Source organism: Halomonas sp. GFAJ-1 (assembly GCF_000236625.2).
Taxonomy (GTDB): Bacteria; Pseudomonadota; Gammaproteobacteria; order Pseudomonadales; family Halomonadaceae; genus Vreelandella.
In genome coordinates this window covers 1-111309 of the sequence record NZ_AHBC01000004.1, presented here as the reverse complement: position 1 = coordinate 111309, position 111309 = coordinate 1, and the positions used below count along the sequence as shown (strand labels likewise).

Sequence of the window (111309 nt, the reverse complement as noted above, 5' to 3'; positions counted from 1 at the left end):
ATCCTTATGGTATCAACCTGTATCCCCACCCCCCTTTTATACTTATAAGATGCTGTGCAATTATGGTTATCATTGACCATTGAAACACTGAAGGATTTTTTGTTATAACCTGGGACTTTCGATATAATTTGAGCAGAATCGGTTAGTTTGGCATTTTCACCATAAAGTATAAGAGTGCCTGAATCATAATGGTTTTCTATTGTTTGCTTCAAAATCAGAAAAGGTTGCATAAAGCTAGATTTCCCAGAACTGTTAGCCCCAGAAAGAATAGTCAAACCATCGAAATTTAATTCCTGCTTTGAGGCAATTGATTTATAGCCTTCTACTGACAATCTCATATATTTATCCAAATTTGATGTTTTAAAGCCTAACGCCCGGCGCAACGGACAAATTGGAGCGACATCGGAGCGTAGATTTGGTCCGAATGCCGCCGCTTGTTAGGCAACTGGTTCATCTACCTTCCCTAGCTGACCACCTCGTAAAATATCACGGTAACGCCGCAACACTACTGACAAAATAGCTTGTGAAAACACCAATCCACCGATTGCTCCGCCTATACCTGCGCCTAATAATCCTAAATTGAAAACATCACCGACCCAAGCGCCTGCTGCGCCACAAAGACCACAGCAAATTACGCCCAACCAAGTTTCCCAATGTCGGAAGCTTTTCTTATAAGCCTTCCTCCAACGCTTTCCCCTCTCTCGAGAAGACAGGCTTGATAGCTCAGGTATTTGTTTTAGAGTCCAATATATTTTCATATTCACTGCCTAACAGTGATTATATCCCCTGCTGCATAACCTCAATGAATGTGCCAGCACGTTCATTGAGGTTATGCAGCCACAAAATTGACTCTACCCCATTGATTCCATTGAAAGCAAAGCGAATTTTGGCTACATATCCAAAATTCGCGTGCTTGCATGTTTTACCCTGCCCAATAATACTGTATATGCATACAGATATTAAGGGTGACTCTTATGAAACTGATGGAACGCGTCAAGGCGACCCTGCGGGTCAAGCGCTATAGCTTCCGTACTGAGAATACCTACTGCTACTGGATTCGCTTTTACATTCGCTTTCACAATTTACCTCACCCTGACACTATGTCAGGTCGTGAAGTACAGCAATTCTTAGAATACCTGGCAATCGAGAGACGTGTGGCGGCTGCCACGCAGAACCAGGCACTCAATGCCATCGTATTTCTTTATCGCCATGTACTGGATCAACCGCTTGGAGAGATTGGCCAATTTAGCCGAGCTAAGCGCCCTCAGCGCTTACCAGTGGTGCTTTCCCATCAGGAGGTAATGGAGGTATTTCAGCACTTGTCTGGCTCTATGCTTCTCATGGCCTCACTTATGTACGGCTCAGGTTTACGTGTCTCCGAAGCCTGTCGGCTTCGCGTCAAAGATATTGATTTCACGCGGCAAGTTATCACTGTTCGTTCAGGAAAAGGCAACAAAGACCGAACCACACTGTTGCCACCTTCTTGCGTTCAGCCGTTACATACTCATATACAAATGGCAGAACAACAGCTGAACGCTCGCATTGAAGCAAACACTATTCCTGTGTCACTGCCTTATGCGCTGGACCGTAAATACCCAAACGCTGGCACTTCGCTTGCTTGGCAGTGGATTTTTCCTTCCTCCAAGCCTTGTTTCGATGAGTGGGGGCGAGTAGTACTACATCACATCCATACTTCTGCCGTACAAAAGGCCGTTAAATATGCCATGCGCTCTTCTTCTTTAACACGCCCTGGATCATGCCACTCTTTGCGGCACAGTTTCGCCACTCAGCTACTTAGCCAAGGTACTGACATTCGCACAGTTCAAGAGCTGCTGGGCCATAAAAGTATCGAAACCACCCAAATATACACCCATGTGCTAGGCAATGGCTTTGCGGGCGTTAGAAGCCCATTGGGTTAGTGAAGAGCAGACAAGCTTCAATAAAGCCCGTGCTTGATCAAGCTAACTCCCCTTGCATCTCCCCCACCCTCAGCCTAGACTCCGCTAACTAACTGCTTGACGGGGTGCCGGTGATATCCGGCTGAGATGGCGCAGGGCGTATCTGCTGATACTGCCAAAGCGCTGGTCCCGCTGAACCTGATCCGGCTAATGCGTTGCTCCTATGATGAGCGCGCGGGTACCGGCGTAGGGATCAAGCGATGGCCTTGGCTAGCTTTCACAATCGCACGCCACCTTCCACGCCATCTCCTCGATCTCCGCCCGCCCTCCGGATCACCACTACCGGAGGCATCATGGGCTACCGCTTTACTGATTTAACCACCGCTTGCCAAACCGATTGGCGCGCCTATATTGAGCACGATTTTGTACGCCAGCTGGGCAACGCTACGCTGCCTGAAGCGTCGTTTCGTCACTACCTGAAGCAGGATTACCTGTTCTTGATTCACTTCGCCCGCGCCTACGCGCTGGCTGCCTACAAAAGCCCCACCCTGGCGGATTTGCGCCAAGCCCATGAAGGTTTAAAAGCCATTGTGGACGTGGAGTTGGGCCTGCACGTGGGCTTTTGCCAGGAATGGGGCATTAGTGAAGAAGAACTAGCAGCCCTGCCCGAAGCCCGCGCCACGCTGGCCTACACCCGCTACGTGCTGGATACCGGCAACCGTGGCGACCTGCTCGATTTGCACGTAGCGCTGGCCCCTTGCTTAGTGGGCTACGGTGAAATCGCCAACTGGTTGAATGCCCAGCCAACCACCCTGCGCGGCGCGCAAAACCCGTTCGATGCCTGGATTGCCATGTACGAAGGCGAGGAGTTCCAGGCGGCCATGCAGGCAGAGCTTGAGTGGCTTGATGCCCGCTTGGCCGATGTCACCCCTGCCCGCTTTGCTGAGCTTGCCAAAATCTTCCGCGATGCCACCCGCCTGGAAATCGACTTCTGGCAGATGGGCCTGGAACTTAGCGAATAAGCCCCCTCACGCACGACCTAAAAACACCAAAAACAAAGGAAGACCACCGAAATGACTAAGACCGTTAAGAGTAAAACCGGCCACTTTTTAGCTGAAACCGCCCAGGTAGATGCCGCAGCCATTCAGCCGCTGCCCGCCTCGCGCAAGGTGTACGTAGAAGGCTCGCGGCCGGATATTCGCGTGCCGTTTCGGGAAATTACCCTCTCGCCTACCAAAACCAGCAGCATTGATGAACAGAACCCGCCGCTGCTGGTGTACGACACCTCCGGCCCCTACACCGACCCAGACGCCCGCATCGATTTGCGCAAGGGCCTGCCAGAACTGCGCCGCACCTGGATTGAGGAGCGCAACGACACCGAGTTTTTAGACGGCCCCACCAGCCATTACGGCAAGCGCCGTGCTAACGACCCAACGCTTGCCCAGCTGCGCTTTGACCTAACACGCACCCCGCGCCGTGCCAAAGCAGGGAAAAACGTTACCCAGCTACACTACGCCCGCCAGGGCATCATCACACCGGAAATGGAGTTTATCGCCCTGCGCGAAAACCAGCGCCGCCAGGCGTTGGGCACGGCGGAAGTAGAGCGCATTCTGGGCCATCAGCATGGGGGCCAGAGCTTTGGCGCCAGCCTGCCCAAGGAGATCACCCCAGAGTTCGTGCGCGATGAGGTGGCCCGTGGCCGGGCGATTATTCCCAATAACATCAATCACCCTGAATCCGAACCGATGATTATTGGCCGTAACTTCCTGGTGAAGATTAACGGCAACCTGGGTAACTCGGCGGTGACGTCTTCGATTGAAGAAGAAGTCGATAAAATGACCTGGGGTATCCGCTGGGGGTCAGACACCATCATGGACCTCTCCACCGGCCAGAACATCCATGAAACCCGCGAGTGGATCATCCGCAACTCGCCGGTGCCGATTGGTACGGTGCCCATCTATCAGGCGCTGGAGAAAGTAAACGGCATTGCCGAAGACCTCACCTGGGAAGTGTTCCGCGATACCTTGATTGAGCAGGCGGAACAGGGCGTGGATTACTTCACCATCCACGCGGGGGTGCTGCTGCGCTATGTGCCGCTCACCGCCAACCGCGTCACCGGCATTGTCAGCCGTGGCGGTTCTATTATGGCGAAGTGGTGTTTGTACCATCACCAGGAGAGCTTCCTGTATACCCACTTCGAGGATATCTGTGAGATCTGCAAGCAGTACGACGTGGCGTTCTCCCTTGGCGACGGCCTGCGCCCCGGCTCAGTCGCGGATGCCAACGATGAAGCGCAGTTCGCTGAACTCGAAACCCTGGGCGAGCTAACGAAGATCGCCTGGAAGCATGACGTTCAGGTAATGATCGAAGGCCCCGGTCACGTGCCCATGCACTTGATCAAAGAGAACATGGATAAGCAGCTTGAAGCCTGCCACGAAGCGCCGTTCTACACCCTCGGCCCGCTCACTACCGATATCGCCCCCGGTTACGATCACATTACCTCCGGCATTGGGGCGGCGATGATTGGTTGGTTTGGCTGTGCGATGCTCTGCTACGTCACGCCCAAAGAGCACCTGGGCCTGCCCAATAAAGATGACGTCAAAACCGGCATCATTACCTACAAAATTGCTGCCCACGCAGCAGATTTAGCCAAGGGCCACCCGGCGTCGCAGCGTCGTGATAACGCCCTTTCTAAGGCGCGCTTCGAGTTTCGTTGGGAAGACCAGTTCAACCTGGGACTAGACCCGGATACCGCACGGGAATTCCACGATGAAACCCTGCCGAAGGATTCCGCCAAGGTGGCGCACTTCTGCTCGATGTGCGGGCCGAAGTTCTGTTCCATGAAGATCAGCCAGGAAGTGCGCGACACCTACCGGGATCGCACACCTGAGAACGCCGCCGAGAGCGATGCGGAAGCGGTGAAGCGCGGCATGCAGGAACAGGCGGAGAAGTTCCGCCGGGAAGGCAGCGAGCTATACCAGGAGGTGTAGCCCGCCATCCACGGCGCTAAGCAGTGCTTAGCGCCACTTTTAATACGCCATCGCGCTGGTGGGAGAAAAGATCGTAGGCTTCGACGATATCCTCCAGCGCGAAGCGGTGGGTCACCATGGGGCCAAGATCTAGGCGCCCGGCGGCGATGGTGCTCATTAGTCGGCGCATGCGCTCTTTACCGCCAGGGCACAGCGAGGTAACAATCTTATGATCACCCAGCCCCGCACAGAAAGCACCCAGCGGAATCGTTAAGTCTTCGGAGTAAACGCCCAGGCTGGATAGGGTTCCGCCAGGTTTTAGCACCCGCAAGGCAGACTCAAAGGTTTGCTGTAGGCCGAGTGCCTCAATAGCCACATCCACACCCCGCCCACCGGTCAGCTTGAGAATTTCTTCCACGACATCCACTTTACGGAAATCTAGCGTGATATCCGCACCCATCTGTTTGGCTATCGCCAATCGCTCATCCACACCGTCTACCGCGATAATCATCCCGGCCCCGCGTAACCGTGCCCCTGCCGTGGCACATAGCCCAATCGGGCCTTGGGCAAACACCACTACGGTGTCGCCAATGTTGATACCGCCCGCCTCTGCGCCCGCAAAACCGGTCGACATAATGTCGGGGCACATCAACACTTGTTCATCGGTTAAGCCATCCGGCACCGGCGAGAGGTTGGCTTGGGCATCGGGCACCAATAAGTATTCCGCCTGGGCACCGTCAATGGTGTTGCCAAAGCGCCAGCCGCCCATCGGCTTATAGCCGTGGCTGTGGTGGTGGCCGCCATCTTGCGAGGAGCAGCCATCCTGGCAGGCGTATGAGGTAAAACTGGGGCAGATCGCACCGGCAATCACCCGCTGGCCTTCTTGGTAGCCTTTAACGTTGGCGCCGAGTTTTTCAATCACGCCCACCGGCTCGTGGCCGATGGTTAGGCCACGCTCAACCGGGTATTCGCCTTTTAAGATGTGGACATCGGTACCGCAGATGGTGGTGGTAGTCACGCGCATCAGTGCATCGTTAGGGCCGATATCGGGGATGGGCTTGTCGTCGATTTCGATACGGCCCGGCTCAATAAAAATGGCGGCTTTCATCATGGTAGGCATAGGACAATTCCTCACAGAGGGTAGTCATGGCACTTCACCATTAAGCGTAGGCTATTAAGCGCTAGCTGATGGCCACTAAAACTGCGCTATATCAAGTTTTAGTGGACTAAATAGACAGTGCTGCAAGGTCAACTTGCAGCGCTCATTGACGACATTAATTGCGTCTAAAGTTCTCATCCGGTGAAACCGGCGTAGGCTGGGTTCCTGCATCGTCCAAATCCGCCCATGGCTCGCGAGGCGCTTCCGTACGCGAACCGGTACGGGCTGCAAAACGCTCGTCGTGCAGTGCCTTAAGCAGCCCAAGCACCATTAAGATCACCACAACTGAAAACGGCAGCGCCGCCATGATGACCGCAGATTGCAGCGTTTCAAGCCCGCCAGCCAGCAGCATGACAGCCGTGAGCAGCCCAAGCGCCGCCCCCCAAATAATGCGGTGTGCGGTGGGCGGGTCCGGGTCGCCCCCGGCTAAAATCGTGTTAATCACTAGCGTGCCCGCATTGGCAGAGGTGATCAGGTAGGTAGCAATCAGCACCACTAATACGGCTGATAGCCCCACGCCCAATATGCCTAAATTCATCGCTGATACGGTCGCAAATAGCGCAGTTGCGACATTTTCATCTACCGCTTCGACAATGCCGCCCGACCCAAACAGTTCATGATAGAGCGCGGTGCCACCAAACAGGCCAATCCAGATAATGGTGATTACGGTAGGTACCAGCAGCACGCCCATCACAAACTCACGGAAGGTGCGCCCACGGGACACCCGGGCGATAAACATGCCGACAAACGGCGACCAGGCCAGCCACCACCCCCAGAAGAACACTGTCCACTCTGACTGCCAGCCGTCTGCAACAGTCGCGTTGGTATGAAAGGTCATGCCGAATATGTTTTGCAGGTAGTCACCGGCAGACTCGATGGTGAGTGCAATGAGGTACTGGGTAGGCCCGAACAACAGCATAAAGGCCACGACCGCAATGCTCAGCCAGAAGTTCGCTTCTGAAAGTAGGCGCACGCCACGCTTAACACCGGAGACCACTGAGAAGGTCGCCACGCTCATAATCACAGCGGTAATCAGCAGCTGTAGTTTGACCGAGGACTCCAGCCCAAACACGGCTTCTAACCCTGCATTCATTTGTTGAACGCCTAGCCCCAGAGTCGTCGCGATACCGAACACGGTGCCAAACACCGCGAGTAGGTCGACCATGTCACCCAATAGGCCATGGTTACGCTTGCCTAGAATGGGCTCCAACCCAGAGCGCACCGTCAACGGCAGGTTGCGCCGATAGGCAAAGTACGCCAGCACCAGGGCAACAAAGGAGAAAATCGCCCAGCCGTTCAACCCCCAGTGGAAGTAGGTAAGCCGCATGGCCACCCGCGCCGCCTCTGGGCTCATGCCTTCGGCAATAAAGGGGTTTTCTTGAAACTGCAAAATGGGCTGCGCGACCGCCCAGAACAGAATCCCGACCCCGGTGCCTGCGGCAAACAGCATCGAAACCCAGGAGAAAAACGTAAACTCAGGCTGCTCAAAATCGCCCCCCAAGCGCACGTTTTTATAACGCCCAACGCCTAGCCAAATCATAAACAGCAGCAAAAATGCCACCAGCAAGACGTAATACCACTCAAGAAAGGGGTTCAATGTGCCACGGATACGATCAAGGACTTCCGCAAGATGCTCAGTAAAAACCGCCCCATACCCTAAAGCAACCACCACCATAATAATGGCGATAAGCGTGACGCGGGCATTCATTCCCTTAAACAATCCCGACGTAGCTTGGCGATACATCACATCTCCTCATTAAGCTTTTGGGTTTTGTTTTATTCTAAACATATAGCGAAACCAACCCAATGCACCTGTATGGCTGCCAGAAAGCTTAACGCCAAATGCATGGCTAGCGCATAGGGAAGATGGTGGAAAGCAAGCTGGGTGATGAGCGTGGTAAATCTGCTTTTCGGGTAGTGATTAACAAGCCCATGGTGAGGAAACGCTGGACACTGCGGGGCGTAGCATTATAGCGATAACTACTTTCTTTTAATAACTATTTTTTTAAATCAGCTTGTGTAAACGCATACAGGGGCCGAAGGCCCCTGTATTAATAACTGCTAAGTATTTGCTAAGCGTTATTAATCTTTCAGTTTATCTTTGGCTTCACCCTTGCCTTTTTGCAGTTCGCCTTTCGCCTGCTGGGCTTTACCTTTAGCTTCTGTTTCGGTGCTATTGGTCATCTTGCCAGTCGCTTCTTTTACTTTACCCGCAGCTTTATTGGCCGTACCTTTGGTTTTATCTGTTTTACTATCAGTCATGACGAACACCTCTAATCCGTTAGTAGGGAGAGTGACGCATAGCACGTGTCAATCACACGGCTGTTATCAAGCGACACCTTACTAGCGTAGACCTTGTTAGAAAATTTGCTCAATTTTTTAAAACCTCAAACTACGCATTCCGCCAACAAACCATTAAGCCAATAGGCAAAAATAAAACACAGCCCGATTTATCCAAGCGTAAAAATAGTAAAACCCCACCGCTTGGAAGCGATGGGGTTTACAGTCATCTTGTATGGCGTAGCGAACGCACCCGCTTGTTTAGAAGCGGTAACGTAGACCTACACTGGCCGCATCAAACGTGTAGGCAGATTTATCCAGGTAGCGCATGTAGTCGGCGCCAATGGAAAGGTTGGGTGCTACATCCATCTCGGCACCTGCACCGTAGGAGAAACCGGTTTCACGATCGCGGTCAAAGTCTACTTCCGTGAAACCTGCCAAACCGTATAAGCGTACTTCTGGGGCGATAGGAATAATCCCCTTGGCATAGGCACCCACCAAGTGGTCTAGCTCTACATTACCGTCGGAGCCGCCGGTACCAAGATGGCCTTCAAGGGCAAAGTATTCGTTAAACTGCGCGCCACCGCGTAGGCGTAGACCGACATCATCCCGGGAGGAGCCACGGTCTGGGTCTAGGCTCCAGAACATAGCATCACCGCCCACGTAACCTTGCGGGTATTGAAAAGATTGCTGCGCTTGAGCCGATGCCGCGAAAGCACCCGCACCAACCAGAAGCGCTGCGGAGGTGAGTGATAAAACGGTCATCTTCATAGATAAAGCCTCAGTTAAAAAACAGTGTTTCCTTACGTTTTAGAAGTGTGGCTTAACCCTATAAAGAACGCAAATATTTTGCCGCGCTTGCTTTTAATTTCCTTTTTTCTTCACCTTTTCACCTACCTTTTGACAGGCTTAATACGACAATACCACCCACCACAACCGCACCACCGACTAACTGCCCTGGGCTAAGCATCTGCCCTAATACAAAATAACCAATCACCAAGGAGGCAACCGGTTCGATATTCATCACCGGCGCGTTACGCGCCATATCCAGGCGTGGCACGAAGATAAACAGTACCGAGAATGCCGAACCGTACAGGAGCGCTAAAAGCGTTAACCCCATCCAACCCGTGCTGTTTTCCGGCAGGCCCATTCCGCCTGGCACAGCCCCCAGTAGCCCACCGATAATCATCGCGATAAATACGGTTTGCATGGTGAGCAGGCTGCGTAATGTGCTGCCAACCCCTGCCAAGCGGTGCTCGGTGACCCATAGCGCGCAGGCAAACGCAAAGGCCGCGCTTAACCCAAAACCAATACCCGCCAGCCAGCCTGGCCCCATGGCATCGGCGTCCGCTATCCAGCTAGGAATATCGAGCACCACCAGCAGCCCAACTAAAATAGAGCCCATAATCACACAGCTGCGCAGCGAAGGCCGTTTGCCCCCCAACGCCCAACTTAATAGCGCCAGTTGAATCGGAAAGGTATTCACTAGCAGCAGCGCAATCACCACCGGCAGCCGCGCCACCGCTGAATAGAGGCTGACGCTTTGGATAGCGATTAATAACCCCACCGCTAATTGCCAGGGCCAGCTGCCCGGCGGTAGCCAAAGTCGCTTTTTTTGGGTAATGACCAATGCCAGCAAAATGAGGCAAGCCACCCCCGAGCGAGTGAGTACGGCCAGCAGGAGGCCAGTGCCGTTATCAAACGCCAAACGTGCCGACACATGGTTAGCGGCAAACATGGTGGCAACGGTCATCATCAGCAAAATAGCCAGATGCCGGGGGAGTAGCGCAGGGGGGGCAGTAGAAGACATAGCAGCAGAGCGGCTCATGGTAGGTATGATAAAAAGTAGCTAACCGATATTTTACATAGAAGGCTAACGAAATACCGCGCTAATATCCTGCAGCGCAGCATGTTAAACTAAGGTCTACCCCCTTTTTACGCTAACTACTTTACAAAGGTTGTTATGAACGCACCGGTGCTGGTTATAAATTGCGGCTCATCGTCTATTAAATACGCCTTGATTGATTCAGACCCACAGGCGCCACGCTTGGCAGGCTTAGCGGAACGTTTAGGCAGCGAAGAGGCACGTATAAAAGGCAAAAACAGTGCCGGTGAGAGCTTTACCCAAACGCTGCCCAATGCTGATCATGCAGAAGCCCTGAACGCCATTTTGGAGCGTCTTGAAGGCCGCATACCCGGCGCCGTTGGTCACCGCATTGTGCACGGTGGAGAACACTTTACCCAAGCAGCACTGATCGATGATAGCGTGATTGGCGCCATCAATGCGACGTCAGCACTGGCGCCTCTGCACAACCCGGCTAACTTGGCCGGTATTGCTGCTACGCAAAAAGTGTTCCCTGACCTTCCCCAGGTGGCTGTCTTTGATACCGCATTCCACCAAACCTTGCCGCCCCGGGCCTACCGCTATGCGCTGCCTGAAGCGCTCTACACTGAGCATAGCATTCGTCGCTACGGCTTCCACGGCACCAGCCACGCCTTTGTCAGCCAGCGTGCCGGTGAACTCAGCAGCCGGGGTGCTGGCGGCTGGTTAGTCGCTCATTTGGGCAACGGCTGTTCTACCAGCGCTGTGTGGAATAACCAAAGCCTGGATACCAGCATGGGCCTAACCCCGCTGGAAGGCTTGGTAATGGGCACCCGAAGCGGCGATGTCGACCCGAGCCTGCATGCTCACCTGCACCGCCAGCTTGGCTGGTCGCTGGATGAGATCGACAGCATGCTCAACAAACAGAGCGGCCTGCTGGGCCTTTCTGGCCTTACCAACGACATGCGTGAAATAGAAGACCAAGCATTGGCCGGGCACAGCGGTGCCCAACTGGCACTGGATGTATTCTGCTACCGCGTGGCCAAATCGCTGGCGGCGCTCTCCTGCGCTCTGCCCACCCTTGATGGCGTAATTTTTACCGGTGGTATTGGCGAGAACTCACCTACCGTGCGCCGTGAGGTGCTCGCCCTGCTGCCCCACTTTGGCTTCAACCTGGACGAGTCGACCAACCAAGCGACGATTCGTGGCAAAGAGGGCAAGCTGGATAGCGCTGGCCACAGCGGCCCGGAAGTGTGGGTGATACCCACCGATGAAGAGGGCCGTATCGCCATGGAAACTCGCCAACGCGTGGAGACCCCTGAATGAACAGTATTCCTGACCAACCCCAAGCTATCTTATTAGTGCCAACCAGCGTAGGCGCTGGGCTTACCTCAGCCTGCTTGGGATTAATTCAAGCGCTGGATACCATTGGCTTAAAGGCCGGTTTTTTAAAGCCGTTTATGCAGAATGAATTAAACGGCCCAGGGCTAGACCGCTCCACGGCGCTGGTATCGCGCACGCTTAACCAGCGTCCGCCATCGCCTATTTCTCAGGCACGCCTGGAGCGTTTGCTACGTGATGACCATACCGATGAGCTGATGGAAAACGTGGTCGAGCTTTACGAGCAGGTTACCCAGCAGGCTTACCGGGATGGCAGTGCTCTGGATCTAATTGTGGTCGAGGGGGTCGTGCCCACCCAGCACACTACCTACGCAACCCAGACCAACGCGCAGCTAGCCGATGCGCTGAATGCGCGGATCATCCTGGTCGGTACCGGCGATTTACACCAACCTCAGCGGCTAGCCGAAGAGCTAGATATGCATGCCCGCAGCTTCGGTGGCGTTAGCTCCACCCGAACCCTGGGCGGCATTTTAATGCGGATGAAGAACCTCCCCTACGGGCAGGAGGACGACCTATCTGCTGCGCCAGGCACTATTAAGCCGCAGTTAGAAGAGCCGGTGCTTAACGAACTGCGCCGCTACTCACCCGCGCTGGCCACGGACAGCTTTCACCTGATCGGTGTGGTGCCCTACAGCAAAACATTAAGCGCGCCGCGCACGTTAGATGTTGCCCGTGCGTTAAATGCCAAAATGCTGAATGAAGGAGATGCGGCCAGCCGCCGGGTCCTCTCAACCAGCCTCTGCGCCCGTAGCGCGGCCAATGCGCTGCATATTTTCAAACCCGGCAGCTTGGTCGTCGCCTCAGGCGACCGTGATGATGTGGTGCTGGCCTCGGCTCTGGCCACCATGAACGGCACTCAGCTAGCGGGCGTTTTGCTCACCAACGGCTTTATGCCTAACGACAACATGATTGAAATGTGTCGCCCGGCACTCAAAACCGGCCTACCGGTACTCGCGGTTGAAACCGACAGCCTTACCACGGCACAAAACCTGAGCCAGCTCAGCGGCGAAATCCCTATGGACGATTTCGAGCGCGCCGAACAGGTCGCCCGCTACGTGGCCGCTCACCTTGATTTAGAGTGGCTGAAAGCCAAGCTCAGCCGGGGCTATACCCGCCGCCTCTCGCCCTCTGCTTTTCGTCATCAGTTGGTCAAACGCGCTCAGCAGGCTAAAAAGCGCATTGTCCTACCCGAAGGTGATGAGCCACGCACCATCGAAGCGGCGATCATCTGCCAGCGTCGCGGCATTGCCGACTGTGTGTTGCTGGGCAAGCGTGATGATATTGAAAACGTTGCGCGCAATCGTGGCCTGACGCTACCCGACGCGCTAACGATTATCGACCCAGAAAGCAGCCGGGCGGATTATATTAGCCCGATGGTGGAACGCCGCCGTGGCAAACTCAACGAGATCACCGCAGAGGCCCAACTGCAGGATAACGTGGTGCTCGGCACCATGATGCTGCAGCTAGATGAAGTGGATGGGCTAGTATCTGGCGCGGTACATACCACCGCTAATACGGTTCGCCCTGCCTTTCAGCTGATCAAAACCGCCCCCGAATATAAGCAGGTGTCGTCGATCTTCTTTATGCTGCTGCCCGAACAGGTAGTGGTGTACGGCGACTGTGCGGTGAACCCAGACCCTGATGCCGAAACCCTGGCCGAAATCGCCCTGCAAAGTGCTCGCTCGGCAGAAGCCTTTGGCATCGAACCCCGTGTTGCCATGATCAGCTACTCCACCGGCGACTCTGGCACTGGAGCCGATGTGGATAAAGTGCGCGAAGCCACCCGCATCGCCAAAGAGCGGGCGCCGCATCTTGCCATCGACGGCCCACTGCAGTACGACGCCGCGGCTATTGAGAGCGTTGGCAAGCAGAAAGCCCCGGACTCCCCGGTAGCAGGCCGTGCCACGGTGTTTGTGTTCCCCGACCTCAACACCGGCAACACCACTTACAAAGCCGTGCAGCGCAGCGCCCGAGTGGTTAGCGTTGGGCCGATGCTGCAGGGCTTGAACAAACCGGTCAACGATCTTTCCCGAGGTGCTTTGGTCGACGATATCGTTTACACCATCGCCCTAACTGCCATGCAGGCCAGCCAGCGGGAAAGCTAAGCTATTAGAACGGCCAACAGAATAGAATGGCTAACATAGAGGCCCCGACATTGCTCGGGGCCTCTATGTTAATAAGCACTATATTTTATTTTGCAAAGGGGGGCGTTACGTCCACATAGGCACCATGGCTTCAAGCACCATCACCAAGCTCATCGCGGTAATGGTGAGGATGGAGACGCCAAAAATCTTTTTAGCCCAACGCACATCATCCTCTAAGCGAAAGCCACATAGCGCCAAGTAAAGCCAGTAGCCGCCCATCGCCAACGCCACAAGGAGGTAGCCTGTGCCCGCCTGGCTTGCCAGTGCAAGGGCCAATGAGGCGGGAATAAACGCGATGATGTAGCCAAGAATATGGTGCTTTGCCCGCTTAATACCGTGAACCACCGGCAGAACGGGGATAGACGCCCGTTGATAATCCGCATAGCGGAAAATCGCAATGGCATAGGAGTGAGGCATTTGCCACAGGCAGAAAATAATCAACAGCATTAATGCGCCACTGTCGAACTGCCCGGTGACCGCGCAGTAGCCAACGACTGGCGGCATCGCGCCGGAAAGGCTGCCCACTAAAGTGCCGTACTCAGAGTGGCGCTTCATGTAAAGGCTGTACACACCCACGTAAACGCCCCAGCCAATCACCGCCAGCGCCACGGCCAAACCGTTGGTCCCTAGCGCTAAACACACCACCCCCACCACCCCAAGCAGCGCCGAAACCCCCAGCGCCTGAGTGATCGAGATGCGCCCTTTCGCCAAAGGGCGGTGACGCGTGCGCGCCATCAACGCATCAATATCACGGTCGATAACGTTATTACATGCGCAGCCCGAAGCAATAATCAGGGATATGCCCACGATCACCGAGATAAACGTGACCCACTCAAAGGCTCCTTGCGCCGCTAAAAAATACCCCCCAACGGTCGCAATCAAATTGCCACCGATAATTCCCGGCTTGGTAAGCGCCAGCAAGTCGCGCCAGCGGCTTGGGTTACTCTTTAGCCGACCATCATGTTGAGTTACCGATGCTGCATGTTCCATAAGCGAGCCCTTACCACCAGGACGACAATCGTCAGTATTAAAACGAAGACATCAAGCCTTAGCCTGCGCCTGCTTTGTTGTTCTTATACGTATGCTCTTACGTGCGTAGCTGCTGCCTACATCACATACAGCATTGCACGCTGGCAATGACAACCACCCATAAGTGCCGACACTGCCCTGTCGTTTATTAAGGCCGCAAATGAAATCACGGTTAGCACTAAACATAGCAGAAGAGTGGCAATATAGAATTTAACGCTATGGAAAAATATCGCTAAATAACGGTACTTACGGCAATTCCCTCACGGCTAGCGGCTTGTTCATCGTCGGTCACCACACTATCGAAATCAGATAAAGAAGCAAAATAAGCAGGCCGCACCACCCCAAATTTGCTGGCATCCACCACTAAAATTCTCTGCATTGCAGTGGCAATGGCGGCTTGTTTCGGGGCTACTTCGTGAAAATGAAAGCAGCTGACACCCCGCTCGCAGTCTACCCCCGCTGCGGAAATAAGCGCCTTATTAATCCCTAGGCGTTCAATAGCGGCCCCCATGTCATCGCTACCAAACGACTGCGACGAGGCATAAAACAGCCCGCCCAGCAGCACTAACCGCACATTGGCAAGGCCTGCTACCGCATTGGCGACATTCAACGCATAAGTAACAACGGTTAACTCGCGAAAGTGGCTTAGCTGGCTAAGCAGGGGTATGAGCGTTGAACCACAGTCGATAAACAGCGTATCCCCTTCTTCAATAACGCGAGCAACGTGCTGACATAAGCGATGCTTAACTTGGTAGTGGTTCGCCTCCTGCTCGGTGAGGTCATAGACCGGCGTAACCCCTGGGTAGCTTGCCATCACCAACCTGCCCCCTAATAGGCTGATGGGCGAAGAATGGGTCGTCAGGTCGCGACGAATGGTCATTTCAGACACGCCGCAAAGCTCAGCTGCCTCCCGCAAATGTAGCGTGCCGCCACTGGTAAGCGCTTCCTGCAAACTGGCCAGGCGTCGTGTACTACGGTCACTCATGGCTGAACTCTCCTTTTACATGCCACTGCTTTTTACATGCACTGTTAGCCGCGTAGAGCGCATCGTTGAGCGTCTATGCTGGGCCAGCGACTCATGTTTTACCACCGTCTTAACGCTCGATTGCCGCTGGTAACGGCACCTCATCAAAGGCAGCGTTCTGAAAATTGATATTTGCAAAACAGTGTTAAAAAAATAACACTGAATGTTATAATTTTAACATTAATGCCAGCCTACACGACGACAACTCCTTATAGCCGACTTCTTACGGCTTCATGACAACCTGCTGAGGCTCTCATGACTACTCAAAATGTTTCCCGCTTTCTCTCTCCCGCCTCGCTCAGCGCGGGCGTTTTAATGGCTGGGGCTGGGGCTGCACATCCCGCATTAGCGAACAGCACTCCACCGCCACCACTAAAGCGTTAATGGCTTATTCAGTTAAACTGAATTTGCTTTAATCGCCTCACTTCCCCGCTCCGAAGGTACTCACATGACCCTCATCATGAGCCTGGTAGGCATGGTCACCCTGGTTTCCATTGCCCTGATCTTCTCCTACGACCGCAAATCAATACGGCTGCGCACCGTACTGGGCGCTTTTGCTATCCAAGCAGGCATTGGTGCTTTTGTACTTTACGTGCCTTTTGGCCAAGCGGTGCTACAAGCTATCTCGTCCGGCGTTAGCCAAGTATTGGTTTACGCAAATGACGGCATCAGCTTTCTGTTTGGCGGCTTAGCCGATGTCGATAACGTCGGTTTTGTGTTCGCGATTAAAGTACTGCCCGTGATTATCTTTTTCTCGTCTCTTATCGCGGTTCTTTATTACATCGGCATTATGCAGTGGGTTATTCGGATTTTAGGCGGCGCGCTGCAAAAAGCCCTTGGCACCTCGCGCACAGAGTCGCTTTCAGCAACGGCGAACATCTTCGTCGGCCAAACCGAAGCGCCGCTGGTGGTTCGACCGTTTATCGCCCGCATGACCCCATCTCAGCTATTTGCGGTGATGTGCGGTGGCCTCGCATCGGTGGCAGGTTCCATACTGGCTGGCTACGCTGCCCTGGGTATTCCTATGGAGTACTTGATTGCCGCCTCATTTATGGCAGCCCCCGGTGGCCTGCTATTTGCAAAGCTGATAATGCCAGAGACCCAAGACGCGGAAGGAGGCGATAGCGTCTCTCAGGTAGAAGAGGAGCTTAAAGCGCAAGACGACAAACCCGCCAACGTACTAGATGCTGCCGCAGCGGGTGCGACGTCGGGTATGAAACTTGCCGCTAATGTGGGCGCCATGCTGCTCGCCTTTATTGCCCTTATCGCTCTTGTGAACGGTATTTTAGGCGGCGTGGGTGGCTGGTTTGGCTTTGAATCACTCAGCCTTGAGCTGATTCTAGGCTGGCTATTTGCACCGCTTGCCTTCCTGCTCGGCGTACCTTGGGAAGAGGCTGCATTCGCCGGTTCGTTTATCGGCCAAAAACTGGTGGTTAACGAGTTTGTCGCCTACCTCAATCTTGCGCCCTATATTAGTGGGGAACAGGTTGTCGCCTCCACGGGTCAGATGATGACGCCCCATACCATGGCGATACTCTCCTTTGCGCTGTGTGGTTTCGCCAATCTCTCATCTATCGCTATTTTGCTGGGTGGCCTGGGTAGCATTGCGCCGACCCGGCGCAAAGAGATTGCCCGTTTTGGCCTTAAAGCCGTACTGGCCGGTACACTCTCTAACCTTATGTCGGCGTCTATTGCTGGCTTCTTTATTGCGCTGAGTAGCGCGACGGCCTAACCCAGCAAGCACGCTTTTACGTTACGGGTGCTGCAATGTATGCGCAGTGCCCATTTTATTTTTTTACTGTTTTGCGAGAATCCCATGACCGCGACTGCCTCTTCCCAGCTCACTCACGCTCAAATGATCCGCGCCGCCCGCCAAGCCCTCGCGCTAATGGACTTAACCAGCCTGAACGATGACGACACCGACGGCACGATTGAAGCGCTTTGCCAGCAGGTGAAAACGCCCTTTGGCAACCCGGCAGCAGTGTGCGTTTATCCGCAGTTTATTGTTACCGCAAACCGAGCACTCACCGCCCATAAGTTAAACGGGCAGGTCAAAATCGCCACGGTGACAAACTTTCCCCACGGTGGCGATGACATCATGGGCGCAGCGCGCGCAACCCGCGAAGCGGTCGCCTCCGGCGCCGATGAAGTAGACGTAGTTTTCCCTTACCGCACGCTAATGGCAGGCGATGAAGAAACCGGCCTAGAGCTGATTGAAATGTGTAAAGCCGCCTGCGGTGGCCAAGCGCTGTTAAAAGTCATCATTGAATCTGGCGAGCTTAAAGATCCCGCGCTTATCAAGCGCGCCAGTGAGCTTGCCATTGAAGGTGGCGCCGACTTTATTAAAACCTCCACCGGCAAAGTGCCGGTGAACGCCACCCTGGAAGCCGCCGAAATTATGCTCAATGCCATCAAAGCCAGCGGTAAGGATGTCGGCTTTAAAGCTGCCGGTGGCGTCCGCAGCGCTGAAGACGCCGCAGAGTACCTCACGCTTGCCGCTGACATTATGGGTCCACAGTGGGTCACGCCCGAGCACTTCCGGTTCGGCGCATCCAGCCTGCTGGCTAACCTGTTGAACACGCTAAATGGCAATGCTGATGCCGTGACGAATGGAGGCTACTAAATGCCGTCTAACGCTTCTCACCACGCCCTGCTCCCCCAAGAACTGATTCGCCTGAAGCGCGACGGCCAGCCGCTGCCCGCTGAAGAGATCAAAGCCTTCGTCCAAGGCATTGCCGACGACCGCATCAGCGACGCACAGATTGGCGCCTTCACCATGTCGGTATTTTTAAACGGCATGAGCCGTGAAGAAGTTGTGGCGCTGACCACGGCCACCCGCGACTCCGGCCACGTGATGCAGTGGGATTCGCTCAACCTGCCGGGCCCCATTGTGGACAAACACTCCACCGGCGGCGTGGGCGACTTGGTATCGCTGGTGCTTGGCCCGTGGGTCGCCGCCTGCGGCGCGTTCGTGCCGATGATTTCCGGCCGTGGCCTGGGCCACACCGGCGGCACCCTGGACAAGCTGGAATCGATCCCCGGCTACAACCCCTACCCCGCACCGGAACGCTTCAGCGAGGTGGTGAAATCCACCGGCGTGGCGATTATCGGCCAAACCGGCAACCTCGCCCCAGCAGATAAGCGCATCTACGGCGTGCGTGATGTCACCGCCACCGTGGAATCCATTCCGCTGATTACGGCGTCTATCTTGGGCAAGAAGCTGGCTTCTGGCCTGGACGCCCTGGTGATGGACGTTAAAGTGGGCAGCGGCGCGTTTATGCCCACCCCGGAAAAATCCCGCGAGCTGGCGAAAAGTATCGCCAACGTCGCCACCCAAGCGGGCACACCCACCACCGCGCTGCTCACCGACATGAGCCAGCCGCTGGCCCCTTGTGCCGGTAACGCGGTAGAGATCGTTGAGACGTTGGCACTACTGCGCGGCGATCGCGCCAACAGCCGCGTGATGCAGGTCACCCGCGAACTCGCCGTTGAGATGCTGATTGCTGGCAAGCTGGTGGCTAACCGCGAAGATGCACTCGCCAAGCTAGAGAAAGCGCTGACTTCTGGCGCGGCGGCTGAGGTGTTTGCCCGCATGGTGCGCGAGCTGGGCGGCCCCGCCGACTTTATGGAGCGACCAGACAGCTACTTAGCGACCGCCCCGGTTATTCAAGCGGTATACCCCGAGCAGAGCGGTATCGTGCAGCGCTTTGATACCCGCGCCGTGGGCATGAGCGTGGTGGAGCTGGGCGGCGGTCGCCTGCGTAACGATGCCAGCGTCGATCACAGCGTGGGCTTTAGCGATATTGTTGAAATCGGCGACCGTGTGGATAGCCAGCGCCCGCTAGCCATCGTTCACGCCCGCACAGAAGACGCCGCCACACGCGCGGCTGCGCAACTTCGTGCGGCAGTCACGCTTGGGGATGCCGACGCCAGCGCCGACACCCTGCTGCAAGAGACCTTTCGAGGAGAAGCCTAATGCCCCGCGCCGTTGTCTTAGTGCTTGATTCCTTTGGAATTGGCAGCGCCCCAGATGCTGACAAATTTGGCGACCAGGGTTCGGACACCCTGGGCCACATCGCCGCCGCCTGCGCCCGTGGCGAGGCAGATACAGCTGGGCGTTCTGGCCCGCTGATGCTGCCCAACATGGCTGCGCTCGGCCTGTTTCACGCCCACCGTGATGCCACCGGCAGCGTGGCGGAAGGCGTGAATTTGCCCGAACAGCTAACGGGCGCTTACGCCCACGCCAAAGAGATCTCCAGCGGTAAAGACACCCCTTCCGGCCACTGGGAAATTGCCGGTGTGCCGGTGCGCTTTGACTGGGGCTACTTTCTCGATAAAACCGACAGCTTTCCCCTGGAGCTACTGGATGCCATCATCCGTGAGGCAGAGCTGACGGGCGTAATCGGCAACTGTCACGCCTCAGGCACCGAAATTATTGCTCGCCTGGGCGAAGAGCATATCGCTACCGGCAAACCGATTGTGTATACCTCCGCAGACTCCGTGTTCCAGATTGCTGCCCACGAAGAGCACTTTGGCCTAGAGCGCCTCTACGCCTTATGTGAAACCGTGCGCGAGCTGCTGGAGTCCTACAACATTGGCCGAGTGATCGCCCGCCCGTTTATTGGCGATGACAGCAAAAGCTTTGCGCGCACCGGCAACCGCCGCGACTACAGCGTCGAGCCGCCCAGCCCCACCGTGCTGCAAAAGCTCGCTGATGCCGGTGGTGAAGTAGTATCGATTGGCAAGATCGCCGATATCTACGCCCACTGCGGCATTACCCACAAGGTCAAAGCCAGCGGCCATGACGCGCTCATGGACGCCACCTTGACCGAAGTGGCGCGCACCGCTAATGACGCCCGCGACCGCTCGACCATGATCATGACCAACTTCGTGGATTTCGATTCGGTCTATGGCCACCGCCGCGACGTACCGGGCTACGCCGCAGCGCTGGAGCACTTCGATGCCCGCCTGCCGGAGCTGCTCGCCGCCCTTAACGATGACGATTTACTGCTGCTCACCGCCGACCACGGCTGCGACCCCAGCTGGGAAGGCACCGAGCACACCCGCGAGTACGTGCCGGTAATGGTGCGCGGCGCAGGCTTCGCCCCCGGCCCCCTGGGCGAGCGTGGCACCTTTGCCGACATCGGCCAAACGCTGGCGGCCTTCTTCGCGGTTGAAGCGATGGAAGATGGCGAGAGCTTCTTACCCAACGCGGCCTAATCAGCCGTGTTTAGTCACCAAATGCGTTACAGATAACGGTTGATAGGAGTGTTTCATGGCAACACCACACATAAATGCCGAGATGGGCGATTTCGCAGATACCGTGCTAATGCCCGGCGACCCACTCCGCGCCAAGTACATCTCCGACACCTACCTTGAGAACGTGCGCCAAGTGAACGACGTGCGCAGCATGTTCGGCTATACCGGCACCTACAAAGGCCGCGAGATTTCCGTGATGGGCCACGGCATGGGCATTCCTTCGGTGTCTATTTATGCCAAAGAGCTAATTACCGACTTTGGCGTAAAATCGATTATTCGTGTAGGTTCCTGCGGCGCGGTGCGCGACGATGTCAACGTGCGCGATGTGGTGATTGGTATGGGGGCCTGCACCGATTCCAAAGTGAACCGCATGCGCTTTAACGACCACGACTTTTCAGCCATCGCTGATTTTGAGCTGACGAGTCACGCCGTTGCTGCCGCCAAGGCGCAGAACGTGCCGGTAAAAGTCGGCAATATCTTCTCGGCGGATCTGTTCTACAACCCGCAAACCGACATGGCTGAACTGCTTAAGCGCTACGGCATCGTGGGTGTAGAAATGGAAGCGGCAGGCCTTTACGGCGTTGCCGCCGAGTTTGGCGCCCGCGCGCTGACCATCTGCACCGTGTCGGACCATATTCTAAAAGGCGACTCGCTCTCCAGTGCCGACCGCCAGACCACCTTCAACGATATGATGGTGATCGCCCTCGACACCGTGCTACGCGACGATGCAGCCAGCGCCTGAACGTCCCATAAAATGAGGATAACGCCATGAGCCAAGCGGATCAGGCATTGGTAGACACACTGTTGACCACCCTGGGCAACGCCTACGCGCCCTACTCCAACCACCCGGTAGCAGCGGTAATGGAGTGCCCGGATGGCCAGCAGTTTGCGGGTAGCAACGTGGAAGTGGCCCATTACAAAGGGCTATGCGCCGAAGCCTCGGCCATTTCCGCCATGATTACCGCAGGCCAGCGTGAGCTTGCCAAGGTATACGTGATGGGCCCCGGCGAGCATCTCTGCACGCCCTGTGGCGACTGCCGCCAGCGCATTCGCGAGTTCGCCACCCCTAACACGCACATCATGGTGCTCTCCAAGCAGGGCGAGGTGTTAAAAACCTACACCATGGAGCAGCTACTCCCCGATGCCTTCGGCCCGGAACAGCTGCCGGGGCGCTAGCCGCGAATCCACCATTAAAAAGCCCGCTGTAGTTCATACAGCGGGCTTTTTGTTTCACTTAACAGATAGGCTAATACGTCGTTTAAAAGTAGCCTGCGCCTCTAGGCATCATTCCAAGGTTATTTTCGACCTTGGTAACCCCCGGTATATTCTCAGCCGCCACGGTGACCGCCTGCTTTTGCTCGACGGATTCCACCAGCCCCCAAATTTCCACAGCGCCACCATCCACAATCAAACTGATGCTTTCGGTATGCACACCCGTATTTTGATCAACCTCTTTTAAAATAGCATCGCGAATCTTGCGGTCATCCGTTGGCGACTCCGTGGGCGCAACCGCCGCATTGGCAATGCCCTGTAGCAAATTCGCACGGCTGACAATACCGACCAGTTTGCCTTCACGAACCACCGGCACACGCTTGATATGGTGCTTTTCCAGTAGCCTAGCAATAGTATGCAGCGGCGTATTCTCTTCAACGCAGAGCGGGTCTGGCGTCATCACTTCCTGTGCTTTCCGCCCATGGGATTTCACATACTCACCAGGATCTTTGCCGCCCGTAAAGAGTGATAGCCACCAGGAACGCCCTTGGCGCTCATCGCCTTTTACCCGGCGCATGAGATCACCCTCACTGACGATACCCAGTACGCGGCGCTCGTCATCGACCACCGGCACTGCGCTAATGCGATGCTCAAGCAGCAGCTGTGCAATTTCCCGCACTTCTGCATCAGGGCCTACGCTGATGACTTTGGGCGTCATAATATCGATAGCTTGCATGGTTCATCCCTCTTAAAGCTGATTCTGGTAGCCGACCCGTCAAGGCCAAGTACTTACCCGTTAAGCATGGGCTACAGGTTCAGATTGAGCTGTTGTTCTTTGAGCCTAGCTCGCTGCCAGTAATTTATCTATGTCAGCGCGTTATCGCTGAGACTCTTGTGATCTAGCTCAGTTTATTGGCTACTTTCATCGGCGCTGCTCTCGGCGACTTTTTCTACATCCACAATACCCGAGCGACTAACCACCACCTTCCAGCGAGCAAGATAGGGCACATCTTCACTACCCGTTTCACGTATCACCAAGTTGAATAAATGGCGGCGCTCAACGCTTTCCCTAACCGATTGGCCATCTTTTAAGCGGTAAATATGGTGTTTCTCTTTGCTCATTAAGCGAATCAGCATGGAAAGATCGACATGCAGGGTTTCACGCGTGTGCTCGTAGCCGCTTAAAAAGCGCGTCGGCGACATACGTGAACTCGACCGATAGTGCATCACTACTTCTTCACGCTGAGCCACCGTGCGGCGGCGCATTTTTTGAATATCGTCATCCAATGCCGCGTATCGCTTATAGTCAAACCACTCTAACTGCCGTCCTACCAGTGCATTGCGGGTGGGGTCGATGTATTGTCGCCGCCACTTTGGCCGCCCACGACGTAGCCAGCGCCATAGCGTGTTACGCAAGTCATCCTTAAACACTTCCCGCATGGCGTAAAGCAGCGCCATGGCCAACACAAACAGCGCGGTTATGTCACCGACTACATCCCGTAAGTGAAGGATGCCCAGCGATACAAAGACCATCACCACCGCCGTTGCTAAGGCTTTGACCGCCTTTTGCTCACCGCCGCCTAACTCCATCGCGCTCTGCTTTAAGGTGATGGGGTATTCAATCAATCGCCGCAGTAAGCGCATTTTGTTCGACATACGCGTCGGGTCATCCATTACCCGCTGGGCGTTGTACTCTTGCTCGCGACGGTACTCTCCTTCCCGGTGGCATATCGTGATAAAGCGCCGCTTTATATCGCTAAACCCACCGCCTCGGGGCATGTGTGCCACCAGCGCCAGCAGCTGCTGCTCCGTAAACCACGAGAGGTAGTTATCGATATTGGCAAAGTATTTATAAAGCCGTTCATCGCTTGGGGGGTTACGCCTTAAACGCTTTAGAATGCCGTCGCTTAAATCACTCATTTCGGCAAGCTGCTGGCGAAGGGCCTCTTCAGGCTCATTGGTCTCGCTCTTCTCTTCACGCTCATCACTACGGGCATGGCGAAGTTTGCGTGCACTCGCTAGCATCGCCTGGGTAGAGCGTTCTAACGCAACCACATACTGGTAAGCATAAAGGCTCAAACTTAAGCGATATGAGTCGCTACCTAACTGATTACGGCTTGCCAACCGGCTATGCACCAGGGGTAGGTGGTACTTGTCGCTGTAGTAGGTGCGTGAGACATGAAAGGCGCCATGATAAAACGCCTCCTCAGAGATCACATGGGTGCTCAGGCCTAACTCGCCCGGCACAAACAGGTAGACATCGAGCGTATGCGAGGTCTCTTCCTTAAGCTGACGCGAGAGACGCAGTTGAAAGCTGTTTTTACGCTCAACATTGATCACCTAACCAATCTCCTACTTCATTGCGTAACGCGATGATATACCATGGCTAAAAACAACCATGGTGGCACGCTTTAATGCAGCTACGGTTCACTTCTTTGCTTTGGAGCTAGGCAATGTCCATTGCCCGTTTCTCACCCTTTGAGCTGCTACTGCTAAAAAGCCGCAGCCAAGTGGATACGGCAACCCTGCTACTATTAGCCTGGGTGCTGGTGCATCGCCAGCACGTTTCTGAGGGGCAGCGTCGGCGCCGCTTGGCTCAGGTGACGGCGCAATTTCGCCACGGCCATGAGCTGGGGCCCGTTATGGGTATTGCCCACAGCCAAGACCTGCAGGCAATTCAGCTCGCCGCCGAGGTAGTTCGCAAAGAGTGCTCTAAGGAGCGCAGTCTGAGTATCATTCATCAAGCCATTACCGTGGCGACCGACGACGGGGAAATATCCCTAGCGAACCACTACATTCTGCGCTTCCTGGCCGACCTGTTAAACGTAACACCCGCCACGCTAAGTACGCTGTTTCAGGAACTCACCGGTAAACCACTGCTCCCGCCGGAAGACCCTAGCCGAGATACCTACTGGCAGCAGCACGACCCAGAGTACCATGCCCGCCAAGCCCAGGAAGCCCAAGCGGCCGAGCGGCAAGCGAAAGAAGCCCAAGCCAGAGCGGAGCAGCGCCAGCAGGCAAAAACAGACAAGCAGCAGCAAAAACAACAAAAACAACAAAAACAGCAGGAGAAACAGCGTCAACAGGAGCAGGCGCGTAACGCTAAAGCGCGTGCTCAGCGAGAGAAGGAACAGCGTCATCGGGAAAAGGCCCAGCAGGAGCAAACTAGCCGGGAACGCTGGCAACAAGAGCAGGCACGCCAGGAAGAGTCTCGCCGCCAGCAGCGCCAGCGCTCAAGCAGCCCACCGCCGCCTGATCGCAAAACCCGCGCCTTGGCGGTGTTAGGCTTAACGCCCGGCGCCAGCCGAACCGATGTGCGCCAAGCCTATCGCCGCATGGCGCAGCTGCATCACCCGGATCGGTTCTACTCAGAAAGCGACCACCAAGTTGCCCTGGCATCGGCACGCTTTCAACGCATAAAAAATGCCTATGATTATTTAATGCAAACCTACTAAGCCGCCCTTATGTCGTTAAACGGCGGCTTCCTTAATGCCGTCATAGCTTGCGAGTATTCACCACGTTATGCGCGATTTGTATCAACGATTAGCCCTTTCGCCCAGCGCGAATGAAGCTGACATTAACAGTGCGGTGGCCCGCTGCCCTAACAGCGCACTTCGCCAGGACGCCAAGGCCGTGCTGGCAATCGCCGAGCGCCGCGAAGCCTACGATACGCTCCACGATACGGTAAGTGATATTGGCCGTTTACGGGCTCGCTTAGGCTTAACCCATGGCGCGCATTGGCAGGGGGACGTAGCGAACGATTTCTCACTGCCGCCGGACAACGCCATCTCCCGCCATGATGAGCTGGTCGACCGGGTAAGCCTCGCGGTTTCGCTCTATAACCGTTGGCGTCGTTGGCGAGGCCCCTGGCTACTCATCGGCACTTTCGCCGCTGGAGCTGGCATAGGCCTCGCCCTTGGGTTCGCCCTGAGCCTGGGGCTTAGCTTGGGGTAATTCGCCCTCACGCTCACGGGCATCCCTGCGCTTTTCAGTTTTAGTCGGGCGTGGCGCTGGCGTTGGGGGCGCCGGTTTTTTTCGCGCGCCCTCCTGCTCATGGTCGCCACTATCGTTAATCGAGAAGTCGCTCCCTTCGCCTGCCGGGTCTCGAGCATCCGAGCGCGCTTCCATGCTAACGCTAAGCCGCGGTATGCCAAGATCCATTTCCTGAGCTTCCATACGCTGCTTAAGCAGCAAGTTAAACGCCCTGGACACATCCCACTGCATTTCAGGGGCGGTACGAAAACGCATGCGCAGAATGGGGCAGCCATCTTCAAACCCTTGCACTCCCTGCATTTCCAGCGGCGACCAGATGTAGTGGCGCATCATCGGGTCTTTGCGCAGCTCCTGAGCCGTCTCTTGCATTAAGGTAATCGCGTCGTCAATTTTCATGTCGTAAGGGATACGAATCCGCATCAGCGCAATGCCAAACTGGCGCGACATGTTATGGATTGACTCAATACGGCTAAAGGTAATGATGTGAACGATACCATCTAAATCCCGCAGCTTAACGGTGCGCAACGTTAAGCCTTCTACCGTTCCCATATGGCCGTTGATTTGTACAAAATCATCTACCGCGAGTGAGTCTTCAATCAGGATAAAAATACCGGTGATTAAGTCCTGTACGAGCGTTTGGGCACCAAAGCCAATCGCCAAGCCGATCACACCCGCACCCGCCAGCAGCGGCGTCACATTCACGCCCAGGTTGGCCAACCCCGCAATGACCGCAATAATTAAAATGGTGACAAAAATCACATTGCGAATCATGGGGGTAATAGTCTGCGCCCTGGCCTGATTAACCCGCCGCCCCCGAGAGCGAGCAGAGGAAGTCAGCGCACGCTGAATGGCCGTATCAGCAAATATCCACACCAGCCACGCCAGTAGCACGGTGGACCCCAGGCTGATCAACGCTTGTCCAATACGGGCGCTTGCCACGGCCTGCTGGCCCAAGCCAAAGAACGAGCCACCCCACACTTGCATGGAAAGCTCAGCAAACACCATCCAAGTACAGATATGCGCCAGCACAAACCCAAACCGCTCCAAACGCTTACGGTACTGGCTATAACGGTGACGATGGCGACGCTTGCCCATGCGCTCTGCCTGGCGCCGCAGTAGCCCCGTCGCCACCAAGGTAAGTACCAGCAAGCTGGCCGTAATGATCGAGCGGGCCAAGGCGGTGCCCACATCACCAACGGTAATAAAGATCGCTAAAAGTGAGCCGCCTACCATTAACAGCGCCGGAATATGCCACAGGCCGCCAAGGGTGCGGATCATTTCAACCGCGGCACTGGCATCGCGGCGCTGCTTGTAGGGGCGGTTGCAAATCAAATGACGAATAGGACGTTTGAACCGGAAAATAAAGCGCGCTGAAAGCAGCGCTGCCAGCATATTAGCAAGCACAGAGACCAAGCTTGAAAGCTCAGAACCCAGCATCTCCACCAAGCGTGACGAATTTACCGCGTCGCCTAGTGCAATCAGTGCACCAATAGCAAATAGCCCACGCAGCGCTTTATGCTGGAGCAACTGCACTGCGGTGAACCGATGACCACGGCTGAAAAAGGCGATTACGGTTTCAAACACCACCGAAAGGGCACGCCCGCACAGGCAAACATAAGCCACTACCAACACGATCGTGCGACCCGAGCTTGAAGGTAGCAGCTGGCCAATGCCCAAAGTAATCGCAAACGACAGTGCCCAAGGCAGCATGCGGCGTAAAAAGTGAACAACCAATAGCCACGCTTTCGGGTCGCGGGGCAAATCAAGCGGCCACTCACGCCGCGTTGCGACTAGGCGACCCAACGCAATCATCAAGATGAGTAGCACGCTCCAGACAACACCCAGCACGGCGGCATCCACGACCGCACGAATTGCCTCGCCCTGGCCAGCTCCCTCATTTAAAGCGCGTAAATCATCAGCCCCCTGCACGAGTTGTCGCGACCACTCATCAATGGGCGAATTACCCGCTTGGGCTTGTTCGCCAAGATCAGACAGCGTATCCGCCAGCGCGCCTAGCAACCCTTGGCGCACCACACCATCCTCTTCAGCCGCCTGCGCGGTCACTTGCAACTCACGCAGCGAGTCAAGTAGCTCCCTGCGCCGCTCCTCGTTCTCGAGCATCGAGATAACGTCGTTAAGCGAGCTTTGAAAGTCATCGCTACTGACGCTTGGCTCTTCACTGGGGACGCTTCCACCCACTAGGCTAGGCAGCGAAACACTCTGTGCTTGGGCCTGCGCCATAACACCTAGCAGGACGGCGATGATAACGCCCATCATCAGCTTGATTATCCAGTGCTGTCGCACACTTTACTCCTGTCGTGGGCCGGCTTTAACACACCGGTTTCTCAACGTTTTACTGACTGCACACACTCAGTCTCAACGCGTGACTATGATAGGCTGGGTGCCTAAACGTTCACCTCAAGGATGGCGAGATGACGCTACAAGCTCCACCTCACCGGTTAAATAGTAACGGGCAACCGAGGCGTGTTGGCGTAGAAGTTGAATTTGCCGGCCTACCGCCTCGCGATACTGCTGCGCTGGTGCGTGACTTATTTGGTGGTGAGCTTAACGTGGTAAGCCCCCACCGGCTACTGGTAGAAGGCACCCAGTGGGGCGAGTTTGGCATAGAGCTAGATACTCAATACGCACACCCTGACAAAACGCTGCTGGAAGAGCTCCACGAAAACGACAGCGAGTGGGCGCGCCACCAACACCAGCGACGGGTAGAGTTCCATCAAAAGACCCGGGAATTGATTGGCGATATGGTGACCGGCCTAGTGCCCACCGAAATTGTTTGCCCCCCTATTCCCTGGGATGAGCTTGAGACACTAGACACGCTATTCCAGACACTGCGCAATAGAGGCGCCAAAGGCACCGATGCGAGCCTGCTGTATGGGTTTGGGCTACACCTCAACCCAGAGATAGTGCGGCTTGATGTTGAGTATCTGCTCGCCATGCTGCGCGCTTACTTACTTTTGGCAAGCTGGCTGCGCGATGAAATCAAAGTAGATATCACTCGGGAAGTTTTGCCCCACGCCAACCCATTCCCCAAAGAGTACGCGCTGAAAGTTCTCGACTTTAATTATCAACCTGACCTAGATAGTTTTATTGATGACTACCTGCACCACAACCCTACACGTAATCGTGAACTAGACTTGCTGCCTCTCTTCGCGTTCCTGCGCCCTGATCACCCCCATGAGCTACTGCATAGCCAGCTCATTAAACCACGCCCTACTTTTCACTACCGGCTACCCAATGCGCAGCTTTCGCAGCCCGGCTGGGGCTCGGTAATGGAGTGGAACCGCTGGGTGGAGGTTGAAAAGCTAGCCGCTAACGCCAGTGTGCTGCAGGCGCGCTGCGATGAATATATTGCCTACCATAACCGCCCCTTGCTGGTGCGGTTTAAAGAGAAGCTGCTACGTCTACTCGGTCGTCGCTAACCCACTGACATGTGAGCTTTGCCAGAATGTCTCGACCGCTAATTGGAATTACCTCATCAGATCACAAAAGCCATCTTGCGTTTTGTTTTGACTGGTTTGCCGTATGGCGACACGGCGGCAAACCCCTGCGCTTATCGCCCTCTCGCCCGCTGCCCGACCACCTGGACGGTTTAATTATCGGCGGTGGCGACGATATTCAGGCCCATTTGTATGGTGGTGAAGTGCAGTTGGACGTGCGCCTAGACCCCGCGCGGGACGCGCTAGAGCTTAACCTGCTGGATCGGTTTATCCCTAAAGGCACGCCAGTGCTGGGTATTTGCCGAGGAGCGCAGTTAATCAATGTCCATTTAGGTGGCACTCTCGACCCCGATATCTACACCACCCACGAAGGCTTAAAACGGCGTCGAACCGTGCTGCCTCGTAAGACGGTTGATATTGTCGGGGCGAGCCAACTTCATCAACTACTGGGAGTCACCTGGTGCAGGGTAAATAGCTTGCACCATCAAGCCGTCAATAAAGCGGGAAAAGGGATTAATATTGTCGCCCGTGACCGAGATGGGCTGGTACAGGGTATCGAGTCAACGGAGCATACGTTTTTGATTGGTGTGCAGTGGCATCCAGAGTGGCTAGTATTTAACCGCCCCCAACAGCGTTTGATTAATGCACTAGTGGAGGCGGCTAAAAAAACAGGCGCTAACTAGCAAGATACACCTGCCGTTGAGCCGCTAACTTTTTAATGCTGCCAGCGCCGCCTCGTAGTCTGGCTCGTTTTTCAGCTCGCTGACCAACTCACTGTGAAGCACGCGGTTATCAGCATCCAGCACGACCACCGCACGGGCGCATAACCCTTCCATGGCGCTATTACATAGTGCTACGCCCCATGCTTCTTGAAACTCACGATGGCGGAATGTTGAGAGCGTTTTAACATTATCCAGCCCTTCTGCTCCGCAAAACCGCTTCGCTGCAAACGGCAGGTCAGCAGACACGACCAGCACCACGGTATTCTCTAAGCTTGAGGCCAGCTCATTAAAGCGCCGGGTAGATGTTGCGCAGGTGGGGGTGTCAACGCTGGGGATAATATTCAACACCTTACGCTGGCCTTGGAAAGGCTCCAGTGTGACATCCTGTAGATCAGCATCTGTTAATGTCATGACGGGGGCTACTTGCCCAGCAGCAGGCAGCTTGCCTGCTACGTCCATGGGCTCACCCGCTCGGGTTATCTGTTGCATATCAGCCTCCTAGTGTATGGTAAAACGATAATATGGTGCGAAGTTTCAGCTTACAGGGGATGCCCCTGCTTCGGCTATCTTTCCTCAGGCGCGATACGACCACGAGACCTACATGACCTCTTTAGTCATTATTAAGACCGGCGACGCCTTCCCAGAAGTAATTGAACAGCACGGTGATTTTGAGCAGCTCTTTATACAGCAGCTCACTGCGGCGCTGCCTAGCCATCTGACGTTAACCGTATGGGATGCGCGTGAGCCAACCACACCTGCGCCACCGTCGTCCTTTGCCGGCGTGATGATTACCGGCTCCCACAGCATGGTGAGCAACCAAGAGCCATGGAGCGAAGCGCTAAAACCCTGGCTACAACAGGCGTTAGCAGAAGATATCCCCATGCTGGGCGTTTGCTATGGGCATCAGTTAATGGCCGCCTTAGGGGGGATTAGCGACTATCATCCAGCGGGACGGGAGTCTGGAACGCACCAAGTGCAGCTTACCCAGGCGGGCCTTCAGGACCCACTGTTTGGCCAACTGCCTGAACGTTTCCCGGCACAGCTTACCCATGCCCAGTCGGTCATACAGCTGCCGCCCGGCGCAACGGTACTGGCCCACAACAGCCACGATGCTCACCAAGCGCTGCGCTATGGCTCACGACAATGGAGCGTACAGTTTCATCCCGAGTTCACTCCACCTGTCATGCGCGCTTATATTGAGCGCCAGCAAACAGCTCTGCGCGAGCAGGGGGAAGACCCACAGGCGCTGCTTGCCGCCATTACAGCAACACCCGACGCCACCAGCTTACTGCGTCGTTTTCTCGCCTTGCTGTAACTGCGGCTAGCGTTGCTGCCCCCGCCGTGAGGCCAGCCGATCCGCGAGGCGGGTTGGCTCGGGCAGCTTCGTGCGGCCTAAACAGCACATCACCCAGGAAAGAGATGTCTCAAGGGAAAGCCGGTGCCCAGGCGATACAAAGACGGGCTTAACTTTCACCCGTGAACGCAATACCGCGCCAATGACATGACTACCTGCGGTTAAAGGCACCCAATCGCCCCGCGCTTCGCCCACCTCTGCATGCTTGCCATACAGCCTAGACTTAGCGATACCGATGGTCGGTATATCCAGCCATAGCCCCAGATGTGCCGCAACGCCCAGCCGGCGTGGGTGGGCAATACCCTGGCCATCCACCATCACCAACTCTGGCCTCACACTGAGTTTTTCAAACGCGCCTAAGGCGGCGGGAATCTCGCGAAAAGAGAGCAAGCCAGGAATGTAGGGCATCCGTGTTGGCTCGCGATGCACGACTTGCTCAACAACCGTGAGATAGGGTGCGGCGGATTGCTCCCACTTAAGCACCACCACCGCGGCACGGGTAATAGCCCCCTCCTCTTCAAAGCCAATATCCACCCCCGCAATATGCTTCACCGGCTCGATGCGATCATTACTCTCCAATTGCGATGCTAACTCTTTCTGAAGAGCAATCGCCTGCTTAGGGGAGAGATTCCATTCGTGTAGCACTGCGTCCATGCTTGCTCCCTCAATGCGTATTAGTGGAAGAGTATTAATGGAAAGAGCGTTAATAGAAAAAGTGTTAATAGAAAAAAAGTTAACCGCTGCGCATAAAGGTAGCCAAAAAAAATCCCCCCATGCCAATAAGCATGGGGGGATGTTGCACGTTCAGTGCGAATTGCTAGGCGCTCATCGAGCGCCTAAATACTCGCTTAAGCGCGTTCGCGGCGACGAACCGGCGCGTCACCATCGTCACGACGACGGCGTGGTGCACGCTCAGGGGCGCTATCTTCGCTAATTTCTAGCGGACGACCGGCCACGCGGGCACGGGCCATTTTCGCCAGAATAGTGGAAGGCAGGCCACTGGGTAGTTCAACTACCGAGAAAGCGTTGCGGATATCGATACGACCGATACGCGCACCTTCAATACCGCCTTCGTTTGCCAGTGCGCCAACCAGTTGACCTGGCTTCACGCCATCTTTATGGCCAACGGAAACGCGGTAGCGGGTCATGCCTTCGCTAGGCGCGCTTGAACGCTCACGACGAGCCCCCGGCTTACCAGCCGGTGCGCCGTCACGCATCGGCTTCTCTTTGCGCGGCGCCTGTAAGCGACCAATCGGTGCTTCATCAGCACGCGCCATGGCGGCAAACGCACAGGCTAGCTCGATGGCATCGTGGCCCTCTTCGACCAAGCGCTCAACCAGCGCACGCTGCTCTTCAGCGCCTTTGGTCAGCGCTGCAACAACGCGGTGATGGAACACTTCATCGCGATGGGCACGAATAGCGGCTTCGTCAGGCAGCGGCATTTCGGTCATTTTCTGCCCCGTTGCCTGCTCCATCCAGCCCACTTTGCGGCCTTCACGGAAGCCAGCGAAAGTAATCGCGATGCCGCTACGACCCGCACGGCCAGTACGACCGATACGGTGGGTGTAGGCTTCCGCATCCTGAGGCAGGTCGTAGTTAATAACGTGAGTGATACGCGCCACGTCAAGACCACGCGCGGCGACGTCTGTCGCAATCAGCACATCAACTTTGCCGCGCTTCAAGCGTGTAATGGTGCGCTCACGAAGGCTCTGATCGAGATCACCCGATAGGCCTGCCGCGTTAACACCACGGGCCGTTAGCTGTTCAACCAGCGTGGTACAGGCCGCACGGGTTCGCACAAACACGATGGCCCCATCAACTGGCTCAACTTCCAGAATACGTGCCAGGGCTTCAAGCTTTGCGCCACCATCAACGCGGACAATGCGCTGTTCGATGTTTTCGCCGGTGGTCGTACGCGACTCAATCGCCACCTTAACCGGGTCAACAAGATAACGGTTAACAATGCGCTCGATTTCTGCCGGCAACGTCGCCGAGAAGAACACGCGCTGTGCATTTTTAGGGGTATCGGCAACCACGCGTTTTACGTCGTCGATAAAGCCCATGCGCAGCATTTCATCGGCTTCATCCAGCACGAGCGCTGAAAGGCCGTCAAGTTTCAAGCTGCCACGATCAAGGTGATCGATGATGCGGCCAGGGGTGCCAACGATAATTTGGGCACCACGTTTTAGCGCACCTAACTGCTCACGGTACTCTTGACCACCACATAGGATCGCAACTTCAAGACCCTTAAGGTTTTGGCCATACTTACTGAACGAAGCCGCAACCTGCTGAGCAAGCTCACGGGTCGGAGCCATAACCAATACTTGAGGCTCGCGACGGGTAAGTTCTAAACGCGATAACAATGGCAGTGCAAACGCAGCGGTTTTGCCGGTACCGGTTTGTGCTTGGCCCAGCATATCGCGGCCTTCCAACAACGCAGGAATAGTCTGCGCCTGGATGGGCGAAGGAATTTCGTAGCCTTGTGCTTCAACAGCAGAGAGAACGGCAGGCAACAGAGCAAGATCGCCGAAGCTCGGCGAAGCGACAGAAGTCGAGGTCATTAATCACACCTTGGTAGGCCGGCTTTACCGGCAAAAAACATCGTAAGCGTCTCTGACTCTGGAATCGATGCGCGTTAAAAAACGCAACAAAAAAACAGGCTCCGCGTAAGCGGATATCGTCATAAGTGGAGTCGGAGACGCCGGTCGCACCTAGCATCCGGTCAGCAAACACCGCTATTTGCGGGCCAACCGTTGTGGCGACCTTCTGCGCCGATTTCACCCGTTTGGTGAAATACTGGAGGCGCGCCATCTTCACAGCAATGAACATCTGCAGTTAGCAAGATGTTCCCGCAAGCGCAGTTACGTACAAATTAAAAACTACGTAAATGAACGCTTATCGTCATGATGGAGGGGTCAACACATGCGAGGAGCGCGCATGCTAACACTGCAAGCAGCTCCTGACTAGTGTTTTTATATTAACTGTTATTAAAATCGAGACTTGCACATATTCGCTGTTCGTCTAACCTGAAAGTTGCTTAGGCATGTTCAACAACTTCAAGGAGCGATGAGATGAACTGGGATCAAATCGAAGGTAAATGGAAAGAAGTTAAAGGTAAAGCACGTACAAGCTGGGGTGATCTCACTGATGATGAGCTTGACCAAATTGGTGGTCGCAAAGATCAGCTGGTAGGTAAACTCCAACAAAAGTACGGCCTTCAGAAAGAAGAGGCTGAAAAGCGTGCCGACGATTGGGCCGACAGCCTGTAAGCGCTGAAGCTGAAACGGCTCTGATTAATAGCCCTAATTAACAGCTCTGATGGAAGCCATGCTTTAACCAGCATCGCCATAAGTAATACCCCGTAGCCACATGGAGAGAAGCTATGCGTAAATCTATTTTAACCACCGCCGTAAGCACCGTTCTACTGGGCAGCCTTGCCTTTGGCGCACAGGCTTCAGACCAGCCCCAAGGCATGTACTCCGCAGATGACATATTGGATGCTGAGGTTTATTTTGCTGATGGCTCTGGCGAAGAAATCGGCGAGGTTGACGACATCCTTTTCGATGATGATATGCGCATCACCGCGCTGGTCATTGAGAGCGGTACCGTCCTTGGTCTTGGAGGCCGAGAGATTGTAGTAGGTACTGATTATTTCACTCTTGAAACACACACCGAAGGTGATGGCGACACTGAGCATCGCGTTATGCTCAACGCCACGTCAGAAGAAGTGGAGTCCTTCCCTACTTATGATCGCGACTGGTGGGAACAGACCAGAGCCAACGCACGTGACGCATGGGAAACAACCCGCGATGGCGCCCAGAGCGCTTGGCAGTCCACCCGTGATGCGGTAAATCAGGATTAAGGAGCTCCCTCCTCCTTAGAAAGGTTAGTAAGACCTTTAAGCACCAGCAAAAAGGCCACCCGTTTTGGGTGGCCCTTTTGCTATTTAACAACGCCTATAGGCATAGATTACCCGTGGCGGCGGATGCCCTGCCCTGGAAGCCGCTCCCGATCATGGGGGCGCTCAAAATCGAGCAGCGGGCCAGCGGGCACAATGCGAGTTGGGTTGATGGTGTCGTGGCTGTAATAGTAGTGGCGCTTGATATGATCCATGTTGACCGTTTCCGCCACGCCTGGCCATTGATAAAGCTCGCGCACATAGTTAGCCAAACTAGGATAGTCTTCAATACGGTTGAAGTTACACTTGAAGTGGCCGTAATAGACAGCATCAAAGCGGATTAACGTGGTAAAGAGCCGAATATCAGCTTCGGTCAGCCACTCACCGGCGAGATAGCGATGCTCGCTCAGCCGCTTTTCGATGCGCTCCAAGGATTCAAACAGCGCGTGCACGTGCTTTTCATACACGCCCTGCTCTGTGGCAAAACCTGACTTGTACACACCGTTATTAATATGCTCGTAGACATCATCATTGACCTCATCAATAACGCTGCGAAGATCTTCCGGGTAAAAATCTAAATCGTTGCCGGTTAGCGCATCAAATCCACGATTAAGCATACGTAACAGGTCAGCCGACTCGTTATTGACGATCGCGCTGCGCTTTTTATCCCATAGGACAGGCACCGTCACTCGCCCGGTATAGTTTGGGTCGGTCAGCGTATAAAGCTGATGATGGTATTCTGCGTTATTAATCGGGTCGCCACTGGCGCCCTCATCTTGGTGATACGTCCAGCCTTTATCGAGCATTAATGGGCTAACATGAGAAACACCAATCAGCCCTTCAAGGCCTTTCAGCTTACGCATAATCAGCGTGCGGTGTGCCCATGGGCAAGCTAACGACACATAAAGATGATAGCGGTCTGGCTCCGCCGGGTAGCTCTGCCCAGCACCTTCCGGGGAGCTTCCTACCCAGTCGCGCAACTGGGCAGATTCGCGCACAAATTCGCCGCCGTGCTTTTTGGTGTCATACCACTGATCAACCCATTCGCCGTTAACAAGTAATCCCATCGAGGCTCTCCAGAAGTGAACGTATATTAAATGCAGCTTGCATTTAGCATACGCTCGCCCCCTGTATGCTCAAGCGGATGTTTTACGGCGTTTCATTCGAGGGAATCGAATCGTTAGGGCACTCCTCGTTGACCGCCTGCTTCAGCGCTTGCGCCATCGCGTGGGCGGCTGGGCCAGCCCGATCCCGGTCTCGAAAAATCATCTGCACCGGCACTTCACGAATACTACCTGCCGCAAGCGGCAGCCGTTTTAACTGCCCACTCCTAAGATCATCCACAATGCGGGTTTCAGGCATCCAAGCAAAACCCAGCCCTCGCTTAAGCATATCCAGTGAGGTATTAAGATGGCTCACTGTCCAGCGCTGCTCGGCTTTTAACCATCCTGCGTTCGTTGATTGACGCAACGCGGAGTCACGCACGACCAGTTGACGGTGCTGTGATAAATCGCGTAAATCCAGCGGGCGCCCTAGCTGATGAAGCGGGTGCTTTGGGTGAGCCACGGCCACAAATCGCACGAATGCCAAGGGCTCTCCTAAAAAACCCTGCGCTTCTATGCCCGATACGACCAAGTCAGCCCGGCCATCGTAGAGCATCTCGATCCCCCCATTGAGGACGCTTTCATGTAGCTGAACACGAACCTGGGGATAGGTTTCTGAAAAGCGCTCAAGCGCTTTGGCTTGAGCAGCCGCTGGAAAAACCTGATCAATAGCCACGACGACTTCGGCTTCCAAGCCAGCCGCTAACCGCGATGCCACATCTTCAAGTGTGTCAGCGCTTTCGATTAACTGGCGCGCGCGGCGCAGCAGTAACTCACCCGCCTCTGTAAGGCGAACCTGCCTACCCACAGGCTCTAATACCTGTACACCTAGCTGCTCTTCTAATTTATGTACTGCATGGTTAAGCGTTGAAGGGCTTTTATGAACGGCTTCTGCCGCACGCGCAAACCCACCATGATCAACCACAGCGGCCAGCATCTGCCATTGTGCAAGTGTTACCCGAGACATTTCGATTTCCTCGACGCTAGACAGCGAAATAATCCGCTTAATCTTCGAAAAAACCGTACTAGAATGCCAGGAAATTAAAAAAAGTACCTGCTTGAAAAAAATTATCGCCAATCGGTCAAGTAACAGAAGAGACAACAATCCTGGGCATTAATAAATACGCCTTTAACGTCCAGCGTCGTCCTGGTCTGGAAAATAATGTAAAACTGACCATTTAGTGCGCCTGCTAATTGGTTACTTTTGTTAGCAAACAGTGTTCAAAAATTGTAATTTCTGCTTAATACTTTCGCATTTTGCCGGAAGTATATTTTGTGGATAGATATACAGTCTATTCACCCCAACCTCGTTGGGGTATGGTTCTCGGGCTTATTCACTTTTATGTTACTTTTTTTACACGAATCTGGCGGTCCATTTACCCATGTTGCGAATCCTTCATTCGCTGCCCCGCACGCATAAATTATTACTGTTACCCGTGGCCACTATGGTCACTGTGCTGGGCACACAAAAGCTAATAACGACTTACAATGACTTGAACCAGCCTAACACCCCACTGGAGAGCGTATTAGTTCCGCTGCCCAGTGATTCTGCGCCGGGCGTACCATCGCTACGCCAAGAGAGAGCACCCGTTGCAGAAGCGATCGGCCGCGCCTCCCGCGCAATCGACGCGACCCGAGACCACATCCCGCTGAGCGACTTAGCCGCTACAGAAATTATCGACCTAGATATAGATCTGAACGTAATTGCTAGCGCTGAGGCATCGACGACCAGTGAAAGCCCCATGGCTAAATTGGATGACGGCGCTCTGCATATGGCTGTTGTACTAGGCACGCTGTCTAGTGGCATGCTCAATATCGACGCCTCTTCAGTCGAAATCGCTGATGCTACTTCCTACGAAGACTACGGCTTATTTGATGATATCTCTTTCCTCGAGTTCGAATTAGCAGCAGAAGAGCCCTTCGTTCCTGAGTGGAAAACGCACATTGTTGAGTCTGGTGAAACCTTCGCAGTACTCGCGCAAAATAAGCTAGGTCTTGGATATAGCGAAGTGCTAGCGCTGCTTGAGGATTTGCCCGACCCACGCATGCTAACTCACTGGCGCGCAGGTAATAGCTTCGATTATCAGCTGGACGAAAATCAGCGCCTGCTTTCACTACGCATGATGAAAAACGCCCGCGACGGCGTCTTATTAGAGCGTGAAGAAGAGCAGTACGCCGTTACCACAATCGAGCGCCAGGGCGAGCCTGTGCAGCGCCTCTACGCGGGCAGCGTAAGCGGTAGCTTTGCGCGCTCCGCTCAGGCAACCGGCCTAACCAGCAGTTCCGTTACCGAGCTTACTCGGTTGCTTGAAAAGAAACTCGATTTTCGTCGTGATAGCCGCCGGGGCGACCGTTTCCAGGTGCTCGTTGAGTCGGACATGATCGGCGGAGAAACGCTCGACTCCCGCGTACTGGCCGTTAAATACGACGGCGAGCGTATGGATTTAACGGTCGTGCGTAACGCCACCGACAATAATTTTTATACGCCGGAAGGCAACAGCCTGGATCCAGCTTTCGCCCGTTATCCGTTTGAAGGCAACTATCGCCTTAGCTCCCACTTTAACCCTCGCCGCTTGCACCCGGTGACTGGTCGCGTTAGCCCTCATAATGGAACCGACTTTGCGATGCCAATTGGCACGCCAATCATTGCACCTGCAAACGGTCGAGTTGAGCGCGTAGGCAACCACCACGCCGCAGGCCGCTATATTGTGGTTCGCCATGACAACGGATACCGGACACGTTATTTACACCTGTCTCGACCTCTCGTCAGCCAAGGTGAGCGTGTAGAAATGGGTGAGCGTATCGCCCTTTCCGGCAACACTGGGCGTAGCACCGGCCCTCACCTTCACTACGAAGTCATCGTCAATAATACGCCGGTTAACGCCATGACCGTGGACCTGCCTGAGAACACTAGCCTAAGCGGTGATACGCTGATTGCGTTCCAGCGCCACGCTGAGCCGGTACTTGCAGCACTTGAAAGTGGCGAGACAGGCCCCGTTAACGTAGCCGGTTACCAGCGTGAAGAGAGTAGCCAATAAGCAACTGGTGTATAAATAGCTAGCATAAACGCCGCCCCTAGTGGGCGGCGTTTATGGTTTATAGCGGGTAAAACTACTGGCTCTCGTCACGTCATAACCTGAGACACGAAGTAACGCGATATTAAGAAGCACTAGCTAGTTTTCGCCAAAGCACTGAGTAACAGCGCATCCCGGCGGTAAATATCATCACGAAATTCCACCTCCCCCTGGGCATTTGGCCAAGCCGTGAGATAGTGCAACGCGACCGGGATACGCTGTGGCAGATTAACATTACGGTCACTGGCGCTACTGTTCATCAGCGAAGAGAGCTGGTGACGGCTGCCGCTGTCCTGCAGCAACATTTGCGCAAACTCTAACACGCCCTCCACCCGCACACAGCCAGAGCTGAGCGCCCGCTGCTGCCGCTGAAACAAGCCTGTCGCCGGTGTATCGTGAAGGTAAATCATATCGTTATTTGGGAAGCGGACCACCACGCGGCCAAGGGGATTAGATCGACCTGCCACTTGGCGCAGCATAACGCCGCCTGGGCGCTGCCAATCAATGGTATCTGCATCTAGGCGCTCGCCACTATGGCTTAATACCTGAATATTCTGCTGCGCTAAATAGCTGGGATCCTGCCGCACCCGGGGCAAGACATCTTCACGCATAATGGTCGGGGGAATTGTCCAGCTAGGGTTAACCGTTAAGTGGCTTATAGAAGAGTGAATAATGGGCGTTTCACGCCGCGGGGTACCTACCACTACCCGGGCATCCCAGCGCTCGCCGTTAGGCCGGAGGTAGTGCAGACGGTAGCCAGCAATGTCTACCCACACCTGCGGCTCGGACGTGAGGTTTGTCCCAATCCAACGCGCCCGCTCTAAATTCACCCGCAATTGATCAATCCGTGAGCCCACCGGTGTGTTCAGGGCTAAGCGTGTTTGCTCGCCCACAATGCCATCGGCTTGCAGCTGGTGACGTCGCTGGAAGCGTTTAACGGCGCTTTCAAGCTCAGCATCAAAGTGGCGGGGGTCACGAACGGAAGACTGAACCCCAATCATGGGATACGCACTGCTATCAGCAGCCAATAAGCCAGCATCTCCCCATAGCGCCAGCCGCTGGCGCAGTACGGCCACATCGTCACCTGTATCATCTCGGCGCAACGACGTTTCTCTACCGGCTAAATGGGGGGCACTGCCTTGGGATTCGAGATGGCGATACTGGCTTAGCATCTCGCGGAGCTGAGCATATGCGGGGGTGGTGGGACGGGCTAAAGTGAGGGCACGCTCTATGTCACTGTCCTCAACCGCGTGTACAACACGCAGCATGGAGTAACGGTTTTCCGGACGCGGCAGTTCCCAGTTGGTTTCCATATCACGCGGGTCTACCTTGCCACGACCAAGGTGATCTAACGCTAGAAGAAGTGACTGGGTCGCCTTGAGTTCAAACCTCGCCTGGGCCGACTCTCCCGCTTGCTGGCTAAAGTGAAAATCGTCGAGCAACGTATGCGCAGCGTAATCTCTGGGGGTTAAGCCATCACTTTCAAGGCTATTTAGCGCACTGACTAATGCCTCAACGGCCGCTTTTGTTTGCCACGCAGGCTCGCCCTCTTTGTGTTGATAGAACGCCGCCACAGGTAGGCGGTGACTGGTTTCAGCTAACTGCTGCGCCAATGCTTGCTGCAGCGGTGCATTACCTGATGATGCATAAGCAGTGGTGAGCGCGTAAGGCGATTGGGTTAGCGCCAAACATAGCGCTGCGCCCATCGCCCATCGTCTTAGTAGCGGCTTCTCGTTCATCACCCCTCCTTGCGTTACTATGCTGAATCGCTATACCTGTAGATCCCGGTCGGTACGCTTAACTTTATAATAGCTGCTTACTTACATTCATCCCGTTATCTATTCCAGGATTACGCTCTATGTTACCTCGCTCATGTCTTTCTACTACGCTGTTTTCCTTGCCCGTTTTGCTATTTAGCCTGCCCCTTCAAGCAGCCAGCTTTTTGGCTCAGGTAGCGTCTGCACCACCGCACGGGGTGTCCACCTTGCATCATCAGTTACTGCAGCTAGCCCCCACCGCCACCCCTGAAGCGCTGCGGCTTGCAGCACAAGCGCTAAGCTGCGCAGAGCCGTCTGCTGAACGCTTAGCAGTGATTGATTACTCGCTGCCCTCCACCGAACCACGCATGTGGGTCTTCGACCTCCACCAGCATGCGCTGCTGTTTGAAGAGCTGGTTTCTCATGGGCAAGGCTCAGGGGATGCGGTAGCAGAGGTCTTTTCCAACACGCCAGAGAGCCACCAGTCCAGCATTGGCCTCTTTCGCACCATGAACAGCTACTATGGGCGCAATGGCTACTCGCTGCGTCTTGACGGTTTGGAAGCCAACGTCAATAACCTCGCCTTTGAGCGAGCTATTGTGATCCATGGTGCCAATTACGTCAGCGAGGACTTTATTGAGCAAACAGGTCGGCTAGGTCGTAGCCAAGGCTGCCCCGCCGTACGCGAAGAGATTACCTACCCGCTTATCGACAGCCTGAAAGAGAATCAGTATGTGTTCGCTTATTATCCCGATGAAGAGTGGCTCGCTACCTCAGCTTACCTTCGCTGCACCACCGAGCACCCGCAGCTGGCGCAGCGTTAATCACAAATAAGACGGTGCTAACAGCTGAGATACCTGTACAGCGCTTCCCACTATACAACTAAACAGCGGCTGAATTTGCTCATTAACCCAAGTTAAACCAAGCAAGCAATAAAACACTCTGCAATAATTTGTGACAAAACAGCACAAACATATTTCTACTTTGCAGGTGTGGTCATGTTTGCTTTTATGCGTCCCTATCAAACCATTCGCCGTTTAGAGCAGGAAGTCACTGACCTCCAAGGGCAGTTGGATGCCGAAAGAGTATCCCACAGCTGCCGTGCCCTTAGTTTAATGACCCCGGTTGAGTCATTGAGCATGCTTCAAGCTAAAGGAGCGGATATGCTGGCGTCTATCAGCCAGGGCATGGAGGCTCACGCGGGTCAACTGGCGGCTGAGCGGGCCACTCTGGCCGATATGTTTACGCGCCTGCATCACGCCGAATACACCGCACAAATGCTGAAGTTCCAGTGTCATTGCCAGCCCTCAGCCTCACCTTCAACAGGCTCGGTTACCACTAAACCGGCGCTGCACGATATTCGTCAACTCAGCGTTACACTAGCGCGCAGTGCAGGCCACACAAGGGCATTGGCGATGAGCGCGGCTCTTGAGGTTGCCCACTCCGACTCCCCATCACCTAGCATGGCTGCCGTTGTGCAAGATATGGAGCGGTTGGCCGAATATACCCAGCGGTTATCCCGACAACTAGACCAGTGCGCTGAACAGATCGCCACCCAACTACAACAAGATACCGAAGCAGCAGCCCAACAGTGCCAGGTCACCCAAACGTTAACCCAAGCAGCGCAAGAGGCCGAGCAGGTTATAGAGCAGTTAACCGACCAAGCACGTCATATGTATAAGGTTATTCACCACAGCACCACAACAGCGTGCTTGCACGCTGCAAAACTTGAGCACGCTGCCTGGAAAAGCCGCTTGTATAAGCAGCTGCTTTCGGCACAGCTCGATGAAACAATCGAAGATCACCAACACTGCACCCTTGGCCAGTGGTACTACCTGGGCGATGGAAAACGCTACCAAAAGACCGCCGCTTACCGTGCCTTAGCCGGCCCCCATCGCCGCTTCCATGAAAGTGGCTTAGAAGCACTACGCTTTGCTCGACAAGGCGACCATACCGGACAGTTGGCATCGCTTGCCCTGATGGAAGAAGCGAGCCTTCAATTAGTACAGCAGCTAGACCAGCTAATTGAGTATGCAGTGTATGAAGTGCCGCTTGCCACGGGCTATCGCTCCCCCCTAGCCGATGCTCCTTGAAACCTCATTACCTGCTGAGTGCGCATAGCATTGGCATTTGTGCCATGCTGAAGACGTAATAATCTTCCCAAACACATTCAGTAAGAGGCTATATAGTGCAGATCAAAAAGCTAGATCTTGCCTTGCAAGGAGGCGGCTCCCACGGTGCTTACACCTGGGGTGTTATTGACCGCCTGTTAGAGGATGACCGCATTGAAATCGAGGGTATTAGTGGCACCAGCGCAGGCGCCATGAATGGTGTCGTAATGGCCGACGCCCTCACCCGTGGTGATAAAGAGACAGCGCGTAAAGCGCTCCGCGATTTTTGGCAGGCTGTTAGTCGTGCTGGCATGTCAAGCCCCATCCGCCGCTCCCCATTAGATGTACTCACTGGCAACTGGAGCCTAGATCACTCGCCTGGCTACATTGCAATGGATCTCATGAGCCGTCTGGTTTCGCCTTACCAATTTAACCCACTCAATATCAATCCACTGCGGGACATTGTGGCTGAGCACATCGATTTTGAGCGTGTCCGACGCTGCGAAAAGCTCAAATTATTTGTTGCCGCAACCAATGTACGCACGGGTAAACAGCGCGTGTTCCGGCGTGAAGAGATGAGCGTCGACGCCGTGATGGCGTCTGCCTGCCTCCCCTTTGTTTTTCAAGCAGTAGAAATAGACGGTGAAGCGTACTGGGATGGCGGTTACATGGGTAATCCAGCGCTTTTTCCATTAATGGAAGAGTGTAGTGCACGGGATATCATGCTGGTGCAGATTAACCCCATAAGCCGAGACGATGTTCCCACATCTGCTTCAGCTATTATGAATCGACTCAATGAAATCACCTTTAATGCGTCGCTAATAAAAGAGATCCGCATGATTGCGCTACTGAAAAGCGCTTTGGAAGAGCAAGGTATCCAGAATAGCTATCAGCAGGCACTGTTTCATCGTATTAGCGGCGAACACGCATTAGAAGCCCTTTCCGTATCCAGCAAAATGAACTCTGAGTGGGCTTTCCTCTGCCACCTGTTTGAACAGGGTCGTGACGCTGCCGATCGCTGGCTTGCTGAACACTTTGAGGCATTGGGTAATTACTCATCGCTGGATATCGACGCTGTGTACCTGAACGAATAAATGGCACTAGCGTGTTGCAAACGTCGCTGACTCCGCCCCACCGTGGGGCAGAAACCGTTTTTTATGCTTACAAAAATAACGTTATTTTCAACCCAACTTAAAAAAACAACTACAACCAATTGTTTTGATTAATAAAAGTAACATTTGGCGGATTAATTGCTTTTCCTACCACTAATGGTGGTAGGCGTGGACCAGGCCCAGTGGGTACGAGTGCGTCGAACCTGACCTTCAAAGAAGAAGGCATGTTCTCGTCAATTACGTAGCGTCTTTTAGAGAAGCGCTTCACGTGTTGGCAAACTCGCTCTAACCCCAGAGAGGCCTTCCATGGATATTCGCAATAAAGCCAACCGAATTCGGCTGCTAAATTTCTCTACGCCGCAAATGCGCGCATTTCACTTTTCATGGTTCGCCTTCCATATCTGCTTTTTCGGCTGGTTTGGTATCGCCCCCCTCATGGCGGTCGTTCGAGAAGACCTATCGCTCACTCAAACCCAAATCGGCAATACCATTATTGCATCAGTCGCCATTACCGTGATTGTGCGCCTACTGATTGGCGTACTGTGCGACAAGTTAGGGCCACGTAAAACCTACACCGGGCTACTTCTGCTGGGCTCGATCCCCGTGATGGGCATTGGTTTTGCCAACAGTTTCGAAACGTTCCTGTTAGCCCGCTTGGCCATTGGCGCTATCGGTGCCTCGTTTGTTATTACCCAGTACCACACCACCATGATGTTTGCGCCTAATGTAGTGGGTACCGCCAATGCCACTAGCGCGGGATGGGGCAACTTAGGGGGTGGCACGACCCAAATTCTGATGCCACTGATATTCGCCGGCCTTTTAATGCTTGGCGTGAGCGAAACACTGGGATGGCGGCTTGCCATGGTGGTACCCGGCGTTGTGATGTTTTGCACCGGCATCGGCTACTGGCTTTTCACGCAAGATGCGCCGAACGGCAACTTTGACGCGCTACGCGCCCGGGGCGAGCTCCCCGAAGCCACGGGGGAAAACGGCGCAACTCAGAGCTTTTTAGCCGCGGCGAAAGATATTCGAGTATGGGCGTTATTTGTTGTCTACGGACTCTGTTTTGGGGTTGAGCTGACCATCAATAATATCGCGGCCATCTACTTCTTTGACCACTTCGATTTAACCCTTGCCACGGCGGGCATGATTGCTGGGCTTTTTGGCCTGATGAATATCTTCGCTCGCACCTTGGGTGGCATCTTTTCCGACTTATTTGCTAAACACGCAGGGTTGAAAGGCCGGGTACGCTGGTTATTCATTGCCTTAATTTGCGAAGGTATCGCGCTAATTGCCTTTTCACAAATGCACATATTAAGCCTAGCCATAGGCATCATGCTGGTGTTCAGCCTGTTTGTGCAGATGGCCGAAGGGGCCACTTACGGGGTAGTACCGTTTATCAATAAGAAAGCGCTAGGCGCTGTGGCGGGCATTGTGGGCGCAGGCGGTAATGTGGGCGCTGTTTGCGCTGCTTTTCTCTTTCGCAACGAAAATATCAGCTACCAACAAGGGCTTTTTTACCTAGGCCTTACCGTGTTAGTACTCGCCTCTTGCGTACTGCTGGTACGCTTTAGCGATGCTACGGAAGCTAAAGAGGCGCAGGCCTACCGTGACGCGGTAGGTGAAGAAACCGGCGCAGACGCCCTTTCACTGCGTTAACGTTCCCCCCGCAGCTTAGCTGCGGGGCAATTTATGTCAGGCGGCGAGCAACAAGGAAACCGTTATGTCTTCAGCCCAACAGTTACTCTTAACCGCCCTGCGTTGCGATATCGACAACCTGCGCCACTTGGCGACCACCTCAGACATCGTCGGTGATATTAGCCGGTTTATTCACGTCCTTCAGCGCGAACGAGGCGCCTCAACCATCTACCTCGTCTCAAAGGGAAAGCGCTTCAAAACCCGGCGCATGGCGTATTTGCAAGAGAGCCAAGAAGCTGAGATCTTAATGCGCCAGCGGCTTGAGGCCCTCAGTCACGAGGCCAAACCGCAAGCGGCCGCTCGTCTGCTTAGACGAATTGCAACGGTGTGGCTCGCACTCGACGAGCTTGAAACCTTGCGCTGCGCCATTGATACGTTTGCCATCACCCCCGACTCCGCTACCCAGGCCTTTAACCACTTAATTAGCGGCTTGCTCGCGATTGTGTTTGAAGCTGCAGACACTGCAGCAGACGTAGATGTTACCAAAGCGCTAGTGGCCATATTTCACTTAATGCAGGGGAAGGAGCTGGCAGGCCAAGAGCGAGCATGCGGCGCCTACGGTTTTACCCATGGACATTTTGATAAGGCCCATCGCGAGCTACTGAATCAGCTGGTGCATGATCAACAGCGCTGCTTCAATACTTTTGTAGAATTTGCCAATGCCGAGGCCCAGCTTCTCTGGCAAGAAGCGATGTCGACACGCGCGCTTTGTGGCATTAATCAGCTTCGCGATATTGCCTGCCAGCGCATCCGCCCTTCAAATAATGAAACGGCACCGCTGGGTGAAACCTGGTACGCATTGACAACGCTACGTATCGACACGATTAAGGAGATTGAGAATAGCCTCAACCAACAGTTAACCATTCTATGCCACCGCAAAATCGAACAGGCACAGGCTACCCTTGAACAGCTTAAAGCACAGCCTTGCCAGCACACTCCTGCCCCTTGTGAGCAGCTGCTAGCGTTAAACGACACCTACCCTTTAGGAGAGCTTACCGCCAGTGCATTAACCTCACCGCTTGGACGTTCGTTAATTGAACTAACCCATGCCCATTCACGCCGCTTACAAGGCCTTAGCGATGAGCTGGAAAACACCCGTAAAGCCTTACGTGAACGCAAACTGATTGAGCGGGCCAAAGGGCTCATTATGGCTCATCAGGAAATGACTGAAGAGGAGGCATACCGTTTTCTGCGTAAAACATCAATGGATCAAAGCAAAAGTATGGCCGACATGGCGCAATCAATTCTCGACCTTTCTATCGTGCTGACGCGAAAACCGGAAACCCGCACGCGCTGATGGCAAGGGCCCGCACTATTTGCAAGATTAGCGCTCATTGACCATTCTAATTATTCAGGCATGAAGCAGCCCATTACTTGAATGAACAAGGAGCGCCCCCAATGCGTCACCGCGTACTTTTGATCACAGGTGCCTCAAGCGGCATCGGTGCTGCTACCGCACGCGCAGCCGCACGTGAAGGTTACAAACTCGTACTTGTCGCCCGTTCAACCACTAAGTTAACAGCACTCGCTGAAGAGCTAGGCCCAGAAAAAGTCCTTACCTGCGAAGTGGATGTCACCGACATGGCCCAGCAGCAGGCGATGGTAGAGCAAGCCATTGAGACCTTTGGTCGGCTGGATGCCGTTTTTGCCAATGCCGGACGCGGCGGTTCTACCGGCGGCTTTAGCGGTGCTGATCACACTGCATGGCAACAGATGATCATGACTAACATCTACGGCGTAGGGCTAACCCTGCAAGCCTGCCTACCCGAGCTAAAACGCTGCAAGGGACACGTGCTTTTAACCGGTTCAGCAGCGGGACGCACCACCATTCCTGGCTCTATGTATAGCGCGACCAAATGGGCTGTTACAGGCATTGGTTACAACTTACGTGAGGAGCTGCGCGGCACTGGCATGCGCGTCACGTTGATAGAGCCAGGAATGGTGAATACGCCATTTTTCGATGAGCCACCTGAATATTCCCTTGAAGACCGTGATATTGCCAATGCCGTGGTTTATGCCCTCTCCCAGCCCGCCCATGTAGATGTTAACGAGATACTTATTCGCCCCACGCCGCCAATGGAATAAGTCGCTCGAACGCTTATGACTTGTAATTGCCTGCAAATGCCCACATAACGCTCTATTACCAAGCGTGCTAATTAGTTTAGCGCGCCACACGTTCCGTCTTGCAGGTGACCCATGAGCCAACTCGCTACCACTGCACTTTCTGTGCTGGATTTAGCGCCCATTCGTCAAGGCGGCAACGCCGCTGAAACGTTCGATAACAGCATTGCCTTGGCGCAGCGAGCAGAGCAACTTGGCTATACCCGCTACTGGCTGGCTGAGCACCACAATATCGCGGGCATCGCCAGCGCTGCCACCGCCGTCCTGATTGGTCACGTTGCTGGGCAGACCTCAGCCATTCGCGTTGGTAGCGGCGGTATCATGCTGCCTAACCACCCGCCGCTGGTGATTGCGGAGCAGTTTGGCACGCTCGAAACGCTCTACCCCGGCCGTATTGATTTAGGCTTAGGCCGTGCCCCTGGCTCTGATGGCGCAACCATGCAGGCCATGCGCAGGAATGCTCACGCGGGGGTCGATGATTTTCCACAGCTGCTTAATGAGCTACGCAGCTATTTAGGCGATGCAGACCCTCATCAACGCGTAAAAGCCGTTCCAGGCCAAGGCACTCACGTACCCATCTGGCTACTCGGCTCTAGTGGCTATAGCGCACAGTTGGCCGCTAAACTAGGGCTACCCTTTGCCTTTGCGGCCCAATTTGCGCCGGGCTACTTATTTGAAGCACTGCGGCTCTATCGCGACAACTTCCGCCCTTCTGAACACCTAAGTAAACCGCATGCCATGGTGGGCCTACCTGTTATGGCGGCTGAAAGCGATGCGATGGCGCATTACCTAGCCACCACCGCGCAGCAGAAGTTTCTTAACCTTATCCGCGGCAAGCCTACGCAGTCGCTGCCACCGGTTGAGCAGCTAGACTGGTCACCGGTTGAGCAGGCTCAGGTCAGCCAGTTTTTAGGCGCAGCCATTATTGGTGGGCCAGCGACGGTTAAAGCAGAGCTTGAAGAATTCCAAGCACGCACTGGCGCGGATGAACTCATGATTAATAGCGACTTTTACGATCATAAAGAACGCTTGCGCAGCTATGAAATCGTTGCGGACGTAGCCCGCTAAGCGGCTATTCTTAACGCGCCCGCGCCCTACCCTTTGGCAATCAGAAAGGCACCTGCCGCCACCATAAGCGAGCCTGCGGTCCGGTTGGTGCCTCTTTGAGCACGCTCTGACTGAAAGAACCGTCGAGCAGAGGAGGCAAACGAGGCCACCAGCATTAAGCCCATCATTAACCCTACTAACGTTAAGCCCACTACGAGGAACATATCACTTCGGTTAAGCACGGTGAGATCAATAAAGGTGGGTAAGAACGCAATATAAAATAGAATTACTTTTGGGTTAGACGCCGAAATTAAGAAGCCTTGCATAAAGCTCTTGAGAATATCGCGGGTAGACACGCTATTGTCATAGTGGGCCGACGCTAACGCATTGTTCGTCACCTCAGCTGTCCACATCTGCCAGCCAAGATAAAACAGATAAGCAGCCCCCACATAACGCAACAGGGTGAACGCCTCACCCCAGTTTTCGGCCAACGCTGCCAAGCCATAAAACGCCAGTAGCAGATAAATAATGTCACTTGCCGTCATGCCAAGCGCCAGCGGTATGCATGGTCGAGTGCCCGCAGCCATTCCCTTCGCCAACAGCGCAAAAATGCCGGGGCCTGGCGTGACCGCAAAAATAAAAATCGCTAAAAAATAGGTCAGTGCACTTTCTATTGTCATGATGGGGCCCTATAAACACATCAGAGTATACTAACGTACGCCATGCTTTTGTTATCTAGATAACCGTTTTACGGAAACACTGCCCATGCAATCTCACGCATTTACGCCAATGACCTCGGAAGACTTCAGTGAGTTTTGGCCAACATTTCAGGCCATTGTAGCGGCACAAGAAACCTACGCGATAGACCCTAACATCACGTATGAAAATGCTTTTACGTTATGGTGCCAAACACCGCTTTACAGCATCGCGGTTAAAGATGAGGAAAACCAACTGCTGGGCGCTTATTATTTAAAAGCCAATGCCGCAGGCCCCGGTAAACACATATGCAACTGTGGCTATATGGTGACGCCACAAGCACGCGGCAAAGGGGTTGCCAAAGTCATGTGCGAACACTCCCAAGCGTTGGCTGTAGAAGCGGGCTTCGAAGCCATGCAGTTTAATGCAGTAGTAGCCAGTAATCAGGTGGCTGTGAAGCTATGGCAGCGGTTAGGTTTTCATATTGTGGGCACGGTGCCCAACGCTTACCGCCACGCCACGCTGGGCTTGGTCGATACGCATGTGATGTATAAAACGCTGTCAGCCTCGGCTTACGCTTAACTGCCTTCCACGCCATCCAATGTGCGCGCTTGCACTGCCATAGCCTTTCCTTCCTCATTCGTACAAATACCAAAACTACGATAGGGTAAAACACATATACCGACTACTTCTTTTAGTGCCCTATGCCCATAAACCTTTCAGGCCTACAGCGCCTCTCTTGCTAAAAACATTAGTCAGCGTTTACTTACCCATATTGCTAAGCTGGCGCCCCTACCTGATGGGCAAACCGCACAGGTAGGATGCAGCTTAGGAGCCGCCATTTGGTCCCAACATGGTCATGCCATTAGCCAAGTATTTCAGCGGGCAGACGCCGCGCTTTATCAAGCCAAACACCAGGGAAAACATCTCCTTATCATTTATGAAGAGGCGCATTGAAACAACGCTGTAACGTCGCTTCGGCAGCAGTGCTGCCCATGGCGGTTAAGTGGGCAATATTACGCTCAGGGATCAGTGCCGTATCGCCATAAAAAGCGATCGCTTTTTCAACGCTTGCTTCGCGCAACAGGTGCACCATCGCATAGGGCGAGCGATTGGTGTAATTCGAAGCGTCTTCCGGTTCGGCATCAGCAAAGCAGTAATCTGGGTGAAACGTGGCTAACTGATAGATACCGTCATAGCCCTGCTCTTCTAGCAGGCTTTCCGCGAACTCAACGTAATCTAAGTAGTGGTCGAAATTTTTAAACAACGTGGGAAATACCAAGAGCGTGGTCTCGGTTTCAGGGTGCTCATTTAGCCACTCAATCTCAGCCACTAACTCTTCCAGGGCGACTTCCATTTTTTTTGAGCGCACGACTTCCACGCGGATACTGCCATTCTCTAACTCGCGCTTAGCAAAGGGACAAATATTGTGCTCCACAATAAAGCTGCGTACCCATGCCAACGTCTGTTCGATAATGGTGCTGTCTGTTACTTGCATGACGACTCATACCTTCGGTACTGAATTAAGGGCGAAATCTCTCAGATAAGGCGAGTTTACCTGGCAACCGCTGTCTTGGCTTTAGGCATGCTCTTGGTAACGTGCCAGCGCCACTTCATAAGACTTGTGAATATGGTCGTCCATTAGCGCTCGTGCGGCGGCTGCATCGCGTTGAAGCGCCAGCTCCACTAATTCATGGTGCTGATCATCCAGTGCTTGGCGGATGGTCGGCATTTTTGGCCCTAACCGCCGATAACGATCAAACTGGTCGTGTAACTGCTCAATAAAGCGCAGTAGCCACACCGAGCCACAGGGCGCCACTAGCGTTCGATGAAACTGAGTATGCAGGCGCTCCCACTCTTCCCCTTTATCCAGCGTAATATCCGCACGCTTTAGCCGATGGGCGGCAGCTAATAAATCTGCCTCCCATAGGGCATCCCCTTGGGCAATGGCACGCTCAAGCGCCATACCTTCAAGCTCGGTGCGCATCTGGGCAATATCATCCAGCTCATCACGGGAGAGCTTGGGCACTCTAAAGCCACGTTGATTCTCTTGCTCTAGCAAGCCATACGCCGCCAGTTTGTTGAGCGCTTCACGCAGCGGGCTAAGCCCTACTTGGTACTGCTCTTTTAGCGCATTAATCGCCAATTTTTCCCCTGCTTTAAAGCGCCCCCCCACCAAATCTCTGTGCAGTAGATCGTAAATGGGGCTAGATGCCTTACCGGTAGGGAGCTGGATATGCTTGTTCATGCCGGAGTCCTTTTGCGTGCCTTACGCAATGCATCGGTTAACGGAGATTCTTCATGTAGATGTTGACGCCTCTTACAAGGCTCACCTATATTCTATTTTAGACAAAATAATCGATTTTTTAACTTACAAACGATAAACAGGCATTTCGATGATTTCTGATGCAGCGTTTTTTCTCACACAGCTTCCTCTACAGGCACCTGGAAAATGAAGCAAACCGCACTTTTGTGGGCCTTTTTCCGCGTCGGGATTTTTGGCTTTGGCGGCGGCCCTTCCATGATACCGCTGGTACGTGCAGAAGTTGTAACACGCCATCAATGGCTCACCGATGAAGAATTTGCCGATGTACTGGCGATTGCGAACACCTTGCCTGGGCCTATTGCGACAAAAATGCCTGGATATATTGGTTATCGCGTAGCAGGAACCAGCGGCTGCGTCATTGCGGTACTCGCGACTATTTTTCCCATGGTGGTGGCCATGATTGTGATGTTAGGCATTTTTAGCCGCTACCGCGACGTAGGCTGGATACGGGGCATGGGGCAGGCCGTGATTCCGGTCGTCATGGTTATGATGGGACAGCTGACCTGGGATTTTTTCGACAAATCACAGGCAGCGCTAGGCTGGCTGGCAAGTGCTGTCATGGCAGTCGCTGCCGGTGCCATTATTTATTGGCTGGGCGTACACCCAGGCTGGGTGATTGGCGCCATTCTGCTAACAGCCCTGCTTCGGCCCACGCATAAAAAACCGGCGGAGGGCTCAGCATGATCTATTGGGAGCTGTTCTTAGCTTTTTTTATTCCCAACATTATTGGTTATGGCGGCGGCCCGGCGATTATTCCGCTTATTGAAGCGGAGGTGGTGGGTCGCTATGGCTGGATGTCAGCACAAGGCTTTGCCGAAACGCTGGCTCTCGGCAACGCGCTTCCCAGCCCAATTGCCACCAAAATGGCAGGCTATATCGGTTATGAAGTAGCAGGCATAGGCGGTGCGTTGATTGCCGTTGCGGCGACTGTCATTCCCTCACTATTACTGATGCTAGGGGCGCTTGGGTTGCTCTATCGCCATCGAGACTCCCCCCGGGTCAAACGGATGAGCCAATGGGTTCGCCCGGTCATCGCGATGATGATGGCGTGGTTAACCTTAGGCTTTTTACTCGAAAGCGTTACTACCAGTGGAGCCATACACACGCTGATTATCGGCATCGTAGCAGCAATTGCATTGATTCGCTTTAAAACGCATCCCGCCTTTGTGGTTATGGGTGCATTAGTTTACGGAGGGCTTTTTCTTTCTTGAACATCCACTAGCACATAAAAAGTATTAGCTGTACCAGAAACATACAATAAAGACCTTAAACAACACACAACGAATGGGCCTACTGATGAAATTAAAAGCTATATTTACCGCCACTACACTTGCAGCCTCAATGTTTCTCCCCATGTCACTTTTAGCGGCAGATGACTATCCCAATAAGCCGATCGAATTTATCGTACCGTGGGGGCCTGGTGGAGGCAGTGATCTATTAATGCGCATTGTCAGCAAACACCTTGAAGCAGAGTTTGAACAAGCAATACCCGTTATTAATATGCCCGGTGCTAGTGGCACAGTAGGCTTACGTGAAGCGTCACGCCGTGCCAATGATGGCTACACTATTACGCAAATACATGAGGGTTTATTAATTGCTCACCATTCAGGCGTTACTGAGCTTAATTGGGATGATTTTGATGTTGTTTCAATGATGACCAGTGATAACTCAGTCATCGTAGTAAACGCAGATACTGGCTGGGAAACGCTTGATGACATGCTTGAAGATGTTAAAGCAAGTCCTGGTGAGTACCGTATGGGGGTTACGCTAGGAGGCATCCCTCATCTATGGGCCGTACAGTTTGAGGAGTCTACTGATACGCAGTTCGGCTACGTAGGTTATGAAGGCACCGGCGAGCGTTTACGTGCACTCGCAGGCGGACATATTACCGCTGCTATTGAAGATTATTATTCTGCCCGAGCATTTGTTGAAAATGGCGACTTAAATGTGTTGGCAGCCGCAACCAATGAGCGTATTGAAGAACTACCTGACACTCCGACGCTTCAAGAGCTAGGTCATGACCTTGAGTTTTTGGTAACGCGAGGCATTGTAGTGCCTAAAGGCACGCCAGAATCAATTATTGAGAGGCTTGAAAGTGCGCTTGCAAATGTTGCTGTTAGCGAAGGTTTCCAAACCGATATAGAAAACGTAGGGGGAAGCGTACGTTACCTTAATCGTGAAGACTATACCGCGTATCTAGAGCGCAACAATGAGATTATTGGAAATAACGCCCACCTCCTTGACTGAGGTAATATCGCGTTCATTAGGAGGCCATTATGGAGCGTAGAAGTTCAGAGGCAGCTTTAATTCCTGCTTTACAGCTGCTTTCTTATCTAATTATCGCCCTCGGTGCATTATTCATGGCCTTCAAGGCCGGCTCTTTGCCGGCCTCTCGTTGGGAGCCAATGAATGCAGGCACTTTTCCACAAATAGTTTTTTTAGGCATCGTGGTGCTTTGCGTAATAGCGGCTATTTCTGACATAACAAAGCATGGTTTTCCGCTTACGGCTTTTAGCATTGCCTGGAAAAGACTAGTTTCGCTTAAATCGGTCATTATTAATCTAGCTTTTTTCATTACTTACATGATAGCAATGCCTTTTGCTGGATTTATTATTAGCACTTTTACTTACTTAGTCGCGGCTCAATTTTATTTGGCGCCCAAAAAGCCAATTACAGTACCTATTGTCATTTTCGTCGCCATTCTTTTTTCTGCAGGGCCTTACTATTTATTTTCAGAGGTCTTCAGCATCTATCTTCCCCGTGCTCAATGGTAAGGTGAATTATGACTGACGCTTTTCTCATCGCGCTAGGGGGCGTAACAGAACCCTATACGCTATTACTTATGGCAGTAGCAACGTTTGCAGGTATCGTTGCCGCTGCAATCCCTGGTTTTACCATTACCATGGCGATCGTTCTTACGCTGCCGCTCACATTTGCGATGCCCCCCATGCAGGGTATTGCAGTTATGTTATCGGTTTATGTGGGTGGATTAAGCGGGGGCCTATATAGTGCTGCACTGTTGGGTATACCAGGAACCCCTTCATCAGTCGCGACAACGTTTGATGCATTTCCTATGGCTAGGCAAGGCAAACCCGGAAAAGCGCTATCGCTTGGGTTATTGGCCTCATTTGTGGGTTCAATCATTTCTATTGCTGTACTAATCGTTGCTGCTCCCCCTCTTGCGCTCCTGGCCGTTAAGTTAGGCCCCTGGGAATATTTTGCGCTTATCATTTTTGCGTTGACTATTATCGCTAGCCTAGTGGGTGATTCTCTTATCCGAGGTTTAATTGCCGGCCTTATAGGTATTGGTATCGCTACTATAGGGCCCGACCCTCTCATGGGGCGTGAACGATTTACCTTTGGCTATGAAATTTTGACAGCAGGCATACCGTTCCTGGTGGTCTTGATAGGCATGTACGCCATGAGCCAGTTACTCTCAGAATTAGAGCCTAATACCGCAGGCAAACAGCAAGCGTCTAGCACACTGATTAGCGGCGATATGCGCCCTCATCTTTGGCAAACTGTCAAAGACATAATGTTAAAGCCAGTCAACGTAATAAGATCATCACTACTAGGTGTATTTATTGGTGCCGTCCCCGGTGCGGGCAGTTCCATTTCAAACCTTCTAGCTTACGATCAAGCTAAGCGGGCTTCAAAACACCCAGAAACGTTTGGCAAAGGAGAACCTGAAGGTGTTGTAGCCTCTGAATCGGGTAACTCATCAACAGTCGGCGGCAGCCTAATACCTTTAATAGCATTGGGTATACCAGGGTCTCCGGCCGATGCGGTTCTTATGGCCGCTATAATGGTACATGGCATTAGTATTGGGCCACGCTTAATCCTTGATCACCCCGATTTGGTATATAGCATGTTTATTGCCATGGCGATTGCCTCTGTTTTCATGCTATTTATTGGCGTAGTTTTAATGCGCGCGTTCTTACGTCTGTTAAACGTACCTAAATATATTGTAGTTCCAGCAGTATTAGCGTGTTGCGCCATTGGTACTTACACCTTGAATAATCGCTTATCTGACCTTTATCTGCTCGCTTGCATAGGTGCAGTGGGATACCTCCTTAAAAAGCTCGACTACCCACTCGCCCCGTTGGTACTAGGCGTTGTATTAGGGCCTATTGCGGAAACCAACTTAAGAAGAGCTTTCCAAACCAGTACTGATTGGACGCTGTTTTTCACAAGGCCAATTTCAGCTCTTTTACTAACACTGGCGGTTGTTTCTGTCATTTACAGTATTTATAGCTACATGAAACAACGCCGTTTAATGACTCAACGCCTCGGTACCACACCAGAATAGGAGCGCTCATGCACACTGACCCACACTATTACCCTTCGGCCTCACGACGCATGGTTACTTTTGGGAAACGCGGTATGGTGGCGACGTCTCAGACGCTTGCCGCACAAGTAGGCATCGATATTTTACGAAAAGGTGGCAATGCCATCGACGCTGCTATTGCGACTGCAGCCGCTTTAACCGTGGTTGAACCAACCTCAAATGGTATTGGCAGCGATGCCTTTGCTCTTGTATGGGTAAAAGATGAGTTATATGGATTAAATGCCAGCGGGCCTGCGCCAAAGAGTATTTCATGCGATGCCGTTAAAAGCTTAGGCTATGATGAAATGCCAGCCCATGGATTAGTACCGGTCACAGTTCCCGGTGCACCGGGCGCTTGGGCGACGATGTCAGAGCGTTTTGGAAAGCTCCCTTTCGAGCAACTATTAGCGCCTGCTATTGAGTTAGCTGAAGAGGGATTTGCCGTATCTGCAGTCGCTAGCCAGCTTTGGAAAACCGCTGAAGAGCGCTACGCAAAATACAACACAGAACAGTTTGCTCCGTGGTTTACACATTTCACTCCCAACGGCAAAGCCCCCGACCCAGGCGATGTTTGGCGTTCCCCCGATATGGCAAAAACGCTGCGTGAAATTGCCAACACAAATGCTAGTGCGTTTTATCAAGGAAGCTTAGCGGAAGCGATGGATGCCTTTTCACGCGCACATGGTGGCTTCTTACGAAAAGAAGATTTACAGGCTTTCAAACCAGAATGGGTTAAACCCATCAGTGTCCGCTATCGTGGTCATGATATTTGGGAAATTCCGCCGAATGGCAGCGGCTTAATTGTGCTGCAAGCCTTAGGTATACTGGAAGCGTTAGGCAAAAAATCTAACGACCCGCTAGAAACCCTTCACCGTCGTATTGAGGCAACAAAGCTTGGTTATGTAGACGGCTTACACTACGTTACCGAACGCTCAGCGATGCAGCCTAGCGTTGAGCAGATGCTTTCTAGTGATTACCTCTCCCAACGCGCGGACCTTATTGGCCAAGATGCCCTTGATCCGGTTCATGGTAATCCGCTAAAGGGGGGAACAGTTTACCTAGCGACCGCTGACGATGATGGCAATATGGTGTCGTTTATTCAAAGCAATTTTGAGGGCTTTGGTTCCGGCATTGTGATCCCGGGTACCGGCATTAGCCTGCAAAACCGAGGCTGGTCGTTCTCGCTTGACTCGGAACACACCAACGCATTGGCTCCTGGCAAACGTACCTATCACACCATTATCCCGGGCTTTATCACTAAAGATAACCAAGCTGTTGGGCCCTTTGGTGTGATGGGCGGCTACATGCAGCCTCAGGGCCAAGTGCAGGTGGTCACTGCGATGATTGAGGATCACCTTAACCCGCAGGCAGCGCTGGATATGCCGCGCTGGAAGTGGACAAAAGGCAAAACCATCGAAGTTGAAGCCGACTTCCCCAACCACTTAGCGCTCGCGCTGGCTCGTCGCGGTCACGACATCGTTAAAGTCGCTGATTCGATCAGCTTCGGCCGAGGCCAAATCATTCTGCGCGACCCTGAAACAGGCGTACTGCAAGGCGGCACCGAGCCGCGCACCGACGGGGCTGCACTGCCGCTTTAACGCTTCACGCCTACTGCTACGCAGCGTAAATGTGGCGGGCAGTAGGCTGGCTATCAACGCCAAAGCACCGCATCATAGCAGCCTCTTTTTTTAATGTTGCTGATCAATGACACCGCCACCATCACCTTCTCCGCCCCACTCCCCCTTCAGCGGCTTCTTTAGCGTTTTCCGCTATAGCCGCAGCGCGCTTACCCTTGTTTGGGAAACTTCCCGCTGGATGATGCTGGGCTTAGCACTCTGCACCTTAGTGGCGGGTGTGCTGCCTGCGGTGGCAGCGTGGGTCGGCCAGCTGATTGTGGATGGCGTGGTGGCAGCAATGGAGAGCTACCAGGCCGCGAGTTCACCCAGCCTCCTGGAGACATTGACACCAGTGCTGGGCTTAGTGGCTCTTGAGGGGCTGATTATTGCGCTGATCGCCCTGGCCCAGCGTGGGCTATCGGCCCAGCAGTCGCTGCTGCGGGCTATGCTAGGCAACAAAGTCAACGTAATGATTTTAGAAAAAGCGGGCACGCTCTCGCTTGGCCAGTTTGAAGACTCAGAGCTTTACGACAAACTGACCCGCGCCCGCCGGGAAGCCTCTACCCGCCCGCTTGCCTTAGTCAATAAAACCTTTGGGCTGCTACAGAACGCCATTTCGCTGGCAAGCTTTGGTTTTTTACTGGTGCAGTTTTCCCCCTGGGCGCTGCTTATTTTAGTTGCTGGCGCGCTGCCGGTGTTTCTTTCAGAAGCGAAATTTTCCGGCGATGCGTTTCGGCTATTTCGCTGGCGTTCGCCCCAAGCCCGCATGCAGATGTATTTAGAAACAGTGCTGGCTCGGGAAGACAGTATCAAAGAGGTAAAGCTCTTCGGCTTAGAACCCTTGTTTTTGCAACGTTACCGAGACATCTTCAACCGACTGTTTGTTGAAGAGCGCCTGCTAACGCTGCGTCGAGAAAGCTGGGGGTTTATCCTTGGCCTGCTTGGCACACTCACCTTTTATGCCGCTTACGGCTGGGTGGTGGTAGAAACCATTGTAGGGGCCCTCACCCTTGGTCAAATGACCATGTATCTGATGGTTTTCAAACAGGGGCAAGGCGCCTTATCAGCCAGCCTGACCGCCATCAGCGGCATGTATGAAGATAACCTGTACCTATCCAATCTTTATGAATACCTTGAGCATCCCACCGACGTTGAAGAAGGCCATCTCACCCAGGGCGTTGCCCCGGGTGACGGGCTGCGCTTTGAGCACGTCAGCTTCTCTTATCCTGGTGGTGGTGAAGTGCTACACGATATTTCGCTTCATTTGATGCCGGGGAGCAGCCTGGCGTTAGTGGGAGAAAACGGCTCGGGCAAAACAACGTTGATTAAGCTGTTAACGCGGCTTTACCACCCAACTAAGGGGCGGATTCTGTTAGATGGTAGCGACTTAAGATCCTGGGATACTCAGGCATTGCGGGAACGGGTCGGGGTCATTTTCCAGGATTTTGTGCGCTACCAACTAACGGTGGGCGAAAACCTCGGCGTGGGCGATACCCAAGCGTTTGACGACGAACAGCGCTGGCAACAGGCGGCGCACAATGGCATGGCGGATGAATTTATCACCCGTATGCCCAGTGGCTATCAAACCCAGCTAGGGCGCTGGTTTAAAAATGGTCAAGAACTATCAGGCGGCCAGTGGCAAAAGGTAGCGCTTTCACGCGCTTATATGCGCAAAAATGCCGATATTTTAGTGTTAGATGAACCCACTGCCGCCATGGATGCCGCCGCAGAAGCGGAAGTATTCGCCCGTTTTCGGGAACACAGTCGTGACAAAATGACGATTCTGATTTCCCACCGTTTTTCCACCGTACGTAGTGCTGAGCATATCGTGGTAATTGACCAAGGGCACATTATAGAACAAGGCACCCATGAATCGCTGTTAGAAGAAAACGGTCGCTATGCGTCGCTGTTTCACTTGCAGGCCGAAGGCTATCAATAAAAAAGCCGACCTATTAGGTCGGCCAAGCTGATGAGAGCTGCTCGGTAAAAAGTCGAGCAGTAAGATGCCTGGGAAAGGCATCGCCAAAGCGCCTACTTAAGCGGCTTGGCGATACCCTCGCCCAGAGGATTTACCTTTACGTGAGTAGCTTCCTTTACCTTTTTTGGGTGTTTGCTGCTGCATTTTGAACATGGGCGTTCGCAGCTGTGCTTTTAGTGCATTATCGCGAACTTTGCCTTTTTGCATAAAATAGATCCTTTTTAAAAAAGCTTATATGGCTCTTTACGGCAACTATCTGAGTACGTTTTGTCTATTAGGTTCCTGTAAAATTCAACACGACGTTCACTAACGTAGCTGATATATCGTCAAAAGTGGGCGCCAGCCACCATGCTCACCCAGCCGGCTAGTCGCTTGCGCCAAGGGCGGTTATGCCAGCGGTCAAGATCGTAATGCTCTGCATGGCGAATATCCTCCTCGACCAACTCACGAACGTAACGGGCAAACTCTTCATCGTAAACGTTGAGATTGCCCTCTTTGTTGATCCGGAAGGAGCGATTATCGAGATTGGTAGACCCAATGCTGGCCCAGCGGTCGTCGATACTGATCAGCTTGGCATGATACATCGACGGCTGATACTCATGAATATTCACACCAGCTTCAAGCATGGGTCGCCAACGGTTAACCGAGGCATGGCGAACAAAGCCTTTGTCGATACTGTCGCCAGGCACCAAAATATTGACCTCCACACCGCGCTCGCGGGCTTCTATCAGCGCTTCAAGAAAGTGTTCATCTGGGTAAAAGTACGCTGAACCCAGTGTGATACGCTGCTCAGCGGTAGCAATCGCTACCATTAGCATTTTGCGCATACGATGACGCCCCTCGATGGGAGTACTAGTCACCATCTGAGCATCCAGCTCCCCTTGGGGCTCAAGTTCGGGGAAATAGGCGTCACCCAGTAACAGCCGACCGCTGGCGTCCAGCCACGTATCAACAAAAGCCGCCTGCATATTGGCGACTACCGGCCCCTTTACAAGAAAGTGGTGGTCACGATAGGCCAGACCATCATCGTCAGGTAGCCAATTGTCGGTAATGTTAGCACCGCCAATAAAGCCGGTGCGGCCATCTACCATCAGCAGCTTGCGGTGAGTACGGTGATTAAAGTGGGCCAGCTCATACCATGACGGCTTACGCCAGCGGATCACGTCGACACCCGCCTCCTCCATGCGCTCAAACTTATTAACCGCCGCAGCGGATGAGCCCACATAGTCGATCAGAGCATGTACCGCCACACCACGCTCTGCCGCCGCTATCAAAGCATCGACAAACGGCTCTGTGGCCTTCTCCCCCCAGAACTCAAACGTCTCAAAGGTAATCGATGTTTCAGCAGAGTCGATGGCTTCCAGCATCGCCGCATAGATGGCCTCGCCATCCTGAAGGGAGTCGATACGGTTGCCCGCGACGATGGGCTGCTCAAAGATAAGCCCCATACTTCGGCGGAAGTCTGCATCGCGGGTATTAAAATTCACCGAGACGGGCTCAAGCAACCGTTTAGGCGAAGGCATAGCGTTATAAAACAGTACGCTGCCTAGGGCGAAGAGCAACGTAATAACAACGGTGGTTAAGGCAATGAGCCGAGTTCGACGTTTCACAGATAGCTCCCTGCCTTATGAGTTTGGCCCATGATTGCAGTTGCCTGGACGTAATTCCAGCGATTCAGTCAACCTCACTCAGCGCGCTACGCCATATGCTCGGCAATCGCTTCAGTGGTACATTTTTCAGCGGCTGACGGCACCATGCTCACCACGCTTCCCACCACAATCACGCACGGTGAAGGCAGCGGCTGAGCGGCTAGCTGCTCAGGCATATCCGCTAACGTCCCCACCAGCGATTGCTGCTCAGGCTGGCTGGCATTGGCAACCAACATAATCGGCCACTGATCGGGGAGCCCTGCTTGGCGTAGGCCATGGCAAATGGCGTCGACTTTGGAAAGCCCCATATAAAACACCAGGGTTTCATCTTTACGCGCCAGCGTCGTCCAATCGGGAGCACCACCTTCACGGCACAGCTGTGCGGTAATAAAGCGCAACTGCTGGGCGTGGCCACGATCGGTGAGAGGAATACCCATGCCAGCGGCGGCAGCCGATGCAGCGGTAATGCCAGGGACAATGTGCGCCGGTAATGAGGCATTGGCTAACGCTGCTAACTCCTCCCCCATTCGCCCAAAGACGCCAGGGTCGCCGCCTTTTAATCGCACTACCGATTTCCCCGCGTGGGCAAGTTTAACCATTAACGCACCGATTTCAGCTTGGGGCACGCTGTGGTGGCCGCTAGCTTTACCCACATAATAGCGCTCGGTGCCCGCAGGTATCAGTGCCAGCACATCATCCCCCACCAAGCGGTCGTAGACCACGGCATCGGCCTGCATCAATAGCCGTGCCGCTTTAAGCGTTAGTAGCTCCACATCGCCGCTGCCCGCACCGACTAAATACACCGTTCCAGCACGACACTCGCCAGTTAACGGCAGGTGTAAACGAGCGGCTGCCTCGCGACCAAAGGGCGCTAGCACCCGCTGGCTTAGGCGCATAAAAGCCCCTAGCCATTTTTGGGTTAGCTGTTTGCTTAGCGCGCGCATTGGGCCGCTCCTTTCCGTAATACTAATTAACGATGTGCGCTCCCAGCCTCTTTAACGCGCTAGCAGTGCAATCACCACAACAGCCATCGCCACTGAGACCCCCTTCCAAAACAGCACGGGATCGCGCTCCAATAGCGGTAGTTTAGCGCGATTAAGTATCTCGGTGCTTGGCGAACGCAGCTCAAAGATGAATTCCGAAAGCGCCGGATAACGGTAGTGAGGGTTGGGGTGCAAAGCTTTTTTGAGCAGCTCATCCACCCAGGCGGGCAGTGCGCGATTTTCGCTCAGCGCCGATTGGTAGGCAAGTTTGTGCTGTGCCGCCCGGGTGCGGGTTTTGGCCACCTCGGTGCCATAGAGCAGCGTGCCGGTTAACAGTTGGTAAGTGATCACCGCCAATGAATACAGGCCAGCGCGGGGCGAAAACGCATAAAGGCGTTAAGCCACTTCAGAATTAGGGGATTGCTTAGCGCGCGCACTGGGCCGCTCCTCTTCAATAAGTGATTTCAATTCGGGAATACAGCTGCCGCACTGGGTACCGCAAGCAAGCCTTGCGCCCAGCGCTTCCACGCTGACATCGCCCTCGCGAATAGCCTTTACGATGGTGGTTTGGCCCACTTGATGGCAGCTACAAATGACCGGGCCGGTTTCCGCAGCGCCGTCATCACAACCTGCCAATAAACGGCGGCGATGGGTGTCGCTTAAGGACGTGTCATTAAACCGGGCTTCCAACCATGCCAATCCAGGTAGCTCTTTAGGGGGGCCTACCATTAGCCACCAGCAAAGCTGACCCTTTTCTACGCCAACGGCGCGCAATCGTCCGTTAGCAGGATCTTGACTCATCACAGAGAGCGGCCTCGGCATCCACGCGTTTATCTGTGCTAGCCAGTCATTAATCGGTTGGGTGTTGGCAAGCTGCCAACGCTGGCAACCGCGCATCGGCGTACGGGCCCAGTAGGCACTTTCACACCAGGGCGACGCATCGCTCAGGCCATCGGCGACGATCAGGGTGGCTTGCCAATCGGTGGGTAGCGCTGCCAATGCTACAGCGCCATGCTTCGCTTCCGGCTGGCCGGAAAGTAGGTCGGTGATGCTATCAATCAACGCACTACTTCTGGCTTGTTTGGTGAAGCAGTCAGTCCAGTGGATAGGCACAAACACGTCGCCGCGGCGCTGGGCGCTCGATACCCGGACACGACCAATGAACTCACCCTTCGCCGCGGTTAACACCGCAAGCTCTTGGTCAACCACACCAGCGCTGCGCGCATCGTCAGGATGCACTTCTATAAAGGGCTCCGTACGGTGATTCATCAGGCGTGGCGAACGGGCTGTGCGTGTCATGGTGTGCCATTGATCGCGAATTCGTCCGGTGTTCACGCGCAGCGGGTAGGCAGCACTGAGCGCTTGCTTAGGCCCCTGTGGCCGTATGGCGAGTAACTTGGCACGGCCATTCGCCGTAGCAAACTCGCCGTCTGCAAACAGGCGTGCCGTCCCATGGGGAGCCGCCTTTGTGACCGGCCACTGAATGGGTGCTAAAGCGTCGTAGCCTTCCCTACCCAGGCCAATCAAACCCGATATATCAAACAGCCGCTTTGAACCTTTTGAAGAGGCTTCATTTTCGAACCCTGACAGACGGGCGTGCTCGTCGAAGATTTCCCAGGGATGCGTGTAGTTAAACGCCTCAGCAAACCCTAAGCGTTTCGCCACCTCACACATTATCCACCAGTCGTGCTGCGCCTCACCGGGGGGTGGCAGCATGCCCCGCTGGCGAGAAAGACGGTACCGTTCGGAATTGGTCACGGTACCGTCTTTCTCTGACCAGCCCGAGGCGGGTAGCACAATATCCGCATAAGGCAGTAAGTCGGTGTGGGCGGCGCATTCGGAAACGATCACTAGCGGGCACTTTTTTAGTGCGGCCCGAACTCGCGCTGCACCAGGCAGGCTGATGGCGGGATTGGTGGCCATCACCCAGAGCGCTTTTATCTCACCCCGCTCAATAGCTTCAAAAAGCTCTACTGCTTTATAGCCCGGGCTATCCGGCAAGCAAGGTGTCAGGCTATCAGTCGTCCAGAAGCGGCTAACAAGGTCGAGCGCACCGGGAGTGTGGTAATCCATGTGCGCTGCTAGCTGGTTAGCCAGCCCACCCACTTCGCGGCCACCCATGGCATTAGGCTGGCCCGTCATCGAAAACGGCCCTGCCCCCGGCAAGCCAATCTTCCCCCCGGCCAGGTGGCAGTTAATAATCGCATTGCACTTATCGGTACCGCTGGCGGATTGATTAATCCCCTGCGAGTAGAGCGTGACCACATGCAGCTGGCTGGCAAACCAGTAGTAGAAGGTTTCCAGACGCTCGGGGTCGACATCACAGGCAACCGCTACCTCCGCTACCGATCCCGCTGTTTGCTGCGCGGCTTTCAGCGCCTCTTCCAAGCCTTCGGTGTGGCGCTCCAAATAGAGCGTATCGAGCTTTTGATGTTGGGCCATCCACGCCAGCAGGCCATTAAAAAGATAAGCATCGCTACCCGGCTGAATCCCTAGATAGAGGTCGGCAATCTCGCAGCTATCGGTGACGCGGGGGTCAATTACCACCACGCGCATCAACGGGTTGCGCTCTTTGGCTACCTTCAAACGCTGATAAAGCACCGGGTGATTCCAGGCCAAGTTAGAACCCACCAGCACCACCAGCTCCGCCTCTTCCAGGTCTTCGTAGTTACACGGCACCGCATCCGCACCAAAGGCACGCTTGTAGCCAACTACCGCCGAGGCCATGCAGAGCCGAGAATTGGTATCCAAATGAGGCGTACCCAAAAAGCCTTTAAACAGTTTATTGGCCACGTAGTAATCTTCTGTCAGCAGTTGGCCCGATAGATAAGCGGCAACCGTTTGGGCTCCATACTCGTCCCGCAGGGTATTTAAGCGGTTAGCGGTGGCGCTCAACGCGGCGTCCCATGAGACCTCCACGCCATCGACACTAGGGCGAGTCAGCCGCCCATGGTGTCCTAAGGTTTCGTGTAGCGCAGAACCTTTGACACATAGACGCCCAAAGTTTGCCGGATGCTCGCGGTCGCCTTCTACAGCGCTCAGCGTGCCCGCTTCAACCGCCGCCTTCACGCCACAACCGACGCCGCAGTATGGGCAGGTTGTTTTGGACTGCTGCCCTGCTTTTGCCCCTCGCATAACACCTCCTCGGGTCGTACCTGAACGCTGTCTTAAACAGGTGTTTAAATGCCGGACATAAAAAAACGCCCAGTCCCTTTCCCTAAAGCGCGATACAAACGCATTAGAGAAGAGGGCTGGACGTCGTTGCCACAGCGCACCTTCAGTGGTGCAGACTATTTTTTTACAACTGAAAATTTCTAACAGCTACACATTTTCTAACGGCTACTTATTTTTCTTGCGGCTTTGGAATTGCTCGCTGCCATCGCCAAATAATGAGTACCTATTACTTATTAACTGTCTTGTGGGTTAGGTAACTGCAAAATAAAGACCCAAAGCTATAATTTTAAAAATTATTAAATAAATACAAATACTTATAAAAATAGAAATAACATCGAAAGCCACTACTTGGCTCTCAGAGCAAGACAAAGTGGTGCCCAAGAGTGCATGCACCGCCCTTTTTCGCACCATCGCTGTGCACCCTGTCCAAATATCCGCGCTACCACTGCCCCGTACCAACAACTTAACTAACTGACAGTGTTGAACAAATAAACATTAATGGCCAGCTGGCTCGCTCCTTGCTTGATAAAGCGTAAGATTTTTAAGTACTTGGCGGCCAATGGCGGCTGCCCTGTGTTTGAAAACGGATTTAAAACGACGCTATCGGGCAACGACGCCCCTGACGCGCACTCTTTTTGCAGTTCTATGCAAAGAGGTGCACGACAGGGGCGTTTTTTTTGTTTGGTGCTCAAGCAGCCGCAAAGACACAGAGGAGCCCCCATGGAAACTACTTCACGGTGCTCACCCAGCGACCATCTAGTAATAATTGGCAACGGCATGGCAAGCCATCGCTTGATTGAGGCCTTGGTCAAACAGCCCAAGCGTCCCCAGCGCATCACAGTGATTGGCGCCGAGTCAGCGCCTGCTTATAACCGCATCCTGCTCTCTCCACTACTGGCCGGTGAAGTGCAGCAGGATGCGCTGACGCTGCGCGATGCCACATGGTATGCCGAACAGGGTGTCACGCTAATACTCGGTGAAAAGGTCGAGACACTTGATCGCTCACGCCAGACATTGATCACCGATAACGGGCGGTCGCTTGATTATGACCGCCTGGTAATTGCCACCGGCTCGCGCCCGACACTGCCCGACGTTCCGGGTATTGAGCTTGCGGGGGTGCACGGCTTTCGCGATTTGCAAGATGCTGACGCGCTGACCGATATTGCCCAGCGCGGCGGTGACACCCTTGTGATTGGCGGCGGCTTGCTGGGCCTGGAGGCCGCTGAAGGGCTGCGTAAACGCGGCAATGATATCAAAGTGAGCGTGCTCCAACGCAGCGAGCGGCTGATGAACCGGCAGCTGGATGTTACCGCAGCGCACCTACTTAAAGACGAACTGACTCAGCGCGGTTTAACGATCATTACCGGTGCTCAGTTAGCACGGCTAGAAGGCGACGCACAGGGCCGGGTTGCTAAGGTACACCTTGCCGATGGCCGACAGTTACACGCCACCAGCGTGATTATTGCCGCTGGCATTACCCCCAATATCGAGCTAGGCCACCAGGCAGGCCTGACCACCCTGCGGGCTATTGTGGTGGATCAGTGGCTAACCACCAGCGACCCCGCAATTTATGCGCTAGGCGAGTGCTGCCAGTTTGATGGCACTACTTACGGCTTGGTAGAACCGATTTGGCAACAGGTAGAAGTGCTTGCCGCCACGCTATGTGGCACCGCTATCCAAGGCTACACAGACACCCCCAGCGCGACCAAACTCAAAGTCAGCGGTGTGGCGCTCTACGCCTTTGGCCCTACCGAGGCTAGCGACGAGCATGACGTATTGAGTTACCACGACATTGAGCGTGGCGACTACCGTCGCCTGCTGCTGCGCGACGGACGGATTGAAGGCGCTGTGCTCTACGGCGATACCCGCCAAGGCCCTTGGTATTTCGAGCAGGCGCTCGCGAGCAATAACCTTAACGACTGCCGCCAAGCACTGTTGTTTGGTGCGGCTGATGTAAAGGCGCTCAAAGATCATCAAAACGATACACCTCATTTATCGACGTCAGAGGCGGCATAACTATGTCTATGAAGAGCATGTCTATGAAGAGCATGTCTACCAAAAACACGACAACTCCCGAACAGCTCATCATTATCGGTAACGGCATGGTCGGCCACCATCTGGTCGAGCAGCTAGTCGATAACGGTGGTCTTGAGCGCTACCAAGTGACGGTGTTTGGTGAAGAGCGGCATCGCGCCTACGACCGCGTACATCTATCTGAGTATTTCAGCGGGCGCGACGCCGAATCGCTAGCGCTATGCGAGGCGGATTACTACGCTACCAGCGGCGTGGAGCTACGCAGTGGCGAAGCCGTGATCGAGATTGACCGTAACGCTCAGGAAGTCGTTACCGATCAAGGCCGCTACGCCTATGACCGCTTAGTCCTGGCGACCGGCTCCTTCCCTTTTGTGCCACCGATTCCCGGCAACGACCGTGAGGGATGCTTGGTATATCGCACCCTAGATGACTTAGATGCCATTCGAGCCGCCGCCGAAAATGCCACTAATGGCGTAGTGGTGGGCGGTGGCCTACTGGGTTTGGAAGCAGCAAACGCCCTGCGCGGCTTAAATCTAGATACCGCCGTCGTCGAGTTTGCCTCCCGCTTAATGCCGATGCAGGTAGACAGCGAAGGTGGCGAGCTGCTGCGCGAAAAAATCGAGTCACTCGGCGTGCAGGTCCTTACCGAGCGCGCGACTCAACGCATCGAAGACGGCGATAACAGTCTCCACCGCATGGTCTTCCAAGACGAAAAAGTGCTGGAGACCGACCTGATTGTATTCTCTGCCGGTATTCGTCCCCGCGACCAGCTCGCCCGAGCGTGTGGCCTGGAACTTGGTGAGCGTGGCGGCATCGTGGTGGATGATCATTGCCTTACCAGTGATCCAGCCATCCTTGCCATTGGCGAAGTCGCGCTATGGAACCAAAGCATTTTTGGCCTGGTGGCGCCCGGCTACCAAATGGCTAAAACAGCGCTCTCCACATTAACCGGCGGTGACGCCCGCTTTAGTGGTGCGGATATGAGCACCAAGCTTAAGCTGCTGGGCGTAGATGTGGGTTCGATTGGTGATGCCCACGGCAACCAGACCCCTGGCGCACGCATGTTTCGTTATTTAGACCCCATCAAGCAGGAGTACCGCAAGCTCGTGGTTTCTAGCGACGGTAAAAAACTGCTCGGTGCGATGATGGTAGGCAACAACAGCGTTTATGACACCCTGCTACAGTACTACTCTAACGGCATCGAACTGCCCGACGAACCCGCCTCACTGATTCTGCCGCAAAGCAGCGGAGCCGCACCCACGCTTGGCCCCGGTGCATTGCCAGAAACAGCGATGATTTGCTCCTGCCACAACGTCTCTAAAGGCGATATTTGCGCCACCATTGATGACGGTGCAGTGGACCTAGCCGGTGTAAAGGGCGCCACCAAAGCCAGCACCGGCTGCGGCGGCTGTACCGCGCTGCTCAAAAGTGTGGTCGATTACGAGCTGGAAGCGCGCGGCGTTGACGTCGATAAATCGATTTGCGAACACTTCTCCCATACCCGCCAAGAGCTTTACGACATTGTGCGCGTGGAAGGTATTAAAACCTTTAGCGAATTAATCGAAAAGCATGGCAATCAGGACACCCACTGCCTGGGCTGCGATATCTGTAAACCCGCCGTGGCGTCTATTCTAGCCTCCTGCTTTAACGAGCCGATCACCGACGCAGCGCATATTCCGCTACAAGACACCAACGACACCTTCATGGCCAACATGCAGAAGAACGGCACCTACTCGGTTGTTCCGCGCGTGGCGGGTGGTGAAATAACCCCAGACAAGCTAATCGCGCTAGGTGAAGTGGCCAAAAAATATAGCCTCTACTCCAAAGTGACCGGCGGCCAGCGCATCGACCTGTTTGGTGCCCGCCTGGAAGACCTGCCAGATATCTGGAGTGAGCTGATTGCCGCAGGCTTTGAGACCGGCCACGCCTACGGTAAATCGCTGCGTACGGTTAAATCCTGCGTGGGCAGCACCTGGTGCCGCTACGGCGTTCAGGACAGCGTCGGCATGGCGATTCAACTGGAGAACCGCTACAAGGGCCTGCGCTCACCCCACAAAATAAAGTTCGGCGTATCCGGCTGCACCCGCGAGTGCGCCGAGGCGCAGAGTAAAGATATCGGGATTATCGCCACCGAAAATGGCTGGAATCTCTACGTGTGTGGTAACGGTGGCATGCGCCCCCGCCACGCCGACCTGTTCGCCACCGATCTTGACGACGAGCAGCTCTACCGCACCATTGACCGTTTCTTAATGTTCTATGTGCGTACCGCCGACCGCTTGCAGCGCACCTCAGTGTGGCGCGAAAACCTCGACGGCGGTCTGGACTACCTCAAAGAGGTGATACTGGACGACCGCCTAGGCATCAACGACGAGCTAGAGCGCCAGATGCAAACCGTGGTGGATACCTACCAGTGCGAATGGGCCGATGCCATCAGCGACCCGGAGAAGCTCAAGCGCTTCCGCAGCTTCGTTAATGACGACCGCCCGGACCCATCAATCATTATGACCTCTGAGCGCGGCCAGCTACGCCCCGCTTAAGCGGCTCTTTTCACTGAATAAAAATGAGGCAACCCATGACCGCAACGGCACTGAAAAAAGAGAGGGATAGGGTGGATATTCAAAACAGCCAGGCGTGGCAAAAGGTCTGTACTAAAGCTGACTTGGTGGAGTTCTCAGGCGTTGCCGCCTGGCTTGAAACCGCCGAAGGCGCAGCCCAAGTAGCAATCTTCTACTTGCCAGGACAAGAGGCGGCAAATGAGCTTTTTGCACTTGACCACTTTGACCCTTTTTCTAACGCCAACGTCATCGCCCGAGGCATCGTCGGCGATCTTGAAGGCTCAGCGGTCGTCGCCTCGCCCCTCTACAAACAGCACTTTCGGCTTGAAGATGGCCAGTGTTTAGAAGATGAAGAGGTCAAACTGCGTACTTGGAAGATCGAGTTTAAAGGTGATGAGGTGTGGGTTGAGGGCTGATTCTCGATTCAGTGATTAATGGCTGATCAAGCGTAAACGCCGCCCCATCGGGTGGCGTTTTAAGTCTACTGATTACTTGGGAAGAGGCCGATTAGTCAACTTATGTCCTTTTTATAAAGCACGCTATCAAGCCTTAGCCCCGCCACTAATGAATAATCAGGCAGCTTTTCTCCCGCCTCAAATCCGACTTTTTCCAGTACCCGCCTGGAAGCACCGTTATCCACTGAAACAATCGCCGAGAGCGTATCCAGCCGGTAAACACTGCGTGCTTCATTGATCAAGAAGTGTAATGCGCGTTGGGCAATTCCGTGGCCGCACGCTTGCTCGCCAATGCGATAGCCCACTTTGCCTTGGCCGTTTTGCATATCGCGTAAATTGGCGCGCCCTACAATAGTGCCTCTTTTACGAATCAGCAGCGGGCTCATTCGACGTTGGGCGTTTAGCGCCAGGCACTCAATGATGTGCTGAGTAGTGCCTTGCGGAGTATAAAAACTCTGAGGGCGCGCTTCGATGTACTGCTCGAACCACTCACGCTCTTGGGTTTCAAATACCAACAGTTCGGCAGCATCTTCTGGGGTGATGAGTTTGAAGGTCAAATCGTTAGCATGGCGCATAAGCACGTCTCTCCCTGGGGTGCAAAGCAGGTGGCTAAAGGCTATTTCTGTGAACAAAAGATCAACAAAACGCTGACATTGCGCGCAGTGATATTGCTATGCTTGCCAGCCTCTTAGTCAAGCAGGCACTGGAGCCATAACGTTCATGAAGACTGAATCGAACACTTTAGCCTTCTCCGCATTTATGGCGCTATTGATTGGTAGCGCTGGCATTGCGGGAACGCTACTTTCTAACTCCCAAGCGATCCTGCTGGATGGGCTTTTCAACCTTATCTATTTTAGCGTCGCACTGGTGACTATTAAGGTAAGCAAGTTAGCTAACCTTCCGGACAGTGACGCTTACCCGTTTGGTTACAGCTACTTTGAGTCATTAGTTAACCTTTGCAAAGGGCTGTTAATTTTAGGCGTATCTATTTTTGCGTTGGTCGATGCAGTGGCTGCCCTGCTAACTGGCGGGCGGGCAATTTCACCGGGGGTCGCCGTCGTCTACGCGCTATTCGCCACGGCAGCTTGCTCACTGACGGCATGGGTAATGCACCGCAGTCAGCGCCATGTTCGAAGCCCGCTGGTCAGCGCTGACAAACTCAACTGGATAGTGAATAGCGTCATCTCTGCCGCCGTACTCGCAGCATTCTGCCTCGTCATGCTGTTTGAGCGCATAGGGTGGCAGGTTATTCTGCCCTATGTGGACTCAGTGCTTGTGATTGCGGTGGTGGTACTCTGCCTAGGTGTGCCGGTACGCATGGCATCCCAAGCGCTGCGGGAGTTGCTTAACAAGGCGCCTGAAGAGGCGATTGCGGTACCCATACGCCAAGCAGTCGCCCGTGCGCTAGCCGACATAGACACCCATGAAGTACGAGTACGCATGGTTCGCCCAGGCCGGCTTCTCTATGTGATTGTGCATGTAGTCTTATCCAAAGACCTCTCAGAAGCATTACTGACTAACCAAGACAGGCTGCGTCAGCGCATTGATGAAGAGGTGCGCCGCGAACATTCGCCGGTAGTATGTGACGTGGTGTTTACCGCCGATACCCGATGGGCAGCGCCCTCCTGTGGGCTGTTGGTTAAAAAAGCATAAGCGTTTTACGCGACGCCATACGCCAATAGGCACCCGAAGGTGCCTAACGCCCAACTTCTAGGTCGACTACCAGGTCATCGCGGAATAGTGAGGGACTGAACTCATAAGGATAACCGCCCGGATTAGCAATAACACGGGTACCGTTATGCAGACGGTCGACCGGCTCATGGACATGACCATGTACCCATAGATCCATTTTCCCCATCAATTGCGGCAAGTGCGAAGCAAAGGCGGGAGAAAGCGCATCGCCAAGATACTGGTCAGGAATGCAGCTATGTAACGGTGCGTGGTGGCTAATGACTACTTTGGGGCCATCAAAAGGTTTCGCGAGTTCACGGCTTAACCAGTTGAGCGCCTCTATGTGTAGTTCCCGACTGGCCTGGGGCGTAAAGGGCTGCCCAGGAGCCGTGGTGACAATGCGAAAGTCGGGCATGTAACGCATTGCTTTTGCTTCGGTATCTTGCGGGTTCCGCGTTGGGTCGTCCACATATAGCGCAAAATCGGTCCAAAGCGTGGTGCCATAAAAACGTACCCCGCCCAGGGTGATGGCTCGGTTATCCAGTAATTCAATCTGATAGCGCGCAGCTTCAAGGGCTAACTCTTCACGCAGCTGGGGCATGCAGGTGCCGTAAAACTCATGATTTCCCGGCACGTATAAAATAGGTAGCATCGGAAACTGCTGCCTTGCCCAGGCCAGCCCTTCCGTTTTCCGGTGAATATCTCCGGCCAGAATGATGATGTCCGCCTCTATCTCGGGCAGCTCACGATGGCCATCAAAAAACTCCAAATGAAGATCAGACAAAATTCGTAAGCGCATATAAATTCTCACTTATCTTTATGACTTCACGCGGCTGATAAACTGGCTGGCAAGATGAACGACGAGGGCCTCTGCTTCGCGGTGAGGCACATGATGAATACCAGGCAGAATCTCGCAGTGTGCGGGGCCATGCACATAGCGCGCTATTTGCTCGGGCTGCCGGTGGGAGCCGTACTCATCTTTTTCACCATGGAGAACCAGCGTGGGGCAGTCGACCTGTTCCAATGCAGGCCTCAGTGACCAGCTTTCAAATGCTGGGTGCAGCCAAATATCCGTCCAGGCATGCAGCACCCAGCGGGCTTTATCGCCATGGTATTTTTCGAGCTTGGTAAACTGCTCTGGCGCTTCAAATGCGACCTGGGCGTCTTGTATACCCTGCCGGGTGCGGCGCTCGTTGATGGACTGGGCCGCAATGGTAATGAGCCCCGTACACTGCTCAGCGTAATGCCCGGCACAGTGCACCGCCATGCCGCCGCCAACGCTATGACCAAGGGCGATAAATTGCTCAAGCTGAAACGCAGCGTAAAGTGCCGCAAAGCTTGTCGTCGGTTCATCCTCAATAAACGTGTGCAAAGGGGGAGCCGTACATGGATCAGAGCGGCCATAGCCTAGCCGGTCGTAGGCAATCACGCGCTGCTGGGTAGCAGCGCAAAGCGCTGCGGGAAAGCTGCGCCACAGCTCAACGCAACCCAGCGAGTCATGAAAAAGTACAATGGGGGTGTCGCAACACGCCTGCTGCGGCTCCCAAGTACGAGTAAATAAGCGACCGCCGGGGGAGGCTATCCAGCGGTCGTGGAAGGTTATCGTCATGGCATGGCTCTTAAGCTAGTCAGTTGTTATTAGTGATCAGCAGTCAACATACCATGCTAGGTACTGTGCTGATTCTCTAGCGTTTTAAGAAGTTACTCTTTACTAAATGCACCACTTCATCCATCCGCCCGCTGAGCACCGCTTTCGCGGAGTAAAGCGCCGTGGAGGCGACTTGTCCAGCTTCCACCTTTGGCGGCATGACAAGTTCCATGGGGTTAACTACCACATCTAATAATGCAGGGCCTGGATGTGCCAACCACTGGCGAATGGCCGCATCTAGTTCACTCTCCTGCTCTACCCGTTGCCCCCATAGACCCATTGCACGCGCTACTTCACCGAAATCAGGGTTTTCTAGCTCCGTGTAAACATCCAGCAACCCTTCGACCTTCTGCTCTAGCTCTACAAAGCTCAGCGAGCTGTTGTTATAGACCACGATTTTAAGCGGGGTTTGCTGCTGTACTAAGGTAAGCAGATCCCCCATTAGCATCGATAAACCTCCATCCCCACACATAGCAATTACCTGGCGTCCGGGGTGCGCTAACTGAATCCCTAGCGCTTGCGGGTAGGCGTTGGCCATGGTGCCGTGTTGCAAACTAGATAACGTCCGCCGCTGTTCGGCCGACCGAATGTGGCGCAACATCCACACATTGACGCTGCCAGTATCAGCGGTGAAAAAAGCGTTTTCAGCGGCATGGCGATCAATTGCCAGGGTGAGTTCCTGGGGATGAATCACATCGGCGTCCTGGCTCTTATTCGCCGACTTCTCCAGTGACTTGGCATAACGCTTTTGGCATTTCTCTAGCCAGCGCGTCCGGTCATTGGCTTCCACTACCTGGGAAAGTGCTTCACAGGTATCACGGATGCTGCCGACGATGCCCACATCAACGGGGTAGCGCTTGCCAATTTGCGTGGGGTCATGGTCTATCTGAATAATAGAGGCGCGTTCGGGGTAGAACTGGGTAAACGCAAAGTTGCAGCCCAGCATAAGCAACGTGTCGCACTCTGCCACCGCGTGATAACCACCCTCCAGGCCATAAACTCCCGTCATACCGACTTGGTAAGGGTTATCGTATTCGATGAAGTCTTTTGCTCGGGATGTCCAGGCGATGGGGGCCTGTAGCTTTTCTGCAAGCGCGATTACCTGCTCTCGGGCATCTTCACAGCCTGATCCCGCAAAAATCGTAATATTACCGCCTTTATTAAGCTGGGTGACCGCTGGCACCAAAGCCTCTGCACTGGGTCGCAACGAGTAGCTAAATTGATGGGTGCGGTAATCAAGCTGGTTTTCAGGGGTTTGCGTCATCACATCGCCTGGCACTATGAGCACCGCCACGCCGCGCTTGGCAAGCGCAGCTTGAGCTGCATGCGCCGTCATTCGACGCGCCTGCTCTGGCGAAACGATGGTTTCGCAAAACACGCTGTACTGCTTAAAAATAGGCGCTTGGTCTACTTCCTGGGGAAACTGGCTACCCACTTCCCCTAGCGATATTTGGCTAGCAATCAGCACGACTGGCGAGCCGTTTCGATGCGCATCAAATAACCCATTAACGAAGTGCAGACTACCCGGGCCACAAGAACCAGCGCACAGCGCAAGCTCTTGTGTCATATAGGCTTCGCCGCCGGCGGCAAAGCCGCCGACCTCTTCATGGCGAACCCCTACCCAAGCGATATCACTTTTTTGTAACGCATCAGTGAAGTGGTTAAGCGTATCGCCCACGATGCCATAACAGCGTTTTGCCCCTGCCTTTTGCAGTGTATCGACCATGATTTCAGCAACATTTGCGCTCATTGACGACTCCTTTCGCAACGGATATTTGCAGTAGTAATGTCAAAAATAATATCAATAACAGCACTACAGCCTAGCTGCTGATCGACTTCTTTGCTGCCCTGTTATGGCAACAAAGAAATCAAATGCTGCAATGCAGCAAGAAAGAACTATACTGCAGGGGTGTCCCTAAAGGAGGACCCCAATGATGATTACATTAGCAACCTATGCGCGAGACGGTGAAGTGCTCTCTTTTTGGGGCTTACAAGCCAGATGGCAGAAAGCCGCTAATGAGGCGTTAGCCATCTATTTTGGCTAAAACTAGTCGTATTCACCGCATTTACACCCCTTTAGACGAAAAGATAACTACCCAAGCCGACGTTACTCGTCGGCTTCTTTATGTTATGAAAATCTTTTCCATTCAATGACGTATGAGATTTTTACATCTATTTGTAAGCTAAAGCTTACGCTTCATAGCTAATTGCTTACACCTTTTGGACTACCTCTGGGGCTGAAAAGCGCCTAATATCTGACATTACAGCTAACTTGCTGCATAGCACAACGTAAGCCGTGTATAACTAAAAAATCCCCTTAACCTCTGCACTAGGAGTGCTCGCCATGCAACACTCAGTTACCCAAAGTCAGGCGTTGGAAGTAGATGTCATGGAAGTTTGGGCGCAAAGCGCTCAGCAACAACGCGCCGCCTTTGATGCTGTTGCTGCTTATATGCGTAAGCAATAGGCTCACACATCAGTAAGTGTTCAAACTGCATCAGCTCACTAGCGAGCCGATGCAGTAGCCCTCTCAGAGTTACCTACTTATTACCTGGTTATTATCCAGTTATTACCTAGTTAGGTTTGAAAGTTTGCCGTATTTTTCCTAGCGTCCACGACTCTCCTCCCCTGGATTAAGCTCAGCCAAGTAAGTATCTTGCAAGATATACATTCGCTTTACATCACGATACTTGCCGTTGATGAAAAACTCCTTAACTAAGTGCCCTTCTTCAATAAACCCACTCTCTTCGTAGAGGTGAATGGCTTTGATGTTATCCACCGCAACAATGAGATACACCTTATGTAAGTTCAGGATGGTAAAGGAGTAGTGCAGCGCTTGGCGGATAAGCGAGCGGGCAAACCCTTTCCCCTGGTGATCCGGGGTAATGATGATCTGAAACTCGGCGCTACGATGGATATAGTCAATTTCAATTAGCTCTACCAAGCCAATCGCATGGCCGCTGCTGTCTTCTGCTACAAAACGGCGCTCCGCGTTGTCGTGGATATGCTTGTTGTAAAGTTCTTCCAGCTCATCAAATGATTCGTAAGGCTCTTCAAACCAGTACGACATAATACTTTGGTTATTATTCAGCTCATGCACGAAACGCAGGTCGTTACGCTCCAGAGCACGTAAATAAAGTTTATGACTCATTGCTGACTACTCGTATTAACGATGTTGAAACCTCGGCTATTGGGCGCTTAATGGCGCGATAGGTTCACTGCTGACGCTTTAGCCGTTGAAAAGAATAAAGTTCTGCCAGTGGATGATCGTTACCTTCAATCAACGCGCGCAACAGCTTGGCCCCCACTACGCTATAGGTAATGCCATTGCCGCCATACGCGAGTGCAAAATGCACCCTTGGCCCAAGCGATGCATGGGGGCCAAAGTAAGGCAGGCCATCACTCGTTTCCGCAAACGTACCTGCCCAACAAAAGGTAGGGTTGATATCCAGCGCTGGCCATAGCGTTTCGATCTTTGCGGCTAAGCCTTGGGCTTTTTCTATCACCCGCGCATCACGGCGTTCAGGAATATCTTCTTCGTCGTCATCGCCCCCTACCAGCAGGCGTCCATCCTGGGTAGAGCGCATATATAAATAGGGTCTTGCCGACTCCCATACCAGCGTATGGCGAAGTATGCCAAGCGCCTCATAGGGTAATGGATCCGTAACGAATGCGTAGCTGCTGCGATTAGCCGCCACCGATTCTGGCAACCAGTTTTGCGACTCGTACCCAGCGGCGATGACGACCTGCTGACAGCGTAGCGAGACGCCGTTAGTAAGGATTATTTCAACTCCCTGTGCACTGGGTTCTATTCGCTCAACTTGGGTACGGTCATACACCTCGCCACCCTGAGCCACCACCTTTTCAAACAGCTGATAAGCCATTCGATAAGGGTCTATGCTCGCAGCAAGTTCGGATAAAATGGCGCCGGGAGCTTCGAAGCCATATGTCGACAGCACCTCATGACGTTCAAGCCACGTAACATCAAACCCATGCTGTTGGCGTAACGCCAGCTCCGCTTTCAGGGCGGCTACGTCCTCCTCATTGCTCGCATAATAGAGGCTATGATGGCGCTCAAAGGCCACATTACCCAACTCTGCCGCTAAGCCTTCCAGCGTCAGAATAGCGTCGGCGCAGGCCTGGTACGCCATTACTGCGTTCGCCTCCCCATACTGCTCAGCCAAATCCACCATGTGGGTGTCGATTTCGTACTGCAGCAACGCAGTGCTGGCCGCAGAACTGCCCCACCCTACTTCACGCCGCTCTACCACCACAACGTGATGGCCATGGCGGCTTAGCTCATTAGCGATTAACGCCCCGGTTATCCCCCCTCCTATGATGACCACTTCGCATTCATGGTCTCTGATTAATTGTGGAAACGCCGTCAATAACCCATTTTTTACCGCCCAAAACGGGTAGCCACTTTTAAGATCCATCTCATCACCTATGCAGAGTTGTCCTACAGTATGCTGTTAACAATAGTTGGTTACGGCCACATTGCTCTGTTAACGAAGCGTTCAGGCGAGGAAATGTAGATGATCGATTTGCGTAGCGATACGGTGACCCGTCCTACGGCCGCCATGCTAGATGCCATGATGACCGCCCCGTTGGGAGATGATGTATGGGGTGACGACCCGACCGTCAATGCCTTTCAAGCGGCACTTGCCCAGCAGGCAGGTAAAGAGGCGGCACTGCTGTTTCCCAGCGGCACCCAAAGCAATTTGGTCGCGCTGATGGCCCACTGCGAACGGGGCGATGAGTATATTGTTGGGCAGTCTGCCCACACCTACCGGTATGAAGGCGGTGGAGCAGCGGTGTTAGGCAGCATTCAGCCACAGCCGATTGAGAACGACGAAGATGGCAGCCTTCCCCTGGAAAAAATTTCCGCTGCAGTAAAGGCAGATGACTTCCACTTTGCACGCACTCGGTTATTGGCATTGGAAAACACCATCGGCGGCAAGGTGTTGCCCGCTGCCTATATACAGCAGGCAACTGATTTAGCTCGCCAACATGGTTTATCAACGCACCTAGATGGCGCCCGGCTATTTAATGCCGTCGTGGCAACTGAACGCTCGTTGAAGCAGCTCTGCCAACCGTTTGATAGCGTGTCGCTGTGCTTCTCTAAAGGGCTTGGCACGCCGATGGGGTCTGCCCTGGTCGGCTCCCAAGGGCTGATTGATAAGGCACGCCGATTACGTAAGATGGTCGGCGGAGGCATGCGCCAATCAGGCATTATTGCTGCGGCTTGCCAGCATGCGCTGGACCACCACGTAAGCGATCTTGTTCACGACCATCGCCGAGCGGCCCGCTTGGCAGAAGGGCTCTCGGCACTTCCCGGGGTTGAAGTAACCTCTCAGGCCACTAACATGGTGTTTGTCCGCTTTCCCGATACGCATGTGCAGCCACTGGCAACGTGGCTAAAAGAGCACGGCATTCTCATTGAGCTACTTTACGCGACGCGCCTTGTTGTCCACCGCGATATAAGCGATGCAGATATTGATGAGGTAATCGCGGTCATGCAGCGCTACTTCGAGTGCCAGTAGCTTCGTTTAAATGCTAATACAGCCGCCAGTCAAAAGTTTGAACTGCCTCACGCTTTCGCCTCATTAGCGTGGGGCTCTGCGAAAAAGCCGTCTACACTCTAAGTGCGTATTTTGCGTACAAGGGATCTTAGTAAATGACGTCATCCTCCTGCCCTGCCGCTCTGCTTTTAACGAGCGGCTTGCTCCTTGCGACGGTTGCCTTTGGGCAACCGTCGGACACTACTTACCCGTGGGATGACGCACTGATTAACGCGGCTCAGCAAGTGACCCTGGGGCCAAGGCCCCTCTTTCTCGTTAATGATATGAGCACCGGGAATGCCCATGAGCGCCGGTTAAAATCCGAGCTGCTGGCCTGTGCGGCCGAGCAAACCCAGTGGCAACGCTCGCCCCTAACCATTGGGCACCGGGGGGCACCGCTTCAGTTTCCAGAACATACCCTTGAGTCTTATCTGGCAGGCGCCCAAGGCGGCGCCGGCATTCTAGAGTGTGATGTCACCTTTACTGCCGATGAGGAGCTGGTCTGCCGCCACTCCCAGTGTGATTTGCACTACACCACCAATATTGTGGAAACAGCCTTCGCCCAGCAGTGCAGCACTCCCCCCACGTTTGATGAGGCCACGGGTGAACTTACCAATGCTGCCGACATTCGCTGCTGTACCAGCGATATTACGCTGGCTGAGTTCCGCACGTTACAAGGCACCATGGAAGGGGTAAATACCGAGGCCACTACTCTGGAAGCCTATCTGGCCGGCACACCCCCCTGGCGCACCGACTTATACGCCACCCGGGGCACCTTAATGAGCCACGCAGACAGCATTGCTCTCTTCCAGCAATTGGGCGTAAAAATGATGCCCGAGCTAAAAGCGCCCATGGTGGACATGCCTTATACCGGCCACTCCGAAGAGGGGGGTACTCAGCAAAACTTTACCCAGAAAGAGTATGCGCAAAAACTAATTGATGAGTATTTAGCCGCGGGTATCAACCCACAAGACGTCTACCCCCAGTCATTTAACTTGGAAGACGTGCGCTACTGGATTGAAAACGCGCCTACCTTTGGCGCCCAGGCGGTGTATTTAGAGGGCCGCTACAGCGACGAACATTTTGATCACAACGACCCCGTTAGCTGGCAGCCCAGCATGGATGAACTCGTTGAACTAGGGGTCGCTATTCTCGCGCCACCCACGTGGATGCTGCTTGAACCCAACCCTAACTTTACGCCCACAGAAAGCGGCTCTCGGGCAGAAGAAGGGGCGGCTCCCAGCAGTGAAGACCATGCCCGTCGGCTACAGCCCTCACGCTATGCGCAAGAAGCGCGCGATGCCGGATTACTACTGATTGCATGGACAATGGAGCGTTCAGGGCCGCTAGCGGAAGGTAGCGAGTGGTACCACCACACCACTCAAGATGTTATCAGCCAAGAAGGCGATATACTTATTACGATTGATGCGCTGATTAATGACGCTGGTGTACGCGGTATTTTTACCGACTGGCCTGCCACGGTGGCATTTTTTGATAACTGTTCGCAGCGGGGCGCCCCTTAACACAGCAAGCGCCTTTTAACTCAGCCATACCTTGTTTTTAACAAAAATTTACTATTTAATTACAATTTGCATTATTTTAAAGATTTAATCGCCACTGGCAAAGCATCAAAACAACGGTAAACAGCACCCCGGCGTAGGCAAGGGAACCTAATCAGCACTGTTCGGGGAAATAAAAAAATCAAATAGCGGAACACTATGCATGCTTTCGGTTGGATGACACGCCTTCAGGCGGGTCTCTTCATACTATTGGTATGGTGTTATCCCGTTGTGGCTAATGCGGGCACTCTAACGCTATCGCCTCCCGTCCAAGAGCACTACGACTTGGGCGCAGCCACTAGCTATTGGCACGATACCCAAGGGCTTAGCTTGCCAGCGCTATTGGCGCTTAACCCGGCGTTTGAGGAAGTCCAAACTAAACGCGATTTAAATTTCGGCTACACCCAAAGCGATATTTGGTTACGAACTCAACTACATAACGACTCCGACGAGGCGGCCTCGTGGCTGGTACAGTTTGAATACCCCTTTCTGGATCACGTGACGCTGTACACGCTGCGGGGTCAGCTTAGCGAAGCGCAACACAGCGGTAGCGCACTGCCGGTATCCACGCGAGCCTTGGAGCACCGCCAAGCGGTCTTTCCGCTAACGCTAGAGGCAGGCGAAAAAGTCACGCTCTACACCCATGTCAGCGCATCGGGTAGTAAGTTTTTAAGCTATGCCTTAATGGCACCCGAGGCTTTTTATGCACAAAATGACCGTCATAATTTCTGGCTGGCGACCTATTTTGGCATGCTGTTAGCGCTCAGCACTTACAACCTGCTGCTGTTTTTTGGTTTAAAAGAACGGGTGTTTCTTTACTACGCGCTCTTTGCATTTGGCTTTACGCTGGCAATATTGACGTTTAACGGCCTCGGCACGCTGATATTCTGGAGTTTTTTAGGGGATAACTCGGCGCGCTTAGTAGCGATCGGATTTACCTTTGCCTCCACCATGGGCACGCTATTTGCCCAAAGCTTTCTCAATACTGCCCTCTACTGCCCTCGCTGGCACCGAACACTTTCTTTTTTTCGAGGATACTGCTGGCTAGCGCTGATGGCCGTGATGCTCTTGCCCACCCAGCCCGCTCTCCGCTTAATGGACATCACCGGGTTTACGGCATCGCTACTTATACTTGCGTGCGGTATTTATTGCAGTTGGCGTCGGGTGCCCAGTGCCCGCTTATTTGTACTCGCTTGGTCGCTATTTTTACTCGGCGCGGCGGTTTTTGCCCTGCGCAACCTTGGCCTACTGCCCGCTAATTTTATCACGCTACACGGCATACAAATCGGCTCAGCGCTGGAGATGCTGCTGCTCTCCTTTGCCCTCGCCGCGCGTTTTAACAAGCTTAAAAAGCAAAAAGAGCAAGCCCAAGCAGAAACCGTTGCCATGCTGAAACATCAAGAAACACTCTTAGAAGCCAAAGTAGCCGAGCGTACCTATGCACTAGAACGCTTAGCCAATCACGACATGCTTACCGGTTTGCTCAACCGCAATGGCTTAGCCCGCTGCGCCAGTCAAGCCCTAGAGCGCAGCCGCCAACAACATACCCCGCTTTCCCTGTTTATGTGTGACCTGGACCGCTTCAAGCCTATTAATGATGCGCATGGCCACGAAGCAGGCGACTTTGTACTTCAACAAGTAGCCAAACGGTTAGCACACTTAGCCCGAAATAATGACCACTGCGCGCGGTTTGGGGGAGATGAGTTTGTGGTTCTTTTTGAAGGGCTGTGCGACCCAAAAGCCATTGATGAACTGCGTTGCCGTATCGAACAGGCCATTCAACAACCTATCAAGCTTCCTGATGGTAAATTGATCTGCATTGGGGTCAGTATCGGCACGAGTACCAGTTATGATGCGAATGCAACGCTGGAAAGTTTAATGCGCGAAGCCGACCACAACATGTACGCGGTAAAGTCGTGCCAACCATGCTGCCGCTATGGTTCTGCGGGGTAACGGTCACTGGCTTTTTAAGAAAACAGCCTAGGAGAAAACCAGCAAGGCAGCACACCCCGCAGCCCCCACGGCGAAAGGTAAAAACTGGCTATTACGATCTTCTGGCAACTCCTCTTTTAGTACGTTGAGCACCAATCCCCCCGCTACAAAGGCATACACCAGGCTGATAACCGCGTCTGTTACTTGGAACGCCTGTCCTACTAACCAGCCCATAAACACAGCAGCCGCCAGCACCCACCGACCTTTGGCCATATAAATATGACGATGATGCTGCACCAAACCGTGATCGTTAACTAGAAAATGAAACCCCATGGCTAAAAAGAAGAACAACACTTCTGGTAGCTGATTATCGCGATATACCAATAGATAACCAATAAGGGCGTTATAGAGTGAAAAAGAACCAATGTGGACCCAGAAAACACCCTGTAATTTCCCCAGGGTGGCAGGCTTCTGTTTACCATCACGGCGGGAGTACTGCTTGGTTACCTGCTCCAAGCCGTAAAATACCGCTAAGCCCGTTAAAGCAACGATGTAGGCGTTATGCTCAAGCACAAAGAGCGGCCCATGGGCTGTAATAGTTTCATGGGCCTCACTAAGCGCCGGAAAAATGTGGACGAACACATAGCCCACTGAAACGCCCCCCGCAAAGGAGAGCCAAGCGCTCCGAGGGAGCGCATTCAAACGTTGAAGCTTGCCTGCAAATAGATGAATGGCCGCCAACCCTAGGGCAAATGCCAGCTGCAGCCACATAAAACAACACTCCTTGTTGCTTGAAGAATCGGACGTTAAAGGGTTGGGTTAATCAAACAAGCTCATGCGTTTCATCACGTTGTCGCGCTTAATTTGCCAATGGTATAGCGCCCCCGTTACGTGCAGCGCCAGCAAGGCAACAATGGCCCACCCCAAACGCTCGTGCCACATAAACAGCTCTTCTGAAAGCGCCTTATGCTCGCCAATTAGCCCCGGCAAGTGCCAGTGGAAAAACTCCACAGGGAACCCCCCGCTAGCGGTAGCGGCCCAGCCTAACAGCGGCATGACAATTAACGCCAAGTAGAGCAAGTGATGCACGCTGGTGCTGGCAACCCGCTCAAACCTATTAAGGGGTGGGTCATGATCTGGAATAAGAAATGCTAAGCGGGTAATGATGCGTAGCGTCATCAACAGCAAGAGGGCGACACCCAGCGTTTTGTGGCTCGTGTAGAGAAAATTAGTCAACGTATTGCCTACTAAATTGACGGTTCCCTCATAACCTAAAAACCCCAGCGTTAACCCGGTCAACAAGGAGAGCAGTACGACACCTGCCACCAACCAGTGCAGCACCCTGTGTGGGTAGATATAGTGATCCAACTCGTGCATTGAGTGCTCCTACGGCTAATCACGTGAGCTAATCGTGTACTACCAGAATTAAGCGTAGTTCAGTCATATAGAGTAGCAGAATTTATAACACCCCCTTTCGACTAATCTCTGTTTCTAGCGCTCGGAAAAACAGTGGCGCGCTGTGGGTGTCGCCAACTGTTCACGAATTAACTCACCAAGCCTTCGGGCTGGCTCTGAAGGCCGATGAGGCGCCCGGTGCAGGGCTAACTCAATCAAAGGTAACGCTGGCATACCGCTGCTTTCATCTAAAGGCCGTAGCGAAGGGGTCAGCATGCTGCGGGTAACCACTACCACGGCGAGCCCTGCGGTGACGATAGGCGCAAGGCCTGCCATAGACTGGCTGGTATAGGCCACGCGCCACGTTCGGCCAGCGGCTTGCAGCGCTTGTTCTGCCACGTCACGAAACAGATCCGCGCCTGGGGAGTAGAGGGCAAGCGGGATAGGGTCACTTAGCAGGGGGTGCTGGTTAATACCCACCGCCCAAACAAGCGGCTCACGGCGAATCACCTCTCCACCCGGCGAATTACGTTGGCGCGTTACCAGTGCCAGGTCAATCTCAGCGGCCTTTACCTGCTCAACCAGGTGCGCGCTGGTGCCACAAATTACCGTTAGGCCTACCGATGGGTAGAGTTGATGAAAGTAAGCAAATACCGACGGCAGTAGAGAAGCGTAATCTTCAGGAATACCAAGCGTTAAATCGCCCGTCACTTGCCGCGCCTGCATGTCGCTCCACGCTTCATCGTTAAGGGCTAGTAAGCGACGAGCATGGGTCAGTAAGCGCTCACCTTCAGAGGTGAAGCGTAAGCGCCGCCCTTCTCGCTCATGCAAACGAAGCGCTAACTGCGTTTCTAAACGCTGCAGCTGCATACTCACGGTGGACTGGGTATACGCTAACCGTTTGGCTGCGGCGGTCACACTACCCGTATCAGATATTGCCACCAGCGTTCGCAAAAGCGTCAGATCTAATGTGGGCGCTCGCATACATCACCATTATTGATAAAACCAATCACAAAAGATTGATATTGTGATACATCACTTCTGAGTATGCTGCGGGGAGTTTCAAAAAGACAAGGAGAACTCCATGTATCCCGCTCACTCAACCGTTGTGGCGTCACCTTGGTACAGCATTGTCGCGGCGTTAGTGGCCGTGATGCTCTGGAGCGTAGCTCCGCTATTGGCAGAGCTTGCCCGCACGTCTTCCCCACTGCAATTAACCGCACTCACACTCTTGGCAGGTGCCCTAGCCACACTTCCGCTTAGCCACAGGGTACCTGTGACAATGTTAAGTAAAAGGTGGCAGCTCAGCGTATGGCTGGGCGTTCCGCTGCTTATATTTGGCGCTGTCAGCAGTTACTTTATTGGCATGCGCCTGGCACCTGCCGCAGAAGCCGCCCTCATTACTTACACGTGGCCCGTATTGTTTGTGCTATTAAGTCAGTGGAGTCGCTTTGGCAAACTACGCATGGCAGGGGTTATAGGGGCACTTATCGCGTTTTCTGGCGCTGCCCTACTATTGTTACCCCAAGCGCTAAGTGGTGGGTTTGGCGGAGCAACCACTGGCTATGCATTAGCACTACTCGCTGCCTGCTGTTGGGCTCTTTACTCTTGGTTAGGCCAAGCGGCTCCGCTGGCCTTAACGCCGCTGCTGCCGCGCTTATTGCTGGTTGCTTGCGCGATTGCAACCAGTGCGAGCCTGCTCATGGAAGGAAGTATTGAGGTGCCGAGTGGCGACGCCCTGCTAGCAGGCATCGCCCTGGGGCTGGGTCCTTATGGCATAGCCATGGTCGCCTGGGACAAAGCGCTGCGCCTAGGGCAAGCAAGCATCGTTGGCAGCCTTGCTTATGGAGTACCAATTCTGGCGGCCGCGTTGTTAGTAGCAGCCGGGGTGAGCGTGCTGGATTGGCGGCCACCCTGTGCCGCCATGTTAGTAGTGGTAGGCTGTTTAAAAGCGGGTCGTTAACAGGCCATCTCACCCTATGGCAAGGGTAAGATGGCCTAAAAAGTCGGTACGCTTAACGCATAAACACGAGCGTTTGAACGTTGAGTTTATGCTTAGGTCGTCGGCTGAATATTTGCGGGTTCCGCACTTACCTGAAGCTCGAACATTCCGCTACCACGGGTGCTAAAGCCACGAGCAATGACGGTGTAGGTGCCCGGCAGCAGCGCTTGTTCCAGCAGTGCGTCGGTGCCGCTGCCACCATCATCATCACTGTAGGAGACGCCTTCACCGTATAGCTCAAGGTAGGCATCAAAGTCGCTGGAGCGCATGGCCAGCGTTACCTGAGAACTCTCTTCCAGGGTGAGTTCATAGGTCAGCGGTTCACCGCTGTACCAGCCATTTAACGTTTCACCCAGCGTTAACACGCCTTCATTACGCAGCTCGACGCCGTTAGGTAAATCACGCGGCAATACTGAAAGGGAAAATAAACCGCTGTCATTGCCAAAAGCGGTGCGCGCAGTGAGCCGGTACACGCCTGGCGCTAAGAAATCCGCAATTCGTGCGTCTAGGTTGCCCGCGCTGTCATCATCTTCGCGGAAATAGCCGTTAGGGCCTTCTAACTCAAGATAAGCATCTACGTCGCTTGAGCTCATCTCAATTTGGTACATGCCCGCGTCTTCAATGTCTAGCTCATAGTGAAGCGCCTGACCGCTGTACCAACCATTCAACGTCTCGTTAGAAGTAATTGTGCCATCGTTACGCAGCTCGCCATCTCCTGGTAACGTTTTTGGCTCAGCGGTTAACGTAAATAATCCATTGCCTTCACCGTAGGCCGAACGCGCGGTTACCTGGTAGTCACCAGGCGCGAGAAAATCGACAATTCGCGCATTGAGATTCCCTGCGCTATCGTCGTCTTCACGGTAATAGCCGCCGGGGCCTTCCAGCTCTAAGTAGGCATCAAAGTCATCGGCCAGCATCTCAATTTGATACATGCCAGCTTCTTCTATCGTGAGCGTTAACTCGCGGGAAGCCCCCTCAAGCCAACTATCAATAGGTGTCTCGATGGTGAGGGTGTCTGAATCACTCAGCTCAATGGCGCGGCTATTAATGCTAAAGGGGCCATAGCTGTGCTCATCGACGCCGCTAACCACCACTATGTACTCTCCACCCTCTTTGATAGGCTGGCGCAGCGTAGGGCCACTTCCCAGTAACGCTAGCTGGTCGTCATACAGTGCAAACACACCTTGTAATGCGCCCCGTAGGGAAAACTCAACCAGCGCCCCCTCTTCCAAATTGATGGCATAGCGTAAAAAGCGGCTACCATCTTTGCCATTTAGCTCGCTGGTTGACGTAATCTCCCCATTTACCCGCTCGCCTAGCGTTAAGCTTTCAAGCGTACTTTGTGGCTGAGGCTCTTCAGCATCAGGCTCCGAACTAGACAGTGTTTGCGCCGCTAAAAAACCAACAGCAGCACCGCCAACGGCAACAATAATTAGCGAAAGAGGAGAAGACTTGGCCATGGGGCATCCTTATGGGTGACAGTCATACGCGAGCTATAGCTAGGCTAAATTATATGATGCTTACATGAACAGCGTGAGCATTTAAAATACTGCAGCGCACAAAAAAACATTGTTCGATTATAAATTAGCCTGGGGGCAGTAACTGACTGAATCCCAAGGCCAACTACAAAAAATTAAAAAAATCGTAATTATGGAGCCATTTGCATCGATCTTCTTAAAGCTTGCTGACTCCAAACGGGCACGCTACTATCGGAGAGCCTAATCGGCACCTCATCGATGCATTACCCTCGATATGAAAAAACTGAGGTACTCCCATGGGAGCCCATAAGCGACTTATCCGAACGAGCTGTTTAGCAGCGATACTTATTGCGTGTACTGCTACAACCGCTGTTGCCAATGAGTTAGAAACACAACGAGGCGTTGCCTCTTTTTACAGTGACCGTTTTCAAGGCGCTACCACTGCCAGTGGTGAACGTTTTGATCAGCAGGCGCTAACGGCTGCTCACCCGAGCTTACCGTTCGGCACCAAAGTATTGGTCACCCGCCCCGATACAGGTCAGAAAGTGGAGGTTCTAATCAATGACCGCGGCCCCTTTGTTCAAGGGCGTGTCATTGACCTCTCTAAACGAGCAGCTACTAAGCTTGGCATGATTCGCCGAGGCACGGCGCCTGTTCTACTGACCCTGATAGACTAATCCTGCTGTTCTAGCCTGCAGTACAGGCGACGTAGCGAGTTAACGGATAGCACACCCGCAAGTGTGTGATACCCCTTAAACGAACAACTCAATACATTTGTTTCAGTTGCACCCACCTAGAGCGGCTTCTTAGCCGCTCTTTTTATGGTCACTGTTTTTTTACCTGTATCAGCCCTCCTATTTTTTCAAGGCGAACTTGCGAGCATGCTAGCAGTCTCTATCCTGCAAGAAGGAGATTCGCTTCGCATCAGCAGGAGGCATACATGCAATCACGGTTTTTTACCTTAACTGGCTACCCCACCGGCTTGCCCGAGCGCGAACTATTTTCGCTGGAACACCAGGAACTTCCCGCCCTCGGCGAAGGCGAAGTACGCATTCGCAACCACTGGCTGTCGGTTGACCCCTATATGCGTGGCCGAATGACCGGCATGCATACCTATATCGCACCTTTTGAGCTTGGCAAACCCATGGACGGTGGCGCTATAGGAGAAGTCATCGAGTCCAACGACTCTCGCCTCAAGATAGGAGATACCGTCAGCCACATGGGGGGCTGGCGAGATATTGCCCAGGTTTCTGCAGAGGGTGTCACCTCACTACCCGATATCGATGTGCCAGAGCAGGCATATTTAGGCGTCTTAGGTATGCCTGGCATGACCGCCTGGACAGGCTTAAATATCATCGCCGAGTGCAAACCAGGAGATAATGTGCTGGTCAGCGCCGCCAGCGGTGCTGTTGGGTCGTTGGCGGTTCAGCTTGCTAAAGCGAAAGGCTGTCACGTGGTCGGCATTGCAGGACCAGCTCATAAGCTCGCTTGGCTGGAATCATTAGGTATCGAGCCGGTAAGTTATCGTGACCGCACTGCTCAAGAACTTAGCGATGCTATTAAGCTGGCGAGCCCCAACGGTATTGATGTTTATTTCGAGAACGTTGGCGGCATCTGCTTAGAGGCTGCACTAAGCCAGCTTAATGAAGGCGCGCGGATTGCTGTCTGCGGCATGATTGATAGCTACAATGCAGAAACGCCGCCCCCTGGCCCTCGTAACTTAGCGCAACTGGTGGTGCGTAAAGCCAAAATGCAGGGCTTTATTGTGGCGGATCACTGGGCCAGCTACCGCTACTTTCTCAACGAAGTGGCGCCGCAAGTAGCAAAAGGCAGCATCAGCTATAAAGAAACGGTTCAGGAAGGGCTTGAAAGCACGCCTGATGCATTTTTAGCGCTTTTTGAAGGCGGCAACACCGGTAAAATGTTAGTCAAGCTAACGTAGCACCCAACAGCATAGACCCAAACAGGGCAACCCTAGGGCTGCCCTGTTTCTTAAACGCTATATGTAATAGCCATCCCTTTAAAAACGTCCTTTAAAAACCGTATTTAAAAACCGTTCTTTAAAAGCTAAGCTCCACCCCGCCATATACGCTGCGCCCTGGGGCGGGTTCATAGTAGCGGCCAAAAGTGCCATTTAAGCGCACATTGTCATAATACGTTTCATCAAACAGGTTCCGAACTCCTAAATAAGCGTTTAAGCGCGTATCGCCTCCTAATTGCCAACCATCTCCCACCCGTAGGTTCACCAGCCAATAGCTATCAATTTTTGTCTCATTGGCGTTATCCGCTACCAGGTCACCAACATACTGGGTTTCCAGCGTGGCAAAGCGTTCATCCAACCCCTGCCAAGTAAGCTGGTTCATCCAGGTTTGCTCGGGTAGGCCTGGAATACGGTTACCATCAAAGCGCTCGTTTGGGGTGGCAAAACTATCAAACTCATAGCGCGCCAGCGTTAAAGCGCTATCTAAGCGCCACTGGTCGGCAAGTCGCCAACCAACCGCCAACTCCAGGCCATCGCGGCTGGTATCACCAGCGTTTTGGTAGAAGGTGCGGCCCCCTTCATCAAAAGGCACCAGTTCATCACGAACCCGTACTGAAAATAGCGCCAAATCATAATCCATCGCCAATGGCGCCATATAGCCACGTAGACCTACTTCTCGGTTCCAGGCTTTTTGTGGCTCCACAGCAGGGTTAAAACCACCGCCTGCCGGGTTAGCAAACTCGGCAAAGGTTGGCGTTTCAAAGGCGGTACCCGTATTGATATAGGCTTGATGCTGTGGACGGTAACGGTAACTAAGCCCCGCCGAACCGCTCCACTCGTTAAAGGTGCGCTCGCCACTTTGGTCGCCATCTTCAAAATAGCGGTCATCCACCTTTAGCTCCACGCGGTCAAAGCGGGCGCCAAGAGAGAACGTCACCTGCTCGGTCAGTGCCAAATCACCCTGGGCAAATACCCCGGTAGAGGTCGCGGTTTGAGTCTCTGCCGCCGACTGTTCACCAACGCTACCTTGAGCGTTAACGTTGTTACGAAAGCGCTCATCCTCTTGGCGCGCCACGTCTGAGCCCACAATGTAGTTTAGCGGTAGGCCGCCCAAGGTGATGTCGTGGTGATATTCGCTGCTGGCGCCAACATAGTCCCGCTGAAAGCCCAGGCGGCTATCGCCTACAAAGGGCAACTGTTGCTCAAAGTCACGCCGGGCGATAAACCCCTTAAGGTAAAATTCGCCAGGGCCCGCGGTTAAGTCTTCGTACTGTAGGCCAATCAGCTGTTGATCAACCCGCTGCCGGGCGTCCAGTGCTAAGGCATTGGGGGCCGCCTGGTGTCGCCCACTCGAAACTTCACTGGCGTTCAACGCCCCCGGATCTTCTGAACGTGGGTTTTCAAGCAAATTGATAATGGCGGTTAACGCCCGCTCACTGCCTAACTCACGGCGCAGCTTGGCATTCAGCAAGTACTTTTCAGTTGAGCTTTGCTCACGGTAGCCGTCCACCTTGAGTGCCGAAAGACTCACATGGTGCGACCAGTCTCCTTGGGCTCCCCCCTGCTGCAGCGCCACTTTTTGGTAACCGTCGCTGCCCGCACCTACGCTAAGCCGTGTGCCTGGGTTATCGCGACCATCGGCGGTGGTGACATCAATTACCCCACCCGCCGCATTGCCATAAAGCACCGAGGAGGGCCCGCGAATCACCTCAATACGCTCAGCGCTGTTTAAATCAATCGCATCTAGCTGGGCCTGCCCATCTGGCAGGGTATAAGGAATGCCATCTACCATTACCGTGATGCCACGCACACCAAACGGGGCACGGGCCCCAAACCCGCGAATGGCAATACGCTGCCCCTGGGCAAAGTTATCGCGGTTTTGCAAAAACACGCCGGGCACCCGTGTAAGCGACTCATCCAGCCTGACACCCTGCTGCCCTTGGGCTATATCCTCTCGCTCCAGAGTGGAAACTGCCGCTGGGGTAGCGTAAAGCTCACGTGCCAAACGCGGGGCGCTCACCTCCACCGTGGACAGTGCTGTTGTGTCACTCACATTAGCAGAGGGTTGTGCCATTACCGGCACGCTAGCCACAGCACCAGCAAACAGTAGCGAAGAGGGCAGCATTTTTTTCATGGCATTCCCAATAAATATTGAAACAGATGATGGCTTGGTGGTTCACGCTTGACTGAGTTGAAACGGCTCTATTGCCCGCCGTGGCGCTGGCGGTGCAGTGCATGAACTTGAGCGTCCAACCCGGGCACGGGGCCATCTACAGCGAGCCCCGGCACAACGTCATTGATAGAAAGCGTTGCCACAGGGGGAGGCGCAACACCCAGTTCAGCCAGCCATACTCCCAGCTGCTGGGAGGAGCTAACATAGACAATTCGCCCAAGCCCCACCCACCCATGGGCAGCGGCACACATTGCACAGTGCTCACCCGAGGTGTACACCGTTGCCGTAGCCCGCTCTGCTGGCGACAGATGATTAGCCGCCCAGCGAGCCAAAGCGAACTCTGGGTGCTGCGTAGCGTCTCCCCCAGCAATACGGTTACGCTCTTCCGCGAGGATCTCGCCTTGGGCACTAACCAGTACACTGCCAAAAGGCTCGTCACCCTTGTGTAACGCCTCTTTTGCAAGCTCAACCGCGCGCTCAAGAAACCTCATCTCATGCGCTGCCACCATTACTCTTTCTCCTTATCACCGAACGTAACGTGCGCTTGACTATTTTTTACCTGAACCGACTATCACCATGTTTCACTATAGTGGCAAAAGTTCTACCACTTTAACTAACAATGCCATCGGTAACAGTAATGAACACTATTAACCCTAACAAACTGCACCACAGCAAATGGACCGCCGTCATACCTCAAAATAGAGAAAAACACTTTATCGTGACGCAACTGCTGCGGAATGAAGAAGAAACGGTGGAGCATGTTGTGCTGGAGGCAGTTCACTCTCACCGTGAGATCACGCTGGCATGGCAAGCGCTTAAAGACGACACCACCTGGAAGATGGGATGGAAGTAGCCGTCGACATAGCCGCGCCTAGAAAATAAACATAAAAGGCTTTGACGTCGCGTCTAAATCGTGGCACTGTAGCGTCAGTTGGTTAGCAAGCGGCATGGTTTCAGAAGTGTACGATCTTTTTCGGCAGCCTGATATTGTATTCCTTGTTTCACCCGCTACTTAAATCTGGGTAATACCAGGAACTTTATTACGGCGCATTAGCGCGAAAGGATCTAGACAATGGCAACTGGCACAGTTAAATGGTTTAACGACACTAAAGGTTTTGGTTTCATCGCTCCTTCTGACGGTGGCGACGACCTTTTTGCTCATTTTTCTGAAATTCAGTCTGACGGTTTCAAAACCCTTCAAGAAGGCGCTAACGTTTCTTTTGACGTTACCCAGGGTAAGAAAGGCCTTCAGGCTTCTAACATCAAGCAAATCTCCTAAGCCCTAAGCTTTAGAGTTTGCTCAGACCCTCAAAAGTCTGAATAACAAGGCCCGCTTATGCGGGCCTTGTTGCGTTTGGGCACCCACCTTTTGGGTGCCCGCTTTAGCTACGCGACTGACACACGCGAGTAAGCAACTAAGCGCACATCTACCGTTAGCGTTAGCGTATCCAGCGCTGCTGCCCGTGCACGCCCTTCTGCGCTCGCCCGATACAAATGCGGTGTCATCGCCAGCAAATCAGCTATCCTTTCTGTCCCCTCAAGCGATAACTCATAACAAAGCGATAGGGTTTGCTGATGTGCAAAGCCGTTAGGCACGCTTGCCTCCACAGAGCGCTCTGGCTTTAACGTGGGATAGATCACTTCCCGCAGTTCGCGCAAATGGTTTGGCCCTGCCTCCACTTGCAACAGCAGGCCGCCTGGCTTTAACACACGGGCAAACTCACCTGCTACGGGAAAGCCAAACATACACAGAACACAATCCAGCGTGGCCGACTGTACCGGCAAATGGGCATTACTGCCTACCACCCAACTTGCTTGAAGCGTATCCTGCTTAGCTGCGGCTAACACTGCCCACTTAGAAATATCCAGCCCCATTAATGATAAAGGCACGGAACCGGGTACCGCTTTTGCCAAGTGACGCAGGTAGTATCCTTCACCACATCCCGCATCCAGGCAGCTATAAGGTGCATTAGGCAAACCGGAGCCCGCGCGGTGCTCCTCCACCGCACTATTTACTGCTTTTGCAATAGCTTCATAGTAGCCACCATTAAGAAACCGCTGGCGAGCCGCCACCATGGCTTTACTGTCGCCGGGATCATGGGAACGCTTGTGCTGTACGGGCAACAGATTAACGTAACCCTGCTTGGCAATGTCGAAACTATGCCCTGCCGTGCAACGCCACGTACCGCCCAACATCTCTAACGGCTCACCATCCAATGGGCAAGCCAGTGCTTGAAAAGGGGTTATGCTCATAGGCGTTTCATCATTGAAATAGAAAGAGTAAATAAATATGCGGCTTGGAAAGTACAACGCAGAAAATGCGATGACGCTTAAACACGGTAAAGGCTAACACACCATGCATCGACTACTGCGTATTGCGGGCGCTTGGCCCTATTTGATTGCCATTTTTCTAAATGCCTTTGTGGATTTAGGGCATAAAATCGTTATTCAAAATACGATTTTCAAAAGCTATGACGGCACCGCCCAGGTCGTGCTCACTACGCTAGTGAATGGATTAATCTTACTGCCGTTTATTTTGCTCTTTAGCCCGGCAGGCCACGTGGCGGATAGCTACCCAAAGGTGCGCATTTTACGCGTTTCCGCCTGGGCCACCGTAGCAGTTTCACTGGGCATCACCACTGCTTACTACCAGGGGTGGTTTTGGCTGGCGTTTGCCATGACGCTACTGCTGGCGATTCAGTCGGCCTTCTACTCCCCGGCTAAATACGGCTTAGTGAAAGGGTTGTTCGGCAAACCTCGCTTAGCGGAAGCCAATGGGTTGATCCAAGCTGTCACCATTGGCGCTATTCTGGCAGGCACCGTGGCGTTTACTGCCCTGTTTGAAAGCTGGGTGTCGCCTGATGCCGAAACACCAAATAAGTTGTTACGCCAAATAGCTCCCCTGGGCTGGTTGCTAGTGCTTAATAGCATCCTCCAAGTCGCGACGCTTTACCGTCTCCCGCTGGATAGCACCCAACGCTCTGATACACCGCTAACGTGGCAGCGCTACCTCAAAGGTGCTGCCTTGAAAGGTAACCTGCGGATCATCGCGCGTCAGCCCGTCATTAGGCTTTCCATTATTGGTCTTGCTACTTTCTGGTCGGTGGGGCAGGTGCTGCTAGCCGCTTTCCCCGCCTACGCTAAAGATGCCCTTAGCATTGATAACACCTTAGTACTGCAAGGCATTCTTGCAGCCAGCGGTATGGGTATTGCGCTGGGTTCTTTGCTTGCCAGCAAGCTTTCTCACAATCGGATTGAAACCGGCTTAATTCCCGTAGGGGCACTCGGGGTAGCGTTAGGGCTATGGTGCCTGCCGCTATTCGCTACGCCCACTGGCCAAGCAGTTAATTTCATCTTTATTGGCATTATGGGCGGGCTATCTATTGTGCCGCTTAATGCGCTGATACAGTTTCACGCCGCTGATAACGAGCTAGGCACTGTACTAGCCGCCAATAACTGGATTCAGAACATCGCCATGCTGGGCTTTCTTGTACTCACCGCACTGTTCGCATTAGTGGGTGTAGAAAGCCTTTACCTGCTACTGCTGATTGCCAGCGTCGCTTTGGTGGGCGGCGGTTACACCGTCATAAAGTTGCCACAAAGCCTGGTACGTTTTCTGCTGAGTTTTTTGCTGACGCGCCGTTACCGTGTCGATGTTCACGGGCTGGAAAACCTGCCCGCTCAAGGCGGCGTACTGCTACTAGGCAATCATATTAGCTGGGTGGATTGGGCCATGGTACAGATCGCCAGCCCCCGCCCCGTGCGTTTTGTGATGCTGAAATCCGTTTATCAGCGCTGGTACCTTCGCGGTTTTCTAAAAGCGCTTGGCTGTATCCCCATTGAACGCGGCAGCGCAGCTGAAAATGCGCTGGCAGATGTGGCTAAACAACTCAACGCCGGCGAAGTGGTGTGCCTGTTTCCTGAGGGGGCCATTAGCCGCACTGGCCAGCTGGGCGAATTCCGCCGCGGCTATGAGCGTGCCTGCAAAATGGCTAACGCTGATGTCAACATCGTCCCCTTTTACCTACGCGGACTATGGGGTAGCCAGTTTTCACGCTCTTCTAGCAAACATAAAGAGTTACGCAACGCACCTCTGCACCGTTCGGTCGTGGTCGCCTTTGGCAAGCCGCTAGCGAAAGATACCTCTGCCGATGTGCTCAAACGACGTATTTTTGAGCAGGCCACCCACTCCTGGCAGCATGCCGTCGATGAGCTACCCACGCTATCTGAGGCCTGGATACGCAGCGTGAAACGTAACCCAAGCGCCCCGGCACTCACGGACCCCAGCCGCTCGCTCAATGCAAGCCAAGCGCTTACCACCAGCCTGCTATTAGCAAAACGTATTCGTAAACTTGCCCCTGGGAAAAACGTGGGGTTATTGTTGCCCACCAGTAGCACTGGCGTACTTGCCAATATGGCGACACTCCTGGCTGGCAAAACGCTGGTAAACCTTAACTACACTGATAGCCAAACAGCACTTGCATCAGCACTCGCCCAAGCCGAGGTCAGCACGGTGCTGACCTCGCGCCACTTTGTTGAACAACTTAAGCAACAAGGGCTAAACGTCAGCCAATTGCTAACCAATATTCAGGCGGTCTACCTGGAAGACCTGCAGTCGGCTTTTGGCAGCACTGAACGCCTCAGCACCTGGCTTACCGTTCGTCTACTGCCGGCGGGGGTACTTAAGCGCCTGTTCTGTAGCAACCAAGACGCCGACCGTACCGCAGCCATTGTGTTTCTAAGCGGCGAAGGAGACCAACCAAAGGGCGTAATGCTGAGCCACCGCAACCTGATGGCCAACATCAAGCAGACCTCTGATGTACTCAACACCCAGAGTAACGATGTGGTGATGGGGTCGGTTCCGCTATTCCATGCCTTTGGGCTAACGGTCACCCAACTGCTGCCGCTAATAGAGGGCCTGCCGCTGGTGTGTCACGCCGACCCTAACGACCCAATCGGCATTGCAAGGGCGATTGCCAAGCATAAAGCCACTATTATGTTCGGCACATCGCATTTTCTAGCACTACTGAACCGCCGCCAAGAAGTGCATCCGCTAATGCTGGAAAGCCTGCGTGCCGTGGTTATCGGTGCAGAATTACGGGATGAGCGCATATGCCACGACTTCACGCTCAAGTTCCACAAGCCCATTTACAGAGGCTATGGGGCGACAGAAACCGCGCCCGTTGCATCGGTCAACCTGCCTGATGCCATGGATATTAACCACCAGCATATTCAACGCGGCAAAAAATCAGGCACCGTAGGCATGCCACTGCCCGGCACCAGTTTCAAAATCGTCGACCCTGAAAACTTTCAAGAGCTGCCCACCGGTGAGGCAGGCATGATATTGATCAGCGGCCCTCAAGTGATGCAGGGGTATTTAAACGACCCGAAGCGCACTGCAGCTGCCATTAAAGTGATCGATAGCCACCGCTGGTTCGTTACAGGCGATAAGGGATTTATCGATGAAGATGGCTTCTTAACCCTTCTCGATAGCGCTTCCCGCGTTGCCAACATAGAAGCTGAACCATAGCCTCAGCGTGATTTAGGGCGGTGAAAGCCGCCCTAAATCACCTCAACACAACGCTTATAGCTATTAGCAATGCCGATCGCCGAACCATGAAGCGCATGGGTTGCTGCTTGTATTGATGGCCTACTCAGGCGGTTTTTCAGCAGCGTGCCCCGTTCCCTGGGAGGGATTACTTTGGCCTTCTCCACGCGCAATATCCTCATGGCTAATCACCACAACATCACGCGGCCACCACTCGGGATGGTTATCGCGAATAAACGTCATGAGTTTTTCACGCACGTTCATCTCTGCCGTCCAGCCTGCTAACGGATCGGAGGTCATCAAATAGCAGGAGATCGTTTGCGCTGTGCCATTTTGCGCAGTCACATAACACAGTAGCTTGTGGTGTTCGATAATCGACTCTTCCGCTTCAGCAAACTCAATAAACTTCTCCCGAAGCAGTGAGATGTCCGCACTCAGGTGAAGCGTTAGCTCCAAACAGCGGTAAAGCTTGGCACTTTTGACCGACAAATTCTCAAAAGGCTTAGAGACAAAATAGGTAACCGGCACAATCAGCCGCCGTTCGTCCCACACTCTTAGGCGAATAAAGGTGTAGAAGATCCCTTCCACATAGCACCACCGGCCTTCAAACATCACCAGATCGCCAATGCGGATAGGTTTCGCGAACGATAATTGAAAGGAGGACAAAATGTTGCCAAGCATTGCTTGGCCAGCAATCCCCACCAGCACTGCCAGCACACTGGCCGAGGCAAGAATAGAGAGCCCCATCGTCTCAAAGAGCTGGATTTGCCCCAGCACATAGACCGTCACACCAATAACCGTGATGAGAATAATGATCCGACGCAGTGCATAAAGCGATGTCAGCAGCCTGCGCTGGTCTCTGGGTTTGGTGTCATCGATTTCCCCCACCAGCCGACGCGTTAAGCGCAGCATAATGGTATCCACAAGGCGAAGCGCTATGGTGCCCATTCCCCATGCCAATACAGCGATTAACAGTACGCGGAACGTCGTAGTGGCCACCGCAGAAAAAGACACTACATAGCTCAATAACATCTGCGTAATCAGCGAGATAACGATCAGTGCCATGGGAATTTTAATGCGGGCAACAAAGATACTCTGGGCACCGGAGGGCAACAACTTGGCCGCTAACCCAACAATGCCATAAACCAACCATCCCACTAAACCGATAAACAGCAGGAACAAAGGAAGAGCAAGCCACTCCCACACCATCAACATGCCGAACGACGATTTGAAGCGGTCGGGAATATACTCTTCCAAAATTGAGGGGCCATATTCATCATAAAGCACGGGAATCGATGAAACGCTCTCCGGCATAATCAGCCAAACAGGGTCTTCATCGTGCAATTGATAGCGGCCAAGCCGAATATCGTAGGCCTCGCCTCCGGCCTGAAGCGAGGTAATTTCAATATCTCGACGTGGCATCCCAGCCTGCGGGTTCTGGCCAGTGGCGTCCTCAATGGCCGCATCCTGGCGCCCGGAAAGGCGTGAAACATTTAACCATTCACCGCGCTTAAACACCTCTGCCAGCTGCTCAGCCAGCTCACTACCCTGTTCGGCCTGCTCATCCGCCGATAGGTCAGAAAGATTAAGCAGGTGGGCCGCCGCGGCATAATTCTTCTCATTGGTAAGCTCGACAAAACTGCGTACTGTTTCCCGTGGCGTTCTACGCTTCACGTCTTCCGGGACATCCCCTAGCCCCACGTTCAATTCATCAACACTGAACCACAGCCTGTCCTCGCGCTCTTCTCCTTGAGTTTGCGCCGCGCAGAGGCTAGAAAGAGCGAGCGTGATTACCAGTACGAACCATACGGGCCATGAGTAATTTGCTTTCATACATGCCTTATTGTTTAAGGTAAGCCAAGTGTCAGTTTGACCATTTACGACCACCCATAAGCCTGTATTTAATGCTGGCCTTCCATGGCGGCGGTTAGACAAAGTACAGACTACCATCGTTGATCAGGCAAGGGCCGTCAGCGCACGACCGAAAAGGGCTGGGAACAAACTTGCTGATTTTAACAGCGCAAAATGGCGCGACAAACGACCAGTGGTACGTGACGAGATCGACTACCTGGGTGCCTCCTTCGACGATATGGCCCAACAGATTGTCTCTCAGATCAAACAACTCAAAGAGAAAGACGCCCAGCGCCGCCAGCTGATCGCCCAGGTATTTCATGACCTGCGTACGCCACTGGCCTCCATGCAAGGGTATATTGAAAGCCTGAAGTTAAGGCGTGACCGCCTTACTCCTGAGGAGCAGGATCGCTTTCTTGATATCGCCCTTAAAGAGGGCCGCCGTTTAAGCCGCTTAGTGGATGAGCTTACTGGGCGCCACCTCCAACCGCTGGTCGATGAAGCGGCTCGGCAAACGCTGGAAGCCGCTGCACAAGTACGCTTACCCCATCTTAGGCTTAGTGCTGCTGCACTTCTTCTGGGTAGTGCGTGCCGACCTGCAAGAGTGGGCGATGTACGCCGCTATTGCGGCGCTTATCATGGCCACCCGCCTGCCCTCCATCGCCCGCACACTGCCTAAAGTACGCTATCGCCTCAGCCGCTGTTAGAAACGGCACACACAGGTTAGCCACCTATACTGAACAGGAGAGGACACACATACGTTGAAAGGGGAAAGCTCATAGCGCCGCAGATTTCAGCTTGTGTAATGCATTGCCTCACTATAATTTACTGACATGGAAGGCCCTGCTATACAGCGTTATTGCCCAGTAACGCCTGAACAGAACTGACAAAGGTGACGTCTATGCCCCCCGCTGTCTCTCCGCTGCAAATTTCATTGCTACATCACCCGGGCCATGGCGCTTGTTGCTGTGGCTCGCCGCTGCTTCAACGCTTCCATGAACGCATGATGGCCGAGATCTCCCGTCGTCAATTAATCGGTGGTGCCGCGGCGGTGATGGCGCTTTTTGCTGGTTTACATGCCCCAGCGTCAATCGGTAGCCAACCCAAGCGTCAAGGTGGCCCTCTACTGCTAACCAACCTTGCCCTGTTTGATGGCAACGGCACAGCGCTGCGCGAAGGTGTAACCGTGCGCATTGAAGAGGGCCGCATTCAGGCAATTTTGCCTCAGGATGCCCCTGCGGAAGGTGCCGAACTGATCGATTGCGGCGGCCGCGTTTTAATGCCGGGATTGATCGACGCCCACTGGCACACCACTTTGGCGGCGATTAGCCAAGTCGCCGCCATGACCTCAGACGTAGGCTATGTGCATCTAGTGGCTGCCCAGGAAGCAGAGCGCACACTGATGCGGGGCATTACGTCGGTGCGGGATGTAGGCGGGCCGTCTTTCGCGCTAAAACGCGCTATTGATGAAGGCATTGTGGCGGGGCCGCGTATTTTTCCTGCTGGCGCCATGATCTCCCAAACCTCGGGCCACGGCGATTTTCGTATGCGCCATGACGTGCCTCGGGGTAGCACGACCCCCTTGAGCGAACAGGAGCGCCAAGGGGTAGCCGCCATCGCCGATGGTGAAGCCGAAGTGCTACGGCGCACCCGTGAGCAGCTGATGCTAGGGGCAACGCAAATTAAGTTAATGGCGGGTGGCGGGGTCGCTTCCACCTACGACCCACTGGATAGCACCCAATTTACCGAGCGCGAACTACGCGCAGCGGTTGAAGCGGCGGAAGACTGGGGCACCTACGTTATGGTGCATGTGTATACCCCCCGGGGCATTCAGCGGGCGCTAAGAGCTGGCGTTAAATCGATAGAGCACGGCCAGCTGGCCGATGAAGAAACCGCCCGAATGATGGCGGGCGAAGGCGCGTGGTGGAGCCTTCAACCCTTCCTCCAGGATGAAGATGCCAACGTTTACCCCGATGCGGCTCGTCGCGAAGCCCAGCGCCAAGTGGCAGAAGGCACGGTGCGGGCCTATGAGCTCGCCCAGCGCTTCGATATTAAAACCGCCTGGGGCACCGATATTCTGTTTAGCCCGCAAAATACGCCCAATCAACTGCGCCAGCTGGCCAAGCTCACCCGCTTTTACGACCCCTTAACGGTGCTGGCTATGGCAACAGGACGCAACGGCGAACTGTTAGCGCTTTCTGGCCCGCGTAACCCCTACCCCGGCACGCTAGGTAAAATTGAACCCGGCGCGCTTGCCGACCTGCTCTTGGTCGATGGTGACCCTAGCCAAAATCTTGATTTTCTTCATGATCCAGAGCGTAACCTACGCCTGATTATCAAAGGTGGACGCATCTACAAAGACACCTTACAAAGATAATAGTAATGCTTAAATCCTCCTCTCTGGTTGCCGCCATTGGCCTGATAGCCACAGGCTTCGCGACTCATACCCATGCGCAAGAAAGCGCGTGGCGTTACCAGCTCACCCCCTATGTATGGATGACAGGGTTATCCGGTGACCTGCGCCCACTGGCTAATTCCCCCACTGTCAGTACGTCACACTCGTTTAGCAACGTAATGGATGACCTGGAAGGCGCGTTTTTTATGGCCGGTAGCGCGCGACAAGATCGCTGGGTGCTGTTTGGCGATATTACCTGGGCGTCCCTTAGCAATGAGAGCATGCTATTGCCGGGCGTTGCAGTGAAAGGCAACCTGCGCCAGCGCTCACTGACCGCTGCCGCCGGTTATCAAGTGGTCAGCACGCCGACCCAATACCTTGATCTACTAGCGGGCGCACGCGCTTGGCGGATCGAAGCCGACGTAAAGGTGCCCGCCTTAGGGGTGAGCGCCAGTGACACCGAACGCTGGGTCGACCCACTCCTGGCCGCCCGGCTGCGCTCCACCTGGGCGACTAACTGGTCAACATTGGTGCATGTTGATGCCGGCGGCTTCGGCATCGGCTCTGATAGCACCTGGCAAGCCGTCGCTACCGCCAACTATCAGATAAATGAGACCTTTCTCCTTTCCACAGGGTTTCGACACTTAGCCGTAGACCGCGACGAAAACGGCACTCGCGTCGATGTCTCAATGAGCGGCCCACTACTCGGGGCTACTTGGATGTTTTAGTAACTCGTCCTTCCACGACGTGACGCCCCGCTCGTCGTAGGAGTAACACCCAAAAGCCTGAGCGGCTGGCCTCCTATCTGAGTCTAGTGATTTTTCTGAAACGCATCACTTAATGCCGCCGCTAAAATCCCCGTGGGCATCGCAATAATCCCGATGCCCGCCACCGCCGTTAATCCCGCAAAAAACTTACCTAGCCCAGTGATAGGAACCATATCGCCATACCCCACCGTCGTCAGCGTAGTAACACTCCACCACAGCACACGGGGCACGCTGCCAAACGCGTCAGGTTGGGCTGAGGCTTCTGCTAAATAAAGGCAGAAAGAGGAAAGTAACAGCAACAGGATCGCTAAACCCGCACTCAACCACAGCTCATGAGAACGAGACTTCAGCGCCTCTGCCAGTGCTGCCCAAGCCTGGCTGAACCTACCTAAACGGGTGAGCCGCAGCATTAACCCCAAACGCAACATACGTAGTAAGAAGCCGTTGTTTTGAACCATAAACCCCAGGAAGTAAGGCAAAATCGCCAGTAAATCCACCATGGCCCAAAACGAAAATACATAGCGCAACCGGCCTTTTATACCGCGGTAACGCGGATCTTCACCGACAACATACAGACGCAGTAAATACTCACCGATAAAGATCACCACCAACACGGTTTCTAAGGTAGGAAAAAGGCGTGGCAAAAGCGCCCGCAGCGTTGGCTCCGTTTCCAAAATAGCCACCAGCGATGCCAGCAGAATCAGCACACAGATGACTCTATTAATGGTCGACAACCCCTGCCGCAGGTGCGTTTCTAAGGCTAACTGCCGGTAAAGCTCAGCTCTATTTATAATCATTTCTTCAAAAGACTTATTAGTGAATGCAGCGATCTAAAACCCCAACAACCGCTTACGAACAGGCCGAATAGCGACCAGCAACAGGATAGCTAAGGCCAACCATTCAACAGAGGCCGGTAGCAGCTCCTGCACTTGGCTGGCCTGTTGAACCGGGTCCCATCCCGTCATCGCCAGCCCCTTATCAAACACCCAGCCGATCAGCACCGTCACCAGCAGAATGCTACCCAGATAAACCGCCAAGGCCTGGCTGCCAAATTCACGCCGCAAAATGGCCAGGGAGGCTAGGCTCGTTACCGGGCCAGCCAGCAGAAAGACTAACGCCATTCCCGGTGAAATGCCCGCCAACAGCAAACCCGCAGCCACAGGCGTGGCTGCCGTCGCACAGATATACAAGGGAATGCCGATCACCGCCATAAGAAGCAGCGCCAGCAGCCCACCCGAAAAACCCACCAGGGTTTCTGGCGGCACAAAGGTCACCAACACCCCCGCCAGCAATAAACCGGCAAACATCCAACGGCTGATGTCATCCAGTAAATCACTAAAGGCATACATTAACCCTGCCCTTACCCCCGTCGCTTCAGCGGCAGCGCCTGTTTCATCGCTCACCTCTTTAGATTCACAGCCTTTTGATGCACAGCAGCTGCTAACAGGGGTATTGTTCGGCACTGCTGATTGTCCGGTAAAGCCCACTAAAATGCCCGTTACTATCGCGGTTACCAAGGCCCCCAGCACCCGCGCCAGCGCCATTAATGGGCCTAACAGCACACTGGTGATAAGCATTGAGTCCACGCCAACGCCGGGGGTACTAATCAGAAAAGACGTGGTGGGCCCACGGCCCGCGCCACCCCGGTGCAACGCCAGCGCAGTGGGAATCGCTCCACAGGAACACAGCGGCAACGGCATGCCAATCACCGCTCCCCGGGTAATACTGCCCAGCCCGCGACCGCCCATCCAACGCTGTAATAAGTGTTCCGGCATCCACGCCTTAATTAGCCCTGCGATCATCAACCCCAACAGCAGCCAAGGCGCCGCGGTTAACGCAATGCTTAATAACTCTGACACCAGCTTCATCGCCTGTTACCTGCTTGTTAACCAACCGAGTAACCGCTAGCCTAAACCCTGTAATCGTTACAGGGTCAAGCTGATGAAAAGCGCTTATCGTATTGGTGAAGTGGCCGCCCGTACAGGCTGCTCTCCTGAAAGCATTCGCCACTATGAAAAACTGGGCTTACTGGCACCACCACAGCGTGGAGAGCAAGGCTACCGCCGCTACAACCAAGCAGCACTAGAGCGTATTGGCTTTATTCGCCATGGCCGAAGCTTGGGGCTAGACCTGCATAGTATTCAGGAACTACTGGCGCTCTCAGATAACCCCGACAACGACTGCACCGCCGCCGACGATATCGCCAGCCGCCACCTGCAACATCTTGAAGAACGCATTACCGCCTTACAGGCACTGGCCAATGAGCTGCGCCAACTGGTTCACCAATGCCGAGGTGGCAAGGCTGCCAACTGCCGCATTATTAAAACGCTGTATGACCACCAGCCCACGTGCAGCGAGCGGGGATGCGGGGAAAGAAACGAGTAGCGCGGTATCGCCGTACGCCAGCTAACGTTAACAACATCGAACTTCATCCGGCCATCGACTACGGTTATGACACACCCGCGTAATAAAGAGGATCATTGAATGATCGAGTCACGAGAAGAGCTTGAAGCCGTTAAAAAGGCGTGCCATGCCATGGTGACAAAAAGTTCGGGGCTTTCTGCTGGCTCCGCGATGATCCCCATACCCGGGCTGGATATTGGTTCAGACGTTGCCATATTGATGCGATTAATTCCCAAAATTAATGAAAAATTCGGCTTGTCGCCTGAACAAATCGACGGCATGGATACCGAAAGCAAGCTGTTTGTAATGACCGCCATTTCCAATACGGGCAGCAAGATGGCGGGTAAATACATCACGAAAAAGCTCATTGTGATGCTTCTAAGTAAGATGGGGGTCAAGGTTGCCTCAAAAGGCGTTGCCAAGTTCGTCCCCTTGGTAGGCAGTGCCGTTGCTGGCAGCATCAGCTTTACGGCCATGAAGTACATGGGCAATAGCCATATTGAGGATTGTTATGAAATTGCCCTGGCGACACTGGAAAAGGAGTGGCAGGGTCAAGAAATCATCCTTGAGCCAGAGCCACAACCCAAGACAGACCCGAAAGGTGCCCTAAGATAAGCCACGATTTTTCTTGCTGCCCCTACTGTTATAAAGAATGACTCAAACAAGCCTGATAAGAGCAAGACGCCCAACACTAGACGACTGGTCTAATCAAACGTAAGCTAACCCCATCGCGCTGCTGCAACCTTCAACATTGACAAAGCAACCACTACACTTCTTTTACTCACCAGAAAGGATTCCAACATGAAAATTCTGCTCGTTGTTACCTCACACGATAAGCTTGGCGACACCGGCAATAAAACCGGCTTCTGGCTTGAAGAGCTGGCCGCACCTTACTACGCCTTTAAGGATGCGGGCGCCGAGCTAACTTTGGCCTCTCCTGCCGGTGGCCAGCCGCCGCTTGACCCCACCAGCAGCGCCCCGGATGCCCAAACCGACGCCACCAAGCGCTTCGAGGCTGATACCGAAGCCATGCAAGTGCTAGCAAATACCCACAAGCTGGCCGATATCAATCTGGCGGACTTTGACGGCATCTTTTACCCAGGCGGCCACGGCCCGCTGTGGGACCTCGCCGAAGACCCCACCTCAATCCACCTGATTGAAGATGCCATTGCCGCCAACAAGCCAGTCGCCACGGTGTGTCACGCCCCCGGCGTGCTGCGCCACGTGAAAGGCAGCGACGGCAAACCACTGGTAGCTGGCCGCAACGTTACCGGCTTCAGCAACAGCGAAGAAGAGGCCGTTGGCCTAACTGATGTAGTGCCGTTTTTAGTAGAAGACATGCTGCAAGACCTTGGTGGCCGCTACACCAAAGGTGACGACTGGAGTTCCCACGTGGAAGTGGACGGACTGCTGATCACCGGGCAAAATCCCGGCTCATCAGAAGCCACCGCCCAAGCGCTGCTCAAAAAGCTTTCTGAATAGCGCTCTTCATCGATAAGCAAGGAGAAGTTGATGCCCGCGTATGTCGTACTTACCCGAGAACACACGCACGATGCTCAGGAAATGCAGCGCTACAGCGAGAAAGCAAAAGCCGCCCGAGAAGGCCACGACCCACAGCCGCTAGCCTTCTATGGTGATTTTGAAGTGCTGGAAGGCAGCGCCATGGAGGGAGCAGTGATTCTACGCTTCCCCAACATGGCCGCCGCCCGCGCCTGGTACGAAAGCCCCGCCTACCAGGAAGCCCGCAAGCACCGCTTCCTGGGGGCAGATTACCGGGTGTTTATGGTGGAGGGTCTCGAAGAGGCTTAATGCATTTTTAGGTGACCGGTTCGTCACACCCAGTTAGCGCTGGTGAATGGGAACACCGCCAAAACGTTTGAGAACTGCAGAGGCCTATTCGGCTCACCTACTGAGCCGAATAGCCGCAGTATTCGGCTCAACCACGTGGTTAATCTCACCTCAGGCGTTGGGCAGCATAATCTGCCCGGTTAAATAAGGCGCCACACGCCCTTTAATCACCACCCGTTCGCCCTCTACAACACAGTTAAGCGCGCCTTGGCGTGCCCCACCTTGGCGAGCAGTAAGCGCTTGCTTACCCAAACGCGCCGCCCAGTACGGGGCAAGCGAGGTATGCGCCGAGCCAGTCACCGGGTCTTCTTCCACGCCCACCTTGGGGCCAAACCAACGGGACACAAAGTCCACGTCATCGCCTTTCGCGGTAACAGCCACACCCCGCCCCGGCAGCTGTTTAAGCCGCTGCATATCCGGTGCAAGGCGTTCAATCACACTGGCGTCCTCAACCACCACCACAATGTCATCCGAGACCAACAGCTCCTCGATCTCGATACAGCCGAGGGCTGCGGCTACCTCCGCGTGCATTGCTAATGGCGCAAGCGTTTTCGCGGGGAAATCCATCGCCAGCTCATCGCCATCACGCTGCACTAATAGCGGCCCGCTACGCGTTTCAAATTTCAGCGTTTCTGTACTATCGCCCAGCACATTAAAGATGACCCACGCCGCGGCCAGCGTGGCATGGCTGCATAAATCCACCTCCACCGAAGGCGTAAACCAGCGCAGGTGGTAGCCTGCTTCCGTGGGTACAAAAAAAGCGGTTTCGGAAAGGTTGTTCTCTGCGGCAATGGCCTGCAGCAGCGCATCCTCCAACCACGCACCCAGCGGGCAAACAGCCGCTGGGTTACCTTCAAAGGGCTTTGAGGCAAAAGCATCTACTTGGTATAGATCGATTTTCATGGGGCTTTAACTTCGCGAAAAAGGGGCAGTAATTAAAAACTTCAACAAAAAACTATATAGCGCATTAGGAGATGAAGCCGATGGTTTCAAAAGCGCGGAGCGCAATGATCTATTCGTAGCGGCGCCAATCGTCGACTAAGCCCACTTATCTAAATTAAGTTCGACGAGCTTTGATTGCACCACTTGGCCACCTTTTAGGCCAAGTAACAGGCACGACAAGCGGGGTTACTGCTATAATAATTACTGGTCTGTCTAGGAGCGTTGAGATGGTTCGTAAAGCCCCAACTGATAAAGTCATGGTTTCCCGCGAGCATATTTTGCGCGCAGTGGCCAGTTCAAGCGCGATTGAAACAGGCGAGCGCACGGCAGTGATTGAGAAGCGTCTGAAGTCTCATACGCGTCGGTTTACCAAGTTAACCCTAGCTCTCTGATACTATCAGCTCGTTCTCACTGTATTTCCAAAACGTCTCGTACTAAGCGTTCAACAAACTGATAATCACCGTCACGCCCGGCTTGAATCGCTTTGAAGTAATAGTCTTTATGCTCGTTCCACAGGCTGTAATCGAGTGGTTGAGCACCCGCCTTGACGGCCATCACATCTAGCAGCAAGCGCGATATCCGCCCATTACCCTCTCGGAATGGGTGAATCAGTATAAACTCGACATGCATTTCGGCAAGCAATGTAATTAGCTGTTCGTCCCCTACCTCAGGTAACTCAGCAAAACGTGAGAGATACTGACCCTCAAACTCTTTTGCCAGCCTTTGGATCTATATAGGCGATGCAAACCGAATATTTGGTTTGGACATATCAACGGTTCGAAATTGGCCCGCCCAACGATACACATTGCCCAGCCAAGCTCTGTGCCATCGGCAAATTGTCTGGAAAGTAAGCGTTTTAGGGAAGTCGTCAAAAACCTGCATATAAAGAGCTGCAAGCAGCTCTGTTTCTGCAATATTTATCTCTACGGTGTCAGTGATCCCAATGAGATTTCCCAGCACCCTATTTTCCGAGCCAGGTTGGTACTCACCTTCGCTACCAGAAACAACATAGCGACTCATAAGAGCGACTTACCTCGCCGCTTGTTTGTATCTTCCATACTCCAGCCCCACAAGCTTCTGTTTGATCTTTTTGCGTGCCATGCTGCACCCAATTAGCATACCCAAAAAATACAAAAGGCCGCTCGATATTTCGAGCGGCCTGAAAGAGTCTAGCTAATCGTCATCCTAATTGGACGCGATCACTCCCACTCCATAACAACCCTAAATTAAAATACTATGTTTTCAGTAGTTTATACCACATAAAATAATAACGTGTAACTTTTGTGCAACGATGCGAAAAACATATAAATCCACCGAAGGTTATAAAATCAATAGGTTACGCTAAGTTGTTACACGCTGTGCTACCGCTCAAAGCTCACCTCAAGCTCCAAGCAGCAGCAAGACACCACCAAATCGTGTTAACATGAATAGTTAGCGCTTAGCCTTTCGCACGTTTCGCGCGTGTGTAGCTTGCTGCTCGACAATTTCATCGAGTTCGCCAGCAAGTACAGCCTCTTTAATCTTATGTAGCGTTGGTACAACTTCATCAACGCTAGCCAGGGCTATTGCTTGCTTTCCTTTGGCAAACCCAAGGGGCTTGCTACCATAGCGAACAGTTAGCAAAACAGTTCCATCAGCTGCATTCGTCCACCAGCGCTTAACTCGCTTGACGTACTCAATCTTCTTTTGAGCACCTTCTTCATCTTTCACCCACTTTGTTTTAGTAGGCGAAAAATCAGCATCCGTAGCGAGAGCAACTTGCTCTTCAATCTTATCAACAAGCTTATTCCTACGATTAACAACCGGATCTTTGGCGGCTTGGGAATTGTGCTGAACGAGCTTAAACGAATCGAGAATAGACATAAAAGTTGCCTCCTGTTCTGTATAACTACAATGTAGCTTCAGACACAGGAGGCTGTCATCCAATTTTAGAAAAAACCATCATCTAATACATTATTTTCCACAGGATCTTCGTCACCCATTATACCTTCTATGTGCCCAATTAGCCGCTCAAAAACACTAACCTCAAATGGATGCATAATCAAATAATCACGGAACCAATCTGCATTTTTTAGCCTACCTTTATATGTACTAAACTCCTTTCTTTTATTTGACGCAATTCGCTTCGATTTTCTTAGTATAAGAACTTCGTCAATATCCGTTGGAGCTGTGCTAATGGGCGTCATATCGAGCCACTCACACAATAGGAAGTATTTAGAACCAGGTATTGCAGACTTAACATCATGAGCTGTCGCAGTAGCTTCTTGAAACATGGTTTTATCTAAGTTTGTTTTACATTCGGCAGTCACATACCCAAGGTATGTTTCAACAGTCTCTGAATTTTGAAAGCTCTGCTGCCTAGATGATTTTAAGTATATTTTTTTTGCGATTGCAAAGTCCTGATCTTTTGTTCTTATCGACAAGCCACTACTGTCTCTTCTCGATGCCAAACTAGTTCTAAAATAAGCAGCAGAAAAACATTTCGTCGGGCCAAGAGAAACATCTTTCAGCTCTGGGAAGCACTTAGTTATCAAATAAGGCATAAACTCTTCAATGATACTATTATCTAATTTAAGCTGTCCTTTTTGCCGGTAAAGAAAATCGCTCTCTCCACAAAAAATCAAATCATGGTCCATGTAATATTTATAACCATTTAGTAACGTAACAAGCTCCTGTATTACATTTTCCTGACTTCCTTTAACTGCATTCATATCTGC

At 53.6% G+C, this 111309-nt stretch carries 103 protein-coding genes, 2 pseudogenes and 1 riboswitch; of the genes and pseudogenes, 58 read left to right on the top strand and 47 right to left on the bottom strand.

Annotated features, from left to right (window positions below):
• Both MOY_RS17115 and MOY_RS16815 read right to left on the bottom strand, forming a co-directional pair.
• On the bottom strand, positions 1 to 338 hold a 338-nt coding region (locus tag MOY_RS17115; protein WP_009095880.1), incomplete at its 3' end, for an AAA family ATPase.
• Between the two features lie 99 nt (positions 339 to 437).
• The gene (locus MOY_RS16815) at positions 438 to 758 is read right to left on the bottom strand and encodes a hypothetical protein (protein WP_009095878.1); all 321 of its coding nucleotides are present in this window, start codon (positions 756 to 758) and stop codon (positions 438 to 440) included.
• A gap of 216 nt (positions 759 to 974) precedes the next feature.
• Between MOY_RS16815 and MOY_RS01805 the strand changes: the two genes are divergently transcribed.
• The 3 genes from MOY_RS01805 (at position 975) to thiC (ending at position 4888) form a co-directional block, all read left to right on the top strand.
• Positions 975 to 1919, top strand: a complete 945-nt coding sequence (locus MOY_RS01805) for an integron integrase (protein WP_009095877.1) — start codon at positions 975 to 977, stop codon at positions 1917 to 1919.
• Between the two features lie 90 nt (positions 1920 to 2009).
• A riboswitch (TPP riboswitch) is annotated at positions 2010 to 2168 on the top strand.
• Positions 2169 to 2251: 83 nt separating this feature from the next.
• Positions 2252 to 2920, top strand: coding sequence for a thiaminase II (tenA, locus tag MOY_RS01800; protein WP_009095875.1), 669 nt, complete (start codon positions 2252 to 2254; stop codon positions 2918 to 2920).
• A 51-nt stretch (positions 2921 to 2971) separates the two neighbouring features.
• Positions 2972 to 4888 (top strand): phosphomethylpyrimidine synthase ThiC, encoded by a 1917-nt coding sequence (gene thiC, locus MOY_RS01795; protein WP_009095873.1) that lies wholly within the window; start codon positions 2972 to 2974, stop codon positions 4886 to 4888.
• A gap of 16 nt (positions 4889 to 4904) precedes the next feature.
• Here thiC and MOY_RS01790 read toward each other — a convergent pair whose 3' ends face one another.
• The 5 genes from MOY_RS01790 to MOY_RS01770 form a co-directional block, all read right to left on the bottom strand.
• On the bottom strand, positions 4905 to 5987 hold the full coding sequence (locus MOY_RS01790) for an NAD(P)-dependent alcohol dehydrogenase (protein ID WP_009095870.1): 1083 nt from the start codon (positions 5985 to 5987) through the stop codon (positions 4905 to 4907).
• A 154-nt stretch (positions 5988 to 6141) separates the two neighbouring features.
• Positions 6142 to 7770: a BCCT family transporter gene (locus MOY_RS01785; RefSeq protein ID WP_009095868.1), complete on the bottom strand. Its 1629-nt coding sequence runs from the start codon at positions 7768 to 7770 to the stop codon at positions 6142 to 6144.
• A 338-nt stretch (positions 7771 to 8108) separates the two neighbouring features.
• Positions 8109 to 8288, bottom strand: coding sequence for a CsbD family protein (locus MOY_RS01780; protein ID WP_009095866.1), 180 nt, complete (start codon positions 8286 to 8288; stop codon positions 8109 to 8111).
• A gap of 279 nt (positions 8289 to 8567) precedes the next feature.
• Positions 8568 to 9077 (bottom strand): porin family protein, encoded by a 510-nt coding sequence (locus tag MOY_RS01775; RefSeq protein ID WP_009095864.1) that lies wholly within the window; start codon positions 9075 to 9077, stop codon positions 8568 to 8570.
• A gap of 118 nt (positions 9078 to 9195) precedes the next feature.
• Positions 9196 to 10116, bottom strand: a complete 921-nt coding sequence (locus tag MOY_RS01770) for an EamA family transporter (protein WP_009095861.1) — start codon at positions 10114 to 10116, stop codon at positions 9196 to 9198.
• 153 nt (positions 10117 to 10269) lie between these two features.
• Between MOY_RS01770 and MOY_RS01765 the strand changes: the two genes are divergently transcribed.
• Together MOY_RS01765 and pta are read left to right on the top strand one after the other, a co-directional pair.
• Positions 10270 to 11454 (top strand): acetate/propionate family kinase, encoded by a 1185-nt coding sequence (locus tag MOY_RS01765; protein WP_009095859.1) that lies wholly within the window; start codon positions 10270 to 10272, stop codon positions 11452 to 11454.
• Positions 11451 to 13634, top strand: a complete 2184-nt coding sequence (gene pta, locus MOY_RS01760) for a phosphate acetyltransferase (protein ID WP_009095857.1) — start codon at positions 11451 to 11453, stop codon at positions 13632 to 13634. The genes MOY_RS01765 and pta overlap by 4 nt, the downstream gene beginning before the upstream one ends.
• Before the next feature lie 105 nt (positions 13635 to 13739).
• Here pta and cyoE read toward each other — a convergent pair whose 3' ends face one another.
• Together cyoE and MOY_RS01750 are read right to left on the bottom strand one after the other, a co-directional pair.
• Positions 13740 to 14663 carry a heme o synthase gene (cyoE, locus tag MOY_RS01755; RefSeq protein WP_009095855.1) on the bottom strand — a complete coding sequence of 308 codons (924 nt, stop codon included), beginning with the start codon at positions 14661 to 14663 and terminating at the stop codon, positions 13740 to 13742.
• A 271-nt stretch (positions 14664 to 14934) separates the two neighbouring features.
• The gene (locus MOY_RS01750; RefSeq protein WP_009095852.1) at positions 14935 to 15687 is read right to left on the bottom strand and encodes a DeoR/GlpR family DNA-binding transcription regulator; all 753 of its coding nucleotides are present in this window, start codon (positions 15685 to 15687) and stop codon (positions 14935 to 14937) included.
• 487 nt (positions 15688 to 16174) lie between these two features.
• On the opposite strand from MOY_RS01750, the gene MOY_RS01745 reads away from it, so the two are divergent.
• The 6 genes from MOY_RS01745 (at position 16175) to cdd (ending at position 22161) form a co-directional block, all read left to right on the top strand.
• Positions 16175 to 17458 carry a NupC/NupG family nucleoside CNT transporter gene (locus MOY_RS01745; RefSeq protein WP_009095851.1) on the top strand — a complete coding sequence of 428 codons (1284 nt, stop codon included), beginning with the start codon at positions 16175 to 16177 and terminating at the stop codon, positions 17456 to 17458.
• 84 nt (positions 17459 to 17542) lie between these two features.
• The gene (gene deoC, locus MOY_RS01740) at positions 17543 to 18349 is read left to right on the top strand and encodes a deoxyribose-phosphate aldolase (RefSeq protein ID WP_035539770.1); all 807 of its coding nucleotides are present in this window, start codon (positions 17543 to 17545) and stop codon (positions 18347 to 18349) included.
• Positions 18350 to 19702, top strand: a complete 1353-nt coding sequence (gene deoA / locus MOY_RS01735) for a thymidine phosphorylase (RefSeq protein ID WP_009095848.1) — start codon at positions 18350 to 18352, stop codon at positions 19700 to 19702. It abuts the gene before it with no gap.
• The gene (locus tag MOY_RS01730; protein ID WP_009095846.1) at positions 19702 to 20946 is read left to right on the top strand and encodes a phosphopentomutase; all 1245 of its coding nucleotides are present in this window, start codon (positions 19702 to 19704) and stop codon (positions 20944 to 20946) included. Before deoA ends, MOY_RS01730 begins: the two co-directional genes overlap by 1 nt.
• A gap of 55 nt (positions 20947 to 21001) precedes the next feature.
• Positions 21002 to 21727 carry a purine-nucleoside phosphorylase gene (deoD, locus tag MOY_RS01725; protein WP_009095844.1) on the top strand — a complete coding sequence of 242 codons (726 nt, stop codon included), beginning with the start codon at positions 21002 to 21004 and terminating at the stop codon, positions 21725 to 21727.
• Between the two features lie 26 nt (positions 21728 to 21753).
• Entirely contained in the window at positions 21754 to 22161 is a 408-nt protein-coding gene (gene cdd / locus MOY_RS01720) for a cytidine deaminase (RefSeq protein WP_009095841.1), read from the top strand.
• An 82-nt stretch (positions 22162 to 22243) separates the two neighbouring features.
• Here cdd and MOY_RS01715 read toward each other — a convergent pair whose 3' ends face one another.
• Positions 22244 to 22933, bottom strand: coding sequence for a CBS domain-containing protein (locus MOY_RS01715; RefSeq protein ID WP_009095839.1), 690 nt, complete (start codon positions 22931 to 22933; stop codon positions 22244 to 22246).
• 173 nt (positions 22934 to 23106) lie between these two features.
• Entirely contained in the window at positions 23107 to 24537 is a 1431-nt protein-coding gene (locus MOY_RS01710; protein WP_009095837.1) for a hypothetical protein, read from the bottom strand.
• Positions 24538 to 24650: 113 nt separating this feature from the next.
• Here MOY_RS01710 and MOY_RS01705 point away from each other — a divergent pair, with 113 nt between their 5' ends.
• Together MOY_RS01705 and MOY_RS01700 are read left to right on the top strand one after the other, a co-directional pair.
• A complete protein-coding gene (locus MOY_RS01705; RefSeq protein ID WP_009095835.1) occupies positions 24651 to 25652 on the top strand; it encodes a J domain-containing protein in 1002 nt (333 codons plus the stop codon).
• 67 nt (positions 25653 to 25719) lie between these two features.
• The gene (locus MOY_RS01700; protein WP_009095833.1) at positions 25720 to 26151 is read left to right on the top strand and encodes a hypothetical protein; all 432 of its coding nucleotides are present in this window, start codon (positions 25720 to 25722) and stop codon (positions 26149 to 26151) included.
• Here MOY_RS01700 and MOY_RS01695 read toward each other — a convergent pair.
• Positions 26068 to 28494, bottom strand: a complete 2427-nt coding sequence (locus tag MOY_RS01695) for a mechanosensitive ion channel domain-containing protein (protein ID WP_009095831.1) — start codon at positions 28492 to 28494, stop codon at positions 26068 to 26070. The two genes, MOY_RS01700 and MOY_RS01695, sit on opposite strands and share 84 nt — an antisense overlap.
• Before the next feature lie 128 nt (positions 28495 to 28622).
• Here MOY_RS01695 and MOY_RS01690 point away from each other — a divergent pair, with 128 nt between their 5' ends.
• Together MOY_RS01690 and MOY_RS01685 are read left to right on the top strand one after the other, a co-directional pair.
• Positions 28623 to 29630, top strand: coding sequence for an amidoligase family protein (locus MOY_RS01690; RefSeq protein WP_009095829.1), 1008 nt, complete (start codon positions 28623 to 28625; stop codon positions 29628 to 29630).
• 26 nt (positions 29631 to 29656) lie between these two features.
• On the top strand, positions 29657 to 30331 hold the full coding sequence (locus MOY_RS01685) for a gamma-glutamyl-gamma-aminobutyrate hydrolase (protein ID WP_009095828.1): 675 nt from the start codon (positions 29657 to 29659) through the stop codon (positions 30329 to 30331).
• A 24-nt stretch (positions 30332 to 30355) separates the two neighbouring features.
• On the opposite strand, the gene tpx is transcribed toward MOY_RS01685, so the two are convergent.
• Positions 30356 to 30859 carry a thiol peroxidase gene (tpx, locus tag MOY_RS01680; protein ID WP_009095826.1) on the bottom strand — a complete coding sequence of 168 codons (504 nt, stop codon included), beginning with the start codon at positions 30857 to 30859 and terminating at the stop codon, positions 30356 to 30358.
• Between the two features lie 112 nt (positions 30860 to 30971).
• Here tpx and MOY_RS01675 point away from each other — a divergent pair, with 112 nt between their 5' ends.
• The gene (locus MOY_RS01675) at positions 30972 to 31685 is read left to right on the top strand and encodes a glutamine amidotransferase (protein ID WP_009095824.1); all 714 of its coding nucleotides are present in this window, start codon (positions 30972 to 30974) and stop codon (positions 31683 to 31685) included.
• 6 nt (positions 31686 to 31691) lie between these two features.
• On the opposite strand, the gene nfi is transcribed toward MOY_RS01675, so the two are convergent.
• Positions 31692 to 32378 carry a deoxyribonuclease V gene (gene nfi, locus MOY_RS01670; protein ID WP_009095822.1) on the bottom strand — a complete coding sequence of 229 codons (687 nt, stop codon included), beginning with the start codon at positions 32376 to 32378 and terminating at the stop codon, positions 31692 to 31694.
• 194 nt (positions 32379 to 32572) lie between these two features.
• Entirely contained in the window at positions 32573 to 34285 is a 1713-nt protein-coding gene (locus MOY_RS01665; RefSeq protein ID WP_009095821.1) for a DEAD/DEAH box helicase, read from the bottom strand.
• 510 nt (positions 34286 to 34795) lie between these two features.
• Between MOY_RS01665 and MOY_RS01660 the strand changes: the two genes are divergently transcribed.
• Together MOY_RS01660 and MOY_RS01655 are read left to right on the top strand one after the other, a co-directional pair.
• On the top strand, positions 34796 to 34993 hold the full coding sequence (locus MOY_RS01660) for a CsbD family protein (protein ID WP_009095819.1): 198 nt from the start codon (positions 34796 to 34798) through the stop codon (positions 34991 to 34993).
• A 113-nt stretch (positions 34994 to 35106) separates the two neighbouring features.
• Positions 35107 to 35586 (top strand): PRC-barrel domain-containing protein, encoded by a 480-nt coding sequence (locus MOY_RS01655; RefSeq protein ID WP_009095817.1) that lies wholly within the window; start codon positions 35107 to 35109, stop codon positions 35584 to 35586.
• 107 nt (positions 35587 to 35693) lie between these two features.
• Here the strand turns inward: MOY_RS01655 and MOY_RS01650 are convergent, their stop codons facing one another.
• Together MOY_RS01650 and MOY_RS01645 are read right to left on the bottom strand one after the other, a co-directional pair.
• On the bottom strand, positions 35694 to 36689 hold the full coding sequence (locus MOY_RS01650; protein ID WP_009095815.1) for a glutathione S-transferase family protein: 996 nt from the start codon (positions 36687 to 36689) through the stop codon (positions 35694 to 35696).
• Positions 36690 to 36771: 82 nt separating this feature from the next.
• Positions 36772 to 37692 (bottom strand): LysR family transcriptional regulator, encoded by a 921-nt coding sequence (locus MOY_RS01645; RefSeq protein ID WP_009095813.1) that lies wholly within the window; start codon positions 37690 to 37692, stop codon positions 36772 to 36774.
• A gap of 415 nt (positions 37693 to 38107) precedes the next feature.
• Here MOY_RS01645 and MOY_RS01640 point away from each other — a divergent pair, with 415 nt between their 5' ends.
• Positions 38108 to 39763 (top strand): peptidoglycan DD-metalloendopeptidase family protein, encoded by a 1656-nt coding sequence (locus MOY_RS01640; RefSeq protein ID WP_009095810.1) that lies wholly within the window; start codon positions 38108 to 38110, stop codon positions 39761 to 39763.
• 131 nt (positions 39764 to 39894) lie between these two features.
• On the opposite strand, the gene MOY_RS01635 is transcribed toward MOY_RS01640, so the two are convergent.
• Positions 39895 to 41538: a L,D-transpeptidase family protein gene (locus tag MOY_RS01635; RefSeq protein WP_009095808.1), complete on the bottom strand. Its 1644-nt coding sequence runs from the start codon at positions 41536 to 41538 to the stop codon at positions 39895 to 39897.
• Between the two features lie 119 nt (positions 41539 to 41657).
• Between MOY_RS01635 and MOY_RS01630 the strand changes: the two genes are divergently transcribed.
• The 7 genes from MOY_RS01630 (at position 41658) to MOY_RS01600 (ending at position 49666) form a co-directional block, all read left to right on the top strand.
• Positions 41658 to 42380 carry a murein L,D-transpeptidase catalytic domain family protein gene (locus MOY_RS01630; RefSeq protein ID WP_009095806.1) on the top strand — a complete coding sequence of 241 codons (723 nt, stop codon included), beginning with the start codon at positions 41658 to 41660 and terminating at the stop codon, positions 42378 to 42380.
• Positions 42381 to 42554: 174 nt separating this feature from the next.
• Positions 42555 to 43649: a CZB domain-containing protein gene (locus MOY_RS01625; RefSeq protein WP_009095804.1), complete on the top strand. Its 1095-nt coding sequence runs from the start codon at positions 42555 to 42557 to the stop codon at positions 43647 to 43649.
• A gap of 92 nt (positions 43650 to 43741) precedes the next feature.
• Entirely contained in the window at positions 43742 to 44761 is a 1020-nt protein-coding gene (locus tag MOY_RS01620) for a patatin-like phospholipase family protein (RefSeq protein WP_035539754.1), read from the top strand.
• A 324-nt stretch (positions 44762 to 45085) separates the two neighbouring features.
• On the top strand, positions 45086 to 46438 hold the full coding sequence (locus MOY_RS01615) for an MFS transporter (protein ID WP_009095800.1): 1353 nt from the start codon (positions 45086 to 45088) through the stop codon (positions 46436 to 46438).
• A gap of 64 nt (positions 46439 to 46502) precedes the next feature.
• Positions 46503 to 47774: a nitrate regulatory protein gene (locus MOY_RS01610; RefSeq protein ID WP_009095797.1), complete on the top strand. Its 1272-nt coding sequence runs from the start codon at positions 46503 to 46505 to the stop codon at positions 47772 to 47774.
• Positions 47775 to 47875: 101 nt separating this feature from the next.
• A complete protein-coding gene (locus MOY_RS01605; protein WP_009095793.1) occupies positions 47876 to 48562 on the top strand; it encodes an SDR family oxidoreductase in 687 nt (228 codons plus the stop codon).
• A 111-nt stretch (positions 48563 to 48673) separates the two neighbouring features.
• A complete protein-coding gene (locus MOY_RS01600; protein ID WP_009095792.1) occupies positions 48674 to 49666 on the top strand; it encodes an LLM class flavin-dependent oxidoreductase in 993 nt (330 codons plus the stop codon).
• Positions 49667 to 49692: 26 nt separating this feature from the next.
• Here the strand turns inward: MOY_RS01600 and MOY_RS01595 are convergent, their stop codons facing one another.
• The gene (locus MOY_RS01595) at positions 49693 to 50325 is read right to left on the bottom strand and encodes a LysE family translocator (RefSeq protein WP_009095790.1); all 633 of its coding nucleotides are present in this window, start codon (positions 50323 to 50325) and stop codon (positions 49693 to 49695) included.
• Between the two features lie 85 nt (positions 50326 to 50410).
• Here MOY_RS01595 and MOY_RS01590 point away from each other — a divergent pair, with 85 nt between their 5' ends.
• Both MOY_RS01590 and MOY_RS16805 read left to right on the top strand, forming a co-directional pair.
• The gene (locus tag MOY_RS01590; RefSeq protein WP_009095788.1) at positions 50411 to 50923 is read left to right on the top strand and encodes a GNAT family N-acetyltransferase; all 513 of its coding nucleotides are present in this window, start codon (positions 50411 to 50413) and stop codon (positions 50921 to 50923) included.
• A gap of 168 nt (positions 50924 to 51091) precedes the next feature.
• Positions 51092 to 51298 (top strand): diguanylate cyclase domain-containing protein, encoded by a 207-nt coding sequence (locus tag MOY_RS16805; protein ID WP_082429660.1) that lies wholly within the window; start codon positions 51092 to 51094, stop codon positions 51296 to 51298.
• Here MOY_RS16805 and MOY_RS01585 read toward each other — a convergent pair.
• Positions 51276 to 51839: a DUF1415 domain-containing protein gene (locus tag MOY_RS01585; RefSeq protein WP_009095786.1), complete on the bottom strand. Its 564-nt coding sequence runs from the start codon at positions 51837 to 51839 to the stop codon at positions 51276 to 51278. The two genes, MOY_RS16805 and MOY_RS01585, sit on opposite strands and share 23 nt — an antisense overlap.
• Positions 51840 to 51920: 81 nt before the next feature.
• On the bottom strand, positions 51921 to 52589 hold the full coding sequence (locus MOY_RS01580) for a GntR family transcriptional regulator (protein WP_009095784.1): 669 nt from the start codon (positions 52587 to 52589) through the stop codon (positions 51921 to 51923).
• Between the two features lie 204 nt (positions 52590 to 52793).
• On the opposite strand from MOY_RS01580, the gene MOY_RS01575 reads away from it, so the two are divergent.
• The 7 genes from MOY_RS01575 to MOY_RS01545 all read left to right on the top strand — a co-directional run bounded on the left by MOY_RS01575 (position 52794) and on the right by MOY_RS01545 (position 60549).
• The gene (locus MOY_RS01575) at positions 52794 to 53351 is read left to right on the top strand and encodes a chromate transporter (RefSeq protein WP_009095782.1); all 558 of its coding nucleotides are present in this window, start codon (positions 52794 to 52796) and stop codon (positions 53349 to 53351) included.
• The gene (locus MOY_RS01570) at positions 53348 to 53878 is read left to right on the top strand and encodes a chromate transporter (RefSeq protein WP_009095780.1); all 531 of its coding nucleotides are present in this window, start codon (positions 53348 to 53350) and stop codon (positions 53876 to 53878) included. The genes MOY_RS01575 and MOY_RS01570 overlap by 4 nt, the downstream gene beginning before the upstream one ends.
• A gap of 85 nt (positions 53879 to 53963) precedes the next feature.
• Positions 53964 to 54914: a tripartite tricarboxylate transporter substrate binding protein gene (locus tag MOY_RS01565; RefSeq protein WP_009095778.1), complete on the top strand. Its 951-nt coding sequence runs from the start codon at positions 53964 to 53966 to the stop codon at positions 54912 to 54914.
• Between the two features lie 29 nt (positions 54915 to 54943).
• Positions 54944 to 55441, top strand: coding sequence for a tripartite tricarboxylate transporter TctB family protein (locus tag MOY_RS01560; protein WP_009095775.1), 498 nt, complete (start codon positions 54944 to 54946; stop codon positions 55439 to 55441).
• Positions 55442 to 55449: 8 nt separating this feature from the next.
• A complete protein-coding gene (locus tag MOY_RS01555) occupies positions 55450 to 56976 on the top strand; it encodes a tripartite tricarboxylate transporter permease (protein ID WP_009095773.1) in 1527 nt (508 codons plus the stop codon).
• Positions 56977 to 56984: 8 nt separating this feature from the next.
• On the top strand, positions 56985 to 58592 hold the full coding sequence (locus MOY_RS01550; protein WP_035539749.1) for a gamma-glutamyltransferase family protein: 1608 nt from the start codon (positions 56985 to 56987) through the stop codon (positions 58590 to 58592).
• Between the two features lie 106 nt (positions 58593 to 58698).
• On the top strand, positions 58699 to 60549 hold the full coding sequence (locus MOY_RS01545; protein ID WP_035539746.1) for an ABC transporter ATP-binding protein: 1851 nt from the start codon (positions 58699 to 58701) through the stop codon (positions 60547 to 60549).
• A gap of 96 nt (positions 60550 to 60645) precedes the next feature.
• Here the strand turns inward: MOY_RS01545 and arfA are convergent, their stop codons facing one another.
• From arfA to MOY_RS01525, 5 genes are all read right to left on the bottom strand, one after another.
• Positions 60646 to 60795: an alternative ribosome rescue factor ArfA gene (gene arfA, locus MOY_RS16800; RefSeq protein ID WP_009095764.1), complete on the bottom strand. Its 150-nt coding sequence runs from the start codon at positions 60793 to 60795 to the stop codon at positions 60646 to 60648.
• A gap of 119 nt (positions 60796 to 60914) precedes the next feature.
• Positions 60915 to 62198 carry a phospholipase D-like domain-containing protein gene (locus MOY_RS01540; protein ID WP_009095762.1) on the bottom strand — a complete coding sequence of 428 codons (1284 nt, stop codon included), beginning with the start codon at positions 62196 to 62198 and terminating at the stop codon, positions 60915 to 60917.
• A gap of 86 nt (positions 62199 to 62284) precedes the next feature.
• Complete coding sequence (gene cobA / locus MOY_RS01535; RefSeq protein ID WP_009095759.1) at positions 62285 to 63181, bottom strand: uroporphyrinogen-III C-methyltransferase; 897 nt, start codon at positions 63179 to 63181, stop codon at positions 62285 to 62287.
• 51 nt (positions 63182 to 63232) lie between these two features.
• Positions 63233 to 63577, bottom strand: a complete 345-nt coding sequence (locus MOY_RS01530; protein WP_009095757.1) for a protein-serine/threonine phosphatase — start codon at positions 63575 to 63577, stop codon at positions 63233 to 63235.
• 39 nt (positions 63578 to 63616) lie between these two features.
• Positions 63617 to 66355, bottom strand: coding sequence for a nitrate reductase (locus MOY_RS01525; protein ID WP_009095755.1), 2739 nt, complete (start codon positions 66353 to 66355; stop codon positions 63617 to 63619).
• 759 nt (positions 66356 to 67114) lie between these two features.
• Between MOY_RS01525 and MOY_RS01520 the strand changes: the two genes are divergently transcribed.
• Genes MOY_RS01520 through nirD form a run of 3 tightly spaced genes read left to right on the top strand, consistent with a single transcriptional unit; the run spans position 67115 to position 71399 of the window.
• Complete coding sequence (locus MOY_RS01520) at positions 67115 to 68410, top strand: NAD(P)/FAD-dependent oxidoreductase (RefSeq protein WP_009095753.1); 1296 nt, start codon at positions 67115 to 67117, stop codon at positions 68408 to 68410.
• Positions 68411 to 68433: 23 nt separating this feature from the next.
• Complete coding sequence (nirB, locus tag MOY_RS01515; RefSeq protein WP_009095751.1) at positions 68434 to 70965, top strand: nitrite reductase large subunit NirB; 2532 nt, start codon at positions 68434 to 68436, stop codon at positions 70963 to 70965.
• A gap of 35 nt (positions 70966 to 71000) precedes the next feature.
• Positions 71001 to 71399 (top strand): nitrite reductase small subunit NirD, encoded by a 399-nt coding sequence (gene nirD, locus MOY_RS01510; protein ID WP_009095749.1) that lies wholly within the window; start codon positions 71001 to 71003, stop codon positions 71397 to 71399.
• Positions 71400 to 71494: 95 nt separating this feature from the next.
• On the opposite strand, the gene MOY_RS01505 is transcribed toward nirD, so the two are convergent.
• Positions 71495 to 72013, bottom strand: coding sequence for a GNAT family N-acetyltransferase (locus MOY_RS01505; protein WP_009095747.1), 519 nt, complete (start codon positions 72011 to 72013; stop codon positions 71495 to 71497).
• Positions 72014 to 72158: 145 nt separating this feature from the next.
• Between MOY_RS01505 and MOY_RS01500 the strand changes: the two genes are divergently transcribed.
• Positions 72159 to 73091: a cation diffusion facilitator family transporter gene (locus MOY_RS01500; protein ID WP_009095744.1), complete on the top strand. Its 933-nt coding sequence runs from the start codon at positions 72159 to 72161 to the stop codon at positions 73089 to 73091.
• A gap of 43 nt (positions 73092 to 73134) precedes the next feature.
• Here MOY_RS01500 and MOY_RS01495 read toward each other — a convergent pair whose 3' ends face one another.
• The 3 genes from MOY_RS01495 to MOY_RS01485 all read right to left on the bottom strand — a co-directional run bounded on the left by MOY_RS01495 (position 73135) and on the right by MOY_RS01485 (position 76507).
• Positions 73135 to 73908: a metallophosphoesterase gene (locus MOY_RS01495; RefSeq protein WP_009095742.1), complete on the bottom strand. Its 774-nt coding sequence runs from the start codon at positions 73906 to 73908 to the stop codon at positions 73135 to 73137.
• Positions 73909 to 73926: 18 nt separating this feature from the next.
• Positions 73927 to 74718, bottom strand: a complete 792-nt coding sequence (locus tag MOY_RS01490; RefSeq protein WP_009095740.1) for an alpha/beta fold hydrolase — start codon at positions 74716 to 74718, stop codon at positions 73927 to 73929.
• A gap of 76 nt (positions 74719 to 74794) precedes the next feature.
• Positions 74795 to 76507, bottom strand: a complete 1713-nt coding sequence (locus tag MOY_RS01485) for a ubiquinone-dependent pyruvate dehydrogenase (protein WP_009095738.1) — start codon at positions 76505 to 76507, stop codon at positions 74795 to 74797.
• Between the two features lie 594 nt (positions 76508 to 77101).
• Here MOY_RS01485 and MOY_RS17655 point away from each other — a divergent pair.
• Positions 77102 to 77224 carry a hypothetical protein gene (locus tag MOY_RS17655; protein ID WP_257790899.1) on the top strand — a complete coding sequence of 41 codons (123 nt, stop codon included), beginning with the start codon at positions 77102 to 77104 and terminating at the stop codon, positions 77222 to 77224.
• 138 nt (positions 77225 to 77362) lie between these two features.
• On the opposite strand, the gene speG is transcribed toward MOY_RS17655, so the two are convergent.
• Entirely contained in the window at positions 77363 to 77908 is a 546-nt protein-coding gene (gene speG / locus MOY_RS01480) for a spermidine N1-acetyltransferase (protein ID WP_009095736.1), read from the bottom strand.
• Positions 77909 to 77972: 64 nt separating this feature from the next.
• Positions 77973 to 79193, bottom strand: a complete 1221-nt coding sequence (locus tag MOY_RS01475) for an NAD(P)/FAD-dependent oxidoreductase (RefSeq protein WP_009095734.1) — start codon at positions 79191 to 79193, stop codon at positions 77973 to 77975.
• Between the two features lie 99 nt (positions 79194 to 79292).
• Between MOY_RS01475 and ltaE the strand changes: the two genes are divergently transcribed.
• From ltaE to MOY_RS01460, 3 genes are all read left to right on the top strand, one after another.
• Positions 79293 to 80300 (top strand): low-specificity L-threonine aldolase, encoded by a 1008-nt coding sequence (gene ltaE / locus MOY_RS01470; protein WP_009095731.1) that lies wholly within the window; start codon positions 79293 to 79295, stop codon positions 80298 to 80300.
• A gap of 134 nt (positions 80301 to 80434) precedes the next feature.
• The gene (locus tag MOY_RS01465; protein WP_009095729.1) at positions 80435 to 81841 is read left to right on the top strand and encodes a glycerophosphodiester phosphodiesterase family protein; all 1407 of its coding nucleotides are present in this window, start codon (positions 80435 to 80437) and stop codon (positions 81839 to 81841) included.
• A gap of 195 nt (positions 81842 to 82036) precedes the next feature.
• Positions 82037 to 83830 (top strand): diguanylate cyclase, encoded by a 1794-nt coding sequence (locus MOY_RS01460; RefSeq protein ID WP_035539742.1) that lies wholly within the window; start codon positions 82037 to 82039, stop codon positions 83828 to 83830.
• A gap of 27 nt (positions 83831 to 83857) precedes the next feature.
• Here MOY_RS01460 and MOY_RS01455 read toward each other — a convergent pair whose 3' ends face one another.
• The 3 genes from MOY_RS01455 to MOY_RS01445 form a co-directional block, all read right to left on the bottom strand.
• The gene (locus MOY_RS01455) at positions 83858 to 84580 is read right to left on the bottom strand and encodes a hypothetical protein (RefSeq protein ID WP_009095725.1); all 723 of its coding nucleotides are present in this window, start codon (positions 84578 to 84580) and stop codon (positions 83858 to 83860) included.
• A 48-nt stretch (positions 84581 to 84628) separates the two neighbouring features.
• Entirely contained in the window at positions 84629 to 85186 is a 558-nt protein-coding gene (locus MOY_RS01450) for a cytochrome b (RefSeq protein WP_009095722.1), read from the bottom strand.
• Positions 85187 to 85300: 114 nt separating this feature from the next.
• The gene (locus MOY_RS01445) at positions 85301 to 86188 is read right to left on the bottom strand and encodes a LysR substrate-binding domain-containing protein (RefSeq protein WP_009095720.1); all 888 of its coding nucleotides are present in this window, start codon (positions 86186 to 86188) and stop codon (positions 85301 to 85303) included.
• Between the two features lie 100 nt (positions 86189 to 86288).
• On the opposite strand from MOY_RS01445, the gene MOY_RS01440 reads away from it, so the two are divergent.
• Positions 86289 to 87167, top strand: a complete 879-nt coding sequence (locus tag MOY_RS01440) for a DMT family transporter (RefSeq protein ID WP_009095718.1) — start codon at positions 86289 to 86291, stop codon at positions 87165 to 87167.
• A gap of 92 nt (positions 87168 to 87259) precedes the next feature.
• Here MOY_RS01440 and MOY_RS01435 read toward each other — a convergent pair whose 3' ends face one another.
• The gene (locus tag MOY_RS01435; protein ID WP_009095715.1) at positions 87260 to 88666 is read right to left on the bottom strand and encodes a hypothetical protein; all 1407 of its coding nucleotides are present in this window, start codon (positions 88664 to 88666) and stop codon (positions 87260 to 87262) included.
• A 314-nt stretch (positions 88667 to 88980) separates the two neighbouring features.
• Between MOY_RS01435 and MOY_RS01430 the strand changes: the two genes are divergently transcribed.
• Entirely contained in the window at positions 88981 to 89361 is a 381-nt protein-coding gene (locus MOY_RS01430; RefSeq protein WP_009095713.1) for a septal ring lytic transglycosylase RlpA family protein, read from the top strand.
• A gap of 263 nt (positions 89362 to 89624) precedes the next feature.
• The gene (locus MOY_RS01425) at positions 89625 to 90626 is read left to right on the top strand and encodes an NADP-dependent oxidoreductase (protein ID WP_009095711.1); all 1002 of its coding nucleotides are present in this window, start codon (positions 89625 to 89627) and stop codon (positions 90624 to 90626) included.
• Positions 90627 to 90744: 118 nt separating this feature from the next.
• Here MOY_RS01425 and MOY_RS01420 read toward each other — a convergent pair whose 3' ends face one another.
• Positions 90745 to 92799, bottom strand: a complete 2055-nt coding sequence (locus tag MOY_RS01420; protein ID WP_009095710.1) for a TonB-dependent receptor family protein — start codon at positions 92797 to 92799, stop codon at positions 90745 to 90747.
• 68 nt (positions 92800 to 92867) lie between these two features.
• Positions 92868 to 93347 (bottom strand): nucleoside deaminase, encoded by a 480-nt coding sequence (locus MOY_RS01415; protein WP_009095707.1) that lies wholly within the window; start codon positions 93345 to 93347, stop codon positions 92868 to 92870.
• A 128-nt stretch (positions 93348 to 93475) separates the two neighbouring features.
• Here MOY_RS01415 and MOY_RS01410 point away from each other — a divergent pair, with 128 nt between their 5' ends.
• Both MOY_RS01410 and MOY_RS01405 read left to right on the top strand, forming a co-directional pair.
• Entirely contained in the window at positions 93476 to 93691 is a 216-nt protein-coding gene (locus MOY_RS01410) for a TIGR02450 family Trp-rich protein (RefSeq protein WP_009095705.1), read from the top strand.
• 219 nt (positions 93692 to 93910) lie between these two features.
• A complete protein-coding gene (locus tag MOY_RS01405; protein WP_009095703.1) occupies positions 93911 to 94117 on the top strand; it encodes a cold-shock protein in 207 nt (68 codons plus the stop codon).
• A 107-nt stretch (positions 94118 to 94224) separates the two neighbouring features.
• On the opposite strand, the gene MOY_RS01400 is transcribed toward MOY_RS01405, so the two are convergent.
• Positions 94225 to 95091, bottom strand: a complete 867-nt coding sequence (locus MOY_RS01400) for a putative RNA methyltransferase (RefSeq protein WP_009095701.1) — start codon at positions 95089 to 95091, stop codon at positions 94225 to 94227.
• A gap of 103 nt (positions 95092 to 95194) precedes the next feature.
• Here MOY_RS01400 and MOY_RS01395 point away from each other — a divergent pair, with 103 nt between their 5' ends.
• A complete protein-coding gene (locus tag MOY_RS01395) occupies positions 95195 to 98368 on the top strand; it encodes an acyl-[ACP]--phospholipid O-acyltransferase (protein ID WP_009095700.1) in 3174 nt (1057 codons plus the stop codon).
• A gap of 120 nt (positions 98369 to 98488) precedes the next feature.
• Here MOY_RS01395 and MOY_RS01390 read toward each other — a convergent pair whose 3' ends face one another.
• Complete coding sequence (locus MOY_RS01390; RefSeq protein WP_009095698.1) at positions 98489 to 100219, bottom strand: mechanosensitive ion channel family protein; 1731 nt, start codon at positions 100217 to 100219, stop codon at positions 98489 to 98491.
• Positions 100220 to 100475: 256 nt separating this feature from the next.
• Here MOY_RS01390 and MOY_RS17705 point away from each other — a divergent pair.
• The 4 genes and pseudogenes from MOY_RS17705 to MOY_RS01375 all read left to right on the top strand — a co-directional run.
• Positions 100476 to 100646, top strand: a pseudogene (locus MOY_RS17705) (histidine kinase dimerization/phospho-acceptor domain-containing protein); the annotation flags it as partial.
• A 52-nt stretch (positions 100647 to 100698) separates the two neighbouring features.
• Positions 100699 to 100944 (top strand): annotated as a pseudogene (locus tag MOY_RS17480) (protein-methionine-sulfoxide reductase heme-binding subunit MsrQ); the annotation flags it as partial.
• A 194-nt stretch (positions 100945 to 101138) separates the two neighbouring features.
• Positions 101139 to 102614: a metal-dependent hydrolase family protein gene (locus MOY_RS01380; protein WP_009095692.1), complete on the top strand. Its 1476-nt coding sequence runs from the start codon at positions 101139 to 101141 to the stop codon at positions 102612 to 102614.
• Between the two features lie 5 nt (positions 102615 to 102619).
• Positions 102620 to 103360: a hypothetical protein gene (locus MOY_RS01375; protein ID WP_009095690.1), complete on the top strand. Its 741-nt coding sequence runs from the start codon at positions 102620 to 102622 to the stop codon at positions 103358 to 103360.
• Between the two features lie 83 nt (positions 103361 to 103443).
• Here the strand turns inward: MOY_RS01375 and MOY_RS01370 are convergent, their stop codons facing one another.
• Both MOY_RS01370 and MOY_RS01365 read right to left on the bottom strand, forming a co-directional pair.
• The gene (locus tag MOY_RS01370; RefSeq protein ID WP_009095687.1) at positions 103444 to 104196 is read right to left on the bottom strand and encodes a potassium channel family protein; all 753 of its coding nucleotides are present in this window, start codon (positions 104194 to 104196) and stop codon (positions 103444 to 103446) included.
• Positions 104197 to 104229: 33 nt separating this feature from the next.
• Positions 104230 to 105267, bottom strand: a complete 1038-nt coding sequence (locus tag MOY_RS01365) for an SO_0444 family Cu/Zn efflux transporter (RefSeq protein WP_009095685.1) — start codon at positions 105265 to 105267, stop codon at positions 104230 to 104232.
• A 73-nt stretch (positions 105268 to 105340) separates the two neighbouring features.
• Between MOY_RS01365 and MOY_RS01360 the strand changes: the two genes are divergently transcribed.
• From MOY_RS01360 to MOY_RS01345, 4 genes are all read left to right on the top strand, one after another.
• Positions 105341 to 105784, top strand: coding sequence for a MerR family transcriptional regulator (locus tag MOY_RS01360; protein WP_009095683.1), 444 nt, complete (start codon positions 105341 to 105343; stop codon positions 105782 to 105784).
• 99 nt (positions 105785 to 105883) lie between these two features.
• Positions 105884 to 106417 carry a hypothetical protein gene (locus MOY_RS01355; protein WP_009095681.1) on the top strand — a complete coding sequence of 178 codons (534 nt, stop codon included), beginning with the start codon at positions 105884 to 105886 and terminating at the stop codon, positions 106415 to 106417.
• A 186-nt stretch (positions 106418 to 106603) separates the two neighbouring features.
• A complete protein-coding gene (locus MOY_RS01350) occupies positions 106604 to 107284 on the top strand; it encodes a type 1 glutamine amidotransferase domain-containing protein (protein ID WP_009095679.1) in 681 nt (226 codons plus the stop codon).
• Between the two features lie 30 nt (positions 107285 to 107314).
• Positions 107315 to 107611, top strand: a complete 297-nt coding sequence (locus tag MOY_RS01345) for a DUF1330 domain-containing protein (protein ID WP_009095678.1) — start codon at positions 107315 to 107317, stop codon at positions 107609 to 107611.
• A gap of 150 nt (positions 107612 to 107761) precedes the next feature.
• On the opposite strand, the gene MOY_RS01340 is transcribed toward MOY_RS01345, so the two are convergent.
• A complete protein-coding gene (locus MOY_RS01340) occupies positions 107762 to 108553 on the bottom strand; it encodes a PhzF family phenazine biosynthesis protein (RefSeq protein ID WP_009095676.1) in 792 nt (263 codons plus the stop codon).
• Positions 108554 to 108819: 266 nt separating this feature from the next.
• Between MOY_RS01340 and MOY_RS17330 the strand changes: the two genes are divergently transcribed.
• On the top strand, positions 108820 to 108984 hold the full coding sequence (locus MOY_RS17330) for a hypothetical protein (protein ID WP_168183926.1): 165 nt from the start codon (positions 108820 to 108822) through the stop codon (positions 108982 to 108984).
• Between the two features lie 16 nt (positions 108985 to 109000).
• Here MOY_RS17330 and MOY_RS17475 read toward each other — a convergent pair whose 3' ends face one another.
• From MOY_RS17475 to MOY_RS01320, 4 genes are all read right to left on the bottom strand, one after another.
• Positions 109001 to 109312, bottom strand: coding sequence for a Fic family protein (locus tag MOY_RS17475; RefSeq protein WP_261341325.1), 312 nt, complete (start codon positions 109310 to 109312; stop codon positions 109001 to 109003).
• 9 nt (positions 109313 to 109321) lie between these two features.
• Positions 109322 to 109612, bottom strand: coding sequence for a filamentation induced by cAMP protein fic (locus tag MOY_RS17470; RefSeq protein ID WP_009095673.1), 291 nt, complete (start codon positions 109610 to 109612; stop codon positions 109322 to 109324).
• A gap of 411 nt (positions 109613 to 110023) precedes the next feature.
• Entirely contained in the window at positions 110024 to 110518 is a 495-nt protein-coding gene (locus MOY_RS01325; RefSeq protein ID WP_328287025.1) for a DUF6641 family protein, read from the bottom strand.
• Between the two features lie 2 nt (positions 110519 to 110520).
• Positions 110521 to 111309: Bpu10I family restriction endonuclease (locus MOY_RS01320; protein WP_009095669.1), on the bottom strand; the 789-nt coding region annotated here is incomplete at its 5' end.

Coding starts and splice junctions, on each gene's coding strand:
- MOY_RS01745 (WP_009095851.1), top strand. CDS start 16,175: ATGACCCTCATCATGAGCCTGGTAGGCATGGTCACCCTGGTTTCCATT.
- MOY_RS01655 (WP_009095817.1), top strand. CDS start 35,107: ATGCGTAAATCTATTTTAACCACCGCCGTAAGCACCGTTCTACTGGGC.
- MOY_RS01645 (WP_009095813.1), bottom strand. CDS start 37,692: ATGTCTCGGGTAACACTTGCACAATGGCAGATGCTGGCCGCTGTGGTT.
- MOY_RS01615 (WP_009095800.1), top strand. CDS start 45,086: ATGGATATTCGCAATAAAGCCAACCGAATTCGGCTGCTAAATTTCTCT.
- MOY_RS01390 (WP_009095698.1), bottom strand. CDS start 100,219: ATGAAAGCAAATTACTCATGGCCCGTATGGTTCGTACTGGTAATCACG.
- MOY_RS01365 (WP_009095685.1), bottom strand. CDS start 105,267: ATGAAGCTGGTGTCAGAGTTATTAAGCATTGCGTTAACCGCGGCGCCT.
- MOY_RS01520 (WP_009095753.1), top strand. CDS start 67,115: ATGGAAACTACTTCACGGTGCTCACCCAGCGACCATCTAGTAATAATT.
- MOY_RS01405 (WP_009095703.1), top strand. CDS start 93,911: ATGGCAACTGGCACAGTTAAATGGTTTAACGACACTAAAGGTTTTGGT.
- MOY_RS01640 (WP_009095810.1), top strand. CDS start 38,108: ATGTTGCGAATCCTTCATTCGCTGCCCCGCACGCATAAATTATTACTG.
- MOY_RS01435 (WP_009095715.1), bottom strand. CDS start 88,666: ATGGCCAAGTCTTCTCCTCTTTCGCTAATTATTGTTGCCGTTGGCGGT.
- MOY_RS01465 (WP_009095729.1), top strand. CDS start 80,435: ATGACGTCATCCTCCTGCCCTGCCGCTCTGCTTTTAACGAGCGGCTTG.
- pta (WP_009095857.1), top strand. CDS start 11,451: ATGAACAGTATTCCTGACCAACCCCAAGCTATCTTATTAGTGCCAACC.
- MOY_RS01555 (WP_009095773.1), top strand. CDS start 55,450: ATGACTGACGCTTTTCTCATCGCGCTAGGGGGCGTAACAGAACCCTAT.
- MOY_RS17330 (WP_168183926.1), top strand. CDS start 108,820: ATGGTTCGTAAAGCCCCAACTGATAAAGTCATGGTTTCCCGCGAGCAT.
- MOY_RS01450 (WP_009095722.1), bottom strand. CDS start 85,186: ATGCACGAGTTGGATCACTATATCTACCCACACAGGGTGCTGCACTGG.
- cobA (WP_009095759.1), bottom strand. CDS start 63,181: ATGCGCGCGCTAAGCAAACAGCTAACCCAAAAATGGCTAGGGGCTTTT.
- MOY_RS01590 (WP_009095788.1), top strand. CDS start 50,411: ATGCAATCTCACGCATTTACGCCAATGACCTCGGAAGACTTCAGTGAG.
- MOY_RS01765 (WP_009095859.1), top strand. CDS start 10,270: ATGAACGCACCGGTGCTGGTTATAAATTGCGGCTCATCGTCTATTAAA.
- MOY_RS01355 (WP_009095681.1), top strand. CDS start 105,884: ATGATCGAGTCACGAGAAGAGCTTGAAGCCGTTAAAAAGGCGTGCCAT.
- MOY_RS01700 (WP_009095833.1), top strand. CDS start 25,720: ATGCGCGATTTGTATCAACGATTAGCCCTTTCGCCCAGCGCGAATGAA.
- MOY_RS01715 (WP_009095839.1), bottom strand. CDS start 22,933: ATGCAAGCTATCGATATTATGACGCCCAAAGTCATCAGCGTAGGCCCT.
- MOY_RS01775 (WP_009095864.1), bottom strand. CDS start 9,077: ATGAAGATGACCGTTTTATCACTCACCTCCGCAGCGCTTCTGGTTGGT.
- ltaE (WP_009095731.1), top strand. CDS start 79,293: ATGATCGATTTGCGTAGCGATACGGTGACCCGTCCTACGGCCGCCATG.
- MOY_RS01705 (WP_009095835.1), top strand. CDS start 24,651: ATGTCCATTGCCCGTTTCTCACCCTTTGAGCTGCTACTGCTAAAAAGC.
- speG (WP_009095736.1), bottom strand. CDS start 77,908: ATGAGTCATAAACTTTATTTACGTGCTCTGGAGCGTAACGACCTGCGT.
- MOY_RS01750 (WP_009095852.1), bottom strand. CDS start 15,687: ATGAGTGACCGTAGTACACGACGCCTGGCCAGTTTGCAGGAAGCGCTT.
- tenA (WP_009095875.1), top strand. CDS start 2,252: ATGGGCTACCGCTTTACTGATTTAACCACCGCTTGCCAAACCGATTGG.
- MOY_RS01410 (WP_009095705.1), top strand. CDS start 93,476: ATGAACACTATTAACCCTAACAAACTGCACCACAGCAAATGGACCGCC.
- MOY_RS01345 (WP_009095678.1), top strand. CDS start 107,315: ATGCCCGCGTATGTCGTACTTACCCGAGAACACACGCACGATGCTCAG.
- MOY_RS01500 (WP_009095744.1), top strand. CDS start 72,159: ATGAAGACTGAATCGAACACTTTAGCCTTCTCCGCATTTATGGCGCTA.
- deoD (WP_009095844.1), top strand. CDS start 21,002: ATGGCAACACCACACATAAATGCCGAGATGGGCGATTTCGCAGATACC.
- MOY_RS01525 (WP_009095755.1), bottom strand. CDS start 66,355: ATGCGAGGGGCAAAAGCAGGGCAGCAGTCCAAAACAACCTGCCCATAC.
- MOY_RS01495 (WP_009095742.1), bottom strand. CDS start 73,908: ATGCGCTTACGAATTTTGTCTGATCTTCATTTGGAGTTTTTTGATGGC.
- MOY_RS01790 (WP_009095870.1), bottom strand. CDS start 5,987: ATGCCTACCATGATGAAAGCCGCCATTTTTATTGAGCCGGGCCGTATC.
- MOY_RS01785 (WP_009095868.1), bottom strand. CDS start 7,770: ATGTATCGCCAAGCTACGTCGGGATTGTTTAAGGGAATGAATGCCCGC.
- arfA (WP_009095764.1), bottom strand. CDS start 60,795: ATGCAAAAAGGCAAAGTTCGCGATAATGCACTAAAAGCACAGCTGCGA.
- thiC (WP_009095873.1), top strand. CDS start 2,972: ATGACTAAGACCGTTAAGAGTAAAACCGGCCACTTTTTAGCTGAAACC.
- MOY_RS01440 (WP_009095718.1), top strand. CDS start 86,289: ATGTATCCCGCTCACTCAACCGTTGTGGCGTCACCTTGGTACAGCATT.
- MOY_RS01560 (WP_009095775.1), top strand. CDS start 54,944: ATGGAGCGTAGAAGTTCAGAGGCAGCTTTAATTCCTGCTTTACAGCTG.
- MOY_RS01460 (WP_035539742.1), top strand. CDS start 82,037: ATGCATGCTTTCGGTTGGATGACACGCCTTCAGGCGGGTCTCTTCATA.
- cdd (WP_009095841.1), top strand. CDS start 21,754: ATGAGCCAAGCGGATCAGGCATTGGTAGACACACTGTTGACCACCCTG.
- MOY_RS01425 (WP_009095711.1), top strand. CDS start 89,625: ATGCAATCACGGTTTTTTACCTTAACTGGCTACCCCACCGGCTTGCCC.
- MOY_RS01415 (WP_009095707.1), bottom strand. CDS start 93,347: ATGGTGGCAGCGCATGAGATGAGGTTTCTTGAGCGCGCGGTTGAGCTT.
- MOY_RS01490 (WP_009095740.1), bottom strand. CDS start 74,718: ATGACGATAACCTTCCACGACCGCTGGATAGCCTCCCCCGGCGGTCGC.
- MOY_RS01485 (WP_009095738.1), bottom strand. CDS start 76,507: ATGAGCGCAAATGTTGCTGAAATCATGGTCGATACACTGCAAAAGGCA.
- MOY_RS01370 (WP_009095687.1), bottom strand. CDS start 104,196: ATGATTATAAATAGAGCTGAGCTTTACCGGCAGTTAGCCTTAGAAACG.
- MOY_RS01580 (WP_009095784.1), bottom strand. CDS start 52,589: ATGAACAAGCATATCCAGCTCCCTACCGGTAAGGCATCTAGCCCCATT.
- MOY_RS01605 (WP_009095793.1), top strand. CDS start 47,876: ATGCGTCACCGCGTACTTTTGATCACAGGTGCCTCAAGCGGCATCGGT.
- MOY_RS01570 (WP_009095780.1), top strand. CDS start 53,348: ATGATCTATTGGGAGCTGTTCTTAGCTTTTTTTATTCCCAACATTATT.
- MOY_RS01730 (WP_009095846.1), top strand. CDS start 19,702: ATGCCCCGCGCCGTTGTCTTAGTGCTTGATTCCTTTGGAATTGGCAGC.
- nfi (WP_009095822.1), bottom strand. CDS start 32,378: ATGGACGCAGTGCTACACGAATGGAATCTCTCCCCTAAGCAGGCGATT.
- MOY_RS01780 (WP_009095866.1), bottom strand. CDS start 8,288: ATGACTGATAGTAAAACAGATAAAACCAAAGGTACGGCCAATAAAGCT.
- MOY_RS01340 (WP_009095676.1), bottom strand. CDS start 108,553: ATGAAAATCGATCTATACCAAGTAGATGCTTTTGCCTCAAAGCCCTTT.
- deoC (WP_035539770.1), top strand. CDS start 17,543: ATGACCGCGACTGCCTCTTCCCAGCTCACTCACGCTCAAATGATCCGC.
- MOY_RS01430 (WP_009095713.1), top strand. CDS start 88,981: ATGGGAGCCCATAAGCGACTTATCCGAACGAGCTGTTTAGCAGCGATA.
- MOY_RS17470 (WP_009095673.1), bottom strand. CDS start 109,612: ATGAGTCGCTATGTTGTTTCTGGTAGCGAAGGTGAGTACCAACCTGGC.
- MOY_RS01380 (WP_009095692.1), top strand. CDS start 101,139: ATGCCCCCCGCTGTCTCTCCGCTGCAAATTTCATTGCTACATCACCCG.
- MOY_RS01770 (WP_009095861.1), bottom strand. CDS start 10,116: ATGTCTTCTACTGCCCCCCCTGCGCTACTCCCCCGGCATCTGGCTATT.
- MOY_RS01630 (WP_009095806.1), top strand. CDS start 41,658: ATGTTACCTCGCTCATGTCTTTCTACTACGCTGTTTTCCTTGCCCGTT.
- nirB (WP_009095751.1), top strand. CDS start 68,434: ATGAAGAGCATGTCTACCAAAAACACGACAACTCCCGAACAGCTCATC.
- MOY_RS01675 (WP_009095824.1), top strand. CDS start 30,972: ATGACCTCTTTAGTCATTATTAAGACCGGCGACGCCTTCCCAGAAGTA.
- MOY_RS01455 (WP_009095725.1), bottom strand. CDS start 84,580: ATGTGGCTGCAGCTGGCATTTGCCCTAGGGTTGGCGGCCATTCATCTA.
- MOY_RS16815 (WP_009095878.1), bottom strand. CDS start 758: ATGAAAATATATTGGACTCTAAAACAAATACCTGAGCTATCAAGCCTG.
- MOY_RS01395 (WP_009095700.1), top strand. CDS start 95,195: ATGCATCGACTACTGCGTATTGCGGGCGCTTGGCCCTATTTGATTGCC.
- MOY_RS01575 (WP_009095782.1), top strand. CDS start 52,794: ATGAAGCAAACCGCACTTTTGTGGGCCTTTTTCCGCGTCGGGATTTTT.
- nirD (WP_009095749.1), top strand. CDS start 71,001: ATGACCGCAACGGCACTGAAAAAAGAGAGGGATAGGGTGGATATTCAA.
- MOY_RS01685 (WP_009095828.1), top strand. CDS start 29,657: ATGTCTCGACCGCTAATTGGAATTACCTCATCAGATCACAAAAGCCAT.
- MOY_RS01600 (WP_009095792.1), top strand. CDS start 48,674: ATGAGCCAACTCGCTACCACTGCACTTTCTGTGCTGGATTTAGCGCCC.
- MOY_RS01445 (WP_009095720.1), bottom strand. CDS start 86,188: ATGCGAGCGCCCACATTAGATCTGACGCTTTTGCGAACGCTGGTGGCA.
- MOY_RS01360 (WP_009095683.1), top strand. CDS start 105,341: ATGAAAAGCGCTTATCGTATTGGTGAAGTGGCCGCCCGTACAGGCTGC.
- MOY_RS01585 (WP_009095786.1), bottom strand. CDS start 51,839: ATGCAAGTAACAGACAGCACCATTATCGAACAGACGTTGGCATGGGTA.
- tpx (WP_009095826.1), bottom strand. CDS start 30,859: ATGCAACAGATAACCCGAGCGGGTGAGCCCATGGACGTAGCAGGCAAG.
- MOY_RS01690 (WP_009095829.1), top strand. CDS start 28,623: ATGACGCTACAAGCTCCACCTCACCGGTTAAATAGTAACGGGCAACCG.
- MOY_RS17655 (WP_257790899.1), top strand. CDS start 77,102: ATGCAACACTCAGTTACCCAAAGTCAGGCGTTGGAAGTAGATGTCATG.
- deoA (WP_009095848.1), top strand. CDS start 18,350: ATGCCGTCTAACGCTTCTCACCACGCCCTGCTCCCCCAAGAACTGATT.
- MOY_RS01650 (WP_009095815.1), bottom strand. CDS start 36,689: ATGGGATTACTTGTTAACGGCGAATGGGTTGATCAGTGGTATGACACC.
- MOY_RS01475 (WP_009095734.1), bottom strand. CDS start 79,193: ATGGATCTTAAAAGTGGCTACCCGTTTTGGGCGGTAAAAAATGGGTTA.
- MOY_RS01400 (WP_009095701.1), bottom strand. CDS start 95,091: ATGAGCATAACCCCTTTTCAAGCACTGGCTTGCCCATTGGATGGTGAG.
- MOY_RS01545 (WP_035539746.1), top strand. CDS start 58,699: ATGACACCGCCACCATCACCTTCTCCGCCCCACTCCCCCTTCAGCGGC.
- MOY_RS01665 (WP_009095821.1), bottom strand. CDS start 34,285: ATGACCTCGACTTCTGTCGCTTCGCCGAGCTTCGGCGATCTTGCTCTG.
- MOY_RS01550 (WP_035539749.1), top strand. CDS start 56,985: ATGCACACTGACCCACACTATTACCCTTCGGCCTCACGACGCATGGTT.
- MOY_RS01610 (WP_009095797.1), top strand. CDS start 46,503: ATGTCTTCAGCCCAACAGTTACTCTTAACCGCCCTGCGTTGCGATATC.
- MOY_RS01625 (WP_009095804.1), top strand. CDS start 42,555: ATGTTTGCTTTTATGCGTCCCTATCAAACCATTCGCCGTTTAGAGCAG.
- MOY_RS01805 (WP_009095877.1), top strand. CDS start 975: ATGAAACTGATGGAACGCGTCAAGGCGACCCTGCGGGTCAAGCGCTAT.
- MOY_RS01660 (WP_009095819.1), top strand. CDS start 34,796: ATGAACTGGGATCAAATCGAAGGTAAATGGAAAGAAGTTAAAGGTAAA.
- MOY_RS01420 (WP_009095710.1), bottom strand. CDS start 92,799: ATGAAAAAAATGCTGCCCTCTTCGCTACTGTTTGCTGGTGCTGTGGCT.
- MOY_RS01375 (WP_009095690.1), top strand. CDS start 102,620: ATGCTTAAATCCTCCTCTCTGGTTGCCGCCATTGGCCTGATAGCCACA.
- cyoE (WP_009095855.1), bottom strand. CDS start 14,663: ATGGAACATGCAGCATCGGTAACTCAACATGATGGTCGGCTAAAGAGT.
- MOY_RS01595 (WP_009095790.1), bottom strand. CDS start 50,325: ATGACAATAGAAAGTGCACTGACCTATTTTTTAGCGATTTTTATTTTT.
- MOY_RS01350 (WP_009095679.1), top strand. CDS start 106,604: ATGAAAATTCTGCTCGTTGTTACCTCACACGATAAGCTTGGCGACACC.
- MOY_RS01505 (WP_009095747.1), bottom strand. CDS start 72,013: ATGCGCCATGCTAACGATTTGACCTTCAAACTCATCACCCCAGAAGAT.
- MOY_RS01565 (WP_009095778.1), top strand. CDS start 53,964: ATGAAATTAAAAGCTATATTTACCGCCACTACACTTGCAGCCTCAATG.
- MOY_RS01635 (WP_009095808.1), bottom strand. CDS start 41,538: ATGAACGAGAAGCCGCTACTAAGACGATGGGCGATGGGCGCAGCGCTA.